Here is a 115343-nt window from a genome sequence, read left to right as displayed (position 1 = left end):
TCTTAATGACCATGGTCTTCGTCGCATCATCAGCGATAGCGATGACTTCATCACCGATAGTGAAGCTGGTTTCAGCGGACTCCGCACCATACATATCGTCACCAAGATCCGTGCCGTAAATATCGGACTTCACGGTAACCTTGGTCCCCGGCTTCCAGTACTCCTTTGGACGCCAGCGCACCTCACTGTTATTCAGCCAGTAAAAAGCGCCTTCCACCTTAGGCTCGGTGGTCACCTTGATTGCTTCCTCAGCAGCCTTGCGGTCCGAAATACTCGCGCTGAACTTCACAGCAATAGTCTGACCGACACCCACGGTGGAACCATCCAGCGGGGACAAGTAACCATTTACCTGAGAAGTCGGCTCGACGGTGGTGAAAGAAGTAGCCAACTTTTCTGTGCCCGAGGTGGCGTTAATCTCATAGGTCTTTGAGTAGCCCAGGGGTTCTGCAGTGGTCCACTTAGTACCACTGGAGTCGAGCTTGCCCTTGACCTCTTTGCCCTCAGGGTTGGTCATAACAACCTTGTCCAGGCGATGCCCCTCTTCCACCTGAACCGAAATCGGGTCAACCACCGAAACATCGGTGGCGTCATCCTTCACACTGGCGACAAGACCAACGTCTGGCTTCTCCGCCTCTTGCTGCTCGGCATTATCTCCGCCGACGGTACAAGCAGCTAGCGAGATGGTGGTCGCAAATGTCACCACCGCCATCGACAGGCGCTTAAAAGATTGCCGCATGATCGTGCTTCACTCCAACAGTGCAATTATTAAGTAGTAAGTCCCGGGGACACACTGCGACACACAGCGGAGTCCTGCTACAGCCCCTGGTGCGCCCTCGAAAAAGGTCAGACTACCCTGCAGCGGCACTAGCCACCGATAAAACGCTCGCCCTAACTGAAAAGCCTTATTGACTGCCCAATCGCAGTTTTCAACCCCTCACAGGGTGCAGCACGCAAAGTAGCCCAACGGTTCCTACAGTTAACCCTCTGGAAAATTGCTGTGCAACCCCAAAAAAACGGGGCACTTCAACCGACCTGGGAAAACAGCACCCCCTTGAAGCTGCGTTACCGAAAAGTAATCAGTTCGCTATTCAAAAGTGCCACCGGACGCTTCCGGACGTTACTGAACACTGTCGAACGTAACCCCGACATCTATGCACACTCCCGACGTTGATGGCATTGATACAGGCCCTACCCCACTTTGAGGATTTCCAAACTTTTTTTGAACTTTTTTCAAACGGTTGCGCAAAACCTTTCAAAAAACATGCAAAAACACCGACCAAAAAACAGGGTCTGACCAGCCGATTTTACAAACAATCAGAAACCTGGTTATATATCTTCTCGTTGCCGGCGAGGAGCTCACACAGAGAGCACCAAGCAGGAAACAGTAAGCGCCATTAGCTCAACTGGCAGAGCAGCTGACTCTTAATCAGCGGGTTCGGGGTTCGAGTCCCTGATGGCGCACAATACAGACCGGGAAGGTAGAAATACCCTCCCGGTCTTTTTGTTGCACAACAAGCGCAGGTGCCAACTTGCACCCCTCGCTCGCACCCCACGCCTGACTCAAACAAGGGTTAGATACGCAAAAGCGCACGACCCCAGGCAACCACCCGAAGCGCGTGCACTAAATACCGAAAAACTACTTAGCAGCAGTCTCAATCATCTCGCGAATGCGGTCGATTTCCTTGCTGCGATTACGGTTGCGACGAATGCCCATTGCGATGCCGCCAACAACGAGTGCGGCAACGACGCCCAGTGCTGCCTGCACCTTCGGCTCATTCAGAGCATCGAGAACGCGGGTCTTTGCGTCATCCGCAACGTTCTTCGGATTCGTTCGCACGGTTAGCTCATCCAGAGTACGGGCGAGCTGGTTACGGTTACGCTCAATATCGCGCTGGATATCTTCAATGCTGCGAGCCACGTAAACTCCCTAAAAAGTTGAATATCTAAAGTGATTGTTCGCCTAAAAGACTAACACTTCCACTACAGCAACGTGGGCGAGCACGGGGAAAAACTCAACGCATTGCTTCAGAGTCGACACGCATCGCTCCAGAGTCGATACGATGAAGCCATGACTACTTCTTCCTCCAGCGACAAAGAATACGGCCAGAACAACATCCGTTTGGAAGCTGGCGACCCTGCCCCAGCGTTTACTCTTCTCAACGACGCCGAAGAGCAGGTTTCTCTGTCGGACTACACGGGCAAGCCCGTGCTGATTTACTTCTACCCGCGGGCCAACACTCCAGGCTGCACCACTGAGGCATGCGACTTCCGCGATGAATCCGCAGCCCTGAACAATGCCGGCATTCCTGTCGTAGGTATTTCTCCGGACAAGCCGGCGAAACTCGCAAAGTTCCGTGAGGACCACGGCTTGAACTTCACCCTCCTGTCCGATCCGGACAAGGAAACCATGACCGCGTTCGGCGCTTTCGGCGAGAAGAAGAACTACGGCAAGATTGTCCAGGGCGTCATCCGCTCGACTTTCCTGGTCAATGCCGAAGGAGAAATTGAAAAGGCCTGGTACAACGTTCGCGCCAAGGGGCACGTCCAGCGCGTACTGCGTGACTTGGGCGTGGAATCACAGGCTTCCGAAAGCTAGCTGGCCACAAGGCCGGCTCTGGCCCCGGCCCCAAACTCTCATCCCGCATCATCCCGATTAGACGGTTTCGTAGTAGTGACTCAATCCCAGGACGCACCGACCATTCTTCGTCCCCGTCGCACTCCGGCTCAGCAACGCAGCCGAGAGCGGTACGCACGCATGCTCAGCTCGGCACGCACAGTGCTCATCGAGCACGGGTTTGAGTCTTTCACTTTCGACGAAGTCGCTCGCATCGCAGATATCCCCATTGGCACGCTCTACCAATTCTTCGCAAACAAGTATGTGATGATCTGCGAGCTCGACCGTCAGGACACTGAGGCCGTCATCGAGGAAGTCTCACGTTTCGGAGAAACAGTCCCCACCTTGAAATGGCCGGAGTTTCTCTCGGAGTTCATCGATCACCTGGCAAAACTCTGGCGCGAGGACGTTTCCAGAAGAGCCGTATGGCTGGCTGTTCAATCAACGCCCGCCACACGCGCAACCGCAGAAGATACGAAGTCACGCCTGGTCAACGAGATTTCAAAGGTGCTGCGCCCGCTGGTGCCGTCGTCAAGCGATGCGGAACTGAACTTCATCTCCGACCTCATGATTAACGCCACGTACGCCCTGCTGAATTATGCGGTGGACCATCCGGGAAGCGATGCTGAGCGGGAAGCTCATTACGAGCTGACGGTGCAGGAAATCAAACGCATGACAATCTCTTATCTCATGAGCGTCGCGGAGGCCGCAGACTAGAGAGCACCCCTCGCCCACCTCGGCAGGGGCATTTATTGCCCTTATCAATACGCGGAGGGTAGGCTTGCCTTAGTTTACGCTTTACTCTGGTCAGCGCGGTGGGGTTCCCTGTTTTTCGCCGCGCCTGCGCCGGAACTCCCAAACAGAATCAGAGGTTCACATGTCCACGACGCAGGGCGCTTTCCGACGGAGCCTGCTTCCCCGCTCTATTGTTCTAGCTTCGGCAATCGTAGTGAGTACGGGATTTTTACCCGCAGTCCCCGCATCGGCACAGTCACTGCCATCTATTGGACAGCTCGGCGGTTCGCTCCCCGGCATCGGTGACCTTCTCGGCGGCAGCACCGATCAGTCTGAGCGCCAGCTCTCCGTGACCCCTGCCACTGATCTTTCCGACGGCGCCACAGTGACCATCAAGGGAGTCGGCTACCCCGCTAACGCAAATATTTACCTGGCCCAGACAATCGAGAAGCCAAAGTCGGGCTACCCCTCGACCTATGGCGAAGCGGCCAAGGTCACGGTCGGCGCTGACGGAAGCTTTACGCAGGAGATGAAGGTCGCGACCAGCTTTGGCGATGTCGACTGCACCTCTACCCAGTGCTACGTAGCCTCCTTTACTGCGTTCCCTAATCTCTCTGACCGCAGCAATGACCAGTGGGTCCCCATCACCTTCAAGGCGGGTGCTACTTCCCAGGCTGCTCAATCGCAGGGTTCCACCGGCGCGGCACCGAGCGGTGGCCAGAGCACTGGTTCGGGCTCTCAGTCGGGCTCACAGTCACCGTCCCAGTCACGAGGTAACGCATCGGTGAGCCTGTCCAAGACCTCAGACTTGAACCCGAGCGGCGACACCATTCGAGTCGAAGGCAAGGGATTCAAGACCTCTGGACCGGGCATCTACGTCGGTATCGCGCAAAATGACCAGATGGATGTGACCAACGCCGATTCCTTCGGCCCGGATACCCAGTTTGTGTCTACTTCTCGCGGCAACCTGAAGTCCGACGGCAGCTTCAGCGTGGATCTTCCGGTCAGCGCGAAGTTCGGCACGGCAGACTGCATGCAGAACGCTTGCTCGGTCTACACCATTGCTGCTCACGGTTCTTCCGACCGCAGCCAGGACACGGCGACCTCGGTATCGTTTGCCGGCGGAGCTGCCAAGCAGGACGCTACCCTGCCCTCCGGCGGTGGCTCCTCACAGTCCGCAGGCAGCGCAAGCTCCGGCACCAGTGGCAGCACAGGGTCTAGTGGAACGAGTAGCACCAGCGCTTCCAGCGGCTCCAGCAGCTCCAACGGCAGCAGCTCCAACGGCAGCAGCTCCTCGACCGGCACCCCGTCGGTAAGCCTGTCCACCACGGAACTGAACCCATCGGGCAGCACCGCAATTACCGTCTCCGGAACCGGATTCAAGACCAGCGGCAACGGCATCTACGTCGCAGTGGCTGAGAAGAACAAGTTCTCCACCACCAACGCTGATGCTTTCTCCGCCGCTGAGTTTGTCCGCACCTCCCAGATGTCCTCCGACGGCAGCTTCTCTACAACGCTCAATGTCGAGGCCGTCACCTCGGCCGCCAACTGCGTCGAAAATGACTGCGCACTCTACACCTTTGCTGCTCACGGTTCCTCCGACCGCAGCCAGGACACGGCCACGGACCTCAGCGTCGGCGGCTCCGCCAAGGAACGCGAAGAAGCTGTGAAGACCGGTGCCTCCAAGACCGGAGAGTCCAAGGCCAGCGGCTCATCCAAGGCATCTGGCAAGGCTTCCGCAAAGTCCAACGCTTCCGGCAATGGCCTCGACGAAGTTGATGTGCAGACTCAGCCGGCCGCGACCAACTCCCCGCTCCAAACCGCCGCAGTCGCCGGAACCGGCGCAATCCTGGGCGCGCTAATCTTCGGTGCCGGCATCCTGGTCGGTCGCCGTCAGAAGTCCGTCGATTAGCACGGCGCCGGACTAGTCCAAGCGTACGACGGCGATTGCGTAGTCGCCGTCGTGCGAGATGCTTAACGACGGCCCCAGCTGCCACTCCTGATCGTGGAAATGGCGGCTCACAGCCCCGTGGAGACTGATGCTCACGCGACCGTAGGCATCCGGCTGCACCTCTATTTCCCGCCAGTCCAGCTGATCGCGCGCAATCGGCGGTTGGCTGCCGAAGAGAGTCTGCGACCAGGCCTTGATGAAGGCTTCCTTCGCAGCCCAGCGGCCCGCTAAGTGACGCGCCAGCGCGCCGCCGACTGCTCCGCGGCGCCTAGCTACCAGTAGCTCCGCAGGTGTGAAAACAGCCTGCGCGAACTGACTTCCTGGCATATTCAGCTGCTCTTCGAAGCCCGGAATATAGACGAGGTCTACGCCAATCATGGCTGGAGGACACCATCGATCAGACGGGCGCCGTCGGAAAGCAGAACTGCCTTTTCCAATGCAGCGGGTGAACCGAACCGACCACCGTCCGCCAGGTTTCGCTCGCGTGGACGCTCGTAGAGGGCTTCTCCACCGTAAATAGCCTCATCAATGCGACGCAGACCAGCCGCTTCGCGGTTGTACGCCGCGGACCGCCAACGCTCCGCAGCCTCAGCGCCATCGTGCTGCACTATCGCTTGGTAGAAAGCTTCCGGATGCACGACTGCCACCAGTGCCGAGACATGTCCGAACCCGAGCGAGGTAACAAAGCCAGCCTTCAGCGGCAACGTATTGCCGAAATTGACTGCCTTCGTTGGCCATACCAGACGCGAATGCTCAGCCAATGCGGGATCGACGCAGTCCAGCGATCGATTACCTGGCACAATGCCGCTGCGCAACACCTGGGTCAGACCAATGATCTGGAACGCTGCAGCACCACCCTTAGCGTGTCCCGTCAGCGATTTCTGAGAGACCACCAACAGCGGGTTAGAGCGCTCGCGACCGAGTTCATCTGCAATGCGTTCATGCAGTTCGGACTCATTTGGGTCGTTGGCATTGGTCGAGGTGTCGTGCTTGGACAACACCGCGACCTGATCCGCAGTGACATCGAGTGCTGCAAGGGCGCGAGCCAACCGAGACTTCTCGCCGCCCTGAGCGGCCGCTAGCGCGCCCAAACCCGGCGCCGGAATGGATGTGTGCGCGCCGTCGGCGAAGGACTGGGCGTATGCGACGACACCGAGCACGGGGAGCCCCATGTCACGGGCGATGTCTCCGCGAGCCAACAGCACCGTGCCACCGCCTTGCGATTCCACAAAACCTCCGCGTCGACGATCGTTCGGCCTGGAGAAGTACTCATGCTCGATGCCTTTGTTTTCCATGGTGGCGGAGTCAGCTGTGGCGGCCATGTCGCCGAAACCTGTGATTCCCTCTGTGGATAGGTCATCAAAGCCACCCGCGACAACAAAATCTGCCTTACCCAGGGCAATCTTGTCGACGCCCTCCTCCACCGACACCGCTGCCGTCGCACAGGCTGCCACAGGGTGAATCATCTGCCCGTAGCCACCGACATACGACTGCATAACGTGGGCGGCAATAACATTTGGCAATGCCTCTTGCAGGACGTCATTGGCTCGCGGTTGCCCCAGCAGACCGTCGATGTAAAGACTGCGCAGCGACTCCATCGCACCAATACCTGTGCCCTGTGTCGACGACACTCGCGCCGGGTTGACCGCTTCCAGCAGCTGCGCTGGGCTGAAGCCCGATGACAAGAAGGCATCGACAGTACAGACAATGTTCCACAAGCTCACGCGGTCCAGATTGTCCATCATGTCTGCCGGAATACCGTAGCGTGCCGGGTCAAAGCCCTGCGGAATTTGACCGCCAACATAGCGGCTCATCGCCATTCGGCGTGGAACCTGAACTGGCGTGCCAGCGGCCCGTGTCACAAGCCACTGCCCTGTCTCGGCATCGAAGCTCGCAGTGGTGTTGTCCGGGTTGGAACTGACAAAAGTCTCCGCTGCCGCGCGGTCACGCACAGCAAAGCTCAACGCACGATCCAGGTAGACCGTGGTCAGCTCAGTCATCGTATTGTCAACCAAATCGCCATCATCGGCGTAACGACGCACACCAACTCGCGCCAGTACTTCATCGCGGTAGCGCGTAGCAATGTCGCTTTCTGCCAACGGTTGCCCGTCGGCATCGCGCCAGCCACCCTCATAGGAAATCAGCCCCATTGACCAGGCTAATTCCACAATTCCTGCTGCAGAAATATCATCGACTTCAGCCTCAAAGCGCGTCCGGGAAGAACCGTACGGCCCAAGCTCACCGGCGCCCACAATGACCACCATGTCCTCCGGAGCCGCTGCGATGTCACCAAAGGTCGGTGTTGTCTGCGCAATTGGTCGGCGTGGGCTTGGCAGACCGCTCAGAACACGGCTTGACGACGGCTCCTGCGAACGCGCCCCGCTAGAGATCTCAGAGTTTTGAGCTGCTGGGGCAGCCGCCTGTGCAGCCTCCTGCGCCAATTGCGCAATGTTGAGGTCGACGTCACCCAATCCGCCGGTGAGATCGGCCTGAATCGGGCGGGTTTGTGCCTTCTTCCGAGCCTCCGAGCTCGCGAGCTCAATGAGTTCAGCTGCCATTTCTTCGGTGGAGAAGGTGCGTACTCCCTTTGCTTCCACTGCAGCAACCAATGGGTCGTTTCCACCCATCAGGTTGGTGCCTCGAACCCAACCAATCTGTGCATGAGCCAGAGTGGTGCGGGTGCGCCAAGCGTCCTCCACATTCCAGCGCGCCACCACGGCGTCGAGTGCGGCCTTGGCTTCACCATAGGCACCATCACCGCCGAAGCGACCACGGTTCGGTGAACCCGGCAGCACCACATGCAAACGATGCTGCAGATTATTGTCCCCGCCGAGTGCTGATATCCCTGCGATGAGTCGTTCCACCGACCACAGAAGCAGACGCATTTGGGTCTCGGACGCAGGACCGGCGTCGGCAAGCGAACCTGAGACCGTAGGCGCCGCGAACGGGAATAGCAGCGTCGGTGACAGCGCGGGCTTGGTCACAACCACTTCCGCACCAATCGTCGTAGTCTGCTCGGTTCCGATCCAGTCGATAAGGGAATCCAGGTCCTGGAAGCTGGACAGGTTCGCCGGTACCACCCACAGCTTCGCCTCGCCCTGCGCATGCATACGGTAGAGCTGCTTGTAGAAGCTCAGGCGCTCATGTCCCAGGCGTGAGGTAGTGACAACAACGGTTGCGCCCTGAGACAACAACTGTGCAGTTACGGCGGAGCCAATCGAATTTGGCGATGCACCGGTAACAACAGCGATGTCGGCATTCATCGGCAGTTCATCCACATTCGTGATGGCCTCATCCGACAGCTGTCGGTAGATACTCGCCAACTGTGCCCGCCCTGCCTCGTCTGCCTTGGCAGCCCACCACTGTGCCTGCTCGACTGCGGTTTCGTGGATACTGCCCGGCGCGGTGTCAGCCACGTCTTCATCAGTGGCTGCCCAGAGGCGTGCTAGGTCATCGCGGGAGGTGGCCCAGCGGTCGTCGAGCAGCACTGCCTTGGTGGGCGTAAACGTCGGGGTGACCAGCTTCGGCCAGTCCGCACCGAGTTCAGCAGTGACGAGATTTACCAGGTTGCTGTCGGCGTCTTCGGCATCGAAGTCAATGGCACCGGTAATCTCGTGGCCGAGTTGCTCCAGAATCGTGCGTGCAGCGGTGGCAAGAATACCTTGCTGGCCTGTCAGTTTATCTGCAAACTCAGTGAGTGCAGCCGAGTCGACCATTCCAGCGCTACTGTCGCTTGCCGACGGCTTAGCGACAGATACACCTCGCTGCGCGGCGACCGCAAGGATTGCTTCATCAATCAGCTGGTTGAGTTCAGCAGTACTGGTTGGGGTGGCCGGAGCCAGATGCGCAAGATCGCCGCCGCGCAGGGATGCACCGTCGCGAGTACCGAGCATCATCTCGGCGCTGACTGCGGTTGCCCATCCCTTGCCAAGCTGCCATTCATTGGCCACATAGTCATCGATGTAATTCGCGCCTGCACTGGCAGGACCGGTAATCCGGCGAATACCGTCGGCAATGGCTTCGGAGAGAATCGGGCCGAATGCGGAATATCCACTGGCCAAGCTATCAATCTTGTCCTTTAGATCAGCCAGTTCCGCATCTGCGGCCCCTTCGATTGAACCGAGGTCGAATTCGACTCCGAGATCGAGCAGCAGTTGATTGCGTCGAGATGAGACTCCATCGACCAGAGTCTCAATGGAGTCGGCGGCACCGAGCTGGTCGGGACGTACCTTCGTCCATTGGCAAATAAGAACTTCCAACGCTTCTGCCGGGCTGACTGCGATATCAGCAACTTCGGCAGCCGGAGTGGCAGCACTCGTGATCGTGGTTGCCTGTTCGGTCGCCGCGGGTTGGTCGACAGATACTGCCGGCTCCGCTGCTCCTGCTGCTCCTGTTTCTCCCGCTGCTCCAGATAGAGCCTGCGCCGTGTCCTGCTCCGGTGTCACCTCCGACTCGAGCTCAGTCTTTTCCGGCTGAATTTGGTCGCGCATAAACACTGCATCAGCATCACGTTCGAGATTGAGCACTCGAATGTCACGGCTTCGGTGACGGGGCAACTGGCAGGTGCGGGCAGCCAGGTTTGCCAGTGTGGGCGCTGTACCTACACCAACTTCAATAATGCGGCTGACGCCGAGATCCTCAAGCAGCAGATCCTGCGTTTCGATCCACCTCACCGGTGAGCAGAATTGCCAGGCCAGTAACTCGACCAGCAACATGCGGGCCAGGCGCGCCGGGTTTTCAGCGGCAGTATCAAAGTCGGCAAGGATTTGTTCCAAAATGTCTGAGTCGACGACTGCAGCCATCTGGCGGACGAACTTCTCAGTCAGCTCAAAAGAGGTCGCGGTGAGATTCGGGATATAGCGTCCCACCAGGCGCTCTGGAGTGATTTCCGCTGGCAGCAGCCGCTCCAAGTGTTTACGGAAGGAATCCACACCGTCGCGTAGGACACTGGAGTGGAATGGCACATCAATACCTGGGATACGCACGTATCCCTTGCCGTCCGAGCTGCGGCGCTCGCACTGTTCAGCCAGTGCCGCAAGGCCCGCGACGGTGCCGGCGACGGCGTACTGCTTGCCTGCCAGGTTGAGATTTACGACTTCGAGGAACTCACCGGTTTCCTGCGACAACCGATTAACAAACTCGGTGACCTCGTCCTCGCGTACGCCGATCTTGTCCGGACGCAGGGCGCACAAACCATAGTTGGACCTCCCCTGCTCATCACGTTCGACCAGTTCATGCATGGTCAAACCGCGGCGGTAGACAACCTCCAACACGGCATCTGCGTCAAGCGCACCAGCGAAAGCCGCCAGCGCGTTGTACTCACCGACAGAGTGTCCCGCAAAGTGAGCTGTTTCATCCAGCAGCCCTGCTTCACGGAGCTCCACAACCTGCGCCAGCCCCAACGTCGCCATCGCAACCTGGGTGAACTGAGTCAGATTCAGGACACCTTCTGGGTGGAAATAGCGCACACCATCCACGACCACCTCTACAGGGTTGTCCCGGACAATAGCCAGTACGGAAAAGCCAAGCTTCTCTCGGGTCATCGCATCAGCCTGGTCCCACACGCGGCGGGCCGCTACGCTGCGAGTCCGAGCAGACAGCCCCATCCCCTGTGATTGAATCCCCTGGCCAGGGAAGACATATGCGGTCGTCGGTGCGGCAATTACAGCAGTGGCAGTCAGTACCAGCTCGCCCTCTACTGTGGCCGTGACTTCACGGACTTCACCGGCGCCTGGACGGTCATCAAAACCACGGCGTTCGACAGAGAACTTCACTTCCTGGCCAGGTAGAACCGGACTCAGCATAGTCGCAGTGAACTCAATCACCCGATTGCCAATGCCGGCATCCGACGTGGCAACAGCCGCATGCTCGGCCATCGCCGACAGCCACATTCCATGGACAATAACCCCTGGTAGACCAGCTAGCGCTGCTGCCCGGGAATCGACGTGGATAGGATTGCGATCTCCTGTGACACAGCTAAATGGCTCCATCGCCTTAGGCGCTTCCACGGTCAAGGCACCGCGGAAACTCCGTGGCGTATCCGTGACCGTTGGAAATGGCACAGTATTGGTCCGCGCTGTCTCGCCGCCGTTTCGGCCACGAATGGCAAAGCGTTCACTCAAGGTGGCGAGCAGCGTATCGCCATCACGAACCTCCGCGCGCACCACAACTAACCGCCCTAAGTCCGTATCAACGACCTCGTCGACACGCGCACTAATCCGCAACGTTGTGGTTTCCTGAGGCAGAGCCCCAATCATACGAATGTGATGCTCAAGGTGAACAAGCGCGAGCATGCCCTCAACAACATCAATGCCGGTCTCAGTACGCGCCTGCGCGACTGCCGCAAAAATCGCTGGCCAAGCATGCCCGACCAACGCGTCCGGCACCGTCGCCTGCGACTCATCGCCGGCAGCTGCAATAGTGACCGCATCGTAGTCAGCCATCGCCATCGGATCCCACACGGATTCCCACTCCGCGACCCCATCGACGATGTTTGCAAGCTCACCGCCAGCCGCGATTCGCGTCAGCTCCCGCATCGCGGCTGCCGCATCCTCATGCTTGACGACGGGCACTGCGCCCACCGCTGCACTCTGGCACAGGCGAATTCGCAGTTGCGTATTCTCCCCCGCAGCATCGGGCAGCGGAACGGTCAGCTGTGCCCAGACGAGCTCCTCCCCGACCTCATCATTGCTGCCATCAGCTCCAATGGTCTCCAAAATGGCACCAGTACCTGGGTGCTCCAGGCGTTGTGAACGAGAGACATCACTTGCGTCAGATACACATACCCACTCATGTTCCGCGCCAAGTGCCAGCGCCGGATTCGGCTGCTGTCGACCAGCCCACCAAATCACAGGTGCTGCGAGCATCCGGCTGAGGGCGTCAACAGGTGCCTCCGGCAGGTAGCCGGTATCCATCAATGCCTGTGCAGTAGCTTTTTCAAACCGACCCAGAATTTCCGCTACTGGCTCATTCGCGCGGGTAATGCCCGAAACAGCCTGCGGCCCTGGGATGATGCAGACTTGATCCGCATCGTAGCGAGAGTCATGCGCCTGCCATAGGGAGTCCGATCGCCACCAGCGACGAACCTCATCATCGATAACCGGAACGAATGGCACAGGTTTGCCAGGTGTGCGGCAGAGCTCAGAGATAAAGAAGGTGACATCTGCTGGGTGGAGCTGGGTATCCAGATCCAGCAGGCCGGACAGTCGCGAGATTTCGTTCTGCGGCTGGGTGCGCAAGCTGTCGCCGTCGGCAAGCGCGTCAAACGTGCCCGCGTCGACTGCATTCAGTCGTGCCTCTACGCGGTCGACGAGTGCGACAAAGCGCGTCGACCACGTTGGATCGAGGAACGTCCCTTCGGGCGCACACAGTTCGAGATAGCGGTTCAGCACCTCGGCATACGTCATGGTGCTGACATCTCCGAAGTACGGCTTCGCGGTGGCGTTAATCGCCTCGATGATCTCTGCGCGTCGTTCAGTCACCTTAGTGAGGTCACCTGCGACTTCGTCAAGCAATCTGCCTGCGCGTGCTGCGGCGTTATCAATTTCGTGGATATCAGCACCCAACTGGCTGCGCCCCGACGCCATGCCATCCATGGCGCTACCAGCGGGAATCCAGTTGTCAGTGCCGACGGTGTCGACCAACATTTGTTTCACGGACTCAGAGGCGGTCGACTCCTTGGCTGCCATCGCAGCTGTGCCGATGATGACAGCATCGACCGGCATCGGCGCCAATCCGTACTGTGTCGACCACGTGCCCATCAGATAATCACGGGCCTGTTCTGGCTTGCCGATACCGCCGCCAACAGCAAGCACCACATCTCGCTTGCGGATCTTTGCGTAGGTGTTAATTAGCAGGTCATCGAGGTCTTCCCAGGAATGGTGGCCACCGGCACGCCCACCTTCAACCTGCATGATGATTGGATACGGTGTGCCCTGCTGCGCCAAGGTGTCTGCAATTTCGAGCACCGACTCGATTTGTGCGATTGTGCCCGGTTTGAAGGAGATATGCGGAATCCCGCCCTCACGCAGCTGCTTTACTAGCTCAACTGCCTCGTCCACCTCGGGGATTCCCGCGGAGATGGTGACTCCATCAATCGGTCGCCCCGCTGCCACTGCGCGCGGGAGCAAACGGCGGCTTCCAATGTGCAAACCCCACAGGTACGGATCCAAAAACATGGTGTTGAACTGTGCACTGCGCCCCTCCTCGAGCAGATCGGAGAGTCGCGCCACATTAGCCTCGAAGATTTCCGGCGTGACTTGGCCGCCACCGGCCAGCTCCGCCCAGAACCCCGCATTCGCAGCAGCCGCCACGATCTCAGGGTCAACGGTTGTCGGGGTCATACCGCCGAGCAGAATTGGCGAGCGCCCGGTCAACTTGGTGAACTTCGTCTCGACACGGGGCTTGTCTCCAGTGACCAGACGCGGCGCAAACTCCAGCCACGATGTCGGATGCTCAATGTCGCTCTCAGACAGGACGCCCCTCCCCGCAGCTGTCGCCGCAGGAATCACCGCCACGCCATAGCCTTCAGCGTTGCGTTCTGTCAGCTTGACGACGCCTGTGTTCGGCCCCAGATCCAAAATGGTGGTTGCCCCATGGTCGATGAGCCCCCGTACCTCGGCGCTCCAGTCACTGGGGTCAACCAAGATTGCACGCGCAAGCCGGTCCGCCGTTTCCGCATCTAGCCCAATGCGCTCAGCCCGCTCCACTATCCATGCCACAGCAGGTACCAGCGCTGGGTGATGGAATGCGCCACTAACTGGCAGAACTGTACATTCGACTTTCCGACCCTTCGGCTGCTGCGTTGTGAGCTGCTCTGCCAGCTGGTCTAGTTCATCCTGCTTGCCGATAACTACGCTGGTAGTCTGCGTATTCTTCAGACCGATGACACAGCCCTGGGGGAGGAAAGGCTCCAACTCCTCGACCGTCAGGCCAGAGATACTCATCATCGGCGCGCGCCCAAATCCGGCTACTCGGCTTCCGCGCGCACACGCCACACCGATGAGGCGAGCTAGCGCCAGAAGCTCTGCTGCCTTCTCTGGGCGAGCGACAATCTCAGCGGCAAGAACACCTTGCGAATGACCGGTTACCGCTACCGCTTCGGTGATATTAATTCCCTGCTTTTCCAGCAACTCGACAATGCCCAACTGTGCCAAGACGATGCCCGGGACGCTGACCGCAGGGTTGGTTGTATCTCCGGTAAATGGCTCGTCTGTAACGAGTGAGATTGCCCAGCCGAAGGGGTCGAAACCTGCGGGAAGCTGGCCGATGAGATCGTCGTCAAGCGGTGCGAGCAGTTCCTCAGCGCGAGTGAAAACTTCCCGTAGTTTCTTTGAGTTGCCACTGGCCATGACGCTGGAGAGAGTGTCCAGCCATGGTTGCGATTGACCGGCGAAAGTGACTGCAAAAGTACCCAGGTCTGCAGCAGTTACGACATTGGTCTGCAAAGTGGCGAGTTTTTCGTATTTCACGTGGCTGAGGTCCTTGTCTTGTGGAGTACGAAATGAAAACATCTTTTGTTTCCAAATCCTTGCCAGGACACTATGCCATAAATCATGAGGAATCCATCATGTTTTTCTCGTGCGGTTTTGTGATGCCATCAACGCGAAGATAATTTGCAACCCCAAAACGAGAGGCCGAACACGGCTGCGAAATCAGCGAGTACAACGCTTCTAAAATGAAAGAACTTCGCAGGTAGAAAACAGTGTTCCCCTGTCGAGAAATTGCTTGCACTTCACCACTCTGTCAGCACCGGCAGTGGAAAATGAAGCCCGGAAGACTGAGCCAATTTATGCCCAATCGGTGATGAACATCACACCCGGAATGCGTGTCAATGGGCGCCGAGAACGCTCAATCTTTCCTCGATTAATCGCCTAGCATATCCAGAATTGTGGACTCCGCTTCTTCTAAGCGCCGCTCTGACTCTTCAAGGTCCTGCTGCGACTTACCATCGCGCTCGACCTTGCCGTCGAAGATTGCGCAGGGATCATCGTTGACCACAGTGTCGTCGGGAACTATGCCACGACGCGCCATGTACTCATCCAGATGCATCGAGATGCTCATGTTGCCTCCCTGCTTCCACCTTACGATTCAAGATACGATTCGATCAGCGTCATTGTATCGACAGATTCGATTGCCCTACGCAGTGGAATGAGCGGACAGAGGTTTCCCAGAATGGTACTCACGCGCGCTGTGCGGCTGCCCCGTCTTGCGTTCCCCTTATCGATGCGAAAACTGTCGCAGGTCTACGACCGGTCTGGCGGCCAGGGTTTTCCATCGGGGAAATACCGGTCAAACTTCCAGCCCAGACGGAACGGGAGGACGTATTTCTGGGGACTGTTGTTCGCTTCCCACATTGACTTTGGTTTGGTTGCCCGCTCGGCTTCTTCCCGGTCGGTGTACACCCCGTAACAGATAGGGTCCCAGAAGTTGCTATCGGTGATTTCGAGAGTGGGGGTGCCGGTGAATACTCCATAGAGGAGTTGGTCGCGGCTTTCGACCTCGACCTCGAAATCTTCCCAGGTGCCCATCATTCCGCCGGGTTGCGCGCGCCACCAGTTGTCAATCGCGAGGGCGGTCTCCTCGGACTCGACGAACCCGCCGAGAGGTTCAGTGTTATCTGGGTAGCGGGGATAAACGACGCAGACAACAATTTTCATAGTCATGGTTCTACACCGTGCACGGGAGATTAGCGACCTTGGAATAGCTTCGGGCGGGAAATGGGCCAGATTTTGGGCACGCGGCCTAATGAGGGCGGAAAATCTGGCGGGCTGGAGAACGAAAACACCCCGTGACCTGCATAGTCACGGGGTATTTATGTGGTGCGCCTGGGGAGACTTGAACTCCCACGCCCTAAGGCACTGGAACCTAAATCCAGCGCGTCTGCCAATTCCGCCACAGGCGCCCGTCGCGAATCCGTGACAGTTACGTACAGTCCCCGTAAGCATGGACTACCTATTAGCCACCTACAGGCACAACGAACTTTCACAGCTCATTTGGACTGTACACACTTTAACGGGTTTGCCGCAGATTTCCTAATGTCCCATCCCCTGCCTATCCAGCGAGCGCGCTAGCTTGGCAGGTCACGGACTAGCTATGGTGGTTATGTGTCCACTTCACAGCATTCCAATACCACTGACAAGCCAGCGAAGATTCCCACTCGTACCCGCGTGGTGCAACTAATCTTCTTGGCTCTTGCAGTCGGCGCCACTCTTGCACTCGCCTACTGGCAGCTCAGCAGGTGGAACACAACCAGCTCATTCCAAAACCTGGGCTACGCACTGCAGTGGCCAGCTTTCGGCCTGTTCTTTATTTGGGCCTACCGCAAATACATGGAGTACGAACGCGAACGCCTGAGCGGCAATAGCGAGGCCGCATTTGAGGCTAAAGACGATGTCATGACGGAAATTCCAGACGAATTCCTGCCGACCAACCCAGATGGCTCGCGAAAGGTGCAGCGTGTGGATGAGACACAATCGACGGATTCTGGCACCAACGCCTAGGCGATAACTGCTTATTCGAGAAAAGGACTTTTAGTGACCAACATCAATCCAGATCGTCAAGAGCGCGTAAGGAAGGCACTGACGTACTTCTCCGTCACCGCCTACTTCACGGGTGTGATGCTGCTCTTGCTGTGTGCCGAGATGATTTACAAGTACCTCATCCTCGACAACTCCGCCGACGCGCCGCGGTGGTTCTTCTACACCGCCCAGATTCACGGCTTCGGCTACATGGCATTCCTCATTGCCACCGTAAACCTGGGTACCAAGGCCCGCTGGGAACCAGCAAAGTGGATTATCACCGCGCTCGGTGGCGTGGTCCCGTTCCTCTCCTTCTTCGTCGAGAAGAAGCGTCGTGAGGAAGTCGAGACCGCTTTCCAGCTGAAGTAGCGGGCTCTCGGCAGCCCGAGGGCTACCCCTTAGCCTCAACCTCAGCCAGAATTTTCAGCGCCGGAGTCAAGGCACGCAGTGCACGCCCCCTGTGGCTAAAAGCGTCCTTGTCTTCGGCGCTCATTTGTGCCGCAGACAAGGCCCCCTCAGCTTCGTTGCCCTCCCCAACTGCGGGCGCGAACACCGGATCGTAGCCGAACCCATTGTCCCCAACAGGCTCGCGCAGAATGGCGCCAGGCCAGCGGCCCTCTACAACCAGCAGCAGATTACCGGCTTCATCGAGGACGGCTGGGAAACCGCCGTCGGCAAGCGCGGACGGCACCTCCTTGACACCGGGGACGACCAACGCGCAGGCGGTACGGAAGGACGCCGTACGACGCTCATCTGGGCAGTCCCCCATCTGGGCGAGCAGCAGCTCGTAGTTAGCGACATCGTCGCCGTGAGTGCCGGACCAGCGCGCCGAGAGCACACCCGGCATGCCGTTTAGCTCATCGACGCTGAGCCCCGAATCGTCTGCCAAGCACGCGTAGCCGGTATGTGTCGCACCATCGAAAGCCTTGATGTAGGCGTTGTCCGCAAAAGTGCGACCGGTTTCGGGGCGCTCTGGGTACTCCGGGACGTCGCTAAGCGAAAGAAGTTCCACCGAATCAATACCCGCCGCACGCAGGATGCGGTCGAGCTCGACTAGTTTTTTAGAATTTCGGGTAGCGACGAGGAGCTTCACGGCAGCTCACCCGGGTACGGCGCACGCAGAACTTCCTGCTGCAGGGCAACGAGCTCACGCAGACCCTTTTCCGCCGAGTCGAGCATGTCATTCAGCTGATCGCGGTCGAAGGTGCCTTCCTCGCCAGTGCCCTGGATTTCGACGAACTTGCCCTCTGCGGTCATCACCACGTTGAGGTCGACCTCAGCGCGAGAGTCCTCCTCGTAAGGCAGATCCAGGCAGACACGGCCGTCAATAATGCCAACCGAAACAGCTGCGACTGGTGCCTTCAGCGGGGTGCCCGGAACAGCGCCCACTGCATGCAGGTAGGTCAGGGCATCAGCCAGCGCGACGTACGCACCGGTGATGGAAGCGGTTCGGGTACCACCATCCGCCTGCAGAACATCACAGTCGATGTTGATGGTGTTCTCACCGAGTTCCTTCAAGTCGATAGCAGCTCGCAAGGAGCGACCGATCAGACGGGAAATCTCGTGAGTGCGACCCTTGACCTTGCCGCGCATTGACTCGCGGGGCATGCGCTCGTGGGTAGAGGCCGGCAGCATGGAGTACTCAGCGGTCAACCAGCCCTCGCCGGAGTCACGCTTGAATCGTGGCACCGACTGTTCGACGGAAGCGGTGCACATTACACGCGTATTACCGAAAGTAACCAGCACAGAACCGGCCGGATTGTCGGTGAAGCCGCGAGTGATGGTCACCTTGCGCATTTCATCAACCGCGCGTCCATCGGCACGGCGAAAATCGGAATTAGCTGTAGTCATGCCAACTACCCTACCGCCCGGCGCGGAAGCGGTGCGACAGCTGTACGGAAACCCGATAGTCGCTGTGACTAGCCGCCTAGCTCCATGCCCAGGTAGGCCAATTCAACGTCACCGGCAAAGGTACTCTTCGCAGCACGTAGTGCTTCTTCACCGTCGGCGTATGGCGGAATGTGAGTCAGCACCAGCTTCTTAACCCCCGCCAGCGTCGCTGCCTTTCCGGCCTCAAAGCCTGTCAGGTGCATGTCCGGTGGGGTGCCCTCTTCGTTGCTGCACCATGTGGCTTCGCAGATGAAGATATCCGCATCCCGCGCCAGCTCCACCAATTCATCGGTCCACGCAGTATCTCCGGTGTACGCAATGGTCAGACCATCTGCTTCAATGCGATATCCAACAGCTGGCACCGGGTGGACCATGTTATACGGCGTGACGACGGCGCCTCCGTCCGCTTCGCCCCCACCGACTAACAGTGGCTCACCGGGGTTACTCACAACCTGATCAAAAGTGTCTTCCAGGTTGGCATCTTCTTCACTTCCCAGTGCTTTGCACATGGTGCCTATCCGGTCGTGAATGTCTCCGGGGCCAACCAGGAGATTCCGGGAACTCGCCGGGGCTGTCGGGTGGAAGCGACGCCAGACGAGCAGCCCTGGAATGTCTGCAGTGTGGTCTGGGTGCACATGAGTTAGTAACAAATCACAAGCTGCAGGATCAGAGATCTTCTGCAATTCGGCGAGGACACCGGGACCCAAATCAATGACAAAGGTTCGACCGTTATCCAGCTCAATGAGGTAGCCAGATGCTGGCGCCGATGGGCCACCCATGCTGCCTGTACATCCCAGAACCTTCAATCGCATACTTCAAGCTTGCCATGTAATTGATCAAAAACGAGCAAAAAACCAATGGAGTGTCTGGATTTAATAAGAAAGGTCACATTTGGGAATGCATAGTGACCTGGCTAATACCCGGCCCAAGGAAGCGCTTTGCCAGGGATGCAAAAACTTGCGGATCTCCAGTGGATTCGAATGTGCGCACAGGGTTCGGATTGCTCTCCGGGTCAGCGAGCATGTCGGTCTTTGTGAGGATGCGCAGAACATCCTTCGACGTCTCCTCCGCCGACGACACTAGGGCGACGTCCTCCCCCATAGCCAGCTGAATCACACCAGACAGCAGCGGATAATGGGTGCAGCCCAGAACGAGGGTGTCTACACCATCGGCCTGCAATGGCGCGAGGTAGCCCTCCGCAAGTCCCAGAATCTGGCGACCAGAGGTGATTCCTCGCTCGACAAAGTCCACGAATCGCGGGCAGTCGACCGCAGAGACATCCACGCCAGGCACTGCATCAAAGAGATCTTGGTAGGCACGAGAGCGAATTGTGGCGGCGGTACCGATTACGCCGACTTTTCCATTCCTGGTGGTCGAGACCGCACGGCGCACAGCGGGCAGAATGACCTCGACTACTGGGACTGGGTAGCGCTCGCGGGCATCACGCAAAAATGCGGCCGAAGCCGTGTTGCAGGCAATGACAATCATCTTGCAGCCGCGTGCAACCAGTTCATCGGCAATCGCTTCCGCGTGCTGACGAACCTCGGCGATGCGCAACGGGCCGTAAGGGCCGTTGGCAGTATCGCCGATGTACATAATCGACTCGTGCGGCAGCTGATCCATGATGGCACGTGCCACTGTCAGCCCACCGACGCCGGAGTCAAAGATGCCAATCGGCGCTGTTCGGTCGGGGAAGCCGCTATCCTGCGCTGTCAGCTGATTGACTGCCTGAGTTTCTGCTCCTGCTCCCACCGCTATCTGGACTCCTCATATCGTTGGTCAAACACCGAAGCTCCTATTCTAGGCCGATTTCGTCAGGAGCTGATGCCACGTACCTCGGGCTCTTAGCGACGTGCACTCTTAGCCACGTGCACGACCGCGCTTAAACATCACCGCAGCCCAGATGCCCGCAAGCCCACCGAAGAGGTGCATCTGCCAACTAACAGCCATCTGTGTTGGCAGCACTCCCCAGATAAGACCCGAATACATCGATGCCAGAATCACGCCCAAAATAATCTGCATCACCCGACGATTCACGAAACCGCGTACGACCAAAAACGCCAGCCAGCCGTAAATCAGGCCGGACGCACCGATGTGGACGGTATTTACACCGCCGACCAGCCAGGTCAGACCGCCACCAACGACCGTAATCAAGAGTGTGACCTGCCAAAATAGCCGCTTCGACGACATTGCAATCAAACCGGCGAACAACGCCCCGGGCAGAGAGTTCGCCACAATGTGCCCGTAATCTGCGTGCAGCAGCGGTGCGGTCAAAATTCCCCACAGCGTCGAGGTTTCGCGTGGGCGCACACCGAAGTTGTTCAGCGCCCCACCAAAGATGAATTCGTTGACAAGAAAGACCGTCCAGATAAGTGCCAGGTACCCAATAGCCGTACTGATGGCCGCCCCGAGCCCGCCGTCGCGATCCTGTGGAACAATCTGATTATTCCGCCGCGTCTGCACGGGACCGCCCATCGGGTACTGCGCATAGTTCTGGTAATTCTGCTGTTGTCCCGAGCTCCATTGCGGATTCATTGGCGAACTTCCTTCACTACTTGTCCAGCATCTCTGACAGCGCGGCTACTCCCGCGCGTCCCGTTGCACTCATCACGGCATCGACAATAGCCATCTGCACCGCATCGGCCGCCATCGCAGCCAACAGGGCCACCACATCCGAGCCCACGGGTTCAGCGTTTCCGCTATCCGCCGCCTCGGCCGAGCTGAGGGCAAACAGCGTGTCACCGTCCATCGGCGCATGAGCCGGCCGAATCGCTCGCGCCAACCCGTCATGACCGCACATCGCCAACCGCTTCAACTGCGCAGTTGTCACCGGCGCATTGGTTATCAACGTGCCAATCGTTGTGTTTCGCGTGCTTGCCGACGATTCCCCGTGTCCAGCCGCATCGGCGAGAATCTTGGTCCTACCGACGAAAACCTGGTCCAGCTGGGCCAATGCCTCCTTGCTGGCACCGGCAGCCGCGGGCATTCCGTAAAGGTGTCCCTCCGGGTCAATGACCGCACCAAAGGAGTTGACCACCATTGCGGCAGCCACAAAGTACTCACCATCGGCGGAGGTCACACGGGCTTGTCCAAAACCACCCTTGATTGCCCCGGCCATAGCGCCGACACCGGCACCTACTGTCCCGGAGGGAGTGTCCTCCGGGACGTCGTCAAGCGCGTGAGACAACGCCTCGCGCCCTAGTGCAGCGGTGGGCAGCGTCGGCTCCCCCAACAGCAAGTCGAAGATGACAGCACCGGGAACGATGGGCACGAGGATATCCGGACGAGTTGGGGTGACCTCAAAGCCAATGCCGCGGTCGCGCAGTTCGCGCATAGCTCCGTCGGCAGCTGCGAGGCCGTACGCGGAGCCGCCAGCCAAAACGACAGCGTGGGCGCGTTCGACGGTATTCTCCGGTGCGAGCAGGTCGGTCTCGCGGGTGCCCGGACCGCCGCCGCGGACATCGACAGCGCCGATCGCACCGCCTGGAGCGGCGATGACGGTGACTCCGGTATCCCCCTCAGCAGCATGGCCGATGGAGATGCCGTCGATGGAGTCGAGACAGCCTGCGCCGATGTCGATGCTCGTGCCCAGCGCAGCACTGCTGGCTTGGTGTCGAATGTCGGTGGGGCTGATTGCGAAGATCTCAGAATTCATTGTCGACCACGGCACCTTTCACCACAGTTCATGGCAGCTAGCCTCAGTTGATTACTGCATCCTTCGGGGTTTTGCTCGGATTCGTTACTCACCCATGAGCTGATCCAGCAGTGACTCTTGGTTGTAGGACAGCCACTGGTACATCGCGTCGGCCTGCTCGATCTGCTCGATGGAGCCATTGAGGTTCTCCATGGAAACATGCAGGTAAATACGTAGGTCATTGATACCCGCCACCCAGGCATGGGCATCACTTTCCGAAATGGATACCTGCCCCGACTCGGCGGGCTCCAGGGCGTCGATAATCGCACGCAGGGAATGGAGCTTGCTCTCTACAATCTCCGATTCATGCAGCTGGCGCATGAGGGCGTTTTCCCCCTCCACGCTCTCCTCACCCGGCTTGGTGAAGTCCGGCAACAGTCGCGCAAGCTTCGGATCGGATGGGGCCTCGGAGTGTCCGACAGGCATTCCCGTCATTTCCGCGAGCTCATCCTTCGGCGCCGACCGGGCTCGCTCCATCAGCGAGTCCGCCACAGTAGCAGCCAGATTCAGCAGCAAATCCCGCTCCGTGCCTTCAAAAGCCGTGACGTACTTGACGCCACCGCCGAGAAGGGATCGCTTGCGCTTCCAAGGACGCATGTAAATTCTCTCCCGCTGTCGAATATCGGCTTAGTCAGCCTGCTCCATTGTTGCCCACAAGCCTGCCTTGTGGAGCTTCTTCACATCGGCCTCCACCTTGTCACGCTCACCGGAAGACACGATTGCCTTACCCTCCGTGTGAACCGTCATCATCAGCGCGTGCGCCTTCTTTCGGTCCATGCCGAAGAGCATCTGAAACACGTAGGTGACATAACTCATCGAATTAACCTGGTCATCCCACACAATGCACTGCCAGGGTCGGTTCGATTCCGTCACGACATCGGCATCCATAGTGGGCATCGGTGTTGCTGCTGGCATGCTCATAGGCACCAGGATAGTACGGAGTGGCGCGCGCTCGCCGGAACCGACTGCCCCGGCCCGCTTCAGCCGACTAGACTGTTGACCGTGATTGATAAGCATTCCTCCACCGCCCTTCTCACCGATAAGTACGAGCTGACGATGCTGCAGGCATCGCTTGCCGACGGATCCGGCGAGCGCCAGGTCGCCTTCGAGGTGTTTGGCCGTCGCCTGCCGAATGAGCGTCGCTATGGCGTTGTCGCTGGTACAGCGCGTGTGTTGGATGCTATCCGCAACTTCCGCTTCACCGAGGAACAGCTGGCTTCGCTGGACTTCCTCGATGACAGGACGCTGGATTACCTGCGTAACTATTCCTTCAGTGGCCAAGTCGACGGCTACCGCGAGGGAGAGCTCTACTTCCCCGCCTCGCCCATTTTGACGGTGCGAGGCACTTTCGCCGAGTGCGTCATTTTGGAGACTGTTATTCTCTCCATTCTCAATGCGGACTCCGCCATCGCCTCGGCAGCAACCCGAATGGTCACGGCTGCCGGTGGGCGCCCGATTATTGAAATGGGTTCGCGTCGCACTCATGAAGAAGCAGCTGTGACTGCTGCCCGCGCCGCCTACCTGGCAGGTTTTAGCGCCACCTCCAACTTGGAGGCAGCGGCACGGTACAACATCCCAGCCTCCGGTACCGCTGCGCACGCGTGGACTCTGTTGCACACCAACCCAGATGGCACGACGAACGAGGCTGCGGCCTTCAAGGCTCAGATTGACACACTGGGAACCGACACCACTTTGTTGGTGGATACCTACGACATCACCGAGGGCGTCAATACGGCTATTGAGGTCGCGGGTCCGGAACTCGGCGGTGTACGTATTGACTCCGGCGACCTCGGAGTTCTCGCTCGCCAGGTGCGTCAGCAGCTGGACTCGCTGGGTGCACACAACACCAACATCGTAGTGTCCTCTGACCTCGACGAGTTCGCCATTGCGGCGCTGAGGGCAGAGCCGGTCGATGTCTACGGCGTGGGCACCTCTGTAGTCACTGGCTCCGGCGCACCGACTGCGGGCCTGGTCTACAAGATGGTCGAAGTTGATGGGGTGCCCGTCGCCAAGCGTTCTCTGGATAAGCGGAGCCATGGTGGCGTGAAGGCGGCGATTCGTACCTGTCGCCGTTCCGGTACCGCCGTGGAGGAAATCGCTTTCCCGCTCGGCTCGGAAATCCCGGATGTGGGCAACCTGCACTACCGCGATCTGACCATTCCGATGATGCGCGATGGCGAGGTCGTCGATGGTCTACCGACCTTGGAGGAGTCCCGCGATCACTTGGTTAAAGCGCTGGTCAGCCTCCCGTGGGAGGGACTTGCACTTTCCCGTGACGAGCCGGTACTGTCCGTCCGTTTTCACGGCGTTTAGGCGGCGGGGGAACTGTGTCGGACACTCCCGAGCACGCAGATTTTGCTGAGCTATCGGACGACTTTGAGGACTTTGACGATGTTGACGATGTTGACGAGCTAGCTTCACCGAGAGCCAGCGTCCATAACGCGGATAGCATCGAAGCTCTTCTCGATGCGGCAGTGAAGGGACTCGGCGGAACGACTCGACCGAATCAGGTCAAAATGTCCCGGTCGGTGGCCTCCGCCTTTGCGCGCGAGCGGCACCTAGCGGTACAGGCAGGTACCGGTACGGGTAAGTCGCTGGCCTACCTGGTGCCTGCCATTGTGCAAGCAATGGAGTCCGACGAGTCAGTAATCGTTTCCACGGCGACCATTGCGCTGCAACGCCAGCTGGTCGAACGCGACTTGCCGCGGCTAGTCAGTTCGCTGGAGCCACACTTGTCCCGCACGCCGACCTTCGCAATCCTCAAAGGCCGCTCGAACTACCTGTGCAAGTCCAAGGTCGGAAATGTCATCAAAGATCCTGTCATGGACGGTGATGAATCCGAGCCGACAGCTATGGGCGGCCCAACTGCTCTACTCAGCGAAGCGCAGCTCAGCCGAACCGCTGCCGAGGTCATGCGGCTACGCGAGTGGGCCAATGACACCGACACCGGCGACCGCGACAGCCTGGACAAGGGCGTTTCCAACGAAGCCTGGCGGCAGGTCTCCGTCACGGCTCGCGAATGCGTCGGTGCCATTTCCTGCCCTTTCGGCGAGGAGTGTTTCGCCGAACAAGCCCGCCGCGAGGCCTCCAACGTCGACATCGTTGTCACCAATCACGCACTGTTGGCCATCGATGCGCTCTCCGACGCCATGATTTTGCCGCAGCACGACTGCGTTGTCATTGACGAGGCTCACGAGCTCGACGGTCGAATCACCTCTGTTGCCACCGACGAGCTCTCCCCTGCCGGTATCACCATGATGGCCCGGCGCGCCCGCAAATTCGGCGCCGCAGAGCAGGTGGATGATGTCACCGATGCCACGGATCTACTCGGCGAGACCGTCGCATTGCTTGCCGACGCCTACAGCGGCGCACTCGAAGAAATTCCCGGTGAGCTTGGAGCAGCGCTAGCTTCGCTCCGCGATAGCCTGTGGCAACTACAGACCACGCTAGGCACCTCTAGTTCAGGCAGCTCTGGCGGGTCGGGCTCCGGTGGTTCGGGTTCTGACTCTGACAACACCGAGCGTCAGACCGTCCGCGCTGCCGTGGAGAATATGCACGACACAGTCGTGCGAATTCTAGAGTTCAGCAGCGACGATGTCGTATGGCTTGGCGAGAACAAGACAGTTTATGTCGCTCCCCTGTCCATCGCAGCACTGCTTCGCGAACGCCTCTTCGGCGAATCCACCGTCGTTTTGACCTCAGCAACACTTGCTCTTGGCGGCAAGTTCGATGCCATGGCCGCCGCTTGGGGGCTTCCCTCCGGTGGGTGGGATGGCTTGGACGTCGGCACGCCCTTTGACCCGCAGAAATCTGGCATCCTCTACGTCGCACGCGACCTGCCACGACCTGGACGCGACGGCGCCACACCGGAGCAGTTCGCGATCATGGAGCGCCTCATCCGCGCCGCTGGTGGGCGAACGCTCGGGCTGTTTTCTTCTCGCCGAGGCGCCGAGGCAGCGGCGGAGGAAATGCGCAAGCGCCTGCCTTACGACGTGCTGTGCCAAGGCGATGACTCTATCGGTGCTCTGGTTGATCGCTTCGCAGCTAATCCGCAGACATGCTTGTTTGGCACGCTGACGCTGTGGCAAGGCGTCGATGTTCCTGGCCCATCGCTATCGTGTGTCATCATCGATCGCATCCCGTTCCCCCGCCCCGACGACCCGCTTTTGTCCGCGCGCTCCGATGCGGCTAATGCCGCTGGCCGAAACGGTTTTATGGAGGTCTCAGCGACACATGCAGCGCTGCTGATGGCGCAGGGTTCTGGTCGTCTGCTACGCCAAGTCGATGACCGCGGGGTTGTTGCGGTACTGGATTCACGGTTGGCTACAGCACGCTATGGTTCCTGGATTGCCGCGTCGATGCCTGACTTCTGGCGGACGACCAACCTGGATATTGCGGCTGGAGCGTTGCAGCGGCTGACCCAAAGCTGATTCAGAGGGGGCTGTCTGGGCTCACGAGGTGACGCTGGATTAGGCATAGTTTCTGGAAAAAATCCCACGCTTTTCTATCCAATACATTATTGTGATGTGAAACACAGCACTGCTACAGTGCCCGAGCTAATGAAGCAGGACACTTGGCAGCCGTGCACGAGATTAGAAAGGCGATTTCCTGCATGCCCCTTTCCAGCAACCTCCCCGACATCGACATCCCGGAGACCTCACTCTTTGAGTTCCTCTTCGGAGAAATTGAGCCACGTCACCAGGACAAGCTTGCAATCGTTGACTCAGGCTCCGAGGTCACCTTCGGTGATCTGAAGGCCAGCATTGAGAAGTTTGCGGGTGCGCTGGCAGCACGTGGGATTAAGAAGGGCGACGTTGTGGCTCTCCACTGCCCCAACTCGACAACCTTCGCGGTCGCTCTTCACGGTGTCCTACGCGCGGGGGCTGTCTGCACGACGGTCGCATCGCTGGCAACTGCGGAGGACATTGAAAACCAACTCCGGATGTCTGACGCGAAGATGATGCTAACGACCTCCTCAATCGGTTGGGCTGGCGCCCACGGCGCTGAGGCTGCTGGTCTGCCGGAAGAGATGATTATCGGCCTGACGGGCCTCCACGGCATGGGCGAGCTGCTTGCCGAGGGGCACGCAGCCCCGGACGTCGACGTATCACCCGATGACGTTGCCGTGATTCCGTTTTCCTCGGGAACCACCGGTGTACCGAAGGGCGTCCAGCTCACTCACCGCAACTTGGTGGCCAACGTCGCTCAGGCGGGTGGAGCTACAGTCAACGCGCTGACCGAGGACACTCCGGCTGTCACTATCCTGCCGTTTTTCCACATCTACGGCCTGACTGCGCTGCTGAATCTGTGCCTGTGGCGCCGCACGACGCAGTACACCATGGGCAAGTTCGACCTCGTCGATTTCCTGTCCATCATCGCCGAGCACAAGGTGAAGTTCGCGTTCATCGCACCGCCTGTAGCTGTGGGCCTGGCCAAGCACCCAGCTGTCGATTCCTTTGACCTGTCCAGCCTGGAGACAATCTTCTCGGGTGCCGCTTCTCTCCAACTTGACCTCGCGGAACAGGTGGAAAAGCGCCTTGACTGCGTGGTCGCACAGGGCTTCGGCATGACCGAGTCCTCGCCAGCAGCCCACATCCGCATCGGCCACGATAGTCCGCTGGACTCGATCGGTCGCGCAGTCCCCAACACTCAGTACAAGATTGTCAACCTTGACTCCGACAGCTTTGAGGAAATCCCGGTTCCCGCCGAGGGGCGCTCGGAGGCAGGTGAGCTATGGATTCATGGTCCACAGGTGATGAAGGGCTACCTCAACAACCCGAAGGCGACGGCAGAGACGCTTGTCGACGGTTGGCTGCGTACCGGCGACGTTGCGGAACTCGACGAACACGGGAATGTGTACATCGTCGACCGCTTCAAGGAACTGATTAAGTACAAGGGCTACCAAGTTCCACCGGCCGAGCTCGAGTCCGTGCTGCTCAGCCACCCGGATATTGCCGATGCCGCCTGCAGTGGTGTCGTTCGCTCTGACGGTGAGGAGATTCCTAAGGCTTACGTCGTCCTCAAGGCGGGCAAGCAGGTGACTGAAGACGAGATTATGGACTACGTCGCCGACCGCGTCGCACCGTACAAGAAGGTGCGAGCAGTCGAGTTCATGGATGAAATCCCGAAGTCGGCGACGGGCAAGATTCTGCGCAAGGATCTCAAGGCCATGGAGGCAGCACGCGCTCAGTCGTGAGTTACTGCCCCAGGGGTCACCGCCACGGTGACTGAACCGGGTGCAATCTCGGTAAACCCGGCATCCTGAACCTCAACCGCGCGGAGCTCTGGCGCTGGCCACTGCTCCCGCGGTACTTCTTTCACATCCAGCGCGTAGCCACTTTGCGCCCACGCCCAAGCGTCCTCGACCGACAGACTGGCCGCATAGAGCATTGAGCCGTGTCCAACTTGCGCGGCCACCTTTCCTACGGACATATTCAGGTTTTTGTCCACCCAAATCACTGGCGGAGCAAAGGTGTCAGCGCTCTCATGGTCGCCCGGGGCGCCGGGAGATGTGTTCTCCGGGTCGTCGTAAGGCAAATCGGTGCCGGAAATTTGTAGTTTGGCAATCTCCGGGTAGGTTTCGTCGACAGGAGTTGGCACTAGTGCGCGAGCTTGCGCGCCGTCGACGTCCACGGTGACACCCGGTGCAAGCTGAGCGCGTTGCCAGCCGATATTGCGAGCGCGACGTGTGAGCTTGCGGATGCGCGCACCGTACCAAGACGCCAGACCTTGTTGATAGGCAGAAGTGTCATCGCCTGCGCGTTCGTCCAGGCAACAAGCAACAACAGCCATCGCGGCAGCGCGGAGCAGCGCAGTGCGCGAGGGGCGTTCCTTCTTCGGAACCTCAAGCACAATAGCCATTGCCCACGGCACATCCTCGCCGTGGTCTTCCCTATCGGGTTGCGGCAGGAGGTTATGGGCGATACGGAACCACTCCGGTACCGATGATGCGTCCGTGACAGCTGGATTCTTGTGATCCTCGCGTTGCACTACTGCTCCAACGGCACGCGGCGGAAGGTGCCATCTTCGCGGTCGGCATCGTCGATTTCATCGCGGGAAATGCCCAGCATGAACAGAATCGAGTCCATGAATGGAACGTTGACGGACGTGTCAGCGATTTCCTTTAGCGCCGGCTTGGCATTGAAAGCAATACCAAGGCCTGCGACCGACAACATATCGATGTCATTGGCCCCATCGCCGACCGCAACGGTCTGATGCATCTGAAATCCCGACTCTGCGGCGAACGTCTTGAGGCTGCGGGCCTTCTCCTGCCTATCGACGACATCGCCGACCACGCGTCCAGTCAGCTTTCCGTCCTCGACCTCGAGGGTATTCGCCTTGTAAAAGTCCAGACCGAGATCCTTTGCCAGCGGCTCCAAGATCTGGATAAAGCCACCGGAGACAGCACCACACTTGTAACCGAGGCGCTTCAGCGTGCGGATCGTGGTGCGGGCGCCTGGAGTCAGCTCGATGGAGTTAGTGACTTCCTCTAGGACGCTGACCGGCAGGCCAGCCAGAGCCTTAACTCGCTCATGCAGTGACTCGGCGAAGTCCAGCTCACCGCGCATAGCGCGCTCTGTAACCGCTGCAACCTCCGCCTCGCGACCAGCATGGGCGGCCAGCATCTCAATGACCTCACCGGTAATCAAGGTCGAGTCCACATCGAAACAAATCAAGCGCTTGGAGCGGCGCTGCAAACCAGCGCGTTCAATTGCGATGTCAATGTCCTGGTCCTGTGCAAGCTCGGCCAGTGCCTTACGCAGCGGAATGCCCGCACCCGGCTTCGGGTCCGGAATAGAGACCAGCAATTCCAGGCCAGTGACTGGGTAGTCAGCAATACCGCGAATGGAATCGATGTTTGCACCGTAATCAGCAAGAGTGCGGCCGATACGGGAAATATCCTCAGCGTTGACCGGATTGCCCAACACGACAAGTGCGTGGGTGGAGCCATCGCTGCGCTCCATCGGCGCATCCAGCTGGAAACTGACAGTCATGCCGTGAGGCTTCAGTGTTTCAATGAGTCCCTCACGGAGAACACCGACCTTTTCTTCTGTGACACCAACAAGCGCACCGAGGCTCAGATTAGAGCGGAACACCGACTGTTCCACATCCAAAATTTGAACTCCGTGGGCCGCGAGCACGCGGAAGAAAGCTGCGGAGACACCCGGGCGGTCTCGGCCAACAGCGGTAATAAGCACCGGAGCTAGTCCCGGTGCCAACGAAACCGATAGAGCATCGGTATCTACAGACTGACTGGGAGAGGTAATTACCTGTTCATTCACCAATCCAGTATCGCATGAAGCCCCGGCAGAGCGCTCATCGCATAGTGGGATTCCGCACTTCAGTGGGTGGCCAGCGACAGGCGCTAGCCATCGCCTTGCTCTCTTGCCCTTCTGGCGCTCCCTGCGCCCCCCCCTGCTCTTACTGCGCTCTCTTACTGCCTCTTCCCTAGGAAAGACTCTCAAAGACAAGACTAAGGCCCCATCACGGAGAACCGTGATGGGGCCTTAGCTTCGCGTAGTTATTAACTCAGAGTTGCATCAGCCATGTAGCCACTAGCTCTTAGAGCTGACGACCAACGTGGGCCTCTGCGCGCTGACGCTCAACCATGTGCGGGTAGTGCAGCTCGAACGCCGGGCGCTCCGAGCGGATGCGCGGCATCGAGGTGAAGTTGTGGCGCGGCGGCGGGCAAGAAGTAGCCCACTCGAGGGAGTTACCGTAACCCCACGGGTCATCAACAGTGACGACCTCACCGTAGCGCCAGGACTTGAAGACGTTCCAGACAAACGGGATAACAGACAGACCCAGGATGAACGCACCAACGGTGGAGATCATGTTCAGGGTGGTGAAACCGTCAGTCTCGAGGTAGTCGGCGTAACGACGCGGCATACCCTCGTTACCCAGCCAGTGCTGGACCAGGAAGGTCAGGTTGAAGCCGATGAAGGTCAGCCAGAAGTGAACCTTTGCCAGCTTCTCGTCGAGCATACGACCAGTCATCTTCGGGAACCAGAAGTAAACGCCCGAGTAGGAAGCGAAGACCAGGGTACCGAACAGGGTGTAGTGGAAGTGCGCCACGACGAAGTAAGTATCAGAGACGTGGAAGTCCAGCGGTGGGGAAGCCAGCATAATACCGGTCAAACCACCGAACAGGAAGGTCACGATGAAGCCGAGAGCGAAAGTCATCGGAGCCTCGAAGGTCATGTGGCCACGCCACATGGTGCCCATCCAGTTGATGAACTTAACACCGGTCGGGACCGAAATCAGGAAGGTCATGAACGAGAAGAACGGAAGCAGAACGCCACCGGTCACGAACATGTGGTGTGCCCACACAGCCATGGACAGACCTGCAATAGACAGGGTTGCGAAGACCATACCTGCGTAGCCGAACAGCGGCTTACGGGAAAAGACCGGAACGACCTCGGTGATGATGCCCACGAACGGCAACAGCAGGACGTAGACCTCTGGGTGACCGAAGAACCAGAACAGGTGCTGCCACAGCATTGCGCCACCGTTTGCCGGGTCGTAAATGTGACCGCCCAGCTTACGGTCGTACAAAACACCAAGAGCAGCTGCAGTCAGAATCGGGAAGATCAGCAGAGCCAGGATCGAGGTAACCAGGATGTTCCAGGTGAAGATTGGCATACGGAACATGGTCATGCCTGGTGCACGGAGGCACAGGACAGTGGTGGTCATGTTAATGGCGGAAGCGATGGTACCGACACCACCAACACCGACACCGACAATCCACAGGTCAGAACCGACACCCGGAGAGTGAATCGGGTCAGACAGCGGGGAGTACATGGTCCAACCGAAGTCAGCAGCACCACCCGGGGTCAGGAAGCCCGACAGCATCAGAATGCCACCAATGGTGGTCAGCCAGAAGCCGAAAGCGTTCAGACGCGGGAAAGCCACGTCCGGAGCACCAATCTGAAGTGGCAGAATGTAGTTAGCAAAACCCCAAACAATCGGGGTACCGAACAGAAGCAGCATCACCGTGCCGTGCATGGTGAACATCTGGTTGAACTGCTCGTTAGAAAGGAACTGAAGTCCTGGGGCGAAGAGCTCAGCACGGATAAGCAGAGCCATCAGACCGCCGACAAAGAAGAACGAGAAGGACATAATGATGTACATGATGCCCAGCTTCTTGTGGTCGGTCGTGGTCAGCATTTCCCACGCCCAGCTGCCCTTACGCTCATGTCCGAACGGCTGCGGCCGTTCCGGCGCTACAACGCCATGATTTGGACGAGGCGCTACTGCAGTCATTCTTCCTCCTTACTACGCGAAGATTTCCTGTAACTCACTACAGGGATTTTAAGTTTTGTCCTTGTGAGAATAGTGCAGGCGAGTACGCGACGGCGAACCCACCTACCGCTATGTGCCAGATTCTAGTCTGAACCTTGGAAAAAGTTAAGGCTAAGGGATTTTCCGGCTCACTTCCCCACTCAGCTAAGCACACTATTAGTTTCCTGAGAATTGTCTTAACCTGGGCTAACGCCTATTTAGCAGGAACCGTCGAGGCTAGGACTACTACCCCCGTGTGTGTGCTGTCACCAGAGTGAGGCTCGATGCGGAATGTTCCCTACACCTGTGCTTTTAGAAGTCCCAGTCCTCATCCTCGGTTACTTCAGCCTTACCCATGACGTAGGAAGAGCCGGAACCCGAGAAGAAGTCGTGGTTTTCGTCAGCATTCGGCGACAGGGCCGACAGGATCGACGGCGAAACGCGAGTCTCGTCGGCCGGGAACATACCCTCATAGCCCAAGTTGTTCAGAGCCTTGTTGCCGTTGTAACGCAAGAAACGCTTGACATCCTCGGTCCAACCGAGTTCGTCGTACATCTCTTCGGTGTACTGAATCTCGTTGTCGTAGAGATCAAACATGAGGTCGAAGGTGTAATCCTTCAGCTCGTCACGTTCGGCCTGGGTCAGACGCTCCAGGTTGCGCTGGTACTTGTAACCGATGTAGTAACCGTGAACTGCCTCATCACGAATGATTAGGCGAATAATGTCCGCGGTGTTGGTCAGCTTGGCGTGGCTGGACCAGTACATCGGCAGGTAGAAGCCCGAGTAGAACAGGAAGGACTCCAGCAAAGTGGAAGCAACCTTCTTCTTCTGCGGATTATCGCCCTCGTAGTAGTCGAGGATAATCTTGGCCTTCTTCTGCAGGTACTCATTCTCCTCGCCCCAACGGAACGCATCCTGAATCTCAGGAGTCGACGCCAGCGTCTGGAAAATCGACGAGTAGCTCTTTGCGTGCACCGATTCCATGAAGGCGATATTGGTGTACACAGCTTCCTCGTGCGGAGTCAGCGCATCTGGAATGAGTGATACTGCACCTACCGTGCCCTGGATGGTGTCCAGCATGGTCAGACCAGTGAACACGCGCATCGTGGTGCGCTGCTCCAGTGCGTTGAGCGTATTCCAGCTCTTGATGTCATTCGACAGCGGCACCTTTTCCGGCAACCAGAAGTTACCGGTCAGACGATCCCAAACCTCGAGATCCTTATCATCAGGAATCGTGTTCCAGTCAATAGCCGCAACTGGGCATGCACGCGACTCTGGATTCTTCTCACGGTGGGCCGGAGTCGAGGGTGGGCAATCATCGAAACTCACGTGGAAACCTCTCCCTTTTTCATTGATATTGCCGTTTTTCGAACACACCTTATATATAAGGAACGTCCTTCACTCTTTACGAGTTCAAACAGCGACTGCAGCGGTGGCTATTCCAGCCTTGTCCCACTACAAAACGTCAGGCTCCCGATGAAAGGAGCCACTACCCTTAGCAGCTTACCCACACCCGCATTATTAAGCACGCGGCCTAGAAGAAATCGCCCCACTTGCCGAGTCTTGTTCCCGGTGCCCCTCCCCTAACCCCACGTCACACAAAGAACAAGGTGCTTGACGACGCAATGTCCGTCGTCAAGCACCAAGCGCAAGATGTTGCGCGAACCTAGGCGTGAACCTTCTCTCGGTTTTCCGCCGTGTCGTTGATGATGCGGTCGGAGATGACGTACACCAGCAAACCTACGACAGCCATGAGCGCGAGCAACCAAGCGATGGTAGCGGAGACCCCTTCTGCTTCAGACTGCGCGATGGAGAGGGTGCTGAAGAAGGCCGGTCGAGAATCAACAAGCATGGCCGTTAACGCGATGCCAACCGGTACGGCAATGTTGATCGTCAGATTGTAGAAACCGATTGCAACACCGGACTTGGCGGCAGGAATGTTCTGCAGTGCGGTCGCGACCAACGGCGCATACATGAGCGCGAACCCTGATGGGAACAGAATCATGGAGACGATAACCGTGGCAACACCGGCCCCCGGCAGCACTGCGGGGATGAGCAACGCCACGATGATGATGCTGATAGCCGCGACAATGGCCTGCTTCGAGGGCAGGAACTTGGCAACCTTGCCAGACATTACACCGACGATGACAGCGCAGAGGTAGCCCGGCGCGAGGATATAGGCAGCACCGTCGAGGTTGATGCCATAGAGCTCGTCGACCATATACGGCAACAGAATGGCCGAATACCCCAACTGGACCATGTAAACCACGAGCACAACAATCAGCGCGCAAACGTAGCGAGCATTGGTAAAGAACGACGGGCTGACCACGGCGTTGTCATGTGTCCGGATGTGCCAGACAAAGAGCGCGACGCCCAGCGCAGCGGCAACCAGCCACCACCATTGGAACTGCTGCATGAACAGCATCACCGCAGTGGCGATGACCGCGATGAGGAACAGGCCAAAGATATCCAGGTGACTCTTCTGCTGCTGCTCCTCCGGAACTGTCTTGATCAGGAACGGAATGGCAACTATCAGAATGAGCGAAATCAGGAACATAGCCGGCCAGGAAATGTAGGTAGCCACGATTCCCGAGGTCAACGTTCCAATCAGCAGCGCGGCTTGGAAGGCCGCGGTGGAAAAGCCGAGGTAGGTTTTCTGATCTTCTGGGCTTAGGTACTTGGTGACATAGATGACGTAGAGTGTCTCAGCCGCCGCCAGGCCGGCAGTTTGAATAATGCGGGCAGTAAGCACGATTGGCCATACTCCCTGGAAGAAATAACCCAGTAGAGAGCCCACGGCGACGAAGCCGATACCGACAATCATCAATTTGCGGATACTGATGCTGTCCGCCAATGCGGCGTACACCACCGCTCCAATGCCAATCAAGATACCGGCGAGTGTCGCCTGCAGACTGGCCGTGGAGACACTGAGGTCCAGAGATTCCGCAATCGGCTTGGTCATGAACTTAAAGCCATTGTCCAAGACCAAACAGAATACAAAGGAAAACAGCAAGACCGGGACTGCGGCCTTAGGGTTTGGCGCGGCAGCCTTGGACGCTGCGCTTTCACGGGGATTCACGTTCAAGCTGGTATTGCTGGCGGGATTGCTCATCGCACTGTACCTATTTCACACTTCAAGCCAATTGATTGCGGACCAGGACACTAGAGTCGAGCCAGCGGCAATGCCAGCTCCATCATCGTCGTGAAGGCCTTCTCACGTTCTTCCGGAGTGGTCTTTCCACCGGTGACGATGTTGTCCGACACAGTGAAGATTCCCATGGCCTCCACACCGGCCTCGGCGGCGGTGGCATAAAGGCCAGCAGATTCCATCTCCACCGCCAGCACACCCATGCGTGCCCAACGGTCGTTCACATCATCCTGGAAGTTGTAGAAAATATCGCTGGACAAGATGTTGCCGACGTGTGTAGTGATGCCCTGCTCGCGGGCACGATCGCGAACATCTTCAATCAGACGGAAAGATGCGGACGGGGCGAACGTTCCCGGCAAGTTGTACTGCGATAGAAAATTGGAGTCCGTCGATGCCGTCTGGCCGATAACCACGTCATACAGGTCCAGCTCCGGCTGCAACGCGCCGCAGGAACCGACGCGAATCAGCTTCTTGCAGCCGAAAACATGGATAAGTTCCCAGGAGTACAGCGAGATAGACGGAATGCCCATACCGGATCCCATGACGGACACTTCCTGCCCCTGGTAGGTGCCGGTAAAGCCCAACATGTTGCGAACTTTGTTGAACTGAACGACATCGTCCAAATAGGTCTCCGCAATGAACTTGGCACGCAGCGGGTCACCTGGCAACAAAATGGTTTCTGCAATCGGCGCACCCTTTGGGTTGATGTGTGGAGTGCTCTTACCAGTGGTATCGGACATGGCTTCCAGCCCCTTCCCCCACTAGCCGTGGGTGAAAATTATGCGAACATTGGTGTACCACTGCCCAGGTTAATTACCTGGATTACAACCGTCAATAGTGATATTTACATTTGTTCCCAATTGGGTGGAGTGACGAAAAAGGCGCGAGAATCTCCCGGCAAAACTCGGGGAAATTCTCGCGCCTTCAATGCGCTACAACTGAAGCACTAGATGCCTAGCCCTCAAGCACGCTTGCTTAAAGCATGCAGGATACGCAACCCTCGACCTCAGTACCCTCCAGCGCAACCTGACGCAGGCGGATGTAGTACAGAGTCTTAATACCCTTGCGCCATGCGTAAATCTGCGCACGGTTGAGGTCACGAGTGCTCACCGTGTCCTTGAAGAACAAGGTCAGCGACAGTCCCTGGTCAACATACTTGGTAGCGACCGCGTAAGTGTCAATGATCTTCTCGTAGCCGATTTCGTAGGCGTCCTGGAAGTACTCACGGTTGTCATTGTCCAAGTGCGGAGCCGGATAGTATACGCGACCGATCTTGCCCTCCTTGCGAATCTCAATCTGAGATGCAATCGGGTGAATCGACGAGGTCGAGTTGTTGATGTAGGAAATCGAACCGGTCGGCGGCACTGCCTGCAGGTTACGGTTGAACAGGCCGTACTCCATGACGTCGGCCTTCAGTTGCGCCCAGTCCTCAGCGTCCGGAATGTGCGCGGTGGAGTTCTCGAAGATCTCCTTGACGTGCTGAGTCTTCGGCTGGAACTCTGCCGGATCGAAGTTATCGAAGTACTTGCCGCTGGCGTAGTCAGAGTTCTCAAAGTTGACGAACTTCTGACCGCGCTCGCGAGCAATCTTGTTGGATGCGCGCAGGACTGCGTAGAGCACTGCTGCGAAGTAGGCGTTGGTGAAGTCCAGGCCCTCTTCCGAGCCGTACATAATCTTCTCGCGGCCAAGGTAGCCGTGCAGGTTCATCTGCCCCAGGCCGATGGCGTGAGATCCGTCGTTGCCCTTGCGAATCGATGGCACCGAGTCAATAGAAGTCTGCTCACTGACCGCAGTCAGGCCACGGATGGCAGTCTCGACAGTGCGACCAAAGTCCGGCGAGTCCATGGTCATCGCAATATTCAGCGAACCGAGGTTACAGGAAATGTCCTCACCCACGTGCTCGTAGGACAGGTCCGCATTGTAGGTCGACGGGGTGTTGACCTGCAGAATCTCCGAGCAGAGGTTCGACATGTTAATGCGGCCCTCAATCGGGTTCGCGCGGTTAACCGTGTCCTCGAACATGATGTACGGGTAGCCGGACTCAAACTGAATCTCAGCGATGGTCTGGAAGAACTGACGCGCGTTGATCTTCTGCTTACGAATACGCGGGTCCTCGACCATATCCGCGTAATTCTCGGTGATGCTAATGTCCGCGAACGGCTTACCGTAGACACGCTCGACATCGTACGGGCTGAAGAGGTACATGTCGTCGTTACGCTTGGCCAGCTCGAACGTGATGTCCGGAATGACAACGCCGAGCGACAGCGACTTGATGCGAATCTTCTCGTCCGCGTTCTCACGCTTGGTATCCAGGAAGCGCATGATGTCCGGGTGGTGCGCGTGCAGGTAGACAGCGCCTGCTCCCTGGCGAGCACCCAGCTGGTTAGCGTAGGAGAAGGAGTCCTCCAGCAGCTTCATAACCGGGATGACACCGGAAGACTGATTCTCGATGTGCTTAATCGGAGCGCCCTGTTCACGCAGGTTGCTCAGCAGCAGCGCCACACCACCGCCGCGCTTGGACAGCTGCAGCGAGGAGTTGATGGCGCGGCCAATGGACTCCATGTTGTCCTCGATACGCAGCAGGAAGCAGCTCACCGGCTCGCCGCGCTGGGCCTTACCGGAGTTGAGGAATGTAGGAGTAGCAGGCTGGAAGCGTCCGGCGATGATCTCATCAACCAGGTGCTGCGCGAGCCCCAAGTCGCCGTCGGCAAGCGTAAGAGCAACCATGCACACACGGTCTTCGTAGCGCTCCAAGTAACGCTTGCCGTCGAAAGTCTTCAGCGTGTACGAGGTGTAGTACTTGTAAGCACCCAGGAAAGTCTGAAAACGGAACTTGTGGGCGTAGGCCTGCTTGAACAGCGCCTTGACGTCCTCAAATTCGTACTTCTCCAGAACCTCAGCCTCGTAGTAATGGTTCTCTACCAGGTAATCGAGCTTCTCCCGCAAGTTATGGAAGAACACAGTGTTCTGATTGACATGCTGCAAGAAGAACTGTCGCGCAGCCATGCGGTCCTTATCGAACTGAATCTTGCCGTCTTCACCGTACAGATTCAGCAGCGCATTGAGCGCGTGGTAATCCAGCTTGTCCTCGCCCACCGGCTCCGCGACCTGCTTGCCCATTTCCGACACGTTGACTCCTTTAATATTCATTTGCCTGCGCAGGGTCTGTTCAATCACTGCCCAGAGCAATCCAATCTAGCTATTTTCCTCGCGCACCGCTTTACGACGGCTTCCGCGAGCGCACCCATTCGGTTGTCTCAGTGCCCCTTCCCTCGACACTGAGGCTAGCCAACTTAAGCGCTGGCTCTACCGTGGAAGAACTCCTCTAGCCCTTCTCTGACTCGCTGCACATCATGGTCGGTTCCCATCAGCTCGAAGCGATATAAATATGGAACCTTGCACTTGTAGGAGATGACATCCCCTGCTTTACAGAAGTCCTCACCGAAGTTGAGATTGCCGGCAGCAATCACACCTCGGATGAAAGAGCGGTTGTGCTCATTATTAAGAAATTTGATGACCTGCGGAGGAACTGGCCTTGAGTTACCGCCGCTGATGGAAGCGCCGCCACCATAAGTCGGGCAAATGAGGACGTAGGGCTCATCGACGATAAGCTCCGGCTCATTACGACGGATGGGAATGCGGGCATTTTTGATATCTAGCTTTTCAACAAACTTGTGTGTATTCCCCGTCGCCGAGGAGAAATACACCACCAGCATGAGAGCTTCACCCTTTACATCGCAAAACCCCCGCAATCTTCGTTTCCCGGGTGGTCAACGAAATCTGCGGGGAGGTGTGTGATTCTTAAGCTGCCTGGAGAGCCTTGATGCGGTCCGGGCGGAAACCCGACCAGGTCTCAGTGCCAGTGTCAACGACCGGCGCCTGGAGATGACCGAGAGCCATGACGTAATCCCGAGCCTCATCATCCATGGTGATGTCGACGATATCGTAGGCAATTCCAGCCTTATCGAGGGCGCGAGTGGTAGCGCGGCACTGGACACATGCAGGCTTGCTGTAAACGGTAACCATGACTCTCACAAACTTTCTGGCTTTGAGTAAGACCAATGAATCGGATCGACTTCGTACAAACAACGGAAGCGGCCGAGGAATCAGCGGATTGATTGAATGACTGAAAGCTCCCGGAGGTCCATGAGAAACCGAGTACGGGTGGCCGACAGATCCTTTTAGCTATCCTTGGCTCGACATCGAAAACACTACACTTGGTGCCTAGAAAACTCTAGTCATACTAGATGTAGTACTCACAACCATGGTATTCCCTGTTCGGAGATCTCTGGCGCACAAGATGTTGTACACAGACGCACCACAACCTTGTAATTTCACGCTAAAAATTCTAGAAAATCGTAGAAAAACAACTATCGGCGCATTTTGGTTAAACCAATTACTGCAAGACGGCTCGAGGCCAATCACACCAATACCAGGCGCCGCACCGCCCCTCCCCTTCCCTGTCCCTCCCCTGCCCAACTTCGGACTCAGCAGCGATCTCAAAAAATCACGGGCTGCACATGTGAACACGGGCTGCACATGTGAAACTGTGTAAGTTTATGACACTTTCAAGCCATTTTTCGAGCCATTTCTGTCATAAACGTAGTCAGTAACTTCCATCGCCCCACCGCCGCCAGCCATAAACGCAGTAACCGCCTGAACCTCCCCTCCCTAAAAACCAAAAACCGCAACCTTTAGCCACAGTAAAACTGCGACTTCAGATTGCGGTTTTGGCAATAAATGAGGAAGCTATTTGCTTCGCGCTAGCCTAAATAAGGCTTAGCCCTGGCGGGCCTTGAAGCGCGGCTCCTTCTTGTTGATCACGTAGACCTTGCCACGACGGCGCACGACCTGAGCGCCCGGCTTGTTCTTCAGCGACCGAAGGGACTTGCGGACCTTCATTCGGGCGCTCCTTTCTACTCGGCTCCGAAACGGGAATGTGCACACTGCACTCTCCCCGGACAATCACCCCAGTGACTGCCTGGCAACGCACCCTTCCTGATAATCCGAAGAAATATCAAAGAGTATGCGTTACGACACGAGTTGCCATACTACCTAATAAGCGGAATAACTCCAAAAATCCGGGGGAAACATGTCCTTTGACGGTCAACCCCAAAATTGCAACTCCCCACGTTGCAACTGCCTCCGCTTCTCTATTTGGCAGCGGCAATCATGTACTCGCGGACCTCGGCAAGTGTCTTGCCAGAAGTCTCCGGCACCGCCTTGATGGTGAATACCAGCGCAATCGCACCCGTGATGGCAAAGAAGAAGAATGACCACGCACCACCGACAGCATCCACCATCGGGAGAAATGCCTGCGCCACAAACCAGTTCGCAACCCAGAGCGCGAGCCCTGCCAGCCCCATACCCAGGCCACGGGCTTCTGTCGGGACAATCTCGGAAATCAGGAGCCAGGTCGCCACCGACACAGCCGCCTGCTGAAATACGATAAATACAGTCATCAGCAGAAGCGACATCATGGCACCCGTCGAAGAGTTACTCGACAGGCCATAGACGGGCGCCAGCACGAGCAGCGAGCTTGCACAGCCCACCAAACCGATAATCAGCATTCGCCGGCGACCAACGCGGTCAATAATGCTCATACCGATTGCACACGAGATCACCGAGGCGATACCGATGATGATGGAGGTGTAGACAGAGCTTTCCGTCGACAAGCCAACCTTGTTCATCATCGTCGGCGCGAAATACATAATCGCGTTCGCACCCGTGACCTGCTGCGTCACGCCAATCAGCATCGCAATGATGACGGTGCGTCGCACCCACGGGGTTTTCACAGCCAGACGCTCTGCTGCACGCTGATCGGCGCTTGACGACGCCTCACCAACGGCAACCTCAGCCAAGGTCGCCTCATCTCCCTGCATCTGACGCAGCACGGCCAGCGCCTTGCCCTCCTGTCCTCGACGGACGAGGTAGGCCGGTGTGTCCGGCAGAACCAGCATGCCGATGAGCAGCACGATGCCGGGGACAGCGCCGAATCCAAGCATGAGTCGCCAGTTACCGGAGGAGGCTAGGGCGGAGTTGGTGAGGAACGCCACCAGCTGACCAATCACGATCATCAGCGAGTTCAGGCTGACCAGGCGTCCACGCACATGCGGTGGTGCCATTTCGGAGATGTACATCGGTACGACGATGGAAACACCACCGATACAGACGCCGAGCAAAGTACGCGCAGCACCCAGCGAAAACGCACTAGCAGCGAAAGCGCACCAGATACTGCCGATGATGAAGCCGACCGCTCCGAGCAGGATGGTGCCACGGCGCCCCAGGGAGTCCGCTACGCGACCGCCCAGGAACGCACCGATAGCCGCACCGACCAAGAGCATGGCGGTGACAGTGGACTCCTGTCCTGGAGTCAGCTCAAAAGAGCGCTGGATATACAGCAGCGCGCCCGAGATGACACCGGTGTCGTAACCAAAGAGGAGGCCGCCCAGAGCGGCGATGATAGCCACGGCTATCGACCGAGATGTGGTGGTTTCCCGGTTCGGTCCAGTCTTATTCTGTTCGGTTGTACTCACGCTGGAAATCTTGCCACCGTCCAGGCAAAGACCCCCTATCCGAACAGCACTTACTCGATAAAGATGAGAGTTTTGGCACTCTTCTGGCAGGAAAATCATCCCTTTTCCCGTCCGGAACTAGCGGTAGAGTGAGGCTCATGACCCCAGTAGGCACACAGGATTTCCCGCATCCCCTCCAGTCGGAGATTATTAACGACCTCCACGTCCAGCCCACCATCAATGCCGCCGAGGAAATCAGCCGCCGAGTCGATTTTCTCTGCGATTATTTCCGCACCGCGCACGCCAAGGGATTCGTGCTCGGAATTTCTGGCGGCCAAGACTCCACGCTGGCCGGGCGTCTAGCGCAGTTGGCCGTCGAAAAGCTTCGCGACGGCGGTGAGGATGCCACTTTCATTGCCATTCGCCTCCCCCACGGCGTCCAGGCCGATGAGGACGACGCACAGGTGGCACTGCAATTCATTCAGCCTGACCAAAGGCTAACTATCGATATCGCACCGGCCACCGCCGCGATAACCACCCAGGTCACCGATGCCCTGGCCGGCAGCGCTATCAGCGATTTCAACAAGGGAAATATTAAGGCCCGCATGCGAATGATTGCCCAGTACGCAGTGGCGGGTGTTGACGGCGCTTTGGTCATCGGCACAGATCACGCCGCGGAGGCGGTCACCGGCTTCTACACCAAGCACGGCGACGGCGCCTGCGACCTCGTCCCGCTGCAGGGGCTGAGCAAGCGCCAGGGCGCGGCCTTACTCCGTCACCTCGGCGCACCAGCCAGTACGTGGGAGAAGGTGCCGACGGCCGACCTGGAAGAAGACCGCCCTGCGCTTCCCGACGAAGTTGCGCTCGGGGTGACCTATACCGCCATCGACGACTACCTCGAAGGCAAGGCTGTCTCAGATGAGGATGCCGCGCGAATCGAGCACCTCTACTCCATTTCCCGGCACAAGCGAGCCGTCCCGCCCGGACCGGCCGATTCCTGGTGGCGCTAGGCTACTGCCCCGGGCCACCGATCTAGCGTCCCGGACAGAGCAGCAAACCCCTTAAGAGAAACCCCTTAAGAGAAGGCCTCCGCTCCAGCGTCCCAAATAGCCCCAACTGCGGCCAAGCTGTCTGCCACACCGGCTTCGGCGCTGGGTTCCAGCGCAGGTGAACCATCCTGGACGAGCTCGGCGGTCACCAAACCGTGGGCGAACGCCCACATGGCCAATCCCTTAGGCTCATCGCCGGCAACCTTAATGAATGCATCACGAATCCAGGCATCCAACGACGAAGGCGAGACGACATTCACGAAATTAGTGCGACTCATCAGCCGGTAACCATGCGGATCGTCGAGAACTGCCTGGCGGTACGCCTGCAGCAGAGACGCCGAAGTGCATTCCTCATCAATGGCAGCGTGAATACGCTTGCCCAGATTCTCGAGGCTCTCGGTCAGCAGCAGCTGAAGGAGCTCTTCTTTGCCGCTGATGTGCTTGTACAGCGATGGCGCCTTCACATCGAGCCGCGCCGCTAGGCGGCGCATGCTGATAGCACTCCAGCCCGATTCGCGCAGCATCGCGCGCGCTTCATCTACGATCTTCTGCATACGTGGGGACTGCCTGCGCACATCGGGCTGCGCTGGCACCCCATCGGTCGATTCTATGGTGCACGTCACATTTGCGACTGTAACGCGTTGAATCTCACTTAGGGCGCTTTTGGGTAATTTAACCCAACAATTTTTTAAAAAACAGCTAACGGCGGTGCTCAGTCACTAAAAGCTGCCTTTGCACGCTACAAGCTTTGCTTCACGACGGAGCCCCCACCGTCGTAAAGCAAAAGTGCCGTATGCCACCGCTACACTTCGTAGCGATTCGGCTCCTCCCCGAGGTGGAAATGGCGACCCGAAACATCGTTCGGGGTAATGCGCACGTAGTTGTACTTTAACGTCGGCAGCCAGGGCTTCAGCGGCAGCTCATCTGCAGCGTTAATATCCGCGCGGGAGGTGAGAACCTCTGCGTCACCCTTTACGATGACCGACCAGGCCTTCTGAGCATCCTTGTCAACAAAGTCGGCCTCAAAAAGAACATCGTGGTTCAGAGAAACAGTAAAGAGCTTCGACCCCTCGGCAGTGCGGAAGTAAATGCTCCCCTCATGAACAACGTAGTTCAGCGGGAAAAGATCCATATCGTCTTTACGACGAACAACCAGGCGCCCAAAAGTCTGCGTAGCCAGCAGCTCAAGGGATTCTTCGGTGGACAGTTTCTGAATAACGGAGTCGTTGTGTGCCATACCCCCAGTATTCCACCGTTCAGACAAAGTTGCTACAGCCATACGGATTACCAATCATTGAGGTAAACGGCGAGCACACTACCCCAGGGTAGATACAAGAAAACCCCCGGTCATTTCGACCGAGGGTTTTCATACTGGTGGAGCTAACGGGACTCGAACCCGTGACCCCCACACTGCCAGTGTGGTGCGCTACCAGCTGCGCCATAGCCCCAGAATCAACATCGAAGTGGCTTTCACCCTCCGCTGTGGACTCCTCAAAGGCTACATGGCACTGTCATGTATCACCAAATCCGCATGTAGAACACTCTTTTACGTATTCGCCGAGTGCCCTAGAGCAGATCTGCCGAACATGAACTGAAGATGAATCGTGTGAGCGTGCACGGAACCTAGCGCAGGGCCACCTTGACCCACTGCCCCAGTCCGCCATCACCGGAAATGTTCTCCAGAATATCCTTGCCATCGACAAAGACGTGCGGTGAGGAAACCTTGCCCAAGCGCTTCTCAAGGTCATCGAAGTTAGCATTTGCGCTTGCCTTAGCCTCGGTGGTGTCGATGCCGGAACGGACTTCGCTGACAATTTCGTCAGCAACACCGAGCTGCTCCAGACGGTCAGCCAACTCATCATCGCTCCACGTGACAGAGTTCTGCTGGTCAGCCATCATCATCGTGCGGAAGTTCCAATATGCGCGAGCATCACCGGTCTCAGCAATCTTGCGGGCAACCGCGAAGACGCGAGTGGAGTGACCGTCACGCTGCTCCTTCTCCTGACCATCCAGGAAGTTCAGCGTGCGGTATTCAGCGACAAGCTTGCCGTCGTTTAGCGCCTTGAGCTCATCATCGTGGCCCTCTTCGCTCATCTGAGCACAGTAGTGGCACGAGAAGTCCTCAAAAATCGTGGCTGTTTTAGCCCCTTCGGCGCCGTCCTTGCTCAGTCGGATGACATCGCCGTCGAGTGCGACGGAGAAGTCGACGTCCTCATCTGGCAGTCCCTCAATCGGCTGCGACCGGCCGATGTAGATAACGCCACCAATAACAACTGCAACGACAGCAAGAAGAGCAATCAGGCCGACGACGAAGCCACTGCCCTTTTCATTTGGATTCTTAATCTTCTGACTCACACCGCTTACGATAGCGGTGTTTTCTTGCCAATGACACAATTGCGCCTGAGAAAACAGAAATGGTTGCTAGGCCACATCGCTAGGCCCCATCACCTTGCCCCATTCCCCTGGCCTATCCCCTAGGCTTCCCCTCTAGCCAGCGGACTAGGCGTAAATGGCAAACTTCTTCCACGGCCATACGTACACAAATACTGCCAAGGCCAGAAAACCTATATCTCGGGCGATTTCCGTCAGATACGTAGCGGGGCCAGCGTTCTCGTCGTAGCCACCGCCACCAAAGCACCCGCAGTCAATCTGCAGGCCGCGCGCCCACGCCGATATAATGCCGCCGATAAACACCAGCAAGAGCGCGCCAGACAACACCGCTACCGGGCGCAGGAAAAGCCCCAATACCAGCAGGAGTCCGAGGATAACTTCGAAAGCGGGCAGCGCAACCGCTACCATCGGCACCAAATCGCTCGGCAGCAGCTCATAAGCTTGAACTGCCTGACGCGATTCCAGCGGGTTCAGCAGTTTGATAAGACCCGAGTACAACCAAACTGCAGCCAGGCCGAATCGTGCCACCACGCCTACGAAATTCTTCATACATAGAAATGTTAGTACAGGCTAACTGTTTACAGCTAGCCCAACGGTTACCGATTACCCGTTCAGAACTGCCGAGACCACGTCCTGCGCCTCAGCCTGAACCTGTGCCAGATGATTTGCGCCCTTGAAGGACTCCGCGTAGATCTTGTACTTATCTTCAGTGCCCGACGGACGTGCCGCGAACCAAGCGTTCTCCGTAACCACCTTGAGGCCACCAATCGCAGCGCCGTTGCCCGGTGCTTCAGTCAGTTTGGCTGTAATGGTCTCCCCTGCCAGGGTGTCGGCCTTGACCTGCTCCGGCGAGAGCTTCTTCAGGATTGCCTTCTGCTCACGGGTTGCGTCCGCATCGGTGCGGGCGTAAGCCGGGGCACCGTACTTATCGGCGAGCTCTGCGTAGAGCTGTGATGGAGTCTTCTCAGTCACGGCCTTGATCTCGCTGGCCAGGAGATCCAGGATGATGCCGTCCTTATCGGTAGACCACACAGTTCCGTCGTGACGCAGGAACGATGCACCAGCGGATTCTTCACCGCCGAAGCCGATGGTGCCGCCGAGCAGACCCGGGACGAACCACTTGAAACCGACTGGAACTTCCACGAGCTTGCGGCCCAAATTGGCAACGACGCGGTCAATCATCGACGAAGACACCAGCGTCTTACCGACCGCGGTCTCCTGCGACCAGCCCGGACGGTGCGCAAAGAGGTAGTCAATGGCAACGGCCAGGTAGTGGTTCGGGTTCATAAGACCCGCGTCCGGTGTGACAATTCCGTGGCGATCGGAGTCCGCGTCATTGCCGGTGGAGATGTCGAACTTATCGCGGTTACCAATCAAGGACGCCATCGCATTCGGCGAGGAGCAGTCCATACGAATCTTGCCGTCTGTATCCAGCGTCATAAAACGCCAGGTCGCATCAACCAGCGGATTGACCACGGTCAGGTTTAGGTTATGCGCATCGCCAATTGCGCCCCAGTAATCCACCGACGCACCACCCATTGGGTCGGCGCCGATACGCACGCCGGCATCACGGATGGCGTCGAGGTTGACAACATTCGGCAGGTCCGACACGTATGCGTTGAGGTAGTCGTGCTTTACGACGAGGTCTCCGGCCTTATCCACCAGCTGGCGCTTAACCCCATCCAGGCCCTTAGCCAAGTATTCATTAGCACGAGCTGCAATCCAGTCCGTCGCATCCGCGTCCGCCGGACCACCAGTCGGCGGGTTGTACTTAAAACCACCATCCCGTGGCGGATTGTGGGAAGGGGTAATCACGATGCCGTCGGCACGCGCGGAGCTACTCCCCGTCGGACCTCCCTCCACGTCGCGGTTGTACGTCAGAATCGCGTGGCTGACGGCCGGAGTCGGCGTGTAGCGATCCTGAGCGTCAACCATCACGGTGATGCCGTTGGCCGTGAGCACCTCGAGGGCGGAAATCATTGCCGGCTCGGACAGGCCGTGGGTATCGCGACCGACGTAGAGCGGGCCTTCAATGCCCTGGCCCTTGCGGTAATCCACGATGGCCTGAGTGGTGGCATGAATGTGGTCTTCGTTGAAAGCGCCGTCGAGGGAGGAACCGCGGTGACCGGAAGTACCGAAGACGACCTTCTGGTCGGGGTTATTCGGGTCCGGGTGCTTTGTGTAGTAAGCAGTGACCAGTTCCGCGACATCGATAAGGTCGGATGGCTGGGCCAATTGCCCGGCGCGCTCATGAGCCATTGTGGGTATCCTCCTGCTGAATCGGCGAACTGCGCAACCACCGATTTCACCGCCGACGAGCCGGCCGGAATGGGGAAACCGGATTTAAATGCGCTTCCTCTTCCCCAGTGTCCCCGTTTTAGGGTCGGCGCGCATGGCAAGAACCACTCGGTAAGGCAAACTCGCCCCTGCAATAGGGTGCAGTAGGTAGATTGTCGCGTGCCGACGGGAACACCTCCTGGTGAAAGATTCCGAATTGTCGGCGCCTACCTCCCCTTTCGCCACTGTGCTAGCGTTTTTACCGTGAATGAGGAATCTGTCGCTGCGAAACTGCCATCAGCAGGACGGGCGCAGGTTCTCATGGCCCTGGTTGTCGCCGGCGGTGCCGCTATTGGCGCGGTAAGTCGCTTTCTGCTCGACGCGGCAATCGATGCGATTGTGAGCTCGGGAACTAGCGCATTTTCGACCACTGTCATCAACTTGTTGGGCTGCTTTCTCTTCGGCCTGGTCAGCAGTATCGCGTTTGCTAATCCTCGGCTTTCCGCTTTCTGCGGTACTGGCTTTTGTGGCGGTTTCACCACTTTCTCCGCATTTGTCATTCTCTTGTTGGTGCAAGCGGACACGTCAGTCGTACTGATTGTGAGCGTCGGACTTATTCACCTGCTGTGCTGCCCTCTCGCCTACTGGCTGGGCACCAAGTGCGCACGGGAGGTCGCGGAATGACCGGTAATCTCCTCGGCTCTTTTTCCTCGGCGCTCTCTGCCATTCTCGCTATCGCAGTTGGCGCGGCAGTAGGTGGAGCGCTGCGCTATGCGCTGGCCGAACTTGCGGTGAAGTGGGCTGATTCCAAACTGCCCGGAACGTGGACCGCGAATATGATTGCCTGCTTCGTCGCCGGTGTCGCTGCTGTGGTGTGGTCGCGGGGAACGTCGGTAAGCAATGGCATGACGTCTGCCCTGGCCTATGCGACGGTAATGATTGGCTTCGCCGGCGGCCTGTCGACGTGGTCCACACTCGCCGGAGAGATCGTACGCCTTAAGAACCAACACTTTTGGAGGGCATGTGGGTACCTTGCTCTCACACTGATTGGCGGAATAGTTTTTGCTTTCGCCGGAATGTGTTTACCCCCACTTGTGACGAATTAGTAGCACAATAATCATTTTCTGAGAATTTAATGATCGGATTAAGGCTATCTACCAGTAAAGTTCCACAGCATGGAAAGCTACAGCGATTTTGCCTCAGCGGCGGATAGTTTTATTTGGAGTCCGTATCTCCTGATCCCCGCGCTGATCGGCACCGGAATCATTTTGACCATTCGCCTGGGTGCAATTCACCTGGTCAAACTCGGCCCGGCACTGCGTCTCGGACTCATCGACCGTAACGACGAAGACGCCGAGGGAGATATCACCAACTACCAGGCGCTTGCGACGGCTCTCGCGGCAACAGTCGGTGTCGGCAACATTGTCGGTGTCGCTACCGCGATCGGCCTGGGTGGACCCGGTGCGCTGTTCTGGATGTGGGTGACCGGCCTGCTAGGTATGGCATCGAAGTACTCCGAGGCATTCCTGGGCGTGAAGTACCGTCAGGTCGATGCAGCTGGCGAACAGTCCGGTGGTCCGCAGTACTACCTGCGCAAGGCCATCCCGAATGGTTTTGGTAAGACGCTGGGCATTCTCTTCGCCGTCTTCGCTGCGCTGGCAGCGTTTGGTATCGGCAACCTGACCCAGGGCAACGCCGTGGCCTCGAACCTGGAAAACAGCTTCGACATCGATCCGACGCTCTCCGGCATGATCATGTTCATCCTGGTAGGCGCAGCTCTGATGGGTGGCATTAAGTCGATTGGCCGCATCACCGCCGGCTTTGTGCCGATGATGATTGTGCTCTACATCGGTGCGGCCGTGTGGGTGCTCGTCGCCAATGTCTCGGCGCTGCCCGAGACCTTCAAGCTCATCTTCACCGATGCTTTCACCGGCACCGCGGCTGTTGGTGGGTTCGCAGGATCCACGCTGATTCTCGCCCTGCAGATGGGTGTTGCCCGCGGCCTGTTCTCCAACGAGTCGGGCCTGGGTTCCGGTGCTATCGCCGCTGCCGCCGCATCGACCACTCACCCGGTTCGTCAGGGTCTGGTCTCCATGACTCAGACCTTCATTGACACCATCATCGTCGTGTCCTTCACCGGCCTGGTTATCATCAGCACCGGTGTTTGGCAGGATGGCAACGTCGACACTGGCGCTCTGACTGCTGAGGCATTCTCCCGCGGACTGCCTGGCCACTGGGGTGGCACAATCGTCACGCTGTCGGTTGTCTTCTTCGCATTCTCCACCATGCTGGGCTGGTCCTACTACGGTGAGCGCGCATTCGAGTCCCTGGTCGGTCGCCGCGGCACCGGTCTCTACCGTGCGGTCTTCACCTGCGTAGTCTTCGTCGGCGCTGTTACTCATCTGGAAACCGTCTGGTCCGTCGCCTCGGCTCTCAACGGTCTGATGGCGCTACCGAACCTCATCGGTCTGATTGTCCTGTCCGGGCTCATTGCGCGCGAGACAAAGGCCTACCTCAAATTTGACCCGCAGTTGCGCGCAACGGCTGCAGAGATTGATAAATGGCAGTCTCAGCAAAACTTCGAGGCCTTCAGCAAGAACTAGCTGAAACTAGCAGCTGCTCGTAGGGACTACGGCAAAAACTACGAGCAGGTCTGCGCGGTCTCCGGCTTTTCGATTGCCGCAAGCGCGTCGCCAAGCACAGAGACCTTTACCAACTTCATATCGCCTCGGTCGGCAGTCACAGCCTCTGCGCAATTGCCTTCCGGCACGAAGAACATCTCGGCGCCCTCATCTCGGGCGGCCGAGATTTTGTGTGTAATGCCACCGATTTCGCCCACGTTGCCGGCAGCGTCAATAGTGCCGGTGCCAGCGAGGTGCTGCCCCTCGGTCAAATCGCCTGGACTCAGCTTGTCAATCACTCCGAGCGTCATCATGAGACCCGCCGACGGACCTCCAATGCCGCTGAGCTGGTACTCAACCTTGGTGTCGTCCGCGGATTGCGCCCCCATCCCAACGCCGAGCAGCGCGGCATTCTTCTGATGCGGATTTTCCGCCAGTGTCACAGAAATATCGACGGCTTTCTCGGGGTCAGAGTCCTCGCCCTTAGCAGTCTTCTGCTTGTCGACGGTCGCAGACTTGACCCTCAACGTGACAGTATCGCCCGGGTTGCGTCCGGCAATAATCGCCTTGACTTGCTCAGGCTTGCTTACGGCCACCCCATCCACGGCGAGAATCACATCGTCTTCATGCAGTCGCCCATCGACGGGACTATCCGGCACTGTGTAGGCGACGGTGACTTCCATCGGCAACCCGAGATGTGCCAGCGCAGCGGAGGTGGCGTTGGCCTCCGACTCGGTGAATGCAGCCTTGTTCTCCTCTTCCACCTCGTCCTGACTCTGGCCCGGAGGGAAGACCGCCTCAATGGGGACGATATCGTTGTCACGATTGAACCACAGGCCAATGACCTGCGGCAATGTCAGGTTATGTCTGACTGCGACGGTTGTCATATCCAGCGTGCCCTTAGAGCGTTCGGAGTCCGCAGCACTGCCACTGACCGAGATAATGCTCTTGCCCTCGACATCGCTGAGGACATCGAAGACCGGGCCAGGCCCCTGCGCGGCATAGGGCACTGTCAGCGTTGGCAGCGAGAGCACAGTTGCCAACGCGGCGATGGGCACAGCGCCCGCAACAAGAGTTTGGGTACGACGATTCACAAATAACACCCTACATTCTCGCTATCTGCCTACTGGACACCTGATGAATCTTGTCCGTGTCTGTTCGCTGGGCGCGAAGTTGCCAATAAAGTGGTGCTTTTAAGTACTCACGCGGGTCATTGCCCGGTACGGTGGGAGCATGAGTTCTAACGGATTTGGCTTTGGTCCGAACGACAATGATGACGATCGTGACGACGCTGGCAACAATGACTCCGGCCAGGGCGGTCAGGGCGGCCAGGGCGGTCCTTTCGGTTTCTTCGGGTTTCCCTTCGGTGGCATGGGCGGCGCCGGGGGCTTCGGTTTCGGCGGCCCCGGGCAGCCCGGCAGCGGCGCCTCCGGCAAGGGGGACCAGCCGAACTTGGGCGATATTCTCAACCAGTTCGGCGAAATGTTCTCCGGCATGGGGCAGCGGTTCCAGGAGTCTAACTCTGGCCCTGTCAACTACGATGCGGCCGAGCGCGTTGCGCGGACCCGTCTTGGTAACCCGGCTCCGGTGAAGGACTCGGCCCGCGAAGCGCTGACTGACTCCTTGCGCCTGGCAGAACTGTGGCTAGATGATGTCACCTCCCTGCCGGCTGGTGTCAACCGCGTAGAAGCGTGGAATAGCCTGCAGTGGTTGGAGAACACCAAGTCGACATGGACTCGCCTTGTCGATCCCGTCGCCAGCCGCATGAGTGATGCCTCCCTCGAAGGCGTTCCAGAGGAAGCTCGCGAGATGATGGGGCCGATGCTGGGCATCATGCGCCAGATGAACTCGATGAGTTTCGGTACTCAGCTAGGAAATGCGCTGGCGGAGTTGGCACAGACGAGCCTGACTGGTTCTGACCTCGGGCTGCCGCTACACACCACTGGTGCGGCGGTACTGCTGCCAACGCATCTCGTCGCTCTCGCGGAGGAACTCGAGGTTCCAGCGCGCGATCTGTTTATCTACGCCACTGCCCGCGAAGCTGCCCACCAACGTCTCTTCGACCGTGTGCCATGGCTGGCTGAACGCATGATTTCCTCTGTCGAGGAATACGCTGCCGGCATCGTCATCGATTACTCGGCGATTGAAGAGGCCGCCCGCGGTCTGGATATTGAGAACATGCAGGATCCGCAGCGTATGCAGGAGGCTATGAGCGAGCTGCAGAATATGGATCTGAGCCCGAAGATTCGTTCTCGTAACGAGAATGCTCGTACTCGTTTCCAGACGCTGCTAGCACTGGTCGAAGGATGGGTGGACATGGTTGTCACCGATGCCCTCGGTGAGCGTCTATCGGGTGCCGCACAGCTGGATGAAGCCTGGCGTCGTCGCCGCGCCACCGAAGGTGCTGAACAGGCACTGGAGAAAGCCACCGGCATTGACCTCGGATCCCCCAAGGTGCGTGAGGCAACCAACTTGTGGCACCGTCTGACCACCGCTGTGGGCATCGAGCGACGCGACAAGGTCTGGGATCACCCGGACTTCCTGCCCGTGGCAGAGGATTTGGATGAACCCGCGGCCTTTATTGACTCGGTTCTTGGCGGCTCGGAAAACGATGACTTCGACCCGATCGCAGAGCTTGAAGAGCAGCTGCGCAAAGAAGCCGAAAAGCGCGCGGCTGACGGCAACGACAGTGACGCCGACGAGGACAATTCTGGCGACGCCGACGACGATAAGTAGCGAGTTAGCTCTGGGTTCCCCAGCGCTGATACGCCTCTAAATAGCCCCGTGCCCGTTCGTGGTACGGGGCTTTTGCCGCCCAATACCAAAACTCTTCGGTATGACCACCGTCGACGAAAGTGTGCACCAGTTCGTGCACAATGACGTCGTCGAGGACGTACCCCGGGACGTCGGCAAGCCTGTGCGAAATGCGAATGCGCCCAGGACTATCGACACCGCCGGTGACGGATGCCCACCTGCGCGACATGTTCTTGACCCATTTGATTGACTCGAACCGCGGGCGATCTTCCAGCACCGTACGAGAGAGCAGCCGTGCGCGGCGCTCCAGCTCGGAATTATCCAGGTTGCTGCCAACTTTCTTCCGCACTCGCGCAACAATTTCATTGACCTGCTGTTTTTCCGCAGCGGCGCTGAGATCGTCCGGAACCATGACAATGATCCGGTTTCCCTCCGCGCGGGCGGACACAGTACGGCGGCGGCGCTTCGAGCGCCGAACCTCAACATCCGGGCCGTACTCAGGTCGCTTGGTGCTCATGCTTTTTAAGCGTATATGCTCTGCGCTGCGATTGCGTAAAAGCTGGCCCCGGGGTAAAAGATATTTTTATGGGGGAATACAGGGATACGTCTCGGGGGCGGGATGGTACGGCTGGCGTAATAGGTTCGCACACACCCGCGGCACAAACACTTGCCGCGCCTGCCACGGACTACGCGCTGCGGCCGGAGGTACCGATTGTCATGCGCCCAGGCGCGCGGATTCAGTTCGGCGTGGAACCGGAGCGCAGCATGATTCTGCCGCTTTCCGACGGCACCCCGCCGGGGCCTGTCTTCTCGGCGCTTCTTGCAGCTCATAGAGGTAGCACCTTAAGCGAGGCCTTTACTGACAGTCACGACAAACTGTCACCGCAGTTCATTACCGCACTTATCTCCGACCTTCACCGAGCCGCACTGGTCCAAAAACCACCGACACGGCGGAGGATTACGCTGATTGGTCGGGACAGCTTGCGCACCGGACTTTTAAAGGAGCTTCGTCGCACGGGTTGTGGTAGTTGGACGACGGCAATGTCGCCCACCCGCAATGCGACGCTGAAAATATCTCAATCCACACCGGAAGAGATCGGGCTCGCGGTGGTCACGGGCATGGAAGTACCGAGCATGCCCTTGGTTCGCGCTCTGTTTCATCGTGGAATTGAGCATCTGCACACGCATTTCCGCGATGGGGCACTGATTCTTGGGCCACTTGTTCAACCAGGTCAAGGACCCTGCTCGATGTGTTTCGAAGCTTATCGACGAGACCGCGACCCCGTCCGGGCACTGATTGCGCTACAGCTTCGCACTTTTACGCCCGTGGCCGCACCGGAATGGCTGAACACAGCGGTGCCACTGTTGGTTGGGCAGCTGCGGCGGCCGGATCTCTCAGATCTATGTGCAACGGAGGTGCGCATAGATCTGGAAAGCCTCGATATCACTCGCACTACTGTTGCTCCCCACCCGCAGTGCCCAGTGTGTGGTCATGGAAACTCGCAGATGCAGTTCATGTAATTCGAAGTGCCTTGAGCAGAATCTGACTAGGAATTCACGAAAGAATTGACGATTCCCAAGATGCCTTCGCCGAAATGATTGAGCTTCGCTTCTCCAATTCCGGGAATCTGCAGAAGTTCCTCCGGCGTAGTCGGCTGCTGCTCACCGATGGCCAGAAGGGTCGCATCGGAGAAGATTACGAATGCGGGGACCGTCATTTCCCTCGACATTTCCAAGCGCCATGCACGCAATGCTTCCAGTAGTGCAGGATCCGCACTGACTGGGCACTCTTCACAACGCCCTGAAATCCGCTCGGCATCGGTGTGCAATGGCTTAGTACAGCCCTTGCACTGTTTGGACTGCTGACGCTTACTGCGGGAACTAGAGCTCCTTGAGCTTCGCTGTGCCTCAGCCGAGTAGTCAGAGACATCAATGTCGAGTTCATCGAGGAATCGTGTGCGGCGACGTGACCTGCGGCCGCCTTCTGTCCGCGACAATGACCAAGATAGCTCCAGATGTTCGCGGGCTCGAGTAATGCCGACATAGAACAGACGGCGCTCTTCTTCGATAGCTTCCGCCCCCTGCGCAGGAGAACGGTCGAATTTATTCAGCGCATGTTGGATAGGCAGCGAACCGTCGGTAAGCCCAACGAGGAACACCGCATCCCACTCCAGCCCCTTGGCTGCATGCAGGCTAGCCAGCGTCACGCCATCCAGCGTCGGTGGATGTTTGGCCTGCTGCCGGGTGTGCAATTGGCCGAGGAGCGCCTGGATATTGACCTCGGTGTTGGCATGAACGATGTCTTTACACAGGTCAAATAGGGCGCGTAGTGACTGCCAACGTTCCCTGGCACCAGCGCCTTCCGGCTCTTGGTCAGTCATGCCAAGACCCGCGAAAACCTGCTTGACCAAATCCAATAGATTCGTGCCCTGCAATGTCGGAACGGTCCGTGAGGAACGGGAAACTCGCACAAGTGCGGCGATGGCATCGCGAATCTCGGGACGCTGGTAGAAACCGTCCCCGCCACGAACCTGGTAGGCGACTCCTACCTCGGACAGAGCCTGCTCAAAAACTGCGGACTGTGCGTTGATGCGGTACAAAACGGCAATCTCCGATGCCGGCGTACCCGCGTCGATAAGTCGCTTAATGCTGCGCGCGGTCGCGCGAGCTTCCATCGGCTCATCGTCGTACTGGTTGAAAGTCGGCTCCGGGCCGTCTTCACGCTGCCCAATCAGCTTCAGCCGCGAACCGGCGATACGCCCCTGCGCACGGCCGATGACATTGTTGGCCAGCTCGACGACCTGTGGGGTCGATCGGTAGTCCCGCTGCAGGCGGACCACTGTAGCTTCGGGGTAGTCCCGAGAGAAGTTCATCAGGTATTGCGGAGTCGCACCTGTGAAGGAGTAAATCGTCTGGTTGGCGTCCCCGACAACTGTGAGGTTGTCACGGTCTCCCAGCCAGGCGTTGAGAACTCGCTGCTGTAACGGGGTGACATCCTGGTACTCATCGACGACGAAGCACCGATACTGGTTGCGGAATTCCTCCGCCACTGCACGGGAATTCTCCATCGCACCGGCGGTGTGAATGAGTAGGTCGTCGAAGTCAAGCAATAGCCCGTCAGGAGTGGTTTTTATGTCCTCGTAAGCGCGATAGCAATCGACAATTTTTTCCGCAGACAGAGGCGCCGTGCGCCCATGTTCCCGCAACGCGGCCTGGTACTGATCCGCACCGGCCAAAGTCGCCTTCGCCCACTCAATCTCGCCCATGACATCGCGGATTGTTTCCTTGGAGGTGTCCAGGCCCACTCGACGTACTGCTTGGGCGACAACACGGAATTTCTTGTCATCCAACAGCTGCCAGGGCATATCACCGGCGACTTGGGGCCAGAAGTAGCGCAGCTGGCGAAGAGCTGCCGAGTGGAAAGTACGCGCCTGGACTCCAGGCGTTCCCATCTTTGCCAGGCGGTCGCGCATCTCCCCTGCTGCACGCGAGGTAAATGTCACCGCTAATACCTTCTGCGGCTGCACAAACCCCTGGTCAATGAGGTACTTGATGCGATGAGTAATTGTTCGGGTCTTACCTGTACCGGCTCCAGCAAGAATGCACACCGGCCCCATCGGAGCCGTTGCTGCCTCGCGCTGGTCTGGATCCAGCCCAGCTAGATAATCCGGCTCGTTCACATCCGCCTCTGAGTAAGTCAAAAAGTTGTTAGACCCCATTTTTTAAACTGGTCGAGTGCTATTCGTCATTGCTGTAGACACGGCGGACGTACAGCAGCCGGTCGCCTGGCTCCACCGACTCACACTCCGGTGAATCAATTCGGTACAGCTCACCCGAGCGCACCACGCCGAGTGCAATATCCGCGAGGTGCCGTGGGCTGGCACCGATTTCCTCTTCGGTGACCAGCCTCTCTGCAACAGAGAATCCTTCATCCGGGCTCAGGAGGTCTTCCATCATCTCAACCACCGAAGGAGTCACCGTGGCCAGCCCCAGCATTCGGCCGGCGGTTTCAGAAGAAATAACCACTTGGTCTGCACCTGACTGCGTCAACAAGTGGCGGTTTTCTGATTCACGCACCGAGGCCACAATTGAGGCACCCGGCGCCAACTCACGGACCGACAACGTGACCAGCACCGCTGTGTCATCTTTGTTCGGTGCAACGACTATAGAGCGGGCACGCTGAATACCAGCTAACTTCAGCACATCGGATTTAGTAGCCGACCCATGCACCGTCGCCAAGCCTTGATTCGAAGCGTGGTCGAGTGCTTCCTTGTCCGTATCAATGACAACGATTTCTGCCGGATCTACGCCGTCCGCGAGAAGAGCTGCAATGGCAGAACGACCCTTGGTGCCGTATCCGATAACGACGGTGTGGTTGCGCAACTGTCTCCTCCAGCGCTGAATTTGCAGGGTTTTCCGAGATTCTTGGGTCAAAACGGTCAGAGTAGTACCGACCAAGAGAGCAAGGAAGGCCACACGCAGTGGCGTAATGATCAAAATATTGAGTAATCGAGCCCTCTGTGTCACCGGCGTGATGTCACCGTAGCCCGTCGTCGACAGACTGACAGCCGAGTAATACACCGCATCGATGAAGGTGAGAGGCTCCGTATATCCGTTGCGGTCGTAGTAAACCACGACGGATGCAATCAGCAGCAAAAATACGGCGTAGTTCAAACGACGTATGATTAGCCGCCAAGGATTCTTCGGCGCGGACTCAGGCAGGCCAATGACTCCCAGCAGTGCATGCCCGGGAAGATCATTGAGCCCGGTTTCGTATCCCGAAGATTTCCGAATTGGATTACGCAACCGCTCCTCGCCTGCCTTTCATGAAAACTCCTCCCGGTGAAAAATAGCGCATACAAACTGCTGCTTTCACCTGGATAACTGGCCACGGCCACGCGGCAGTTACATACGTAGATGATTATCCAATCAGCTCGCGCATCTTCCTGTCTAACTCTATCCTGCTTGGCAGTAGCGCTTCATCTGGTATTAGCGTCCGTCCTGCCGAAACGTAGAAGAACCCAGCTTCAATGTCTTCGGGGGCAGTTTCCATTCCCATCTCGCGCAGCCTATCCGACCACGCCAGGCGGTAAATCGCCAGCTGTAGCGCCGCTACTTCCCTTTCCTTTCCGCGCGGCATCTGGCCTGTCTTCCAGTCAATGACGCTCCACTTCCCGTTGTCGTTAAACACCGCGTCGATTCGGCCGACGACCCGCCTCTGCCCGATGGCAATTTCAAACGGCACCTCTACATGCGTTGGCGTGCGGTCAGCCCACTCAGATGCCTCGAAGTTCGCCTTCAATTTCTCCAGTTCGCGTTCGGACGCGACTTGTTCTGTGCCGAGGAAGTCATCCAGTTGATCCCCGAAGAGATCCTCATCGTCCAGCAGACTGTGTGCACCGAAGCGATTCTCCAACCAAGCGTGGAATGCCGTACCTCGGCGCGCGAATCGGTTTGGCTTAAACGGCACCGGGCGTGCTTTCCGACGAGCAAACGCGACCGGATCCGCAATCATGGCTTGGTATTCGCTAGTGGACATGCTTGTCGGCATTGGTAGATGAATCTCCGCGGCCTTAGCTCGAAGGATTTCATCCACGAGAATGGTCGTTTCCGTTTCCCATACCTCAGACAGGTCACCTGAAATGGGGCGCTCATCCTGGTCTTCGCCCATGTAGCGCATGACGCTTTCGGCTGCTCGCTGCACACTATCTCGGCGGTTGCCCAGGGTATCGACGGGCCAGACCACCCCATCAACCGCAGTGTCGCAGTCCAAATCGACTTCAGTGTCCTCTACCTCAGGGTCCTCCCCATCTGTCCACGACACCACATAGTCACTGAATTGCGTGGCGATGGCTGCGAAGTCTGCCGACACGTCAGTGGGATTCTTCAAGCTCGGATTAGGCCGCCTGCTTGCAGTAACAATGAGCTTTTTTGCAGAGCGAGTCATGGCAACGTAGAAAAGGCGCTGCTTCTCTTCCCTTTCCACTTCTCGCAGCTCTTCCTTGTAGGCTTTGATCACCTTGTTGAGGTCGGTCTGGTTATCTGCGCCTGATATGTCCAGTTCAGGGGCATTGCTATCGACAGAATCAGCGACAGGAGCCCAATCGCCTGCTGCAAGCTGTGTTGCATCCTCTGTTGTTTCTGCACTAGCCGTTAGCGGATCCACTTGGGTAATTGCACCAGGAGGAAGTTGAACTGAATTGGTGAGCCACGATGACAAATCAACTTTGTCGAACTTGCTGGTGGTGATGCCCGGAACAGCAACCGTTTCCCACTCCAAGCCCTTTGACTTGTGCATAGTCATGATTTGGACACAGTTTTCCGGCATGTTCATAGGTGCCCGTTCCAAACCATCATCGTGTTCGACAGCGAATTCCAGATAGTTCAAAAACCCTGTCACATCGTCCGAGATATTTTGAGAATACGTCGCAGCGATATCGACAAACCTATCCAGATGTGCGGTCGTCGGCCTGGTTATCGCGGTAGCGGAACCGTACTGTCCAGCCGCTGCTTCTACGCGAATTCCAAACTCAGTAGCGATGTCCTCGACCAGTTCCGGCAGAGGCTTATTCAGCGAGAACCGACGTAGTTTTCGTAGGCTTGCACCCAACTGTGCGATGCGCACCATTGCTTCATCTGTGTAGTTCAGTGACTCGCTGCAGACCAACCGCCCATTTTTTTCCACACTGCCGCGCGCCAGCGGGGTGCCGTCGTAAAAACGAATATCTGGGTCGGCGATGGCGTGCCCCAGCCCCACCGCGGACGATGCTGCTTCGGCATCTTCCACGAGCTTGTCATACTGGCGAGCGAGCTGCGAAAGCGGTGAGGAGTCTGAAGTCTCTTCGACGTTGCCCTTCTTCCGGGCCAACTCGTCCTTTCCTGCCATTGCCAGCTGATCTACACGAGTGCGAAGTGCCTCCACGTCTGCGGCACCCAAATTGAACTGTGGGCTGAGCAGCAGACGCAGAGCATCCTGGTCTGAACTGGGCTCGACCAATATCTTCATCACCGAGGTGATATCCATGACCTCGGGCAAGTGCAGCAATCCAGCGAGTCCTACAATGATTGCAGGCACACCCCGCTCAGACAGTGCATCTAAATAGACAGCCGATTCAGCATTTGTCCGAACCAGGATGGCGGCATCGAGCTTGTTGCCAGCTGCTTCACATTCGCGTAATTGCGCCTCCATGCAATCTGCGATGTATGCAACTTCTTCCTCACCGGTTGCAGTGAAAGCAAGCTGCACCTCGCCCTGGCCTGCTTTTGGCCCCGCATCCAGTGCCTCTACCGTACGAGCCTGCCCCGCAAAAGCACGGTCGGAGACTGCGTTAGCAAGCTGCAGCACTGACTGCGGGTTTCGCCAAGAAATGGTCAGTTGCTTTTTCTCCGCTGGCTGTCCATCCGACCGCGGAAAATCATTGACAAACTGCACAAGGTTTTCGGCCGTTGCTCCTCGCCAGCCATAAATTGCCTGCATCGGATCGCCGACAGCGGTGACACAACCACCGGAGAACAGCGCACGCAGGAACAGCCGCTGTGTGTGCGACGTGTCCTGGTACTCGTCGAGCATGATGATTTTAAAGCGACGCCGCTCCTCCTCCCCGACTTCCGCGAAGTCGGTGGCTAGCCGGGCCGCCCGAGCCATCTGCATACCGAAGGTGGCGACATTTTCTTCATTGCACCGAGCTCGAACCTGCTCTACCAGCGGCAAAATCTCTAATCTCTCCCGCTGCTTATCGACGATGCCCTGTAGATCGCCAATTAGCCCCTCGCGTTTACCCTTCTGCGGGGTCTGCTCAATATTGCTGATGAACGCTTCGGTTTCCTCGCGAATCGCCTGCGGGGTAGACAAGTTTGAGTCGATGTTCGACCCCAGCTCAATAATGCGACTGGCCAGCGTTGATGGCGCAATATCGACATCAATTTCGGTCACATTGCGAGCTGTTTCCCAGGCCAACTGCCACTGCGTCGCGCCATCCATAATGGTGACCCCCGGCTCCGTCGGCAGCAAAAGACCATAATTGCTCACGACTTCAGAGGCATAGGCATCGTAAGTAAGCGTGGTTGGGGCAATGACCTCGAGGCTTGCTAGCACCTCTGGTGAAGCTTGTGCACGAAATGCAGCGGAAGAAGCAAGGGCATTCAGCTGTTGGCGGATACGGACGCCGAGCTCGCGCGCTGCCTTCCTGGTGAAGGTCAAACCTAGAACTTCTTCTGGGCGGATAAAGCCGTTGGCGACCAACCACACGACACGGGCAGCCATTGTCGCTGTTTTACCAGCACCGGCACCGGCGACAACAAGCATTGGTTCCATCGGTGCACCGATTACCGCCGCTTGTTGCGGGGTGGGCGGAAAGTCCTGCCCCATCATCTCCGACAGGGTGACGGGATCAATGATGGTTCGTTCCTCCGACATGACTACCGATTCCCTTCTGCTGCCGGGCACGCCTTCGAAAGCGTGCAGAACTTGCAATGATCACCAGCGAGCGCCAAGGCACGCGGGCCAGACGTCGCACGTGCTACCTGCTCCACGCGACGCTCCCAGTCAGCCAACTTGTCTTCCGTGAGCTTTGACTGTTCTCGGCTAGTGATAATGGTCTTATTGTGTGACTTTCGCGGAAATACCAGGTATGCCCCAGATTGTTCAATGCCTTCGCCGTTGTCCACAGTAAGCCCATCTCCGCTTTCAACGAGCTTCCCCTTCGACAACGCCAGCTGATATGTAGCTAGCTGTGCGTGTCCTTCTACTTCTTTACCGGAGGGCGCTGTCTTACCGGTTTTAATATCGACGATTTGAACTGCACCATCAGCGTCTTCAATCAACCGGTCGATTCGTCCGACAATCACGATGTCATCGTTGATGTTGACATTTACTGGGACCTCGGTTCCGATATCTTTCTTAGTCTCAATCCACCGCTGCCAATCCTCCAGCCCGGTCAACCAGGTCTCTTCCTCAGTACGCTTACGCCACTCCGGATCATCGGACAGGTCCCCAAAAACACGCCGGATCTCAGACTGAGCCTCAGGCACAGTCACTCCCTTGGCGACTGCTTCTACCGCCTGATGCAGTAGAGAGCCCAGATACATGGCCGATGTCGGTGCTGATTTATCCAACATGGCCTTCAACGGACAACTCAGGGTTGCTTCCACCTTGGAGGGATTGATCCTCATCGGCTTCTTGTCATTTACCGGCTTCGAAGTCGACGGTGCACGGAGCCCCCACCAGGTGTCTGGATGTGCGCCAGCAACCTCAACCTGCGCCAATCGCGCGAGTTGACGTGCAGCTTGTCGACGCCGCGTCTCAGTCTCCGCATCGTCCACAACGGCTGCACGCAGTTCTGCCAGCAGTGACTCCACAGAGAGCACCCGTGGCAGGCCTTCACCGGCCCATGCGACATCTTCTGCCTCTGCAACATCCGGATTGCCGGCGTTTGCTTCATTAGCCGTAGCCCCGACTCCGTGCGCAGACGACGATGCTTCCGACTGTTTCACCAGCTCCGTCACCGAATTACCGAGCTTTTCAACGAGCTCGATAATAAACGGACTGGGAACTCCAACATCGTCAGGAGAATCGACTGCGGTCAGCAGTACCCTGTCGCTCGCCCGTGATACCGCGACGTGCAGCAAACGACGTTCCTCCGCCAGCGCATCCGCCATGGAATTGATGTACTCCCGCGGCTCAATTCCGTGATCAACGAGACCGATGAACTCGTTCTGCTTCATCACCGAGCCAGTCACACCGAGGCTGGGCCACTGGCCTTCCTGGACTCCGACAACTGCTACTGCTTTCCACTGCCTGCCCAGAGCCGCATGGGCTGAGAGAATGCGCACGGCATCGCGCTCTACCCCGCTACGGTCACGTGCGCCGATGGGCAGCTCCTGCTCTTCCACAGAAGCGATAAAACCGTCAACCGTCAGTTTTGGATTCAGCTCCACACGGTCACCAGCAAAGTCGAACAGTGCCATCACAGCATCCAAATCGCGGTCAGCCGATGCGCCAGCTGTACCGCCGCGCAACGATGCCGCCACCAGATGGTCTGCCAAACCAGTGGACTGCCAAATTGCCCACAAAGTTGCTTCCACACCATCGCGCAACGCTTCACGAGCTGCGCTCAACAGATCCAGCGGCACCTGCAGCGCCTGACGTTCACGCTGCGACAGAGACTCAATAAGCTCCAGCTGTTCAGCTGTGAGTCCCTCTGCCTTCAAGATTCCGATGAGCTGAGTCATCGCGGCCCCGCCGAACAGGTCGGCCTTTCGGATTCCGCGCAGCAGACGCTCTTTGACAATCGGATCCATGTTGACCAATGGGCCGGAGAGGAACTCGTCCCACTCCACGTCATCGAGCTGGTTCATAGTTGCCCGCAACGCCACCATCAGCGCTCGCACCAATCGCTGATGACTTAGCACGATGTCCGTTGGGTCAATCTGCACAGGCACACCCGCACGCGACAACGCACGGAACAGAGAGGACTCCCCTGCACCGGACCGGACGATGACCGCCATATCCTTCCATGCCACTCCCTCGTCAATATGAAGGCGCCGGAAGTAGTCCGCGACTGTGGCTCGCTGTGCACGTTCAGAAGGATGAATAGCTATTTTTACTGCACTTTTAGCTGCGTACGAGTTTTCCGCTGCGACGGTATCGCTGTTGTTTCCAACTTCGGATTCACTAGCTTCTTGTGGCCCAGCTGAACCGACAATGCCACGGTATGCAGGAGTCTTAGGCAAGCGCTGAGAAACTGCGTTGACTAAATCCGCGATATCAGCGTTACAGCGGTAAGACTGCTGCAAGTGTATTGCCTTGCACTCGGCCTCACCAGTCCCCCGGAGATAGTCATTATTAGCACCGCGGAAGTGGAATACCGATTGATCTTCATCACCAGTAATGACGGCTACCGCCGCCTGCGACACAAACCGATCCACAAGACGCGCAGCTTCCGGGGATAGGTGTTCAGCATCATCGACCAGCACCACCGACTTTCCCCACCGAGCCAGTGCTTGCGCGTCTGCATCCAGCTCCATCAATGCCGCAGAGACAATCTCTGCAGCGTTCAGGCTGGGCTCCCACGCCAACCGCATAGTCTGCTGATACTCCGCCATAAACTTGCCAGCCGCACACCACGACTCAATGCCATAGTCCACGCCGAGCTGCTGAAGCCTCGGGGCATCAATCCCCCGCTCAGCTGCACGCAGCAGAAAGTCACGAACTGCACGGGAAAAACCGACTAATGGGAGAGCCGGGCGCAACCGCTCTGGCCAATACGCACCACCATCTTCCGCATGTCCGGCCAAAAGTTGCCGCACGACAGCATCTTGGCGTGCACCAGTGGTCAACGATGGTTCAGGCTCTCCCCGACTGACGGCGGCATCACGTACTACTGCATAGGCAAGTGAATGCACGGCACGCACCATGCCACCTTGGCCTGCCCCGACCGAACCGCCTTCCCCCAGTTCAGAGGCAAAACGCCTGTCAATATCCCGCCTCAATTCCGCAGCGGCCTCTTTTGACTGTGACACCACCAAAATGCTGTCCGCCGGAATGCCCGCCTGCATGTAGTCCACCGCGAGATCTGCCAGCAGCGAACTCTTTCCAGTCCCTGGGCCGCCTAAAACGCGCACAACAGACTGGTTTACAAGCTTGTTCTCTACCACGAGCGCCTGATTATGGGAAGGGAAAAGCGCCTCTACCGCAGTACCCAACCACTGCCGACGACGAGGAGGTTCCTCCTGGACGAACCGAACCTTCGGCATTCCATCTACGTTCATGTGCACCATTGTGGCACAACCTCCGGACCGATACTCGAACACCCATTCGAAATAAGGAGAAAAATACCCCCGCCCCAAAAACTCCCGTAAATACTGCCCGGCGTTACTTAGACACAAACGCGCGAACTAGCGAAGCCGCGCGGAACAGACCGCGATACGCACTCGGCTGCGATTCTGGACTAACAGCGTGGACAAAAAGTCGATAACACATCGCACGAACGAGCAACTGACCGAAATCCGGCAGGTGATCGAAGCGCCGCAGTAGCTCCTCATCAGCCCCCATCATGGACAGACAATCCACTGCCGCCAAGGCAGCTGTCCAACCACGGACATGCCACGCTGGCACGATATCGGTGAGAACCGGGGCGGCCGTGCCGTCGTAAAGCAGCGTGCCGACGAGGTCTGCGTGACAGACCTGCAGAAGCTCCGTTGGCACAACCATCTCTGCCCGCAGCTGGAGAAGATCACCGGAGATCGTGAGAGCCTCGGCACAATCGGCGCGGGGGACGCTATCCGCGTCGAGAAGCTGCTCGAGGATGCCGATTGGGTCAGAGTCCCAAGCTGCTCGATTACACATGACGAAGTAATCGGGCTCCTTATCAAGGAGGAACTGTGGCCGTTCAATACTGGCAAGCGACTCTTCCACACGACCAGCGGCCACAATGGTTTCATCGGCACGTGGCGCGAATCCCCCCGGGATGAAATGACGAGCCTGCCACCCAGCAATAACCAAGCGGCCGTCACTGGTACGCACGGATCTCGCCACTCGGACGCCATCGACATCTAGCGCACTGCGAACCTTTGCAGACCACAGCGCCTGCGCCGAATTATGTACCGGCGAAAGGACAATGGAATCGTCGTAGACCCAGCCATTGTCCCAAGCTCGCCCGGCACGATGCGGCTCGCCCTCGGCACCAAAGGCCTCTAAAACACGGTCGGGAGGAGTGGCGATCATAATCTGCTACTACCTTGCTTTCTGAGTCGGTGCGGCCGAATCGTCGTCCGCCCCAAATGGGTACGGCCAGCCGTTGACAGAACACGTCTTACCATCGACCTGATAGACCTCGCTGCTGTCGATTTCGTGCAGTTCATCGTTCGACACGCTCAGGGTCTGCTGCATCATGATTGGCGCGATACCGCCGTCCCTCGGACAGGGCTCGTGAACCGCGTACCCAAGTCCGTGACCAACCTCGTGATTAATAAGGTACTGGCGATACAATCCCAGATCCCCCTCAAAAGGCAGGGCACCTCGAACCCACCGGGCGATACTGACGACCACGCGCCCAGGCTCACCTTCCCGCTGCCCAGACAGGTAACAGGAGGTCTCCATTCCCAAGGTGTTGCCGCACAGCTGATGTGCGGTTCCAGTCGCGGAAAGCTGCACGACAATCGTCGGATCCTGGTCGCGAGGCACTGCCTCGAAAGAAAAATCTGGATTAGCTGTCCAGCCACGTGGATCGGCCAGAATCGAGTTCACCGTCTCTGCAAAGGCGCGCTCGCCACCAATCGAAGGAACATCAATGTTGTCTTCAATTTCCACGGAATACCTGACCGCATTGTCGTGCCCCTCCCCAACACGGGGATGCGCCACGGTGACATCTTTAAAATTTCCCGAGGGTTCCGTGGCAAAGGCCGGACCGGGTGGCAACTGCCCTCCCTCGTAACCATCACCGTATCCCTCACCGGGCACCGGACCAGGGCGACCATTGCCACTCTGCGAGGCGACAGTGCCAGTGCCGGAACCTGAAGAATCATCTTCAGCAGTGAAGATGTCGAAGAGAATGATGACTGTGAGCACCACAAGTACAGGGATGGCATAGGCTCGCCACCCCCAACTCCTTGCAATGCGTACGAGAAAGGGTTCTTGCGTCATTAGGCGAAGAAGCCAACCTTACGGTCTGCGTTATTACCGGTACGGACGTAGGCGACCTTGTCAGCATTAATCAGGTACTCCTGACCAGCGCCGTCGCTGAGCTCAATCACACCTTCGCCAGCAGCCAGCTTCTGGGAGATCGCAGCCTTGACCTCCTCACCACCAGCGACGTTTTCAATGTTCAGCTCACGCGTATTGTCTGCAAATCCAATAGTGATGTCCATAGGTGACATCATAACCATTCCCAAAGCGGCTAGGATTAGAGAGACCGATTAAGCCGTCGTGTCACGTGAGGTTACAAACAGCAAAGGAGTCGCCGTGGCAGAGTCCCAGTCCCCGACATTCGTCGAATTGGGGGTCGCCGCGGAAATCTGCGACGCACTCGCCGACGAAGGAATCACCCGCACATTTGCCATCCAGGAACTGACGCTGCCCTTGGCGCTCGACGGCACGGACATTATCGGCCAAGCCCGTACTGGAATGGGAAAAACTCTTGGTTTTGGTGTCCCCCTCATTGACCGCGTCTTTGATGACGCCCGTATACCGGAACCGGATGGCACTGCCCGCGCAATCATCATCGTCCCCACTCGTGAGCTATGTGTGCAGGTCGGCGAGGATTTGGCCCGCGCTGCGCACTCAACCAATCTGCGTGTGTGCACTATTTACGGTGGCCGCCCCTATGAGGAACAGATTGAACAGCTAGACCGCGGCGTGGACATCATCGTCGGTACTCCCGGCCGTCTCATCGATCTTTACCAGCGCAATAATCTAGAGCTGTCAGGCGTAAAGATTTTGGTTCTCGACGAGGCCGACGAAATGCTCGACTTGGGCTTCCTGCCGGACATCGAGAAGATTCTGGCTGCGGTGCCAGATGAACGTCAGACCATGCTCTTCTCGGCAACAATGCCGGGCCCAATTCTGACTCTCGCACGTACCTTTATGAATCGCCCGGTGCACATCCGCGCTGAATCAGGCGAGGAAGAGGCCACAGTCCACGAGACCACTAAACAGATTGTTTTCCAATCGCACCAGATGGATAAGGTCTCGGTCATTGCCCGCATCCTGCAAGCCAACGGTCGTGGTCGCACCATCATTTTTGCTCGCACGAAGCGCGGCGCCGCCTCGGTTGCTGAGCAGCTCGGCGAGCGCGGCTTCCTGGTCACCGCCGTCCACGGCGATATGGGCCAGCCTGCACGTGAGCGCTCGCTGACGGCGTTCCGCAATGGCGACGTCGACGTCCTGGTCGCAACCGATGTCGCCGCTCGCGGTATCGATATCGACGATGTCACCCACGTCATCAACCACCAGGTGCCCGATGACGAAATGACCTATGTCCACCGCATCGGCCGCACCGGCCGCGCGGGACACAGCGGTGTCGCCGTTACGCTCGTCGGCTGGGATGAAACCACAAAGTGGAAGGCTATTTCAGATGCTCTCGACCTGGGCATGGCCGAGATTCCGACGTGGTTTTCCACCTCCCCCGAGCTCGCCGAAGCTCTAGACATCCCCGAGGGGATCGATGAGAAGGTCGGGCCAGCCCGCCCGGTATTGGGTTCCCGGCCACCTCGCGGGCGTGGCGGAAGAGGCCCGCGAAACAACCGCTCACAGGCTCATCATCGCAATCGCGGCCAAGGACGAAGCTCAAAGCGGGCCGGCCACTCCAATTCTCATCGTCGCAGCTAGGCCGCTGCGCGTGCCAACTCCCCGCCTCACCTCTCGCCACGACCACTCGTCGACAGGACATTCCAACCGTGCTGCAGTCACCACAAGCCAACGCTGAGCCCACCACTGCAGAGACCCGACTGCGCCGCAATCGAATCGCATCAGTAGTTCTCATCATCGCCGTAGTGCTAGTCGTCGGTTGGACATGGGTCGCTTCTCCGGCTCGTAAAGTCGATCGCACTGAATCCACGGCACCGACGAGCAGCACAGCGCAAGCCCCGGCCGCGAACGATCCGGAGGCAATGCCACATACTCTCCGGCCGGTGTGGTCCACCGAATCGTCGGCAAGCACAAGCACGCACACCATCTCCCCGGCGCCACTGGTGATGGACAACTCCCTCATCGTTGCTGAGGACCGGGGCGTGCGTGCTATCTCGCTTAACGACGGCACGGAGCGCTGGCACTATCGACGAGATATTCCGCTTTGTGCGCTCTCGGGCAGTGATGGCCAAGTTTTCGCGACTTTTCGTGGGGCAGCTGGCTGCGGTGAGACCGTTGCACTCAAGCCCGACTCGGGGCAGTATGTCGCGACCCGTAAATCGATTGCGGCTGACAGCCCTGCCGCCGTGCGCTCGAACTCATACGCGGGTGTCTACGACTCTGGATTCCTGGAGCTGTGGCGCTCTGACCTGGTCCGAGTAGTCGAGTACGGCAAGATTCCAGCGTCTCCGGAACCGAAGATGCAGCCGCATCCGGAGTGTTCGATTATCAGTGCGCTCACGCGCGTGGAGCTGCTGGCCGTCGTAAACAACTGCGATGGTCACGGGCGCCTGGTCATGCAGGCGGCAAATCCGGAGGAGTCTCGGAAACCGGAGGTCAAGAGCGATATTGACCTTGGTCCGGCAACTGCAGATATGTCACTGGTATCGATTGGCCAGGACACGGCGGCGGTACTGTCAGACAACCGCATCCGAGTTTTTCGTATGGACGGCACGATGCTGACTGAATTGGCGCTGGATGAGACTACCCTGCGCCCAGCACCGGCGGAAGCTAACTCCAACGGCGATGCCCCGCGTGCGCCTTTTACAACGGATCTTCCCCATCACATGACGTGGTGGTCGCCGCGTGGTTTACTGGGCTTCCGCCCGAGCACCCTGGCGCCGGATTTCGAGTTTGCTGAGGCCACAGGAACCCCAGCTCCATGGGGTGAGCATGTTTTCATGCCAGTCACTGACGGAGTCGCGGTATTGAATGCCAAGACTCTGGAGATTATCGGCACACTCCCGTTGCCTGCAGCTGCGAAGTCCACTCAAGCAAATAATGCGGACAAGCCGGAAGTGCCCGTGCGCCTTGCGGTTGTCGGTGACACGCTACTGGTTCAGCGCGGTGAGTCAGTCGACGCGTTCGCCATCGAAGCTTAGAAAGAGCGGGCAGCCCAATCAATCGCCTTCGGACTAAACATACAGGCCAGCGCAGCAATTGAAGCTGCCGCCGTCGGTAGAGCAAGCAGAAAAGCGCTCGAGCGGAACATGTAATAGGCCACGCCCAGCAAGCAGAGGTTGAGCATAATGATCGGCCCGCGCCCCCATCGGGCGCCACGCAGCAACATAATCGCACCAGCGAGAACAGCGCCGAAAATGAGAAGGAACCACAGCGCGGTACCCCAACCGGAAATGACCGCGGCCTCGTCGCGGTACCCCATCAAATCACGAATGAGAAGGAAGATCCCGTAGCCCAGACCGAGGGCACATTCGGCGACACCAATCCACGCACCGACCATAACAACCTGAGGTGCGGCGATCGGCCCGTCGGCTGCCGCAAGCTGGTCGGTAGTACGCGATTTGGGCGCATTGCTGCTGTTTTTCTGGTTACTCACGCCCTACATGTTAGCCCGGTGCGAACCGATGAATACACCCTGGAGGCATACCGGCTAATGCGCCCATCACAAGTCTGCTCATGCACTATTCTTGGTGCCTGTGCGTGCGTTGCTAATCTCCAATCCGAATTCGACCAGTAACACTGCTCGACGTATGCCCGGCGTTGTGCGGGCGCTTCGCTCGGTCGAGGGGATTCGCTTGACATCCATGTTTACCGCCTACCCTGGCCATGCTGCGGAAATGGTGGCGGGTAAAACGGTTCGCGATTATGACGTCATTATTTCTCTCGGCGGCGACGGAACCATTAACGAGATTGTCAATGGGCTCATGAACTCCAACCCATTCTCCGCACTGCCTGCCACTGACCTGCCTGCCATCGCGACAATTCCCACCGGCAGCGCCAACGTTTTGGCAGGTGCGTTGGGTATTCCCCGCGACCCCGTAGATGCCGCGTGGTACATCGCAAGTCTGCTGCGCTCCCGAACCCGCAGCACTATCAGCGTTGGACATGCAGCGGAGCGATGCTTCGTGGTCAATGCCGGTATCGGCATCGATGCGGAAGTCATTTCCACCATGGAACAGCTCCGACAAAACGGTACCCGCGCCAAAGCCGTGCGCTATTTGCCGGCAATTTTCACCGCATGGAATCAGTTACGCAAAAGCCCGCCACAAATCACTGCAACTATCGACGGCACGGAGTTTGGCCGTGATCTCGCAATGGCCGTGGTGTCCAACTCCAATCCCTGGACATTCCTCGGCGACCTCCCCATCGTCACCAACCCCACTGTGTCCCTACGCAGGGGCCTGGGCTTTTATGGCTTCACTTCCCTGAAGGGAGTGACGGGGCTTGTCGCCGCAGCCAATTTGGCCGGTTTCTTCACCCGACTGCGTTCACCCTTCCACGTCGAAGCCCGCGAACGACGCGTCGACAACGTCCAGCACATCGAGCTCACCGCTACTGCCCCACTTCGTCTCCAGTTGGACGGCGAGTACATCAATCAGTGTGAGTCCCTCAACATCCGTGTTAAGCAAGGCGCTATCAGTTTTGTGGCGCGTGCCGACGATTACACCGAGGACCAGTTCACCAAGAAAGTCGCTACCCGCCCCGTGGACGAGCGCTTGCTCGTTGTGGTGACCAAAAAGGTCATGGATCGCACACGCCGACTGTTCAGTACTAGCCAAAAGACCGAGACAAACCCGACTTAAGCTGCAACTGTTTACTGACAAGCCAACAAAAATGCGCCATACACCCTCACTACTGCAATTACCAAAACTAAAATCACCCCCACAAGGGGCTAGTTTTGACCTGGCGTTTTAACCAAAACTTCACTTTTCTGTGAGGTTTGGCACTTTTATTCATTTTGCTCTTTACGAACCGCCCCAGTCGTGAAAACATGTAAATCGTCAGCGAGACAGGCACGCAGTTCACTGGTTGTGTAACCATGCAAGTCTCGCCTTTTTAGGCGCAAACTCTTTGGTGAGTCCCCACTACCTTTCACGTCGTATAGGCGATGGAACAGGTGGCCCCTCCCAAGATGCCTAATACCCCTGGGCAACCGGGAATGAACCCCAACCTTCGTTGAGATACGGCGATTTGTCGTGTCTGACGAAATCCATTTCCGGAGCTGCCTTCCCGCAAGGAAATTTAACCCTGCCCTCACCCGGGGCTCGTAATGTTTTAGGAGTTTGTCATGGATTGGCGTCACAAGGCCGTTTGTCGTGAAGAGGATCCGGAGCTGTTCTTCCCGGTCGGTAACTCCGGCCCGGCCCTCGCCCAGATTGCTAAGGCCAAGGTCGTTTGCAACCGTTGCCCTGTTACTGCTCAGTGCCTGGCCTGGGCACTTGAGACCGGCCAGGATGCAGGTGTCTGGGGCGGCATGAGCGAGGATGAGCGTCGCGCACTGAAACGCCGTCGCAACCGCGGCCGCACCCGTCGCACTCGCACCAGCACCACGGTCTAATTAAAGGACTTACCCTCGTACCGTGTAATCTATACCGGTTGATACCTGTTTAACCCGATAGAAAGAGAGCCCAGCTATGAGCAAGCGTGGCCGTAAGCGCAAGGACCGCCGTAAGAACAAGGCTAACCACGGCAAGCGTCCGAACAGCTAAGTTGCCCTTAGTTGCAGCAGTCTTAGCCATCACCGGCTAAGACATCTCACTCCACTCCAGCACAACTCGGTATTGCACCGAGGGACGGGGTGGAGTTTTTTATGCCTCCAGCGGATACCTCAACGGGTAGCAGATTTGAAAGTGACTAGGTTTATGACACATGAATTGAATTCACCCGCGGTTTTTTGTCATAAACCTAGTCACTTTCAACACCTTTTCGATGCCTCGTCGATACCGCATCCTCGCTTTCCGGATTAACGATCCGCCGGAACCTTACCAGCGAGTTTGGAGCCCAAACCCCACCGGAGTAACGTCTGAAAATAGAGCTTTTACAGCAGCTCCAGCTAGGTTGCTCGAAAGCAATGGGGCTATAGCTCAGTTGGTAGAGCGTCGCGTTCGCAATGCGAAGGTCAGGGGTTCGATTCCCCTTAGCTCCACAAATAGCTCCACAAAAATATCCCAGGCCACATCACCGTGACCTGGGATTTTCCCATTACGCATTACCGCATTACCGTATTACGCAACATCGCATTAAGCATCAAAGGAATACGCGCCAAAAGATGACGCACCAAAACCTAGCCGCCAGCAGCTACCTGCGGTACTCCACCCGCGTATAGGACACGCGAATCCGAGTGGTAATGCGCTGACGGAGGTCCTCAGGGGCAGGTTGCTGGCAGCACCGGCGTAGCAGCCGTCGTATAGCTTGCTCGGAACCGAACTCTTCCAAGCACTGAGGGCATTTGTGAATGTGTTCCTCGAGAAAGCGGCGCTCCTCCGAATCACACTCGCCATCTAAAAATGCGTGTAGGCGCGAGTGGACATCCTGACAGAAAGCATCTTCACAGGCGTGTCCGCGCTCTGGCGTCTGCTCCATATCTTGGCTCGACTCTCGGCTCATCGCGGAGAATCTCCCTTCTCTTCTTTCAAGAATCCACGTTCCACGGCTACGTTGTGCAACGCGTCTCGGAGCTGTTTTCTTCCACGGTGGAGCCGACTCATCACAGTTCCGATGGGCGTACCCATGATTTCGGCGATTTCCTTGTAGGGCAATCCCTCGACATCGGCGTAGTAGACCACCATCCGGTAGTCCTCTTTGAGGCTCATCAAAGCGTCACGAATTTCCTCGTCAGGAAGCTTTTCCAGCGCTTCAACCTCAGCAGAGCGCAGCCCTATCGAAGTGTGCGACGCGGTTTCCGCGATCTGTGAATCCGTGATGTCATCGGTGGCGTACTCGGCAGGACGACGCTGCGCCTTGCGGTAGTTGTTGATGTACGCATTCGTCAGAATGCGGTAGAGCCACGCTTTCAGATTCGTGCCCGGTTTGTAGGAGCGGAAGCCCTGAAAAGCCTTGATATAGGTCTCCTGCACCAGGTCTTCGGCATCGGCGGGGTTGCGCGTCATCCGCAGCGCCGCTCCATAGAGCTGATCCAAAAGCGGCATGGCGTCACGCTCAAAGCGCTGCGCAAGCTCCTCATCCGACTCATCAGTCCGGATGGCCGATGTTCCTGTCTGATCACCTGACATGCTACCTATCCTAAAACATCCGCACCCACGAGTCGGCCAGACCCCCGTCACCAGGCATTTCGTAGCGTGGCGGCACTGGTGTGCAACGATGGGAAATTATGTCGAAGAAGTCCGCCAAGAAATCCGCTGCCGCCACCCCGGCAATCGCCGTCTGTCAGAACGCCGGAATCGACTTCCACGTTCACCAATTCCCCCACGGCAGCGACAACTTCGGCGAAGAGGCCGCCTCTTGGCTACTAGAGCATCTCGGTGTCGAGCCCGAACGCATCTTCAAAACTCTCATTATCGAGCTATCCGGCAAACTCACTGGGCTGGCCATCGCCGTCGTCCCCGCCACCGGAATGCTCAACCTCAAGGCCGCCGCCGCGGCTGTCGGGGCGTCCAAGGCCATGATGGCCGACCCCCATGACGCGTCACTTGCCACCGGCTACGTTCCCGGCGGCATCTCCCCGCTTGGCGGTCGCCACAAGCTCCCGACTGTCATTGATGAGACAGCTACTCTCGCCGACACGGTGTTCGTCTCCGGTGGTCGCCGCGGGTGGGACATCGAACTGTCACCCGCTGATCTGGTTTCGCTTTGCGACGCCACGGTCGCCGACATCGCCCGCTAATCCGGCGGCTACTCCTGCAACCTCCCCACTGATACGACCTTAAAACAGCTCCTCGTTGTGGCCGGGTGCTGCTCCATCGGGCCCATTCAGCAGGTGCGGCCCTTCATTCGCAACATTGCCGACGGCGCGGTTGACCGGTCGGATGGTCAGCTTGTCCACCACTTCTGCGCTGGTCATGCCAACATCTCCGTCTGCTGCCCAGGCCGAGAGATCCAACCAGTCACTGACTTCGTCGTCGGCAAGCACGCGCGGCATACGATGATGCAGATCCGCGAGCTGTCCCACGGCGTCGGTGGTGAGAATTGTGGCGGAGACGATATCGCCCCAGCGCGCCCACAGCCCAGCGACGGTGAAAAGCGGTGCGTCATCGCTGAAGCTGACGAAGTAGGGCTGGCGATTCTTCCACTCATACCAACCGTTCATGGGGATTGCGCAGGGCAGGCCGTCCCGGAAAGTCGGTTTGGACTGCCAGGTTTCCGCACGGGCATTGAAGAAAGGTTTTGTTGGCACTTCGCGGGCCCACTGCGGAATTAAACCCCAGCGCACGGTGGCAGCAATGGTTCCTGTGCGGCCGGGGTGCTCGCGGGCAAGAGCAACTATTGGCATGGTCGGGCCGATGTTGTAGCGGGAGGTGGGCAACGGGCCGTCGGCACGCACGGGCGCCAAACCGGGAATCTCAGCAGTTGTGCTGAGCAGTTCTTCGGCGACTGTGAAATTGACGAAACGACCACACATACCAACTGATTGTGCCGTTGACTCCCCCTCTAGTCGAGGTATGGAGTGAAAGTGTTCCATAATTGGTTGTGTGTGTTCCCAAAATCAGAATTGGTCCGCCCCTACTGTAAGTGTCGACGGTGCCGATGCCGGTCGACAGCCTTTTAACGCCACGGTGCAGATTGCCGGCTCGAAGTCGATTACGAACCGTGCCCTTGTCATCGCGGCGCTATCTTCGACACCATCGGTTATCCATGGTGCTCTACGCTCTCGCGATACCGATCTTATGATTCGCGCACTGCAGGCCCTGGGAACTGACATCAGTGCCGACTCGACATATTCGGGTGCCCCGAACCACACGCTCCGCGTCACTCCACGCATGCTTCGCGGTGGTGTCGTGGAATGTGGTCTCGCAGGTACGGTTATGCGCTTCGTGCCACCTATCGCAGCTCTTGCGCAGGGGTCGGTGTTCTTCGAAGGCGACGTAGAGGCCAAGGCTCGCCCGATGTCGGCCGTGCTGGATGCCCTGCGCAGCCTCGGTGTGAACATCGCGGGCAATGGGCTTCCCTTCACGGTCAATCCGCAGGGCCCGAATCAGGGCAACCGCCTCGGTGACTCGGTCCAGGAGCAGGATCTGCCGGACATCGGCGGCGAAGTGGAAATTGACGCTTCGGCCTCGAGCCAGTTCGTCTCTGGTCTGTTGCTGTCAGCACCGCGCTATGGCCGTGGCCTGGTACTTCGCCCGACCGGTGAGATTCCTTCCCGCCCGCACATTGACATGACCCTGGACATGCTTCGCGAGGCCGGTGTGCAGGTCGAGGAGACCACGGCCGACACACCTGAGGGACCACACACAACGTTCACCATTCACCCGACCGAAATGATGGGTCGTACTTGGCAGGTCGAGCCCGATCTGTCCAACGCCGCCGCCTTCCTGGCCGCTGCGGCTGTCACTGGTGGCAGCGTCACCGTGCCCGACTGGCCAGAGCACACCACGCAGCCGGGCGACCGAATCCGCGAGATCCTCACCGCTATGGGCGCTACCGTGACGTTCAACCGTCACGAGAGTGGCCGCGCCAGCCTCACCGTCGTGGGCCCAAAGCCGTCCGAGCTGCGCGGAATCACGCTGGACATGTCCGAGATTGGCGAGCTGACCCCCACCGTCGCGGCCATCGCCGCCTTGGCCACTACCCGCACCGAGCTGACGGGTATCGCACACCTGCGCGGTCACGAGACCAACCGTCTCGCCGCGCTCACCACGGAAATCAACCGTCTCGGCGGTCGCGCCACCGAGCTTGACGACGGCATTGCGATCGACCCCGTTCCGCTCCACGGTGGTCTCTGGCACAGCTACGCCGACCATCGAATGGCCACCGCTGGTGCCATTGTTGGCCTGCGCACGGAGGGCGTGGAAGTCGAAAATATCGGTACCACTGCTAAGACCATGCCTGGATTCGATCTGCGCTGGCTGGAGATGCTCGGACTGGCCTCCCCCAGCCCTAGTTCGTTGGAAAAGTCAGTCGAAGCTCGACTTGATGGTGTGGACAACGGAACCGAGGCAGGGAAATAACAGTGGCGGCACGCAGGCGTGGACGGCAATGGGACGAGTCCGATGTACGCATCCGCCCCGGTAAAGGGTCGCGGCCACGGACGAAGGATCGCCCCCGCCACGCCGATGCCCACTGGGGCATGGTGGTGACCAAGGATCGTGGTCGTTGGGGTGTAGTCCTCGATAACAACCCTGATGTTGCAGTGACATGCATGCGTGCCCGCGAGCTCGGCCGCACCAATATCGTTGTCGGTGACCGTGTCGGTGTCGTAGGCGATGTCAGCGGCCGTGCGGGCACACTGGCCCGCATCGTCAAGCTGGCAGAGCGCAGCACGGTTTTGCGTCGCACCGCCGATGACAATGACCCGTATGAGCGCATCGTCGTGGCCAATGCCAGCCTGCTGCTCATTGTGTGCGCAGTCGCCGATCCTGAACCTCGCACCGGTTTTGTCGAACGCGCGCTGGTCGCGGCCTACGCCGGCGGTGTCCGCCCCGTGCTCTGTCTGACTAAATCCGATCTGGCCGACCCAGAGGAATTTGCCGGGGAGTTCTCGGCACTCGGAGTGGATGTCGTTGTCTGCGGTATCAACGATGACTTGGCTCCCTTGTCAGAGCTCATCGATGTCCCCGGACGAGTGACAGCTTTGGTTGGGCATTCCGGTGTGGGGAAATCGACCCTTGTCAACCGGATTGTTCCTGAAGCCAACCGTGAGACCGGCGAAGTCAGTGGTGTGGGTAAGGGCCGCCATACCTCCACGCAGTCGGTGGCGCTGATGCTGCCGTCGGAAAGCGAAGACAGCGCGACGTCGTGGATTATTGATACCCCGGGCATTCGTTCCTTTGGTCTGGCTCATGTGACACCGGAGACGCTGCTGGCGGCGTTTCCAGATATCCAGGCAGCGACAGATGAATGCCCACGTGGTTGCACCCATTTGGGGCCGCCCGCGGATCCAGAGTGCGCCCTCGACAAGCTGGAGGGAGTTCAGCACCGTCGAGCGATGGCCGTGCGTCGCCTGTTGAGCGCCATCAGCGACAACGAGGATTGGGAGCTGGACATTGAAAGAGACTAGCCACACCGGTTCTGTGGACACGCCCTCTGAAGCCTCGGCTGGAGCTGAGGCGGACAACGCGGGCTCCGGTCTCTACCCCGCTCCCGGCAGTTGGATTCGGCTGTGTATCTACACGCTTATCGTGGGTCTTGCGACAGGACTCGGCGCAGCCGGCCTCGCACTAATAATGCACGGCATCGAGTACGCAGTTTACGGACAACATGAGGGCGACGTAGCCGTCGTGACCGATGGCACCACTGGCCTCCAGCGCTTTGTCGGAATTGTGTTGGCGGGACTGATTGCAGGACCGGTGTGGGCAGCGCTGCGCACAAAGGCCACGCCCATTGAGAGCGTTGAGGCAGGCATGAACGGTCGACTCATGCCGGTGTGGTCAACTCTTGTCAATGTGTTTTTGCAGATGGCGACCGTCGCTGCAGGTGCATCCATGGGACGCGAGAATGCCCCGCGTGAGCTCGGTGCGATGGTGGCTTCACAGATGTCGCATCGACTGCGCATCGATCCGCTACACCGCCGTATTCTGGTCGCAGCAGCGGCCGGTGCCGGCCTGGGGGCGATTTATCACATCCCGTTGGCTGGAGCGGTTTTCTCGTTGGAGATTCTGCTGGGCTCGCTGAGTATTACCGCGGTGATGGTGGTGCTGGCGTGTTCAGCCATTGCCACGGTGACGTCGGGCATTGTGGTCGGCAGTAGCCCGCTCTACAGCCCAATTAATCTCTCGGACGGCTGGGGCAACCTCGGGGCAGCACTGCTCATCGGTGTTATCTGCGGTGCCATTGGCTACGCATTTCGCATTCTCAGCTCGCGGATGTCGGACAAAGCACCGACTGGCTGGCATTCTGCCTGGGCCATCCCCCTCGCATTCACACTGGTTGGTGTGATTTCACTGTGGGTTCCAGAAGTGTTGGGCAATGGCCGTATCGCTGCGACCACAGTTCTCATGGACCGCCCGCTGCTGGGTTTTGCAGTCATCCTGCTGATTGCGAAAGCTTTCGCGGTTCTCGTTACTTTCCGTTCTGGTGCCGTCGGTGGTCTCTTGACTCCCGGCTTTGCCCTTGGCGCGCTCAGCGGTTTCATCGTCGGCTGCTTCGTACAGCCATTGATGCCCTCAGTTCCGCTGAGCGACTTTGCGATTCTCGGCGCGGCGGCCTTCCTGTCGGCGTCCATGGCAGCACCACTTTTCGCACTGATCGTGACCGTGGAGTTCACCGGCCAGAATTCCTCGGCTTACTTAGCACTCTTCCTCGCTGGTGCAACTGCGACGCTGACCGTGACCATGATTCGCGCCTGGCTACGGCTCCCCCACAAGCAATCAATGCCATGGAACCGCGAACCAGCAGTCGCGGCTGCGGTTCGCAAGCGGGCCGAGGGCTAAGCGCGCGCAGCAGTGTGCGTCGAGCGACCGGTGTAGGCCCGGACAATTTCCCGGACACCTGGGCGAAGACGGCGGAGCATTCGCAGGCCCGTCGCTAAGCCCTTGCGTTGCGGGGAACTGGACTGGAGCTCCGCTTCAACCTGCGGATACTTCTTGAACGCCGCCTCCGAACGTACCTCTGGGGCGTTGTCCGGGTCAGCGACTAAGAAACGATCCGGCAGCGACAACTTCAGCAGCGTGCGCTGGACCTGGAAGAACTGCTTCGGGAACGACCCCGTGTTGTATGGCAGGTCGTATTCCCGGCAGATCTGCTGAACCTGCTTCGAAATCTGCGCGAGCCTGTTGGACGGCATGTCCGGGAACAGGTGGTGCTCAATCTGGTAATTCAGATTTCCTGAGAGCACCGACAGCGCCAGCCCACCGTGGAAGTTTGCCGAGCCCAGCATTTGGCGCAAATACCACTCACTCTTGTCCTCGGTGTTGTACTGCTCCTTGGTGAAAGTCTCGGCATCATCCGGAAAGTGTCCGCAGAAGATGACCGCGTAGGCCCAAAGATTACGGGCGAGGTTGGCCATCATGTTCGCAAAGGCCACCTCACGGTAACGCGGACCCGCCATCGCCGGGAAGAGAACGTAGTCCTTGAGCACCTGGCGCCCCGACTTGTTGAGCACCTCCATGAGCTGCGGTCGGGCCTCATCCCAGGATTTCTTGCCGGCGAACACGCGCCCGAGCTCGACGTCATAGAAGGCCACTGCCCATTGGAAAAGGCTGGCCAACACCACGTTTGTCACCGGCTGCAGCAGCGTCGATGGCTTCCAACGGCGGTCACGAGTCACCCGGAGAATGCCATATCCCACATCGTTGTCCATACCGAGCACGTTGGTGTACTTGTGGTGGACAAAGTTGTGGGAGTGCTTCCACCCGCTGGATGGGCAGGAATTGTCCCACTCCCAGGTGGCCGAGTGAATCTCGGGGTCATTCATCCAGTCCCACTGACCGTGCATGGTGTTGTGGCCGATTTCGAGGTTTTCCAAAATCTTTGCCAACCCCAGCGCTGAGACGCCCGCCCATTTGAAACCCCAGTGCGCGGTGTTCTTCCACGACTTCGGCAGCATCCCCAATTTGTTCAGGGCCATGCCGGCGGTCGGCACCATCAGCAGGCCTCGACCAGTCACCTCAAGGGTGCGCTGAATGCGGATGAGCGTGCGGATGTAGCGAGCATCCTTCTGTCCCAGCGAATCGCGGTGTTGCTTTTCGATTTCCGCAAACCGACGCCCAATCTCTGCGACGTCTTCTTCGCTCAAGTGCGCATACGATGCGATATCGGAAATTGCCATGGGAAGGGTCCCAACTCCTTTAGGTAGTTTCTCCTGGTTAATGCAGGTTGAGATAGATGTGGGGCGAACTTACAATTCGATACGCGCGTGCCCCGCCGGCGCACAGACGCACGTTCGGACTCGCTCCCCCGCCACAAACGTCGCCCCGGTGCGGATGTCCCGCGCTGCGCCGTCGGAGAGTTGCTGCACGCACGTCGCACAAATTCCCATCCGACAGCCGTACGGCAGGTCAACCCCGACGCTCTCGGCCGCCTCCAGGATGGTCGTTGCACCGTCTACGTCGATATCGCCTCGGCTGCCGAAACTCACCGTGCCGCCGACCTCCCCCGCCGCCGAGCGGTCAACGGTGAAACGTTCCGTCCGCAGCCCGGGAAACTCCGGCTCAAGGTTCTTCAACAGTTCAACCGGACCACAGGCATAGGCGCTTGCCGACGATGCCAGCGCTCCAAAGTCCGCAATGATGTCGGTAACCGCCGCAGCGTCAATCCGCGGCTGCGTCTCGGTATTCCGGGCATGCAGGTGATACTTCAACGCGCTAGTAGCGCTGCGCTGTTCCAGTTCGCGAAGTTCGTTGACAAACACAGCTTCTGCCTCGCCGCGGTAGGAGTGAATGTGTTCGACTTCCACTGAGGCATTGCGAGCTGAAAGATCACGCAGCATGGAAATCACCGGAGTTACGCCGGAGCCTGCGGTAACAAACGCAATGCGGGCTGGGAGCGGCTCCGGAAGATGGAAATCCCCAGCCGGGGCAGCCAGGCGGACGACAGTACCCGGCCTTACATTGGCGACAAGGTGTTGGGACACGTAGCCGTCGTTGAGCGCACGGATGTTGATAGTCAGCAGCCCGTCATGTGGCCGCGGTGCATTTGTCAGCGAGTAGGAACGCCACAGGTATTTCCCCTTGACCTCTACGCCGAGTCCGATGAACTGGCCTGGCTTGAAGTCTGTTGGCATCCCCCAACCCGGACGGATTATCAACTCTGCTGAAGTAGGAGATGTGGGATTAATGGCCTCAATCTGACCGCGCAGCTCGCGACTTGACCACAGCGGATTTAGCAAATGCGTGTAATCATCGGGCAAAAGTGGCGTGGATAAATGCTTGAATACCCGGGAAACTTTGGTCTTAAGCCCCATTTTTGGCCCTCCTGACTGTCACGGGCGAACAAGTAATAACGCTGTTCATCAGTAGGCATGCCCCACCCGATTCATTATTACGTGTCCGTAGGTTACTTAGACGTAGACTACGGAGCGGTAAGTTATTGGTCAAGAGAAACAAATGATTTTGACATAAATAGCGAAATTGTCATTACCCCCACCCTTGTGCGAAACACCCCCTTTGACATGGAGCTTATCTACACAAAACAATCCCGCCTTTTATACCCCCGCTGAAAACACTTGTGCCATACAAAAAAGGGGCTGGGTTCCTAAACCCAGTCCCCTTCATCAACGCCAAGCACGCGCTACTACAGGAAGTCGACCACCATGCCGAGCTCAGCTACGTCGTACCACGCCAGCGGGATCTCCAGCGCATCGCCGACAGTGAGCTCCGCATCCTCGTCACCGAGATCTGCCTTATCGACGGCATCAATCGCAGCCTCAACCTTGCTTTCCGCCTCTTCCACATCAATGTGGAGCGCTGCAACGTCGGCAAGCGAAATTGGGCCGCCGACCTTAACCACAGCATCGCCCATATCCGACTGCGGCTCCGCCTCCACATCAACGGAAATGACCACTCGGCGGTGCGGGAACTTCTCTTCTGCGGCATCGAGCAGACGGAGCGACGCACGCGATGCCTCATCAAAGGCTACGTCTGCCAGTTCCTCGTCATCGCCCTCAGTAAAGAAATCGCGCAGCGTTTCAGTGACAGCAAAGCCCCAACCACCGCGGGCGTGGAAGAGCTCATCCTCCTTCAGCGCCTCAAGCATGGAGAAAGTCGCTGGGATATAGACGCGCATTAGAACTCGCCCTCGAGACCCAGTAGACCGGCAATCTCGACCACTGCGCGGTCGAACTGCTGATAGAAGACTCCCACCATGCCGTTAGAGACGGCCGCATGGATGTTCTCAATCGAATCATCTACCAGCACGCAGTCCCGTGCCGGCAGTTCAATAGCCGCAGCGGCTGCATTAAAAGCCTCTGCCGAAGGCTTCTCATGGCCAATTTCACCAGAGAGCACAACTGCGTCTACCAGGCCCTCATCTTCGAGCTTGCGAATCGGATCCGCCGATGGGCCACCTGGGTCATTCGACAGGACTGCCAGGCCAACACCATTTGCACGCGCCTCTACCAGCAAATTACGCCAACGTGCCTGGTCTTCATCCGTGCCGTCAAGGACACCACAGTAATCGATAATCATTCCGCGCATGGCCTGTAGTTTATCGCATGACCTGCACGTTTGCCTTTTTTCCAGTTCAGCGTGTTAATTGGCTGTTCGTTACGCCCATTTGTAGACGACCAGAACGGCCTTGACGGAAACCGATAGGACCATTAACAGCGAAACACTCAGCCCATTTCGCAGCTGCATCCTCTCCCCAATCCCCCCCACGCCGGCCGTGAATTCCCCTTCACAAGCTGCACACTTAAAGCACTTGTAGGACAATGGTCTTCAGCAAGGGGGAACTTGCCAATGGAGCGTTTTTAGGGGGATTAATCCATGGCACCAACGTCTCACGTACCAAAATCTCAGACACCGATGCCTTACGCGCTGTCGCACGCCGCTGAGCACCGCTCCAGTGGCAGGGAATCCATTGAACCGGCAACGGGCTTTTCGCTTCTCCACACAATTCAACTTGGCCAGTCAGCTAATGCCGCCGCCTCTCAAACCGCAAAAGTGGCACCGACCTATAGCGGATGCTCCGCTGCCACCGGGACCGCTGTCATGACGGCATTACCGCCCGCCGTGGCCACTCCTGCTGCGAAAAAGACGCCGCAAACACCGCACGTTGTCCAGCACTGTGAGCAGAATCTGAGACAGGAGCTTGGCACGATTACTCGCCGCGTCTTCGACATCATCGCGGGTCGCAGGCGAGTCAACGATTTGCGTCGCATCAATATCGACCCGATTATTCACGCTGCGATACTCACGCTGTCGAAGAACACCAGCCTCAAGGGTGTCGTGTTGCAATCCTTCCACGCCAGCGCTTCCGCGGACGGCAAAAAGGTCGAGTTCCTGGGTAGTTGCCGTGTCGGTCCGAAGGTTCGCGCGTTCACTGGCACGTTCCGCCGCGGAACAGCAAAAACGCGGCCATGGACCATGACCGCGTTTCGTGTGCTTTAGTGCTTAGCGACGGCGCTTGCGAGCCGCCTTCCGACGCTGTGCTCGGTTGCCCTCAGACTCTTGATCCACGCGCTGCTGCTCTGCACTGCCGTCCTCGCTGGGACCGGAGTAGGTCATCTGCTGATTTTGCTCAGCAGCTTCCGTCGGCAGAGCTGGAGCCTGGTTTTCCTGTCCCTCAGTGTTTTCCACTGCGGGCATAACCTGCTTACGGATTAGGAACAGCTGACGAACCGATTCTTCCTTGATGCCGTCCATCATCGCGGTGAACATGTCGTAGCCCTCACGCTGGTACTCCACCAGCGGGTCAGCCTGGGCCATGGCGCGCAAGCCAATGCCCTCCTTGAGGTAGTCCATCTCGTAGAGGTGCTCGCGCCACTTCTGGTCCATGACGTTCAGGATGGTGAAGCGCTCGATATTGCGCATCTGGTCGTCGCCGCCAATTGCGGAGACCGCATCCTCAAGCTGGTCGTAGCTGGCCGAGATGTCCGCGTGCAGAGCCTTGGACAGCTCATCGGCCGAGAGGTCACCCGGAGTACCGAAGTCAGAGCCATCAATGAGCTCTTGCGCGGTAAACGTCGGGCTATAGAGCTGCTCAAGGGCATTCCACAGCTCGTCGAGGTCCCAATCCTCCACGTAACCGTCAGCGGTGGCACCGTTGACATACGCATCGACGACGTCGTCCTGCATGTCACGGACCTGAGTCTTCAAATCCTCACCTTCGAGGATGCGACGGCGCTCAGCGTAGATGACCTTACGCTGCTGGTTCATAACCTCGTCATACTTCAGAACATTCTTACGGATTTCGAAGTTCTGGCTTTCCACCTGAGCCTGAACGCTCTTAATGGAGTTGGAGACAACCTTGGAGTCAATAGGAACGTCATCCGGGACATTCAGAGTGTTCATCAGCGCTTCCATGCGCTGACCGTTGAAGCGAACCATGAGATCATCGCGCATGGACAGGTAAAAGCGGGTAACGCCCGGGTCACCCTGACGACCGGTCCGACCACGCAACTGATTATCAATACGGCGCGACTCATGGCGCTCAGTGCCCAGGACGTAGAGGCCACCGGCCTCACGTACCTTGTCAGCTTCTTCCTTCGACTGCTGACGAACACGCTCAATCTCAGCGTCCCACGCCTCTTCGTATTCTTCCGGAGTTTCCACCGGGTCCAGACCACGAGAGCGCAGATTCAGGTCAGCGATGATGTCCGGGTTACCGCCCAGCACGATGTCAGTACCACGACCGGCCATGTTAGTTGCCACGGTAACGCCTCCGAGCCGACCCGCCACTGCGACAATCTCAGCTTCCTTCTCGTGGTGCTTAGCGTTCAGCACAGAGTGAGGAATACCTTCGCGCTGCAGGAGCTTGGAAAGGTACTCGGATTTCTCGACTGACGTCGTGCCAACGAGAACTGGCTGGCCCTTTTCATGGCATTCGCGGATGTCCTCGACAACAGCGGCGAACTTTGCCTCCTGCGTCTTGTAAATCAGGTCGGGCAGATCCTCACGCTGCTTCGGGCGATTCGGCGGGATCGCCATGACGTTCAGCTTGTAAATCTGGTGCAGCTCAGCCGCTTCGGTCTCAGCCGTACCGGTCATACCGGACAGCTTGTCGTAGAGGCGGAAGTAGTTCTGGAGCGTGACGGTTGCCAGCGTCTGGTTCTCGTTTTTAATCTCCACCCCTTCCTTGGCCTCAATTGCCTGGTGCATGCCCTCGTTATAGCGACGGCCTGCCAGCACACGACCGGTGAACTCATCGACAATGAGGATCTCACCATTACGAATAATGTAATCCTTGTCGCGGGTGAACAGTTCCTTGGCCTTCAGGGCATTGTTCAGGTAACTGACCAGCGAAGAGTTTTCCGGAGCATACAGGTTGGCAATGCCCAGCTGATCCTCAACGAATTCAACACCCTCTTCACGAATACCGATGGTGCGCTTACGCTCATCGACTTCGTAGTGAATATCGCGCTTCATACGCGGCACGATCTTGGAGAACGCCAGGTACCAGTGCGGATCGCCATCTGCCGGACCGGAAATAATTAATGGGGTACGGGCCTCGTCAATCAGAATCGAGTCAACCTCATCGACGATGGCGAAGTGGTGCCCACGCTGCACCAAATCGTCGAGCGAATGCGCCATGTTATCGCGCAGGTAGTCAAAGCCGAACTCGTTGTTCGTGCCGTAGGTGATGTCGGCAGCATAGGCCTTGCGACGCTGGTCCGGACTGAGCTCAGAGAGAATCACGGAAGTCTCAAGCCCCAGGAAGCGGTGGACTCGACCCATCCACTCCGCGTCACGCTTAGCCAGGTAGTCATTAACCGTAACGACATGAACACCCTTGCCTGCCAACGCATTGAGGTATGCGGGCAGCACACAGGTCAGGGTCTTACCTTCACCAGTCCCCATCTCGGCAACGTTGCCGAAGTGCAGTGCCGCACCGCCCATAACCTGGACGCGGTAGTGCTTCTGCCCCAGCACGCGCCAGGATGCCTCGCGCGCCGTGGCGAAAGCATCCAGAAGCAAATCGTCCACATCGGCACCGTCAGCCAGCTGCTTCTTAAACTCCTCGGTCTTGGCACGGAGTTCATCGTCTGAAAGAGCTGCGTACTCGTCTTCCTTGGCGATGACCTGATCTGCAATATTGCCAAGCCTCTTGACAGCGCGGCCTTCACCAATGCGGAGCAACTTGCTGAGCGAAAACACTAAATTGGGACCTTTCCGGCCGATTCACGTCGAACTTTAATGTGCAACGGTTGATTATACGACGAACCCGCCTTCCCTTCTAAGAGAAGACGGGCTCATGTGAGCAATTACTTACCAATACACAGCTCTGCGCGGTATTGCGTGCTCTTTTTGGTGAAGACTTACTTCTCGTCTTCGTCTGCCAGCTCAATCAGACCGTAGTCGTATGCGTGACGACGGTAGACCACGGACGGACGAGAGGTTGCCTCGTTAACGAAGAGGTAGAAGTCGTGACCGACGAGCTCCATCTCAGACAGAGCATCTTCCACCGTCATCGGAGTTGCGGAGTGCTGCTTGGTACGCACAACCTGGCCCGGGGTCACGTCCTCAACCAGATCCTCGTACGGATCAGCCTTTTCCGGAGCCGCTGCCTCAGCCTCTGCAACCAGCGAAGCAGTTGCCTCGCCGACGGACATCGGTGCACGGTGGCCAGAACGGCTAATCTTGCGGCGAGCCTTCACCTTACGCAGGGAGCGCTCCATCTTGCCCAGAGCAGACTCCAGTGCAGCGTAGAAGCTATCTTCCTTCGCTTCCGCACGAGCCAGGTGTCCCTTGCCAGTAGCGGTGATCTGAATACGGTCAGAGCGGTCTGCACGGCGCGGATTCGGCTCGTGCTGGAGCTCCACGTGGAAGAAGGTCAAAGTCGGGTCGAGGCGCTCAATCTTCGCCAGCTTCGCCTTAACACGATCTGCGAAGTGCTCTGGAACCTCAACATTGCGCCCGGTGATGGTCACCTGAGCGTTCGGGCTGAGTACCTCGTTGTTGTCAGCAGGTGTGGACACTTGCTACCTACCTCCCGGTATGGCCACCGCCCTTCCGTGAGCGGGATTACTCACGGCGTCTACGGTGACGAGTCTTTCTGCACCCCCAGGATACAGTTCCGGGGGTAACCAATGCCACGTTCCCCTCGTTTATTTTTCGCTTGCCGACGACACCCCCTGCGTCTACGCCCGGGCGAGCACCAACACCATGTCGATGCGAATCCCCAATGACGCTGCCACCAACTCGGTTTCCGCTGCAGTGGCACCAGTGGTGGCCACATCATCAACCAGAATTACTGTCGCCTTCGCACAGCGTTGTCGCAGCTTGTCGCTAATTCCGCGCTTGAATTGCGTCAGCGGCACAATGTGGCCAGAAAGATTTCGTCTGCGTTGAGAAGCCCCCAGCTCCGCGGAATCCCGCGTGCGCCCGCCAATGCGCACCAGGGGCAATACCGAACTGGAGGGGAGCTGACTGCAAGCAAAGTCGCAGGCAATTGTTACCGGGTCCCCACCCCGTTGTCGACGGGATGACGATCTTGTCGGCGCGGGAATCAAAATGACGGGGGTAATTTCCGGGGGCATTATATGGCCATCAGAGGCCAGCCTTCGTACCGCAGCGGCGAACACGGCCCCCATGATTCGTCTGGCTTCACCACTGCCCCGTTCTTTGGCCGACAAAATGAGATGTCTCCTCGCACCCGAGTACGGACCGCAGGTCCACGCTGCTGCGCGTAACGAAGCCCGCGGTGAAAACCGCACTGGAGGTTGCTGAAGATCGTCCTTGCAACCGCGACACAGCGCCCCGGAGCAGCCGCACACCGGACAGGTTTCCGGTATCACGAGGCCGATTGCATCGCGGGTAACGTCGTAAAGCACGCGCAGAAATTCCTGCGATGACCTCCCCTGCGCCATTAATCCCCTCCCCGATTTGCGCTTATTCCACAGACACCGGAGCCATTCGACCGCGCGCCCCCGGAACCTGGCGCCAGAACTGCTGCTGCCCCTCGCTGGAGATCAGCTCCATGACACCGGTGGCATCCAATGCGTAACGCTTCGACGAGGTCGCGGTAACTACAGGAATTGGCGGTGTCAGGTTGAGCTTCGGCAGAACGGAGCTAGTCGCACCGTCCGGGAAGGCACTCCACATCGGAGTGTCTCCGCTGTAACCACCCACCGTGACCGTTTGATTCGGCGACCACGTCAGCGACACCGGGGAGACGTTTTCAGGTAGCGGCAGAGCGCGCGGATGCGTCAACTTCCACGGTTTATCGTCATGCCTTTCGATGGTGGCGATATAGACTTCACCAGCGATAATCATCGCTACCTGCGTGCCTGAAGAATCGACGCGGAATTCAGAAATACCGGCGCTCGGGCGCCCCGTGCCTTCGCCGCCGTCAAGAAGGTGATTGAGCTCAGAGGTATCAACCTCCTCCTGCTGAATCCGAGATGACGTCGACTGCCGAACCAGGCGTACGACGGTTGTACCGTCCTTCACTGTCCAGACCGCCTCGGCGTCTGGAGACCATGTCGGACGGGTGAGACTCTCGCCAGTCAGCACAGGAACCGGCTGATCTTGAATTCCGCCGAGCATCAATGTGGACTCACCGAGGTCATACGAACCGGCACGACCATCCACGGCCGAGCGGAACACAGCGGCAATAAGCTCGCTGCCATTGGGGTTGACGCCCACTGCCGCGGAAAACACCGCAGTGCTGCCGCTGGCGGTCCAGCCGCGTCCCACAGGTGTAGCGTGGCCGTCAGCAATCTCGTAGATACCGCTGCGGTCGACCGTCCGCAACGGTGCGTTATCAGCCGGTAGATGATTCGGGTCGTAGAGCTGGATTGCGTCAGTGTCCTTCGTCCACGGCTCGTCGTGGCTGGCAACCAGTGGTTCGCCGTCGGCCATGAGGATCCACGGACCACGGAAATCTGCCGAGTCGAGAGTCCAGATAATCTGCGCCGCGAGCATGACACGCAGTTCCTCGGAAACATCACCCAACCCGGTGATTTCGACCCTGCGACCGTCCGCGTTGGACACAGGTCCTGCTTCTACCGCAATCGAGGCATTGGGCTTTAGCACGGTAGTGACGCCCGGTCGCAGCGGTGCTGATGGTCCGTTCTTCAGCTTTGTCAACAGATTGGTCGCGCCATCGGTGACGCCACGATAGAGCCAACGACGATCTGTGACCAAATGATTACCCGCCGGGTCGAGGAAATAGACATTGCGAGGCACATTGTTTTCCAGGAATGCCTGACGCTCCATGACAACTCCGTCGGGCAGCGAGGAAATGCGCCACTGCCCATCCGAACCGAGCTTCATCTCCACGGTTTCCTCATAGTCACCGGACTGGGGCTCATACGCACCATCAGTACCGAATTGACCAACGCTGCGACCTCGGGCAACGAAGGACTGTCGCGATCCTCCATCTTCCCGCTGAGCGATGAGGTTGACACCGTCGAGAATGCGGGCGCTATCTTGCGGTTTCCAACTGGCCGCAAGTTCCGGGGTCATGAAGGCACGCATAGCTTGAAAATCATCAACCGGATGCGCGGCCGCGGCGAAAAAGTCGCGCAGGACAATGTCTGCATTGACATTCGGACGTGGCTGCGGAACTTCAATACGAACCTGGGGCGGCTCAAACGGACGCAGCACCTGGGGGCTGGTGTTCCGCGGAATGGTGGTACATCCTGCGGCCGTGCCCAAAATGATCACCGAGCTAAGCGCCACTGTCTTACGCAGGACGCGACGAGCCTTTGACTGTTGCTGCGCCGTCATTTAACTATCCTCCTCTCGTGCCTGTTGGGATTCGCTATCGCTAGCCCTCTGCCCCTTACCCTGATCCTGGCTCTTGGCTTGCGGTGCATTCGATTCCGATTCCAACTCCCGTGCACCAATTTCCCGCTGGTGCGGAATCTGATCGGGCAGCGGGGGAACTTCCAGTCCGAGCGGATGCTCGCCGAAGCTCGCATCGGGCTCCAGCGGCACAGTCAGACGGAAACAGCTACCGACCGTCGGCACGCCAAATGCCTCTAGTTCCCCACCGTGCAATTGTGCGTCCTCGCGTGCGATCGCCAAGCCAAGTCCCGTACCGCCGGTGCGTCGGACACGCGAGGGGTCAGCACGCCAGAAACGGTTAAACACCAGTTCCTGCTGCTCCGGCTTTAGCCCCACACCGTGGTCAACGACCGTAAACGAAACCGCGGAATCGCTCGCCCGCACGGTGACATCCACCGGATTGCCCTCACTGTGGTCAACAGCGTTGGCCATAAGATTGCGTAGCACGCGCTCGATACGACGCGAGTCGACTGTCGCCATTACCGGTTCATCGGGCAGATGGAAGCGGATGGGCGTACCGGTCTCCTTAGCCACGACCGTTACCTGCTGATAGGCAGCATCCACGCAGCGACGAACATCGACCTTTTCTGCGGATAGGTCTGCAACGCCGGCATCGTGGCGTGAGATCTCAAGCAGGTCATTGAGAAGCATCTCAAAACGCTCAAGCTCCGCATTCATCAGCTCAGCTGCGCGGCGAGTCGCCGGATCGAGGTCCTCAGCGCCGTCCGCAATAAGATCAGCGGCCATACGCACCGTGGTCAGAGGTGTCCTCAACTCATGCGAAACATCGGAGGTGAACTGTCGCTGCAGACTGCCGTATTCCTCCAGCTGTCTAATCTGCGTCGACAGCGATTCGGCCATCTTGTTAAAACTCATGGCCAGTCGCGCCATGTCATCTTCACCCTGCACGACCATGCGTTCGCGCAAGTGACCGTCGGCAAAGCGCTGGGCAATCTGGGCGGCGGAACGCACTGGTGTCGTCACCTGATTGGAGAAGAACCAAGTAATACCGCCGAGAAGCGCCATGATGATTACTGTCGCACCTGCGAGCAGACCACGAACCAACTTAATAGTCGATTCCTCTGCAGCCATAGAGGTGACCAGATAGAGCTCGAGCCCATCAACCGAAGTAGAAGTGGGACTACCGATAATTAACGCCGAGTACGTGTCGCCGCGGTTATCAGTGACTTGGCGTACCTGATACGCAATTTGCCCTTGTCGGACTACTTCATGCAATCGCTCTGGAACATCGGCCTTAATCGGCGATGAAGCCAACACCGTGCCTCGCGGCACCGGCGCCACGAGCAGTGGTTCATAACTTGTCAGTGGTGCAGCACCGGAACCGGCTGCACGGTTCACAAGAGCATCGCGTCCCACGTTGAGCAGAGCTTGCAGCTCGTTGGACGAAGAGTTCTCAATCGCCCGCTCCACCACTGCGCGAGCACGGTCAATTTCCTCGTCGGCAGCGGTAACCTTTGCGTCGATAAGCCGCTGGGTAACAATAGTCGCCAACGCGAAACCGAGTACCGCAATCACCATCGCGCTCAGTACCACCACGGAGGTCAGAATGCGCGCTTGGATAGACGTGCGCCAGAGCGTAACCGCCCAGGTCACTCCCCTATTGGTGAAGTCTCGAAGCTTCGTTATTAATCGACGCAAGAATCGGCTCCCACTAAAGCTGACTGGCCTTGTTTAGTCACCCGTCTTGTACCCGACACCGCGGACGGTCAGCACAATCTGCGGGTTTTCCGGATCCAGTTCGATCTTCGAGCGCAGACGCTGAACGTGAACGTTGACGAGTCGAGTATCCGAGGTGTGCTGATATCCCCAGACCTTTTCCAACAACTCATCACGGGAAAAGACCTGCTTCGGACGGGATGCAAGAGTGTGCAATAGGTCAAACTCCAACGGGGTCAGAGAAATCTCCTTGCCATCACGGAACACGGCGTGACCGGGCACGTCGATGGTCAAGTCGCCGACCTCGAGGGTCTCGCTCGGGCTGTCCTCTTGACGACGCAGCCGAGCGCGCACGCGCGCCACGAGCTCCTTCGGCTTAAAGGGCTTCGTGACATAGTCATCCGCACCGGATTCCAGGCCGAGGACCACATCGACTGTGTCGGTCTTCGCAGTCAACATGATGATCGGCACCGCCGATGTCTCTCGCACAGTGCGACAGACATCGACACCACTCATGCCCGGCAACATGAGATCCAGCAGAATCAAATCTGGATTCTCCCGCTCTGCTGCCTTGACAGCTTCGAGGCCATCGTCGACTACTACTGTGTCGAAGCCCTCGCGCTCCATCACCATCGTGAGCATTTCGGCGATGGCCGGATCATCATCAACAACCAGGATTTTTGAGCTCATGCGTCATATTCTAAACGTAAAGCTATCTAGTTCTGTAGTTTCCCGTTGAGGTGGCTAGCGCAGGCGTGCACTGATCCATTCCACAAGGCGGTCCGCCCCATCGTCCCCCGTAAGCATCAGCCATGGTGACTGCCACGAGCCCTCCGCGAACTTTTGGTACGCCGCTAGTGTGCGCTCCTGCAAACCCGAGTCCTTTTCGTAGGCATCCCTAGTTCGCTGCACATCAGAGGCTTCCCGCTTGCGTGCGCGGTCGGCTGCCACTCCCACCGACGTGGCCAGACAGACCTGAACGTCGGGAAGCGGAAGCTGGAAATCCTCGAATTCGGTCTTCTCAATCCACTCGACGATCGCCGGATTCTGTGTGCGAGCCAGGGAGTAGGCCGCGTTGGACGCGACGTAGCGGTCGATAATCAGAACATCGTTCTCGTGCGCTGCATCAACAATCGCTTGACGACGTTCTTTGCGGTCCAGAGCGAACAGGAGTGCCATTGCCCAAGCGGAGTCCGCGGTGTCGCCGAGCTGACCGTGCAAGGCTTGATCGGCGAAATCAGCGAAGATTGTCTGCCGGTACGCCGGAAAGGTCATCGAAGAAACGGAGTGTCCTTGACTTCGGAGTTGATTGGTAACAGCTGTGACAAGCGTGTTCTTGCCAGCACCGTCGATTCCTTCGACTGCGATAATCAAATTCTTCTCCTCGCACACATGGCTGCGGCCTAGCCTTGGCTAGAACTAGTAGCGGTAGTGCTCTGGCTTATACGGGCCCTCGACGTCAACGCCGATGTATTCGGCCTGTTCCTTGGACAGTCGGGTGAGCTCACCGCCGAGTGCCTCGACGTGAATGCGAGCGACCTTCTCATCCAGAATCTTCGGCAGACGGTGGACAGTGTTGTCGTACTTATCACCGTTGCAGTAGAGCTCAATCTGCGCGATTGTCTGGTCGGCGAAGGAGGTCGACATTACGAAGGACGGGTGTCCGGTGGCATTACCCAGGTTGAGCAGGCGCCCCTCGGAAAGCACAATCAGAGAGCGTTCCTCGCCGTCAGCATGCGGGAAGATGTACTCGGTGACCTGCGGCTTGATCTCCACACGACGGACATCATCGCGGTGGTGCAGGCTATGCATGTCGATCTCGTTGTCGAAGTGGCCGATGTTGCCCAGCAGCGCGTGGTTCTTCATCTGCTGCATGTGCTCGAAAGTGATGACGTCCTTGTTGCCTGTGGCGGTGATGACAATGTCGACATCTGCGATGACGCTCTCAGTAGCGACGACGTCGAAACCGTCCATCAATGCCTGCAATGCGTTAATCGGGTCGGCCTCGGTGACCTGAACGCGAGCGCCCTGCCCCGCCAGCGCCTCCGCGCAGCCCTTACCCACATCGCCGTAACCGCAAACCAGCACATTCTTGCCGCCAACCAGCATGTCGGTACCGCGGTTAATGCCGTCCAGAAGGCTGTGGCGGGTGCCGTACTTGTTATCGAACTTGGACTTGGTGACGGCATCGTTGACGTTCATGGCCGGGAATGGCAGCACGCCCTGCTCTGCGAAGTGGTAGAGGCGGTGGACACCAGTGGTGGTCTCCTCTGTGACACCCTTGACCGACTTTGCAATTCGGTGCCAACGGCCGGCATCCTTCTCCAGGCTGGCGCGAAGCATGTCCTTGAAGGCAATAAACTCGTCCGAATCCGACTCTTCTGCTGGCGGCACCAGGCCAGCATCCTCGAATTCCATGCCCTTAATAACAGCCATGGTGGCGTCGCCGCCGTCGTCCAGAATCATGTTGGCATCTTCATCGCCCCAGTCGAAGATGCGGTCGAGGCACCACCAGTACTCCTCCAGCGTCTCGCCCTTCCAAGCGAAAACCGGAACACCCTGCGGGTCCTCCGGAGTGCCGTCTCGCCCAACGACGACAGCCGCAGCGGCCTCATCCTGGGTGGAGAAGATGTTGCAGGAAGCCCAGCGAACCTCTGCGCCCAGCGCCGTCAAGGTCTCGATGAGCACTGCGGTTTGAACCGTCATGTGAATGGAGCCGGAAATACGGGCACCGGCCAGTGGCTGCTGCTCTGCGTACTCTTCGCGCAGCGCCATTAGGCCTGGCATCTCGTGCTCAGCCAGACGAATCTGGTGACGACCGGCCTCAGCCAGGGAGAGGTCTGCAACCTTGAAATCAATGTTCTTCGAGGACATGTAACGCTTTCTCTAGATTCTTTGACGTGAGATTCTTCTTAAAGAATCAGTACTGGGGACGCGAGAATTACTCTACCGCTTCGACGCAGTTTTCCAGCGCCGCCTGGTCAGACTCACTGAGTTCCCCCAGAAGACTATCGAACACCTCGGAGGCGATAGCCAACGCATCCTCCTCGCTGCCGTGTGCCTCCGAGATTCCCTCCCGGATGAAGCTGTAGTCCTCCACAATGTCACCGCCGCTAAATGGCGCACCATTCCAAATTGCAATAATCACAGCCGCCGCGAGTGCGCAGGCCTTCTCATCGCTACTTTCGGAATCCACCCCAATGCGGCCAGCATCAATCAATGCACCAACGCGATCCTGTGAGTCGAGATCCTGAACCTCATCGAAGAGTTCAATGACCGAATCGCTTCCAAAAATCTCAGTCTCCCAGATGGACATGATAGGTGGCCACGCTCCTTTCGCGCTTCGAACCAATTGCCAGTTTTCGTCTTCGACGAGCGCTTTCCGAAGAGCGCTTTTCGACGAGCCCACGGTAATCTGGCCGCCGACCTAATAGCTGTCGTCTGCACGCGCCGCTAGCCGGAAAACCGCATGTGGCCTTACCGAAGTTCTACCCGACTTTTCGCCACTTTTACAGTGCGAGAGACTTATTTAATCCCCTCAACACAATTTTCACCCTAGAGAGAAGATAACGGGCATGTTAAGTTAGTTCCCAGACCTCGTAATGTAACTGTTATCTTTTTCGTTACAGGGCGACCTCACGCATGACACGAAAGGAGTACCTACCATGGTGAAGAAGGCTTTTGGAGCTCTTCTGCTCGCAGCCCTTCCCCTGAGCGTTTCGCTCGTTGGCTGCTCCGATAGCAATGCTGCCGAGGGGGCGAACCCGGAAAACGCCGGCTCTCAGTCGAAAATGGAGACCTCTGCTCCGCTGCCTCCAGTTCCTAGTGATGCCGAGCTGCAGCAGAGCACTGAATCGAATTCGGATTCCTCGCTGACTGAGACGACTGGCAGTCTGGTACCTCGTCCGACCACGCCATCGAGCAGCGAGATTGTAGAGGATCCGTACCTGCCACCGCAGGCGTATATCCCGCCGACTTCCACAAGCTCTAGTACGACAACTCCGACGTCGACCACATCAACACCTCCGACGACCACGGAGACCACAGAGCCCACGTCTGACGACGTTTCTTCGCCGACGCCCAGCAAGCCGGTGCCACTGCTACCGGAAGATAACTCGGAAAAGCCGAACGACAGTCTTCCGGAAGGCGACGGTGACGCAGCAGCTGAGCCGAAGCCGCCTTCATCGCAGGCGGAGTCCCAGTCGGGTACGCAAACCACAACTCCGTCCGAGACTCCTCAGAAAACTCCTTCGAACGAGCCGACGTCCCCGAAGGTGCCGACACCGCCGAACAACCAGGCCCCTTCGAAGGAGAAGGACACCACTGGCGGCAATGGGGCTATCAATAGCAAGATTTCCCCAATCCCGGAAAAGCCGAAGGACTCCGGATTCCTGGGAAATCTCTTCGATAACGACTAGGACTAACCCACCCGCGGGACGGTCGCGACAAAGACGGTTGCCCCGCCTTGGCGCGCAGTCAACTCAATATCGACTGCGTCAACAGCCGGAACCCAGGCCGCATGGCCACTGGGAACCTCAACCACGGAGTCGTCGTGACGCAACGCCACCGTGCCCGCGGTAGACAACACAACCGTGGCGGATTTTTCGTCGAGCAGAACATGTTCGCCCGGCTCCAGGTCCCGCGAACGAAGGCGGAACTCGCGCACCGGCGCGTCATAGTCATTCCAGCCATCATCGGTCAGCCGCGACTGCAGCACCGGATCTGGCAGCGGGCGGAAAGAGAGCACGCGTAGTAGCTCCACGACATCGACATGCTTAGAGGTCAGGCCTCCGCGCAACACGTTGTCGGAGTTGGCCATGATTTCCACGCCCATGCCATTGAGGTAAGCGTGCAACTGTCCCGCACCAAGGTAGATGGCTTCGCCCGGCTGTAAGCGAAGGCGATTAAGCAGCATCGACCCCAGAACTCCCGGGTCCCCCGGATAGTTTCGAGCCAGTTCGCAGGTAGTCTCGGCTACTCGCGAGAACTCCTCGTCCTCGCCACTGTAATCCGCGCACTTAGCAGCCACGGCTTCGACCAGCTCATCGAGGACATCCTGGGGCAACGTCAACCACGTTGTAAACAATGCCCGCAGAGCGCTCTCGTCATCGGCGGCATCGAGCAGTCCCATGTAGTGGTCGAGCTCCGGTACCGCCAGCGCTGCGAGCAGCTCCTTCGTGCGCTCCACCGGGCGGAATCCGGCCAACGCGTCGAAGGTAGTCAGGGCGACAATGAGTTCTGGCTTGTGGTTATTGTCCCGGTAATTGCGGAAATGTGCAGTGGCCGGAATGCCCTCCGCATTTTCGCGTGCAAATCCCTCCTGAGCTTCTGCCAAGGTGGGGTGTGCCTGCAGCGACAGCGGCTCATCGGCTGCGAGCAGTTTCAACAGGAACGGCAGCCTGCCGTTGTCGGTGTCAATTGCGCATCCGAGCGCAGCCGCCGGATCCTGCGCAATGAGCTCATCCAACGGCGTGCCGGCCACTGTGGCCGATGCCAGTGCATGCGCACCAAACCACAGTTCCGCCCAGGGCTTCGATGTGGGAGCGTCCGCACCGGTGATTCTCGCCAAATGTGTACGAGACCCCCAGGGGTACGACTGCAGCACGGGGTCCAACAGCTCCATGCCCGTATCACTCCTCTAATAGTCACTACTGGCGCAAGCACGCCAATCTCACCGAAGCCCCAAAAGCCTTCGGTGACACCCGGCGATTACGCAGAAAACGCCGCAATCGCACCAACTCTGGCTGCAGTAACACATACTTCAACCAGTGGATGATGAGTCTCCGCATCAAGCGCAGGGCACTCCACACGAGCCCATCCAGCCTCGCCGTAGTGGTCCCGGTAGTGGCCCACATTGTTCGGCGCAGCTAAAACAATCGCCCCCAACGGTAGCACTGTCGCCCCTTCATCCCCACCATCTATGAACGGGTCATAGAAAATATCTCGGCTTTCCTGGGGTTCTGCAGCGAGCAATGCGCCCACGCTAAGAGACAATTCGCTTATCGACGACGCTGCCGAGACCACGCCTGCCTCGAGCATCTGTAACGATGCCAGCTCCGCTACCGGCGCCAGCGCCGAGGTCGTCGACACTGCAAGCATTCTGCGGCCTGCCAACCACTGCGCTACCTGCCGCGCGGGGTTAACTGTTTCATCTCGCTGCGGAGCACAAGCCGCAATATCGGCGTCCACCACATCGGCGACTTCCTCGACTACCCCGGCCGGAGCCAGAGCGGTGGCACCACATTCGGTGAGCACGCTGGCGATGACACCGACATAGGCGGTAAAGGACGCGGACTCCGCCATCGCCGGGCGCGGAACCACAACCGTATCGGGACTACCGGCGGCACGCAATGGCCCTTCACCGGGATCCACCACGACCGTGGCTGCTCCTCGCCTATGAGCTTCAGCCAGAGCTGCACCGAGTGGGCTGCCGGGGTTGTCGTCACAGACGATGACCAAATCGAGGGCGCCGACATAACTGGGCAACTGACGCGCAATTACGACCGGGCAGCGGATGTCGTCGGCAAGCGCGCGCACGGATTCGGCGGCGAGCTGCGCCCGACGATTTCCCACGAGGATGACCGCGCTGCGCGGCAGTGGAAGTTGAGCAAACGCTCCCCCGCGAGTCGCGGAGGCAGCAGCTCTGAGACCTGCGCCGGCAGTGGCCATACGGTAGAACAGGGCCTCTTGGCGCGGGTTATGGGAGGAGTCGAATGACGAGGTCATACTCCCAAGCATGCCTGAAAACGGGCGTGTGGGGTTGATTAACCGCGGATGATGCCGAGAACTTCGTCGACAAGCGCATCGACCTCAGCACGCGTCGGCGCCTCGACGTTCAGACGCAGCAGCGGCTCCGTATTGGAGGCCCGGACGTTGAACCACGCCTTGGAGTCCGCCAGCTCAATGGTCAGGCCATCCATCCAGTCCGAGGACTCGGTGCGATCGGCAAAGGCAGTCTCGATTTCCTTCTGCTTTGCCTGCTGCTCCTCTGCGCTGCCCAGGCGGGAATTAATCTCGCCGGAGGCCTCGTAGCGGTTGTACTCGGCCATGAATTCGCTCAGTGGCTTATCCTGCTCTGCCAGTGCGGCCAGGACATGCATGGCGGCGAGCATGCCGGAGTCAGCGTTGAAGAATTCCTTGAAGTAGTAGTGCGCCGAATGCTCGCCACCAAAAACAGCACTGTGCTCGGCCATTTGCGCCTTAATAAAGGAGTGCCCAACACGGGTACGAACCGGGGTTCCGCCGTTTTCCACAATCATCTCCGGCACGACGTGTGAGGTAATCAGGTTATGGATGATAGCCGCGCCCGGGTTCTGCTCCAGGTAGCGGGTGGCCACCAACGCACAGATGGCCGATGGGCTGACCGGGTTGCCCTTCTCGTCGACGACGAAGCAGCGGTCAGCGTCGCCATCGAAGGCAATACCGATGTCTGCGCCCTGCTCCACCGTGAACTTCTGCAGGTCAACGAGGTTGGCGGGTTCCAATGGGTTGGCCTCGTGATTCGGGAAGTTGCCGTCGAGCTCAAAGTAGAGGTCAGCAACATCCATGTCTTCTCCGAGCACTGCCGGGACTGTCAGTCCTCCCATACCGTTACCGGCATCGACTGCGACCTTCAGACGACGGCCGGAGCGGATGTCGACCAGCCCATGGAGGAACGCCGCGTAATCCTGCAGAACATCCTCGTGATCAATTTCACCCGGAGTGCCGGTGTACTCCGGGATTCCGTCGACAAGCAGATCCTTAATCTGAGCAAGCCCTGTCTCCTGCCCAATCGGACGTGCCAGCGAACGGCACATCTTGATGCCGTTGTATTCAGCCGGGTTGTGGCTGGCAGTGAACATCGCGCCCGGGCATTCCTTTACTCCGGAGGCGAAATACAGCTCGTCCGTAGAGGTCAGGCCGAGCAAGGTAACATTGAGCCCCTGTGCAGCCGCGCCACCGGCGAAACTAGCCGCCAACTCCGGTGAGGACTCACGCATATCGTGGCCAACTACGGCACGTGTTGCGCCCTCTGAACGCATGATGTGTCCGAAGGCGGCGCCGATGGCTCCGACAAGGTCCGCGTCGATGCCCTCACCGACAACACCGCGCACGTCATAGGCCTTGATGACAGCATCCAAATCGGAACGATTGTAAGTGCCCACGAAAAACCTCTCTGGGTAAGTATCAGTTTTGTGAAAAATGATACTAGCCACAGAGAGGCTCTCACAAAGAAATGCCGCGGCAAGATGGCATGAGCTGGGGCACGGCGCCCGGCCCGTTAGTCGTCCGAATCCTCCGGATCGCGAACTACATGCAGGTGACCGCGCGCGGATTTCCGCGTCGACGGGTGACGACTGGAATCAATCTTGTAGGTCTGAGGACGGTTGTCGACCTCATCCCGCAGCACCAGGCCAGTCGCGTTGCGGCCAGCTTCACGGACGGCTTCCGCCAGTGCGGTCAAATCATCATCGTCCTGGGCGGGCGTCGGCACGTCGTAACGCACGAGCTCCCACCCCAGCGGTGCGGTGATAGAACGCGCGTGCTTCTCACAGAGATCCCAGCTATGCGGTTCGGACGCGGCGGCGAGCGGACCCACCACAGCCGTCGACTCCGCGTAGGCATACGTCAACGTAGCTACGGCAGGTTTGCCACAGCCGGGCCGGCAACAACGTCTAAAAACACTCACGGCATCAAAGTCTAGACCCTAACTTTAAGTTTCGATAGTTTTTCTCCCACTCGGGCGTTTTTCGCTTTCCGACGCTCCCCCGGGGCACCCCAGCCTTACCCAGTAAACCTGCGACATGGCCGGAAGCTGGCCTCACCCACGTTGACGATCCGACCGATTAAGCTCAACAAATATGAATTCATCGGCTTATACTCCGCGCTCTTTGCGACGCTCACTGCGACGCGGTCGCGGACCTCGGGGACCTCTGTTGCCGCCGGAGGTACCCCGCTGGAAGAGCCGTTCAGAAGCTTTTGACCAGGCGGTTATTGACGCCTACGCCCCATTGGATCAGCGCTGGTCCCGACAACTGTCACACCTGGACATCGCCATCGACACGATTCCTCGCATGCAGTTACGCCCGGACATGTACTTCCCGGAAGAGATTGTCGCTGACGGACCTGTACCACTGGGACGGCTTATCCCCGCTGGCATTGACCGCGTAGGCAACCCCACCCGCCCCTGCGTAGTAGTGTTCCGCCGCCCCATTGAGCGCCGTGTCTCGGGCCGAGTGGAACTCGACCAGATGCTGCAATATGTACTGACCCGCCTGGTAGCGGTATATCTGGGCATTGACCCGGTTGAGGTGGACCCTAGTTTCAACGAGAACTTCCTGTAGAAAGCTTTCTCCTAAGGAGCTCCCTAGAGACCGGGTTAATAGACAAACAGTGTGTGATTCTCAAGATAGTAACTGGTCAGGCCCCATAAATTACCGGCTGCACGCGTGAATACGGGCTGCAAATGTGAAACTGTGCAAGTTTATGACACTTTCAGGCCGGTAGGTTCAGGCGGTGAATGCATCACCACTTTCGACCAGGAGAAGTAGTGAAGCAAACCCGCCGAACGAAATACAGTGCCATCAAACCGATTGCGCTTCAACACATCGCCAACGGGGCATCAGCAAGCGCAGTTGGACGTGAGTTAGGGATACCCTCACCAACAGTCAGGCGGTGGGCGCGACAAGCCGGAATTGAGATCCAGCACCAATCGCACTACCCGAAGGTCTCGATGATGCATAAGCATCGCGTGATCTACGAGATGCTTATGGCCGGCTCATATAGTGTTGCCGAGATTGCCGCGCAGGCTGGGGTGTGCACAACCACGGTGTATAACCGGCGGGCTAGTTTAACCACTATGAATACCCGCAGCCGGATAACACCTGGTGATGTATCTCGTGTTGGTACTGGTCGGCGGCTAGGGCTGACGGAACGCTTAATTATTGCCGATTGCCTGCGGGCAGGTCATTCGCACCGGCGTATCGCCCAGATAGTCTGTCGTAGTCAATCCACTATCAGTCGTGAAATCGCACGCAACAGCGTCGATGGTATCTACGATGCCTATCACGCTGATCAGGCCAGCCGCGGGCGTCTTGCTCGTCCAAAGCCGCGCAAACTCGATGACAATCGATTCTTACGCGCCCAGGTTGTCAATCTGCTCAACCGTGGCGCCTCGCCGCGTCAGGCCAGTGGCAGGTTGGCTGCACTGTGGGGTGATAATACGTCCATGACTATTAGCCACGAGTCGATTTACCAGGCCCTTTACGTACAAGGGGCAGGCAGCTTGCGCAAAGAACTTGTGTTTGAAAAGTCCTGCCGGACTACCCGGCCAGGGCGTAAACCCCGCTCGCTTCTCGCAGGGGTGCCCAAGCCACGTGGAAAACGCTGGACTCATGATGCCAATATTTCACTTCGCCCAGCCGAAGCCAATGATCGTGCGGTACCCGGTCATTGGGAAGGCGATTTGATTATTGGCGCAGATGGCACCAGTGCTTTAGCGACGTTGGTGGAACGCCGCAGCAGGTTTGTGCTGCTCGGCAGACTCGGCACTGACCATACTGCCGCCAGTGTCAATGAGGTGATGGTACGGATGATTCGTCGGCTCAAAGAGTCGATGGACACCACGATTTCGACGTTGACCTGGGACCAAGGGGTGGAGTTTGCCAAACACACGGAGTTTTCTGTCGCGGAGAATATCCAGGTGTTTTTCGCCGATCCGCATTCGCCGTGGCAGCGAGGTAGCAATGAGCGGATGAACCGGGATATCCGGTTTTATTTCCCCAAAGGCACCAACTTTACCGATGTCACCGACCAAGAGGTCGCCGAGGCGGAAGCATTGCTGAATAACCGGCCGCGGGTAGTGCTCGACGGGTTAACTCCCCGGGAGGTAATCTCTGGTGTTATCCATGATGCAATGACCGCCTGACCCTACCGGCCATTTTTCGGGCGATTTTTGTCATAAACGCAGTCAGTAACTCGCATTAAGAACTAAGCGACAAAAGGGCCCACCCAGCGACATGCTGAGCGGACATATTTTCGTCTATTAACCCTAGAGAGCAGGAAAAACTCGTTCACCGAAAAATCCCCCAGGGTATTACCCAAGGGGAAACTGCGAGGTCGAGCGAAGGATAAAATACAGACCCGGCTGCCCTAGCCAATCTGCCGCTTCAAACGGCGGCGCTCACGCTCAGAGAGGCCACCCCAAATACCGAAGCGCTCATCATGCTCGAGAGCAAACTCCAGGCATTCATCTCGCACACCACAAGCACGACAAATACGCTTTGCTTCGCGAGTGGATCCACCCTTCTCAGGGAAGAAAGCTTCTGGATCGGTCTGGGCACACAGAGCTTGCTCCTGCCAGTCCTGATCGACGGCTTCAAACAACCCCGAAAGGTCATCTGCCCACTCTGTCAACGGCCGAGGCTGGTTTTCAGAGGAGCTATCATTCACAGCGATGTCACCCGCATTCGTCTCACTATCCACAGCAGAGCCGCCATCAAACATGCTGGACTTTTCCATGCCGAGGGCCTCCTGATGGTTGTTGCTGCGGGTCTTTAAATTGGGCTTAGTGTGCGAAACACACATTTGTGATTACACACGTGTAACCCACCATCGGTCAAGCCGAATAGAGAATTTGCCCCAATACTTTTCATTGCCCCTGAAGCCCCTCCCCCCGCGTTGGGGATTAAGTTCAGGTTGAAGGATGGCCCCCGAACTCTAAACCTGCCACCTGAACTCAATCACATTCGCCACATGCCTCTCACCAGCACCTTTGGCGACACTTCGGCAACTCTAATCAGATATTGCCGGCAAAAGTCTGACACGCCGAAGGCTGCAGACTAGACATCCGTCGAAAAACGTACTCCGTGATCGGGGATCTGGACACCCGGCCACACACGGATACCGTTGATCAATTCACAGCGCGCACCAACGACGGCACCCTCGCCGATAATGGCATCACTGATGACCGTTCGCGGGCCAATATCGGCACCATCGGCAATCACAGAGCGCTCGATCACAGCACCGGCACCGATGCGTGCGCCGTCGAAGATCACCGATTGATCAATCCGAGCTCCCGCACCAATCTCCGCCCCACGGCCGACAACAGAGCCACCGTAGAGAAGAGCGCCGCCACCGACCGACGCAGATTCGTCGACAAGCGCTTCGCCGTGCTTACCCTCTAGAAGTGGTGACGGCGCGATACCGCGGACCAAATCGGAGGAGCCGCGGACGAAGTCACCCGGAGTCCCCATGTCACGCCAGTAGGCGTAATCAACGTGACCGTAGACGTTCATACCGCGGTCAAGCAGCGCTGGGAAGATTTCACGCTCAACGCTAATGGGGCGACCAGCCGGAATCGACTCGATAATCTCGCGGCGGAACACGTAGATACCGGCATTAATCTGATCGGTCGGCGGATCCTGGGTCTTCTCCAGGAACTCCAGGACGCGCCCATCCTCATCGGTCGGAACACAGCCAAACGCGCGTGGATCCGGCACACGGACGAGGTGCATCGTAACGTCCGCATCCTTCTCCGCATGAGTACCCAATACCGCGCGCAAGTCGGTACCGCCGAGGACATCGCCGTTGAAAACCATCGCGGTGTCATAGCGCAGCTTGTCTAGGACGTTTCGGATACCGCCACCGGTTCCCAGCGGCTCAGCCTCAAAGACGTATTCAATTTCGAGACCCAAATCCGAACCGTCGCCGAAGTGTTCTTCAAATACTTCAGCTCGGTAGGAGGTGCCCAATACCACGTGCTTCATACCTGCTGCACGAATGCGGCCAAGCAGATGCTCCAGGAATGGATGCCCTGCCGTGGGCAGCATCGGCTTCGGCGTATTCACGGTAAGGGGACGCAAACGCGTACCTTGCCCGCCAACCAGAATGACAGCGTCAGTCTGTTCAGCCAACGTGGCTCCCGCCTGCTGTGCAGCATCCGCTCCCGGCTGGAAGGCGGAGCCATGCCCAGCACTCGGACGAACTTCGGTAGTCATGAAATCGGTAACTTTCTTCGATGGATCATTCCAACAGTTAATTAATTCCTACGCTTTTTGACCGCGATTATGACTTTGCCACGCAGGAACAGCCCCAAACGCAATGCCAGTCGCACAGGTGCCAGCGCCGGCCCCGGCAGGCGATCTGACATAAAACGGTATGCCGACTCGTGATGGGCCTTTACGGTAATTTCCGGGTGCTTACTGGCAGAATGTCCCTGCGCGTGACGTATCTCTGCACGGGGACAGAAAACATTGCTCCAACCGGCCTTGCCCAGTCGGTCACCCAAATCCACGTCCTCCATGTACATGAAGTAGCGGGTATCAAAGCCATCAATCTGGTCGAACGCATCCCACCGCAGCAGCAGGCATGCGCCCGACAACCATCCCGCCGATCGCTCACGATCCATATCCGTGTCATCCCGGTAGTGACGTGAGAAAGGGTTAGTAGGCCAGATATCGGCAAGCAGCGCGTGTCCGATACCGCTGACAAGTTTAGGAACCGCGCGTGCCGACGGGTACACGCTGCCATCCGCCTCGCGAATCAGCGGACCAATCGCTCCAGCTTTGGGATTGCGCTGCGCGCATTCCAACAGAACATCGATTGCGCCAGGGGCAAACACCACGTCAGGGTTGACCAGCATGACGTAATCAGGATTGATTTCACCAGCACGGCGAGCCCGCCCCAGCTCCGCAATGCCACGGTTGGCGGCCGCGCCATAGCCAATGTTGCCGCCGGTGCGCAGAAGCTGAACATCCGCTCCGGTCTCCTTGGCCCGAGCTTCTTCCTTCTCCACGGAACCATCCGTCGAGCCGTTGTCGGCCATAATCAGACGCGTGAAGGCACTGGCGGCGGGGCCCAGCGAATCCACCAGCTTGCTCAGGTGCTCACCGGGCGAAAAGGTCACGGTGACCACACCGAGCGGAAGCTGCGAGGGTTGCGGGGAATTCGAGGTTTCAATCACAAACCTAGACCCTAGGTCAGGACTGCTCGCAAAGTGTCCTGCCACTCCGGAAGTGCATGTAGACCTACCTCACTCCATGCCGAACCATCCAACACGGACCAGGCCGGACGTGGGGCCGGACGTGGGAACTCACTGCTGGTACAAGCCACCACACGCTGCGGATCGTGACCGGTGAGCCGAAACACTTCGCGAGCCACCTCGAACCATGTCGCCTCACCGCTGCCCGTGACATGGAAGGTGCCGGTCGGTGCGCTGCTCGGTTCAGACAACACACGTTCGGACAACTCCCAGATAGCCCCGGCGAGATCACCAACAAAGGTGGGGTTACCGTGCTGATCGTCAACGACCTTAATAATTGCCGGGTTGCCCTGGTCGTCAGTCGCCGTCTCTGCCAGACGAATCATCGTGGAAACGAAGTCCTTGGCCTCCGGCTGTGTGGGCCCCGACCAGACCCACGCCGTGCGCAAAATAGCGAAACGCGCACCCGAATCATGCACATTACTCTCCCCCACTAACTTGGTACGTCCGTACATAGTCCGAGGCGCGGTGAAATCATCAACTCGCAGCGCTCGACGCTGCCCCGTCATCTCATCGATTGCTACATCACCAAAGACATAGTCGGTGGAGATGTGAATGAGATACGCGTCTTCCTTTTTCGCCCGAGCCGCCAAGTACTTCGGTCCAAGTGCATTGATAAGGTGCGCCGAACCGGGATCGGATTCTGCGCCATCGACATCGGTCGCCGCTGCCGCGTTAATGATGATGTCGACGTCGTCAAGCAGAGGCGTTGCCTCCACAGCAGCCGAATCAGTGATATCCAACTGTGCCCGAGTGAGAGCGCGCACCTCAACATCGGCGGCAAAAGGATCACACTGAAGCGCAGTACCCAGCTGTCCCGCCGCACCAGTTATGGCGACAATGGGACGCCGCGAGTTGCTGTGGGTTGGTCCAGGAGTGGCGAAATGCGAGACTGAAATTTCGGACATATTCTTCTTTATCACTATCGTAGATACGATTGACACTGTGTTGAGGTGTAACCGCACACGGTTGGACGGTTAAGGTTTATGTAGTTTCCGCAGCTGCTTACTGCGCTCCACGATGTGTGGAATGCCCACGCAGACATGCAGCACAAATTATATTTTCGAAAAACGGTTTAAGAGGAGCCCCGGTTTGAGCAGCCACACGCCACGCGCGCGTCACGCACGCGATATTCAAGCGCCACCGTCCTCTGCAGAGAGTACAGCCCAAGCTTGGCCGCCGATGCTACGCAATGCGCTTGTGCTGCTCTCAGCCATTATCCTGGTTATTTCCGCAGTTGGCTGGTGGACACTTGGTAGGACCACCGACAACTTGGGTTCGGGTGGCGACTTCGGTCTGGGCAGTGAGAAGGACGGTGCAACCGATATTCTGCTCGTCGGCTCCGACTCTCGCACCGATGCCCAGGGCAACCCGCTGACTCCGGAAGAAGTTGAGCTTCTGCGTGCTGGCGACGAAGAAGCCACGAATACAGACACGATTATTGTGATTCGTGTTCCTGCCGATGGTTCTTCAGCGACGGCAATTTCCATTCCGCGCGATACCTATGTCCACACCAATCGCCTAGGCAACACAAAGATTAATGGTGTCTACGGCAACACAAAGCAAATGGTGGAAGAGGAACTCGCAGGAAGCGGGGCCTCGCCGGAAGACATTGAGCGTCGCTCGACCGAGGCCGGACGTAGAGCTCTGATTGAAACCATTAGCGACCTCAGCGGTATCACCGTTGACCACTACGCAGAAGTTGGCCTGCTCGGCTTCGTCCTGCTCACCGATGCCATCGGCGGTGTCGATGTATGTCTGAATGAGGCTGTCTACGACGAGTTCTCGGGTGCAGATTTCCCAGCGGGCTCACAGACATTGAAGGGCGCCGACGCGCTCTCATTCGTCCGCCAGCGCCATGGTCTGCCCCGCGGTGACCTCGACCGAATTACTCGCCAGCAGGTCTTCATGGCCTCGTTCACCAATAAGCTGCTCGGCGCTGGCACGCTGTCTAATCCCGCGAAGCTGTCTGAACTGGGCAACGCCGTCCAGCGTTCGGTGGTGCTCGACGACAACTGGGATGTCACCGGATTTGCCACCCAGATGCAGGGCCTCAGTGGTGGCAACGTGAAGTTTGAAACTATCCCGGTGACCTCGATTGACGGTGTCGGTGACTATGGCGAGTCGGTGGTCACAATCGATAAGGGCCAGGTTCACCAGTACTTCGAGACCCTGCTGGGCACCAAGGAAGAAAAAGCTCCGGCGAAGGAAGAAGACGAAAAGAAGGCTGACCCCAACGCGGCTGAAACTACAGTCAGCGTTTACAACGCCACAGGCATCGAAGGTTTGGCCAGCGGCGTCTCAGGCTTCTTAACGGAAAAGGGCTACACCCAGGGAGAGGTCGGCAACGCTGAGTTCGCCGGCGTTGCCTCCAGCCAGATCAATGCGGCTGACCCAGAGGATCCGGCAGCTCAGGCCATCTCTGAAGCACTCGGTGGCGTACCGATTGTCCACGATCCATACCTCGATCCACACCACATCTCAGTGACAATTGCCGGTGACTACGAAGGCCCGGGATTGACATCAGAGGGAATGGCCGCTGATTCGGGCGACGGTGCCGAACCCGCGCCTGAAGTCGAAGATGGTTCCAATGGCGATGTCATCGGCCAGGAAGGCGGGGCAATTCCGCAGGAAGATCGCCCCGCTATCGACGCCGCCGGCGTGACCTGCGTGAACTAGGCCCGTCCCTTCGGGGAGACCTCAGCGACATGTTCGATGAGGTTATATTCCTCAATTGCGGCCAAGGCCTCCTTGGCCTCCTGTTCGTCCAGCACGTTCATGATGAACCCGTTCTGGACGAACACCCAATCACCTGCCACCAGCTCAGGCACGTACATTGCCGAGCATTGCCGCTTCTGCCCCGCCATATCCACCGTCGCCATCGGCAATGGACCATCGGCGATTGCCAAAACCCGGGCAGGAATTCCAAGACACATCGTGTTACTTCGTCCTCTCCACTACAGTCGGGCGTCCGCCGAACCAGGGCTATCCGTTGTTATATTGTCCGCAGGTGCACCGGCATGTTCCTGCATCGTGAATGTCATCACTCCCGCAGGTGCCGAACTACACGGTAGGCACGGATCAGCGGCCCAAATCGACTTCTCGACCCCCGCAGTCTCCCCGCCACCGCACAGCTGCTCGGTTAGCATACGCGTCAGCCAGGGTTCATTCTGCGCAGTCGGTGTCATAATCTGACAATCCGTAATGATGCCGTCAGCTCCTGCCGTATAACGATGCACTAACAGCCCACGTGGCCCGTCAATCATCCCGACACCGCTGCGAGGTTCTTCAAAGTCAGCATTCTCAATCGCCGTCGCAGCATTCGGATTGCACACATGGTCGCCGAGCAGCTCCCCGTCGGCAAGCACCCGCTTCGCCCAGGCCACGGTGTCGGCGAGAAGCTGGCGTTGGGCGTCGCGTGGGCTGATTCCACGCTTATCGACGACAACCTGCCTGGAGACCGGCCCCACCCGGTAGAAATCTGCCCGCTGACCTTCACAGCCATCCTTGCCCAGCTCCTTCGAGGCATCAAACACCGGTCTGGGAGCGGCATCGCCCGGACGGGATTCCCGAACACGTGTAGGCCAATCAGCAGCCGGGAAAAACTGCGCTGCGGTATCGGTGTCGTGCCGCGCGACTGCCAGGTAATTTCCCAGCGGAGCCAGCTCACCGTCAGCATCGACGACTGCGACGTCGAGACCGTCAAAAGTATCCGTCCAAGCATCAGGAGCATCAGGGGCGACAAGAGGCGCCACTTCCTTGATTACCGCCATCTCAGCCAGCGCCTCCAGAGCACTTTCTGCCTCAGTAACTAACGTCGTATCCACTGCCGCGCGCACACCGCCAGGGACGGCGACATCTGGGAAATGCGACGGTGCCCCCGCTGCACGCATCAGAGCTTTTCCCGCACGCTTCATTGCCCGCGCCCCCTCGCGGTCGGCGGCCACAAACTTGGTCGCTAGATTATCCAAGGTCGACCCGGCCGCCAGCAGCTCTCGAATCAACTGTGCGGTGCGGGGAATATCGGAAATCCCGTAGAGGTCCTCCACCGCCCGTACACCTGCAAGATGATGCACAACCGGGCACAGGCCACACAGCCGCTTGGTGATATCTGGCACATCTAATGCCTGCTTGCCCACGAGCATCCCGTCGATACGCGGCAGCCCTGAAAGGTCGAAGGACACCTGTGTGATGGCGCCGTTGTCATCGCGATAGACATCCAGTCGTGCCTCGAATGGGTCAACAAGCTCATCGAGCTGGATGTGCTGGGTAACCGGAACGGATTTGGATGACATGGTCCGCCTGCGCCTCCTTCGCGCTGAGTACTTCGCCATAATGGTATCTGTGCATGAGCTTGGATTGTTGACCAGCGTGGTGGAAAAGATTGCCGAGGTCTGCCCGGGACGTACCGTGACAAAGGTGTCAATGCGTGTGGGCGACCGCTCCGGGGTCGTCTACGATTCCCTCATCGCCGCATGGCCTGTGGCCAGTGCCGCGACGCAGTGTGAGGGCGCCGAGTTAGATGCCGAGCTCATTGTCTCGACGGTCTACTGCCCCACCTGCGAGGCTGAGCATGAAATTGATGAATTCTATGCTCTAACCTGCCCTGTCTGCGGCACCCCAACTGCGGATTTGCGGCACGGCCGCGAGTTTGAAATCTCCAGTATTGAGGTCAACGCTGAGGGCGAGGGTTAGACGTCACTGGCGCGCTCGTCGGCAAGCCAGCTGTCGATGAGCTCGCGCGCAACCTCAGTCGCCTCCTCAATGCCGCCAAGTGCCGTGTTGCTGAGCCCCACCACCATGTCGGCAGACTCGTAGACCACTCCCACCACACCGACGCGCTCAGGCTCCTGCCCCAGCAGTCGCGCCGCGGTGAGCAAATCCAGCAAGCCGACCTGATGCGCGGACAGCTTTGCCGCCAATAGTCTAGGGATCTGGTCACCGACGAGCTTGACGACGGTACCGGGATCCCCCGGACCAGCGAGAGCGTCGAGCAACAATAGGTTCTTGGCCTCCTGCACGATGGGCAGCAACTCCATACCGCAGGTGCCACCATCGATGTAGGCAACCGCACCCGTCCATTCGTCCCCTCGCCCGGCGAGGTTCGCAGGATCATCGAGGTTAGAGGGCGACCAGACCAGATGCGCAGAATCCCCGGCCTGCGTTGTCTGCCCCATGCCTGCAGATTCCAGTTCTGGGGCAAGGCGCCTCAGCAGCTCGAGACCAATGCCGTCGTCGCCCATGACGGGGTTGCCGATGCCAAGAACCGTCACCAACGGAGTGCCAGCATCAGCACCGGTGACTGCGTCGGACACCTTATCGTTACCCAATGATCTCCTATCCAATGCGTGGAGAGTCAACCGGTTGCGTGCCGCGCGGTAGCCAGACAGAGCCACCAATCATCGAGGACAGACCACCGTGGTTGTGTACCGCATCGGAGCGGATAACCAGGTAGACGTGAATGATGGCGAAGAGCCAAATCAGGTACATGATGATTGTGTGAATCAGGCGGAAGTAGCCGATGCCAATCCAGTGCGTGGGCATAGCCAACAGCTGGAAGAACCAGTTGGACTGGTCCATCATCGCGTATAGCGACAAACCTGTGAGCATCTGGATGAAACACATCGCGTAAATGCCGGTGTACGCCAGCTGCTGCAGCGGATTGTGTGCGAAGTAGAACGGCCCTTCCTTGCGCAGGAAGAGGTAGTACTGCATCGTGTGCCAGAGGTCTTTAACATCCTGCTTGTTATAAATCGGCCATAGCGCACGCCATCGTGTTTGTCGGTCGTGGGTAACAAACAGCAGAATGACACGCCATAGCCCCACCGCGATCCATAGGAATCCGGCTAAGAAGTGCGCGAAACGGACATATCCCATCGCGAATCCCGCGGCCGAGCCGTCATAGGTGCGCTCAGTCAAATAGGGCTGCATGATGTACCAGCCAGTAAAGGTCATCACCAACATCAGCGCCAGGTTCAACCAATGTTGAACGCGCAGCGCCCATCCCCACAGGTGAACCTCGACCCACGAACCGGAGCCCTTCTTGTTCTCCGCAATGGCCTCGTCGAGTTTCCGCAGCCCCATTGCCACGAATCCTTCGAAGATGAACTCTCCGATGATATTTCCGTCTTTGTCAATGGGCGCAAGCGCGACGCCCATGCTGCGGTGCCCGCGACCATGATGCATGTTCGCGTTACGACGAAGTAGAACGCCTTCCTCACGGGACATCGTGGATGCCTCAACGACCGCATTCAATTCACCGCGCATGATGGCGACATCGACCGTTTGATCCGCAATGTTGAGGCCGTGCACCTTGGCAATGGAGTAACGGCGGTCAGGCGTCGCCGGGTCGTAGGAATCCGGGGTCAGTTTCATCAGTGGCGTGCCGTCGAGGTGGAAAAGATCGTCACGACGACGACGCAAGCTGACCTTTAGCGCAAGGTCGACAGGATCGCGGGAGTCGTCCGGGACAATTGCTGCGGCCTGAATGACCTCGGATGGCGACAACCAGTGGCTGGTGTGTGCGTCAATAACCGCAATAACCAGGGGGTTGCCCTTGGAATCTTTTAGTCGCAGTTCCGGATTTTCACTCACTGGGGGTGTCATGCCGTCGTCACCTTAAACATTTCCTGACCAGCCGGATCCAAAATGTGGACTGCGCAGGCCATACATGGATCGAAGGAATGAATCGTGCGAAGTGGTTCAAGCGGCTGCTCGGGATCAACCAGCGGATGTGTGCCATCGCCAGCCAGCGCGTGCTCGTATGGGCCAAGCTGCCCCTTCGGGTCACGGCCACCGGCCAGCCACGTGGTGGGAACCACGGCTTGGTAGTTGGTCACCTTGCCATTTTCAATTTTGACCCAGTGGCTGAGCATGCCACGAGCGACCTCGAGGAAGCCCACGCCCTGGCACTTTTCCGGCCACGTGGTCGGCTCCCAACGGCTGTTGTCGAAGACATCGATGTCGCCGTTCTTCAGGGCCTCAACGAACTCCGGGAAAATGTGATCTGCCAAGTAATTGGCGGTGGTCACAGACTCCACAGCACGTGCGTAGGTGCGTCCCGCAGTGGAGTTCATCTGCTCAATGCGCAGGTCGAGCTTATCCATGACCTCGTCGACCAGGCGCATTGTCTCCGGCTCCTTCTGCAGGTATGCCAACAGCACACGAGCAACCGGGCCAACTTGAACAGCGCGACCGTCGTAACGCGGCGCCTTCGACCAGGTGTACTTTTCATTGTCCGACAACCACTCGTACGGCGGCTTCGGGCCGGTGTAGTTCACAGTTGTTTCGCCGTCGTACGGCTTGAGGCCGACATCATCGCCGGCTTCCTGCGTATACCAGGCGGAGTTGATGAATTCCTCGATCTTTTCCGGCTGGAATGGGTGGAGCTTGGTGTAGTCACCGTCGAGAATGACACCGGGCTTGATGTCTGGATGCACGGTCTGGACACGGGACTTAGCCGGGTCGCCGGAGTAAGTGGCGCCGGCCATGCCTACCGCCAGGAAGCTGTCGGAGGAGCGACCGATGTCGAAGTAGTCCTTGTAAACGCTCATGATGGCGACTGCATCTGGGTAGAAGCAGTCATTGACGAACTCCACGATCTCGTCGATCCAGGACTTGATCTGATCAATGCCGACTTGGTTGACCGTCTCAGAGCGTTCCGGGTCGATGGAGCACGCCATGCCTCCGACCAGGAAGTTCGGGTGTGGATTCTTACCGCCGAAGACGGTGTTAATGCGGATGATAGAGCGCTGGAAAGCCAAGGCGTCGAGGTAGTGCGACACTGCCATCAGGTTGGCCTCAGGTGGCAAGCGGTAGTCCTCATGTCCCCAGTAGCCGCCGGTGAAGATGGACAGCTGGCCGGAGTCCACAATGCCCTGCACGGTCTCCTTGACCCGGGCGAAGGTTTCTTCGTTGTTGCCCTTCCACGTCGAGCCGATCGACTGCGCGAACTCAACGGTCTTCTTCGGATCTGCCTCGAGAGCCTTCGTGACATCAATCCAGTCCAGACCGTGAAGATGGTAGAAGTGCACGACGTGGTCGTGAATCTCCTGCGAGCCAATCACCAGGTCGCGAATACGACGTGCCTGCGGGGGCGGTGTCGAGCCAATGGCATCTTCGACAGCGGCAATGGACGCCACCGAGTGAGTACCCGTGCACACACCACAGATACGACCAACGAATGCCCAGACATCGCGAGGATCGCGGTTTTTCACAATGGTTTCGATACCGCGGAACTGAGTAGTCTCACTCCACGCGGTTTTGATCTGGTCTCCCTCGCGTTCCAGCTCAATGCGAAGGTGTCCCTCGATTCGGGTAATCGGGTCGATTACAACTTTTTCCGTAGCCATGTCCTATGCCCCCTTAGTTGTCCTTCGAATCGGATGCTGTCTCGCTCTGCGTGCCTGGTGCGTTTGAAGGAAGGTCGACCATCGGTGGCTTCCGGCCTTCCACACCACCAAACGCAGCCAACACCTTTTCTTCGCCGTTGGAGCGCCTTATCTTCAGTTCCTTCACCAGTGTGAGTCCGCCATGGACCGCGGCACCTGCGGCAGTGGCAGCCAGCAGTCCAACGCCGACCGTGTTCACGCTGGACTCCACTCCAATACCCGGGATTCCCGGCAGCTTGTCGTAGAACGGAGTGAACTGGTCGAAGAAGTCCTTCTCAGTACAGCCAATACATGGGTGACCAGCACCAATTGGCCAACCGGACTTAAGGTTCCACTGCACGATTGGGCATGGGCTAAACGTGGATGGCCCCTTACAGCCGACCTCGTAAAGGCACCAGCCGTTTCGTGCGCCTTCGTCGTCGAAGGTTTTCACGAACTGACCGGCATCGTAATGCGCGCGACGCGGGCAGGAGTCGTGAATACGCTGGTCATAGGCAAACTTTGGCCGCCCCTCAGCGTCGACCTCCGGTGTCTTGCCATAAGTGAGTACGTACGTCAGGGTGGCCGTAATCACCTCACCAATCGGCGGACAACCAGAGACGTTAATCACCGGCTTGTCCTTGATAATCTCATCGACACCCTTGGCACCGGTCGGATTCGGCTTAGCAGCCTGGACAGAACCCCAGACTGCGCAGGCACCAACGGCCAGGATTGCCGTGGCCTTCTCA

99 protein-coding genes and 4 tRNA genes (2 of these 103 running past the window's edge) are annotated in these 115343 nt (G+C 58.2%); 31 read left to right on the top strand and 72 right to left on the bottom strand.

The window, feature by feature from the left end:
- Positions 1-736 carry the 5' portion of an Ig-like domain-containing protein gene (locus HMPREF1206_RS05005; RefSeq protein ID WP_016422276.1) on the bottom strand. Its footprint begins 434 nt before the window's first position, so 736 of the gene's 1170 nt are visible here — the first part of the coding sequence; the start codon lies at positions 734-736; the stop codon falls past the left edge of the window.
- Positions 737-1388: 652 nt separating this feature from the next.
- Between HMPREF1206_RS05005 and HMPREF1206_RS05000 the strand changes: the two genes are divergently transcribed.
- Positions 1389-1461, top strand: a tRNA-Lys gene (locus tag HMPREF1206_RS05000).
- Positions 1462-1636: 175 nt separating this feature from the next.
- On the opposite strand, the gene HMPREF1206_RS04995 is transcribed toward HMPREF1206_RS05000, so the two are convergent.
- Positions 1637-1918 (bottom strand): DUF3618 domain-containing protein, encoded by a 282-nt coding sequence (locus tag HMPREF1206_RS04995; RefSeq protein ID WP_005511166.1) that lies wholly within the window; start codon positions 1916-1918, stop codon positions 1637-1639.
- Positions 1919-2068: 150 nt separating this feature from the next.
- Here HMPREF1206_RS04995 and bcp point away from each other — a divergent pair, with 150 nt between their 5' ends.
- The 3 genes from bcp (at position 2069) to HMPREF1206_RS04980 (ending at position 5261) form a co-directional block, all read left to right on the top strand.
- Entirely contained in the window at positions 2069-2596 is a 528-nt protein-coding gene (bcp, locus tag HMPREF1206_RS04990) for a thioredoxin-dependent thiol peroxidase (RefSeq protein WP_016422275.1), read from the top strand.
- 75 nt (positions 2597-2671) lie between these two features.
- The gene (locus tag HMPREF1206_RS04985; RefSeq protein ID WP_042388501.1) at positions 2672-3331 is read left to right on the top strand and encodes a TetR/AcrR family transcriptional regulator; all 660 of its coding nucleotides are present in this window, start codon (positions 2672-2674) and stop codon (positions 3329-3331) included.
- A gap of 160 nt (positions 3332-3491) precedes the next feature.
- Complete coding sequence (locus HMPREF1206_RS04980) at positions 3492-5261, top strand: neocarzinostatin apoprotein domain-containing protein (protein ID WP_016422273.1); 1770 nt, start codon at positions 3492-3494, stop codon at positions 5259-5261.
- A gap of 12 nt (positions 5262-5273) precedes the next feature.
- Here HMPREF1206_RS04980 and HMPREF1206_RS04975 read toward each other — a convergent pair whose 3' ends face one another.
- The 5 genes from HMPREF1206_RS04975 to HMPREF1206_RS04955 form a co-directional block, all read right to left on the bottom strand.
- Positions 5274-5678 carry a holo-ACP synthase gene (locus HMPREF1206_RS04975; RefSeq protein ID WP_016422272.1) on the bottom strand — a complete coding sequence of 135 codons (405 nt, stop codon included), beginning with the start codon at positions 5676-5678 and terminating at the stop codon, positions 5274-5276.
- On the bottom strand, positions 5675-14812 hold the full coding sequence (locus HMPREF1206_RS04970) for a type I polyketide synthase (protein WP_222867596.1): 9138 nt from the start codon (positions 14810-14812) through the stop codon (positions 5675-5677). Before HMPREF1206_RS04970 ends, HMPREF1206_RS04975 begins: the two co-directional genes overlap by 4 nt.
- A 352-nt stretch (positions 14813-15164) precedes the next feature.
- On the bottom strand, positions 15165-15362 hold the full coding sequence (locus tag HMPREF1206_RS04965) for a hypothetical protein (protein WP_016422270.1): 198 nt from the start codon (positions 15360-15362) through the stop codon (positions 15165-15167).
- Between the two features lie 182 nt (positions 15363-15544).
- On the bottom strand, positions 15545-15964 hold the full coding sequence (locus HMPREF1206_RS04960; RefSeq protein ID WP_016422269.1) for a hypothetical protein: 420 nt from the start codon (positions 15962-15964) through the stop codon (positions 15545-15547).
- Positions 15965-16118: 154 nt separating this feature from the next.
- Positions 16119-16203 (bottom strand) — tRNA-Leu (locus HMPREF1206_RS04955).
- 202 nt (positions 16204-16405) lie between these two features.
- On the opposite strand from HMPREF1206_RS04955, the gene HMPREF1206_RS04950 reads away from it, so the two are divergent.
- Together HMPREF1206_RS04950 and HMPREF1206_RS04945 are read left to right on the top strand one after the other, a co-directional pair.
- A complete protein-coding gene (locus tag HMPREF1206_RS04950; protein WP_016422268.1) occupies positions 16406-16801 on the top strand; it encodes a hypothetical protein in 396 nt (131 codons plus the stop codon).
- A 33-nt stretch (positions 16802-16834) separates the two neighbouring features.
- A complete protein-coding gene (locus HMPREF1206_RS04945; protein WP_005511118.1) occupies positions 16835-17188 on the top strand; it encodes a DUF3817 domain-containing protein in 354 nt (117 codons plus the stop codon).
- A 22-nt stretch (positions 17189-17210) separates the two neighbouring features.
- Here the strand turns inward: HMPREF1206_RS04945 and HMPREF1206_RS04940 are convergent, their stop codons facing one another.
- The 8 genes from HMPREF1206_RS04940 to clpS all read right to left on the bottom strand — a co-directional run bounded on the left by HMPREF1206_RS04940 (position 17211) and on the right by clpS (position 23324).
- A complete protein-coding gene (locus HMPREF1206_RS04940) occupies positions 17211-17912 on the bottom strand; it encodes a non-canonical purine NTP pyrophosphatase (protein ID WP_016422267.1) in 702 nt (233 codons plus the stop codon).
- Positions 17909-18670 (bottom strand): ribonuclease PH, encoded by a 762-nt coding sequence (gene rph, locus HMPREF1206_RS04935; RefSeq protein WP_016422266.1) that lies wholly within the window; start codon positions 18668-18670, stop codon positions 17909-17911. The genes HMPREF1206_RS04940 and rph overlap by 4 nt, the downstream gene beginning before the upstream one ends.
- Positions 18671-18738: 68 nt before the next feature.
- The gene (locus HMPREF1206_RS04930; RefSeq protein WP_042388494.1) at positions 18739-19521 is read right to left on the bottom strand and encodes an MBL fold metallo-hydrolase; all 783 of its coding nucleotides are present in this window, start codon (positions 19519-19521) and stop codon (positions 18739-18741) included.
- Positions 19522-19594: 73 nt separating this feature from the next.
- The gene (murI, locus tag HMPREF1206_RS04925) at positions 19595-20461 is read right to left on the bottom strand and encodes a glutamate racemase (RefSeq protein ID WP_016422264.1); all 867 of its coding nucleotides are present in this window, start codon (positions 20459-20461) and stop codon (positions 19595-19597) included.
- 108 nt (positions 20462-20569) lie between these two features.
- Positions 20570-21244, bottom strand: a complete 675-nt coding sequence (locus HMPREF1206_RS04920) for a rhomboid family intramembrane serine protease (RefSeq protein WP_016422263.1) — start codon at positions 21242-21244, stop codon at positions 20570-20572.
- 16 nt (positions 21245-21260) lie between these two features.
- Complete coding sequence (locus tag HMPREF1206_RS04915) at positions 21261-22364, bottom strand: P1 family peptidase (protein WP_016422262.1); 1104 nt, start codon at positions 22362-22364, stop codon at positions 21261-21263.
- A gap of 84 nt (positions 22365-22448) precedes the next feature.
- Positions 22449-23000, bottom strand: coding sequence for a DUF2017 domain-containing protein (locus tag HMPREF1206_RS04910; RefSeq protein ID WP_016422261.1), 552 nt, complete (start codon positions 22998-23000; stop codon positions 22449-22451).
- A gap of 30 nt (positions 23001-23030) precedes the next feature.
- On the bottom strand, positions 23031-23324 hold the full coding sequence (clpS, locus tag HMPREF1206_RS04905; protein WP_005511165.1) for an ATP-dependent Clp protease adapter ClpS: 294 nt from the start codon (positions 23322-23324) through the stop codon (positions 23031-23033).
- Positions 23325-23405: 81 nt separating this feature from the next.
- Between clpS and HMPREF1206_RS04900 the strand changes: the two genes are divergently transcribed.
- From HMPREF1206_RS04900 to HMPREF1206_RS04890, 3 genes are all read left to right on the top strand, one after another.
- On the top strand, positions 23406-24716 hold the full coding sequence (locus HMPREF1206_RS04900; protein WP_016422259.1) for a nicotinate phosphoribosyltransferase: 1311 nt from the start codon (positions 23406-23408) through the stop codon (positions 24714-24716).
- A 137-nt stretch (positions 24717-24853) separates the two neighbouring features.
- On the top strand, positions 24854-26833 hold the full coding sequence (locus HMPREF1206_RS04895) for an ATP-dependent DNA helicase (protein WP_172620254.1): 1980 nt from the start codon (positions 24854-24856) through the stop codon (positions 26831-26833).
- A 182-nt stretch (positions 26834-27015) separates the two neighbouring features.
- Positions 27016-28599 (top strand): AMP-binding protein, encoded by a 1584-nt coding sequence (locus HMPREF1206_RS04890; protein ID WP_042388489.1) that lies wholly within the window; start codon positions 27016-27018, stop codon positions 28597-28599.
- Here the strand turns inward: HMPREF1206_RS04890 and HMPREF1206_RS04885 are convergent.
- The 11 genes from HMPREF1206_RS04885 to HMPREF1206_RS04835 form a co-directional block, all read right to left on the bottom strand.
- Complete coding sequence (locus HMPREF1206_RS04885) at positions 28590-29393, bottom strand: aminoacyl-tRNA hydrolase (RefSeq protein WP_016422256.1); 804 nt, start codon at positions 29391-29393, stop codon at positions 28590-28592. The two genes, HMPREF1206_RS04890 and HMPREF1206_RS04885, sit on opposite strands and share 10 nt — an antisense overlap.
- Complete coding sequence (gene serB, locus HMPREF1206_RS04880) at positions 29393-30685, bottom strand: phosphoserine phosphatase SerB (RefSeq protein ID WP_042388485.1); 1293 nt, start codon at positions 30683-30685, stop codon at positions 29393-29395. The genes HMPREF1206_RS04885 and serB overlap by 1 nt, the downstream gene beginning before the upstream one ends.
- A gap of 280 nt (positions 30686-30965) precedes the next feature.
- Complete coding sequence (gene ctaD, locus HMPREF1206_RS04875) at positions 30966-32666, bottom strand: cytochrome c oxidase subunit I (protein ID WP_016422254.1); 1701 nt, start codon at positions 32664-32666, stop codon at positions 30966-30968.
- 330 nt (positions 32667-32996) lie between these two features.
- Complete coding sequence (gene nrdF / locus HMPREF1206_RS04870; RefSeq protein WP_016422253.1) at positions 32997-34013, bottom strand: class 1b ribonucleoside-diphosphate reductase subunit beta; 1017 nt, start codon at positions 34011-34013, stop codon at positions 32997-32999.
- 337 nt (positions 34014-34350) lie between these two features.
- Positions 34351-35796: an MFS transporter gene (locus HMPREF1206_RS04865; protein ID WP_016422252.1), complete on the bottom strand. Its 1446-nt coding sequence runs from the start codon at positions 35794-35796 to the stop codon at positions 34351-34353.
- A 50-nt stretch (positions 35797-35846) separates the two neighbouring features.
- On the bottom strand, positions 35847-36572 hold the full coding sequence (deoD, locus tag HMPREF1206_RS04860) for a purine-nucleoside phosphorylase (RefSeq protein WP_016422251.1): 726 nt from the start codon (positions 36570-36572) through the stop codon (positions 35847-35849).
- 235 nt (positions 36573-36807) lie between these two features.
- Entirely contained in the window at positions 36808-38952 is a 2145-nt protein-coding gene (nrdE, locus tag HMPREF1206_RS04855; protein ID WP_172620253.1) for a class 1b ribonucleoside-diphosphate reductase subunit alpha, read from the bottom strand.
- Between the two features lie 173 nt (positions 38953-39125).
- Positions 39126-39548, bottom strand: coding sequence for a class Ib ribonucleoside-diphosphate reductase assembly flavoprotein NrdI (gene nrdI, locus HMPREF1206_RS04850; protein ID WP_016422249.1), 423 nt, complete (start codon positions 39546-39548; stop codon positions 39126-39128).
- 85 nt (positions 39549-39633) lie between these two features.
- Complete coding sequence (gene nrdH, locus HMPREF1206_RS04845) at positions 39634-39858, bottom strand: glutaredoxin-like protein NrdH (RefSeq protein WP_005511161.1); 225 nt, start codon at positions 39856-39858, stop codon at positions 39634-39636.
- Between the two features lie 753 nt (positions 39859-40611).
- Positions 40612-40734, bottom strand: coding sequence for a type B 50S ribosomal protein L36 (gene ykgO / locus HMPREF1206_RS04840; RefSeq protein WP_005511141.1), 123 nt, complete (start codon positions 40732-40734; stop codon positions 40612-40614).
- 251 nt (positions 40735-40985) lie between these two features.
- Positions 40986-42467: a sugar porter family MFS transporter gene (locus HMPREF1206_RS04835; RefSeq protein WP_016422248.1), complete on the bottom strand. Its 1482-nt coding sequence runs from the start codon at positions 42465-42467 to the stop codon at positions 40986-40988.
- Between the two features lie 38 nt (positions 42468-42505).
- Here HMPREF1206_RS04835 and nadE point away from each other — a divergent pair, with 38 nt between their 5' ends.
- Positions 42506-43357 carry an ammonia-dependent NAD(+) synthetase gene (nadE, locus tag HMPREF1206_RS04830; protein ID WP_016422247.1) on the top strand — a complete coding sequence of 284 codons (852 nt, stop codon included), beginning with the start codon at positions 42506-42508 and terminating at the stop codon, positions 43355-43357.
- Positions 43358-43422: 65 nt separating this feature from the next.
- Here nadE and HMPREF1206_RS04825 read toward each other — a convergent pair whose 3' ends face one another.
- The 6 genes from HMPREF1206_RS04825 to pgm all read right to left on the bottom strand — a co-directional run bounded on the left by HMPREF1206_RS04825 (position 43423) and on the right by pgm (position 48046).
- The gene (locus tag HMPREF1206_RS04825) at positions 43423-44019 is read right to left on the bottom strand and encodes a TetR/AcrR family transcriptional regulator (RefSeq protein WP_052317807.1); all 597 of its coding nucleotides are present in this window, start codon (positions 44017-44019) and stop codon (positions 43423-43425) included.
- Between the two features lie 179 nt (positions 44020-44198).
- Positions 44199-44633, bottom strand: a complete 435-nt coding sequence (locus tag HMPREF1206_RS04820; protein WP_016422245.1) for a pyridoxamine 5'-phosphate oxidase family protein — start codon at positions 44631-44633, stop codon at positions 44199-44201.
- A gap of 135 nt (positions 44634-44768) precedes the next feature.
- Positions 44769-44844: transfer RNA gene (locus HMPREF1206_RS04815), tRNA-Ala, on the bottom strand.
- A 175-nt stretch (positions 44845-45019) separates the two neighbouring features.
- The gene (locus tag HMPREF1206_RS04810) at positions 45020-45751 is read right to left on the bottom strand and encodes a thioredoxin domain-containing protein (RefSeq protein WP_016422244.1); all 732 of its coding nucleotides are present in this window, start codon (positions 45749-45751) and stop codon (positions 45020-45022) included.
- A gap of 144 nt (positions 45752-45895) precedes the next feature.
- Entirely contained in the window at positions 45896-46336 is a 441-nt protein-coding gene (locus HMPREF1206_RS04805) for a MauE/DoxX family redox-associated membrane protein (RefSeq protein WP_016422243.1), read from the bottom strand.
- 54 nt (positions 46337-46390) lie between these two features.
- On the bottom strand, positions 46391-48046 hold the full coding sequence (pgm, locus tag HMPREF1206_RS04800) for a phosphoglucomutase (alpha-D-glucose-1,6-bisphosphate-dependent) (protein ID WP_016422242.1): 1656 nt from the start codon (positions 48044-48046) through the stop codon (positions 46391-46393).
- A gap of 282 nt (positions 48047-48328) precedes the next feature.
- On the opposite strand from pgm, the gene HMPREF1206_RS04795 reads away from it, so the two are divergent.
- The 3 genes from HMPREF1206_RS04795 (at position 48329) to HMPREF1206_RS04785 (ending at position 50667) form a co-directional block, all read left to right on the top strand.
- Positions 48329-48748, top strand: a complete 420-nt coding sequence (locus HMPREF1206_RS04795) for a CrcB family protein (protein ID WP_231367178.1) — start codon at positions 48329-48331, stop codon at positions 48746-48748.
- The gene (locus HMPREF1206_RS04790) at positions 48745-49170 is read left to right on the top strand and encodes a CrcB family protein (protein ID WP_016422240.1); all 426 of its coding nucleotides are present in this window, start codon (positions 48745-48747) and stop codon (positions 49168-49170) included. The genes HMPREF1206_RS04795 and HMPREF1206_RS04790 overlap by 4 nt, the downstream gene beginning before the upstream one ends.
- 69 nt (positions 49171-49239) lie before the next feature.
- The gene (locus HMPREF1206_RS04785) at positions 49240-50667 is read left to right on the top strand and encodes a sodium:alanine symporter family protein (protein WP_016422239.1); all 1428 of its coding nucleotides are present in this window, start codon (positions 49240-49242) and stop codon (positions 50665-50667) included.
- A 38-nt stretch (positions 50668-50705) separates the two neighbouring features.
- On the opposite strand, the gene HMPREF1206_RS04780 is transcribed toward HMPREF1206_RS04785, so the two are convergent.
- A complete protein-coding gene (locus tag HMPREF1206_RS04780; RefSeq protein WP_016422238.1) occupies positions 50706-51779 on the bottom strand; it encodes a PDZ domain-containing protein in 1074 nt (357 codons plus the stop codon).
- 139 nt (positions 51780-51918) lie between these two features.
- Here HMPREF1206_RS04780 and HMPREF1206_RS04775 point away from each other — a divergent pair, with 139 nt between their 5' ends.
- Entirely contained in the window at positions 51919-53421 is a 1503-nt protein-coding gene (locus HMPREF1206_RS04775) for a zinc-dependent metalloprotease (protein ID WP_016422237.1), read from the top strand.
- A 4-nt stretch (positions 53422-53425) separates the two neighbouring features.
- Here the strand turns inward: HMPREF1206_RS04775 and HMPREF1206_RS04770 are convergent, their stop codons facing one another.
- On the bottom strand, positions 53426-53956 hold the full coding sequence (locus HMPREF1206_RS04770; RefSeq protein ID WP_016422236.1) for a YgjP-like metallopeptidase domain-containing protein: 531 nt from the start codon (positions 53954-53956) through the stop codon (positions 53426-53428).
- A gap of 68 nt (positions 53957-54024) precedes the next feature.
- On the opposite strand from HMPREF1206_RS04770, the gene HMPREF1206_RS04765 reads away from it, so the two are divergent.
- Positions 54025-54960 (top strand): TOMM precursor leader peptide-binding protein, encoded by a 936-nt coding sequence (locus tag HMPREF1206_RS04765; RefSeq protein ID WP_042388472.1) that lies wholly within the window; start codon positions 54025-54027, stop codon positions 54958-54960.
- Positions 54961-54986: 26 nt separating this feature from the next.
- Here the strand turns inward: HMPREF1206_RS04765 and HMPREF1206_RS04760 are convergent, their stop codons facing one another.
- From HMPREF1206_RS04760 to HMPREF1206_RS04730, 7 genes are all read right to left on the bottom strand, one after another.
- Positions 54987-57158, bottom strand: coding sequence for an ATP-dependent DNA helicase UvrD2 (locus HMPREF1206_RS04760; protein WP_016422234.1), 2172 nt, complete (start codon positions 57156-57158; stop codon positions 54987-54989).
- Positions 57159-57177: 19 nt separating this feature from the next.
- A complete protein-coding gene (locus HMPREF1206_RS04755) occupies positions 57178-58245 on the bottom strand; it encodes a TrkA family potassium uptake protein (protein ID WP_016422233.1) in 1068 nt (355 codons plus the stop codon).
- 115 nt (positions 58246-58360) lie between these two features.
- A complete protein-coding gene (locus HMPREF1206_RS04750; RefSeq protein ID WP_016422232.1) occupies positions 58361-61855 on the bottom strand; it encodes an ATP-dependent DNA helicase in 3495 nt (1164 codons plus the stop codon).
- Between the two features lie 2 nt (positions 61856-61857).
- Positions 61858-65208, bottom strand: coding sequence for an ATP-dependent DNA helicase (locus HMPREF1206_RS04745; protein WP_231367177.1), 3351 nt, complete (start codon positions 65206-65208; stop codon positions 61858-61860).
- Between the two features lie 103 nt (positions 65209-65311).
- Complete coding sequence (locus HMPREF1206_RS04740) at positions 65312-66163, bottom strand: TIGR02569 family protein (RefSeq protein WP_016422230.1); 852 nt, start codon at positions 66161-66163, stop codon at positions 65312-65314.
- Between the two features lie 9 nt (positions 66164-66172).
- Positions 66173-67081, bottom strand: coding sequence for a DUF3152 domain-containing protein (locus HMPREF1206_RS04735; protein WP_016422229.1), 909 nt, complete (start codon positions 67079-67081; stop codon positions 66173-66175).
- A complete protein-coding gene (locus tag HMPREF1206_RS04730; RefSeq protein ID WP_042388469.1) occupies positions 67081-67305 on the bottom strand; it encodes a DUF3107 domain-containing protein in 225 nt (74 codons plus the stop codon). Before HMPREF1206_RS04730 ends, HMPREF1206_RS04735 begins: the two co-directional genes overlap by 1 nt.
- 94 nt (positions 67306-67399) lie before the next feature.
- Here HMPREF1206_RS04730 and HMPREF1206_RS04725 point away from each other — a divergent pair, with 94 nt between their 5' ends.
- Complete coding sequence (locus HMPREF1206_RS04725; RefSeq protein WP_016422227.1) at positions 67400-68764, top strand: DEAD/DEAH box helicase; 1365 nt, start codon at positions 67400-67402, stop codon at positions 68762-68764.
- Between the two features lie 68 nt (positions 68765-68832).
- A complete protein-coding gene (locus HMPREF1206_RS04720; protein WP_016422226.1) occupies positions 68833-70164 on the top strand; it encodes a PQQ-binding-like beta-propeller repeat protein in 1332 nt (443 codons plus the stop codon).
- Here HMPREF1206_RS04720 and HMPREF1206_RS04715 read toward each other — a convergent pair.
- The gene (locus tag HMPREF1206_RS04715; protein WP_224783785.1) at positions 70161-70619 is read right to left on the bottom strand and encodes a hypothetical protein; all 459 of its coding nucleotides are present in this window, start codon (positions 70617-70619) and stop codon (positions 70161-70163) included. The two genes, HMPREF1206_RS04720 and HMPREF1206_RS04715, sit on opposite strands and share 4 nt — an antisense overlap.
- Before the next feature lie 100 nt (positions 70620-70719).
- On the opposite strand from HMPREF1206_RS04715, the gene HMPREF1206_RS04710 reads away from it, so the two are divergent.
- The 4 genes from HMPREF1206_RS04710 (at position 70720) to HMPREF1206_RS04700 (ending at position 73169) form a co-directional block, all read left to right on the top strand.
- Positions 70720-71826: a diacylglycerol kinase family protein gene (locus HMPREF1206_RS04710; protein ID WP_172620231.1), complete on the top strand. Its 1107-nt coding sequence runs from the start codon at positions 70720-70722 to the stop codon at positions 71824-71826.
- Between the two features lie 485 nt (positions 71827-72311).
- Positions 72312-72581 (top strand): WhiB family transcriptional regulator, encoded by a 270-nt coding sequence (locus HMPREF1206_RS04705; protein ID WP_016422223.1) that lies wholly within the window; start codon positions 72312-72314, stop codon positions 72579-72581.
- A gap of 76 nt (positions 72582-72657) precedes the next feature.
- Positions 72658-72732, top strand: a complete 75-nt coding sequence (locus HMPREF1206_RS11455) for a 50S ribosomal protein bL37 (protein WP_014300525.1) — start codon at positions 72658-72660, stop codon at positions 72730-72732.
- A gap of 364 nt (positions 72733-73096) precedes the next feature.
- Positions 73097-73169: transfer RNA gene (locus tag HMPREF1206_RS04700), tRNA-Ala, on the top strand.
- A gap of 152 nt (positions 73170-73321) precedes the next feature.
- Here HMPREF1206_RS04700 and rsrA read toward each other — a convergent pair.
- Both rsrA and HMPREF1206_RS04690 read right to left on the bottom strand, forming a co-directional pair.
- The gene (gene rsrA / locus HMPREF1206_RS11450; RefSeq protein ID WP_038629430.1) at positions 73322-73606 is read right to left on the bottom strand and encodes a mycothiol system anti-sigma-R factor; all 285 of its coding nucleotides are present in this window, start codon (positions 73604-73606) and stop codon (positions 73322-73324) included.
- Between the two features lie 20 nt (positions 73607-73626).
- On the bottom strand, positions 73627-74256 hold the full coding sequence (locus HMPREF1206_RS04690) for a sigma-70 family RNA polymerase sigma factor (RefSeq protein WP_016422221.1): 630 nt from the start codon (positions 74254-74256) through the stop codon (positions 73627-73629).
- A gap of 98 nt (positions 74257-74354) precedes the next feature.
- Between HMPREF1206_RS04690 and ybaK the strand changes: the two genes are divergently transcribed.
- Positions 74355-74867 (top strand): Cys-tRNA(Pro) deacylase, encoded by a 513-nt coding sequence (ybaK, locus tag HMPREF1206_RS04685; RefSeq protein ID WP_016422220.1) that lies wholly within the window; start codon positions 74355-74357, stop codon positions 74865-74867.
- Positions 74868-74906: 39 nt separating this feature from the next.
- On the opposite strand, the gene HMPREF1206_RS04680 is transcribed toward ybaK, so the two are convergent.
- On the bottom strand, positions 74907-75602 hold the full coding sequence (locus HMPREF1206_RS04680; protein ID WP_016422219.1) for an SOS response-associated peptidase: 696 nt from the start codon (positions 75600-75602) through the stop codon (positions 74907-74909).
- Positions 75603-75672: 70 nt separating this feature from the next.
- Between HMPREF1206_RS04680 and aroA the strand changes: the two genes are divergently transcribed.
- The 3 genes from aroA to HMPREF1206_RS04665 are packed head-to-tail and all read left to right on the top strand — an operon-like array spanning position 75673 to position 79572.
- Positions 75673-77151 (top strand): 3-phosphoshikimate 1-carboxyvinyltransferase, encoded by a 1479-nt coding sequence (aroA, locus tag HMPREF1206_RS04675; protein WP_016422218.1) that lies wholly within the window; start codon positions 75673-75675, stop codon positions 77149-77151.
- Positions 77152-77153: 2 nt separating this feature from the next.
- Positions 77154-78200, top strand: coding sequence for a ribosome small subunit-dependent GTPase A (rsgA, locus tag HMPREF1206_RS04670; RefSeq protein ID WP_016422217.1), 1047 nt, complete (start codon positions 77154-77156; stop codon positions 78198-78200).
- On the top strand, positions 78187-79572 hold the full coding sequence (locus HMPREF1206_RS04665; protein WP_016422216.1) for a chloride channel protein: 1386 nt from the start codon (positions 78187-78189) through the stop codon (positions 79570-79572). The genes rsgA and HMPREF1206_RS04665 overlap by 14 nt, the downstream gene beginning before the upstream one ends.
- Here HMPREF1206_RS04665 and HMPREF1206_RS04660 read toward each other — a convergent pair.
- The 4 genes from HMPREF1206_RS04660 to HMPREF1206_RS04645 form a co-directional block, all read right to left on the bottom strand.
- On the bottom strand, positions 79569-80909 hold the full coding sequence (locus HMPREF1206_RS04660) for an acyl-CoA desaturase (RefSeq protein ID WP_016422215.1): 1341 nt from the start codon (positions 80907-80909) through the stop codon (positions 79569-79571). The genes HMPREF1206_RS04665 and HMPREF1206_RS04660 overlap by 4 nt on opposite strands.
- A gap of 69 nt (positions 80910-80978) precedes the next feature.
- Complete coding sequence (locus HMPREF1206_RS04655; protein WP_016422214.1) at positions 80979-82043, bottom strand: flavin reductase family protein; 1065 nt, start codon at positions 82041-82043, stop codon at positions 80979-80981.
- Positions 82044-82372: 329 nt separating this feature from the next.
- Positions 82373-82864: a hypothetical protein gene (locus tag HMPREF1206_RS04650; RefSeq protein WP_016422213.1), complete on the bottom strand. Its 492-nt coding sequence runs from the start codon at positions 82862-82864 to the stop codon at positions 82373-82375.
- On the bottom strand, positions 82864-83274 hold the full coding sequence (locus HMPREF1206_RS04645) for an HAD-IA family hydrolase (RefSeq protein ID WP_038627918.1): 411 nt from the start codon (positions 83272-83274) through the stop codon (positions 82864-82866). The genes HMPREF1206_RS04650 and HMPREF1206_RS04645 overlap by 1 nt, the downstream gene beginning before the upstream one ends.
- A 288-nt stretch (positions 83275-83562) precedes the next feature.
- Here HMPREF1206_RS04645 and HMPREF1206_RS04640 point away from each other — a divergent pair, with 288 nt between their 5' ends.
- Positions 83563-84186, top strand: a complete 624-nt coding sequence (locus HMPREF1206_RS04640) for a hypothetical protein (RefSeq protein WP_016422212.1) — start codon at positions 83563-83565, stop codon at positions 84184-84186.
- A 3-nt stretch (positions 84187-84189) separates the two neighbouring features.
- On the opposite strand, the gene secA is transcribed toward HMPREF1206_RS04640, so the two are convergent.
- The 9 genes from secA to HMPREF1206_RS04595 all read right to left on the bottom strand — a co-directional run bounded on the left by secA (position 84190) and on the right by HMPREF1206_RS04595 (position 95521).
- On the bottom strand, positions 84190-86892 hold the full coding sequence (gene secA, locus HMPREF1206_RS04635; RefSeq protein WP_016422211.1) for a preprotein translocase subunit SecA: 2703 nt from the start codon (positions 86890-86892) through the stop codon (positions 84190-84192).
- Positions 86893-87053: 161 nt separating this feature from the next.
- Positions 87054-87713, bottom strand: coding sequence for a ribosome hibernation-promoting factor, HPF/YfiA family (hpf, locus tag HMPREF1206_RS04630; protein WP_016422210.1), 660 nt, complete (start codon positions 87711-87713; stop codon positions 87054-87056).
- 162 nt (positions 87714-87875) lie between these two features.
- Positions 87876-88133 carry a hypothetical protein gene (locus tag HMPREF1206_RS10795; RefSeq protein ID WP_141751986.1) on the bottom strand — a complete coding sequence of 86 codons (258 nt, stop codon included), beginning with the start codon at positions 88131-88133 and terminating at the stop codon, positions 87876-87878.
- A 493-nt stretch (positions 88134-88626) separates the two neighbouring features.
- Positions 88627-90468 (bottom strand): LpqB family beta-propeller domain-containing protein, encoded by a 1842-nt coding sequence (locus tag HMPREF1206_RS04620; RefSeq protein WP_016422208.1) that lies wholly within the window; start codon positions 90466-90468, stop codon positions 88627-88629.
- Positions 90469-92142 (bottom strand): MtrAB system histidine kinase MtrB, encoded by a 1674-nt coding sequence (gene mtrB / locus HMPREF1206_RS04615; RefSeq protein WP_016422207.1) that lies wholly within the window; start codon positions 92140-92142, stop codon positions 90469-90471. It lies immediately after the preceding gene.
- Positions 92143-92220: 78 nt separating this feature from the next.
- Entirely contained in the window at positions 92221-92895 is a 675-nt protein-coding gene (gene mtrA / locus HMPREF1206_RS04610; RefSeq protein WP_016422206.1) for an MtrAB system response regulator MtrA, read from the bottom strand.
- Positions 92896-92949: 54 nt separating this feature from the next.
- Positions 92950-93579, bottom strand: a complete 630-nt coding sequence (locus HMPREF1206_RS04605) for a dTMP kinase (RefSeq protein WP_042389188.1) — start codon at positions 93577-93579, stop codon at positions 92950-92952.
- 45 nt (positions 93580-93624) lie between these two features.
- Complete coding sequence (gene ahcY, locus HMPREF1206_RS04600) at positions 93625-95079, bottom strand: adenosylhomocysteinase (protein ID WP_016422204.1); 1455 nt, start codon at positions 95077-95079, stop codon at positions 93625-93627.
- A 67-nt stretch (positions 95080-95146) separates the two neighbouring features.
- Positions 95147-95521 carry a DUF4259 domain-containing protein gene (locus tag HMPREF1206_RS04595; RefSeq protein WP_016422203.1) on the bottom strand — a complete coding sequence of 125 codons (375 nt, stop codon included), beginning with the start codon at positions 95519-95521 and terminating at the stop codon, positions 95147-95149.
- A gap of 349 nt (positions 95522-95870) precedes the next feature.
- Here HMPREF1206_RS04595 and HMPREF1206_RS04590 point away from each other — a divergent pair, with 349 nt between their 5' ends.
- A complete protein-coding gene (locus HMPREF1206_RS04590; protein WP_016422202.1) occupies positions 95871-96623 on the top strand; it encodes a hypothetical protein in 753 nt (250 codons plus the stop codon).
- A gap of 2 nt (positions 96624-96625) precedes the next feature.
- Here the strand turns inward: HMPREF1206_RS04590 and manA are convergent, their stop codons facing one another.
- The 4 genes from manA to HMPREF1206_RS04570 form a co-directional block, all read right to left on the bottom strand.
- Positions 96626-97828, bottom strand: a complete 1203-nt coding sequence (manA, locus tag HMPREF1206_RS04585) for a mannose-6-phosphate isomerase, class I (RefSeq protein WP_016422201.1) — start codon at positions 97826-97828, stop codon at positions 96626-96628.
- A gap of 86 nt (positions 97829-97914) precedes the next feature.
- A complete protein-coding gene (locus HMPREF1206_RS04580) occupies positions 97915-98931 on the bottom strand; it encodes a hypothetical protein (protein ID WP_016422200.1) in 1017 nt (338 codons plus the stop codon).
- A gap of 38 nt (positions 98932-98969) precedes the next feature.
- Positions 98970-100349 carry a phosphomannomutase/phosphoglucomutase gene (locus tag HMPREF1206_RS04575; protein WP_081636711.1) on the bottom strand — a complete coding sequence of 460 codons (1380 nt, stop codon included), beginning with the start codon at positions 100347-100349 and terminating at the stop codon, positions 98970-98972.
- Between the two features lie 116 nt (positions 100350-100465).
- Positions 100466-100873: a DUF3499 domain-containing protein gene (locus tag HMPREF1206_RS04570; RefSeq protein WP_005509890.1), complete on the bottom strand. Its 408-nt coding sequence runs from the start codon at positions 100871-100873 to the stop codon at positions 100466-100468.
- Between the two features lie 172 nt (positions 100874-101045).
- Between HMPREF1206_RS04570 and HMPREF1206_RS04565 the strand changes: the two genes are divergently transcribed.
- Both HMPREF1206_RS04565 and HMPREF1206_RS10950 read left to right on the top strand, forming a co-directional pair.
- On the top strand, positions 101046-101528 hold the full coding sequence (locus HMPREF1206_RS04565) for a metallopeptidase family protein (protein WP_016422197.1): 483 nt from the start codon (positions 101046-101048) through the stop codon (positions 101526-101528).
- Positions 101529-101917: 389 nt separating this feature from the next.
- Entirely contained in the window at positions 101918-103111 is a 1194-nt protein-coding gene (locus tag HMPREF1206_RS10950) for an IS30 family transposase (protein ID WP_231367176.1), read from the top strand.
- A gap of 224 nt (positions 103112-103335) precedes the next feature.
- On the opposite strand, the gene HMPREF1206_RS04555 is transcribed toward HMPREF1206_RS10950, so the two are convergent.
- The 4 genes from HMPREF1206_RS04555 to rfbD form a co-directional block, all read right to left on the bottom strand.
- Positions 103336-103704, bottom strand: coding sequence for a WhiB family transcriptional regulator (locus HMPREF1206_RS04555; RefSeq protein WP_005510060.1), 369 nt, complete (start codon positions 103702-103704; stop codon positions 103336-103338).
- Positions 103705-104024: 320 nt separating this feature from the next.
- Positions 104025-105182 carry a sugar phosphate nucleotidyltransferase gene (locus HMPREF1206_RS04550; protein ID WP_016422195.1) on the bottom strand — a complete coding sequence of 386 codons (1158 nt, stop codon included), beginning with the start codon at positions 105180-105182 and terminating at the stop codon, positions 104025-104027.
- Positions 105183-105223: 41 nt separating this feature from the next.
- The gene (locus tag HMPREF1206_RS04545; RefSeq protein WP_016422194.1) at positions 105224-106147 is read right to left on the bottom strand and encodes a glycosyltransferase family 2 protein; all 924 of its coding nucleotides are present in this window, start codon (positions 106145-106147) and stop codon (positions 105224-105226) included.
- An 11-nt stretch (positions 106148-106158) separates the two neighbouring features.
- Positions 106159-107133, bottom strand: coding sequence for a dTDP-4-dehydrorhamnose reductase (gene rfbD / locus HMPREF1206_RS04540; RefSeq protein ID WP_016422193.1), 975 nt, complete (start codon positions 107131-107133; stop codon positions 106159-106161).
- Between the two features lie 184 nt (positions 107134-107317).
- Between rfbD and HMPREF1206_RS04535 the strand changes: the two genes are divergently transcribed.
- Positions 107318-108904 (top strand): LCP family protein, encoded by a 1587-nt coding sequence (locus tag HMPREF1206_RS04535; protein ID WP_016422192.1) that lies wholly within the window; start codon positions 107318-107320, stop codon positions 108902-108904.
- Here the strand turns inward: HMPREF1206_RS04535 and HMPREF1206_RS04530 are convergent.
- Entirely contained in the window at positions 108901-109161 is a 261-nt protein-coding gene (locus HMPREF1206_RS04530) for a HypC/HybG/HupF family hydrogenase formation chaperone (protein ID WP_016422191.1), read from the bottom strand. The genes HMPREF1206_RS04535 and HMPREF1206_RS04530 overlap by 4 nt on opposite strands.
- A 21-nt stretch (positions 109162-109182) precedes the next feature.
- Positions 109183-110520, bottom strand: a complete 1338-nt coding sequence (locus HMPREF1206_RS04525) for a nickel-dependent hydrogenase large subunit (RefSeq protein ID WP_016422190.1) — start codon at positions 110518-110520, stop codon at positions 109183-109185.
- A 40-nt stretch (positions 110521-110560) separates the two neighbouring features.
- Between HMPREF1206_RS04525 and HMPREF1206_RS04520 the strand changes: the two genes are divergently transcribed.
- Positions 110561-110920 (top strand): hydrogenase maturation nickel metallochaperone HypA, encoded by a 360-nt coding sequence (locus HMPREF1206_RS04520; RefSeq protein ID WP_016422189.1) that lies wholly within the window; start codon positions 110561-110563, stop codon positions 110918-110920.
- On the opposite strand, the gene HMPREF1206_RS04515 is transcribed toward HMPREF1206_RS04520, so the two are convergent.
- From HMPREF1206_RS04515 to HMPREF1206_RS04500, 4 genes are all read right to left on the bottom strand, one after another.
- Complete coding sequence (locus HMPREF1206_RS04515) at positions 110917-111501, bottom strand: hydrogenase maturation protease (protein ID WP_042389177.1); 585 nt, start codon at positions 111499-111501, stop codon at positions 110917-110919. The two genes, HMPREF1206_RS04520 and HMPREF1206_RS04515, sit on opposite strands and share 4 nt — an antisense overlap.
- Positions 111502-111562: 61 nt before the next feature.
- The gene (cybH, locus tag HMPREF1206_RS04510; protein WP_016422187.1) at positions 111563-112831 is read right to left on the bottom strand and encodes a Ni/Fe-hydrogenase, b-type cytochrome subunit; all 1269 of its coding nucleotides are present in this window, start codon (positions 112829-112831) and stop codon (positions 111563-111565) included.
- Positions 112828-114576 (bottom strand): nickel-dependent hydrogenase large subunit, encoded by a 1749-nt coding sequence (locus HMPREF1206_RS04505; protein ID WP_016422186.1) that lies wholly within the window; start codon positions 114574-114576, stop codon positions 112828-112830. Before HMPREF1206_RS04505 ends, cybH begins: the two co-directional genes overlap by 4 nt.
- Positions 114577-114589: 13 nt before the next feature.
- Positions 114590-115343 carry the 3' portion of a hydrogenase small subunit gene (locus tag HMPREF1206_RS04500; RefSeq protein WP_016422185.1) on the bottom strand. It continues 485 nt past the right edge of the window, so only the last 754 of its 1239 coding nucleotides appear in the window; its start codon lies off the right edge, out of view — the gene reads right to left on this strand; it ends in the stop codon at positions 114590-114592.

This window comes from Corynebacterium sp. HFH0082 (assembly GCF_000411235.1).
GTDB lineage: Bacteria > Actinomycetota > Actinomycetes > Mycobacteriales > Mycobacteriaceae > Corynebacterium > Corynebacterium jeikeium_D.
This window is presented reverse-complemented; position numbering and strand designations above follow the sequence as displayed.

What these genes read in the sequence shown, in the direction of transcription:
- HMPREF1206_RS04760 (WP_016422234.1), bottom strand. Translation starts at nt 57,158, where the DNA reads ATGGGGTCTAACAACTTTTTGACTTACTCAGAGGCGGATGTGAACGAG.
- HMPREF1206_RS04595 (WP_016422203.1), bottom strand. Translation starts at nt 95,521, where the DNA reads ATGTCCATCTGGGAGACTGAGATTTTTGGAAGCGATTCGGTCATTGAA.
- HMPREF1206_RS04865 (WP_016422252.1), bottom strand. Translation starts at nt 35,796, where the DNA reads ATGAGCAATCCCGCCAGCAATACCAGCTTGAACGTGAATCCCCGTGAA.
- cybH (WP_016422187.1), bottom strand. Translation starts at nt 112,831, where the DNA reads ATGACACCCCCAGTGAGTGAAAATCCGGAACTGCGACTAAAAGATTCC.
- HMPREF1206_RS04620 (WP_016422208.1), bottom strand. Translation starts at nt 90,468, where the DNA reads ATGACGGCGCAGCAACAGTCAAAGGCTCGTCGCGTCCTGCGTAAGACA.
- HMPREF1206_RS04775 (WP_016422237.1), top strand. Translation starts at nt 51,919, where the DNA reads ATGAGTTCTAACGGATTTGGCTTTGGTCCGAACGACAATGATGACGAT.
- HMPREF1206_RS04565 (WP_016422197.1), top strand. Translation starts at nt 101,046, where the DNA reads ATGAATTCATCGGCTTATACTCCGCGCTCTTTGCGACGCTCACTGCGA.
- HMPREF1206_RS04705 (WP_016422223.1), top strand. Translation starts at nt 72,312, where the DNA reads ATGGATTGGCGTCACAAGGCCGTTTGTCGTGAAGAGGATCCGGAGCTG.
- clpS (WP_005511165.1), bottom strand. Translation starts at nt 23,324, where the DNA reads ATGAGCATGCCAGCAGCAACACCGATGCCCACTATGGATGCCGATGTC.
- nrdI (WP_016422249.1), bottom strand. Translation starts at nt 39,548, where the DNA reads ATGCTGGTGGTGTATTTCTCCTCGGCGACGGGGAATACACACAAGTTT.
- HMPREF1206_RS04970 (WP_222867596.1), bottom strand. Translation starts at nt 14,812, where the DNA reads ATGTTTTCATTTCGTACTCCACAAGACAAGGACCTCAGCCACGTGAAA.
- HMPREF1206_RS04915 (WP_016422262.1), bottom strand. Translation starts at nt 22,364, where the DNA reads ATGAATTCTGAGATCTTCGCAATCAGCCCCACCGACATTCGACACCAA.
- mtrA (WP_016422206.1), bottom strand. Translation starts at nt 92,895, where the DNA reads ATGAGCTCAAAAATCCTGGTTGTTGATGATGATCCGGCCATCGCCGAA.
- ctaD (WP_016422254.1), bottom strand. Translation starts at nt 32,666, where the DNA reads ATGACTGCAGTAGCGCCTCGTCCAAATCATGGCGTTGTAGCGCCGGAA.
- pgm (WP_016422242.1), bottom strand. Translation starts at nt 48,046, where the DNA reads ATGGCTCATGAGCGCGCCGGGCAATTGGCCCAGCCATCCGACCTTATC.
- HMPREF1206_RS04960 (WP_016422269.1), bottom strand. Translation starts at nt 15,964, where the DNA reads ATGACTATGAAAATTGTTGTCTGCGTCGTTTATCCCCGCTACCCAGAT.
- deoD (WP_016422251.1), bottom strand. Translation starts at nt 36,572, where the DNA reads ATGTCCGATACCACTGGTAAGAGCACTCCACACATCAACCCAAAGGGT.
- HMPREF1206_RS04920 (WP_016422263.1), bottom strand. Translation starts at nt 21,244, where the DNA reads ATGAATCCGCAATGGAGCTCGGGACAACAGCAGAATTACCAGAACTAT.
- HMPREF1206_RS04745 (WP_231367177.1), bottom strand. Translation starts at nt 65,208, where the DNA reads ATGAACGTAGATGGAATGCCGAAGGTTCGGTTCGTCCAGGAGGAACCT.
- HMPREF1206_RS04690 (WP_016422221.1), bottom strand. Translation starts at nt 74,256, where the DNA reads ATGTCAGGTGATCAGACAGGAACATCGGCCATCCGGACTGATGAGTCG.
- rsrA (WP_038629430.1), bottom strand. Translation starts at nt 73,606, where the DNA reads ATGGAGCAGACGCCAGAGCGCGGACACGCCTGTGAAGATGCTTTCTGT.
- HMPREF1206_RS04650 (WP_016422213.1), bottom strand. Translation starts at nt 82,864, where the DNA reads ATGCGCGTCTATATCCCAGCGACTTTCTCCATGCTTGAGGCGCTGAAG.
- HMPREF1206_RS04505 (WP_016422186.1), bottom strand. Translation starts at nt 114,576, where the DNA reads ATGGCTACGGAAAAAGTTGTAATCGACCCGATTACCCGAATCGAGGGA.
- HMPREF1206_RS04835 (WP_016422248.1), bottom strand. Translation starts at nt 42,467, where the DNA reads ATGATTTTCCTGCCAGAAGAGTGCCAAAACTCTCATCTTTATCGAGTA.
- HMPREF1206_RS04655 (WP_016422214.1), bottom strand. Translation starts at nt 82,043, where the DNA reads ATGGGGCTTAAGACCAAAGTTTCCCGGGTATTCAAGCATTTATCCACG.
- rph (WP_016422266.1), bottom strand. Translation starts at nt 18,670, where the DNA reads ATGACTACAGCTAATTCCGATTTTCGCCGTGCCGATGGACGCGCGGTT.
- HMPREF1206_RS04530 (WP_016422191.1), bottom strand. Translation starts at nt 109,161, where the DNA reads ATGTGTCTTGGAATTCCTGCCCGGGTTTTGGCAATCGCCGATGGTCCA.
- rfbD (WP_016422193.1), bottom strand. Translation starts at nt 107,133, where the DNA reads ATGTCCGAAATTTCAGTCTCGCATTTCGCCACTCCTGGACCAACCCAC.
- HMPREF1206_RS04590 (WP_016422202.1), top strand. Translation starts at nt 95,871, where the DNA reads ATGGTGAAGAAGGCTTTTGGAGCTCTTCTGCTCGCAGCCCTTCCCCTG.
- HMPREF1206_RS04520 (WP_016422189.1), top strand. Translation starts at nt 110,561, where the DNA reads ATGGTATCTGTGCATGAGCTTGGATTGTTGACCAGCGTGGTGGAAAAG.
- HMPREF1206_RS04790 (WP_016422240.1), top strand. Translation starts at nt 48,745, where the DNA reads ATGACCGGTAATCTCCTCGGCTCTTTTTCCTCGGCGCTCTCTGCCATT.
- HMPREF1206_RS04975 (WP_016422272.1), bottom strand. Translation starts at nt 5,678, where the DNA reads ATGATTGGCGTAGACCTCGTCTATATTCCGGGCTTCGAAGAGCAGCTG.
- HMPREF1206_RS04750 (WP_016422232.1), bottom strand. Translation starts at nt 61,855, where the DNA reads ATGTCGGAGGAACGAACCATCATTGATCCCGTCACCCTGTCGGAGATG.
- ykgO (WP_005511141.1), bottom strand. Translation starts at nt 40,734, where the DNA reads ATGAAGGTCCGCAAGTCCCTTCGGTCGCTGAAGAACAAGCCGGGCGCT.
- HMPREF1206_RS04730 (WP_042388469.1), bottom strand. Translation starts at nt 67,305, where the DNA reads ATGGACATCACTATTGGATTTGCAGACAATACGCGTGAGCTGAACATT.
- HMPREF1206_RS04770 (WP_016422236.1), bottom strand. Translation starts at nt 53,956, where the DNA reads ATGAGCACCAAGCGACCTGAGTACGGCCCGGATGTTGAGGTTCGGCGC.
- HMPREF1206_RS04890 (WP_042388489.1), top strand. Translation starts at nt 27,016, where the DNA reads ATGCCCCTTTCCAGCAACCTCCCCGACATCGACATCCCGGAGACCTCA.
- nrdH (WP_005511161.1), bottom strand. Translation starts at nt 39,858, where the DNA reads ATGGTTACCGTTTACAGCAAGCCTGCATGTGTCCAGTGCCGCGCTACC.
- HMPREF1206_RS04805 (WP_016422243.1), bottom strand. Translation starts at nt 46,336, where the DNA reads ATGAAGAATTTCGTAGGCGTGGTGGCACGATTCGGCCTGGCTGCAGTT.
- HMPREF1206_RS04820 (WP_016422245.1), bottom strand. Translation starts at nt 44,633, where the DNA reads ATGGCACACAACGACTCCGTTATTCAGAAACTGTCCACCGAAGAATCC.
- nadE (WP_016422247.1), top strand. Translation starts at nt 42,506, where the DNA reads ATGACCCCAGTAGGCACACAGGATTTCCCGCATCCCCTCCAGTCGGAG.
- ahcY (WP_016422204.1), bottom strand. Translation starts at nt 95,079, where the DNA reads ATGTCCTCGAAGAACATTGATTTCAAGGTTGCAGACCTCTCCCTGGCT.
- HMPREF1206_RS04580 (WP_016422200.1), bottom strand. Translation starts at nt 98,931, where the DNA reads ATGACCTCGTCATTCGACTCCTCCCATAACCCGCGCCAAGAGGCCCTG.
- HMPREF1206_RS04640 (WP_016422212.1), top strand. Translation starts at nt 83,563, where the DNA reads ATGGCACCAACGTCTCACGTACCAAAATCTCAGACACCGATGCCTTAC.
- HMPREF1206_RS04680 (WP_016422219.1), bottom strand. Translation starts at nt 75,602, where the DNA reads ATGTGTGGTCGTTTCGTCAATTTCACAGTCGCCGAAGAACTGCTCAGC.
- HMPREF1206_RS04965 (WP_016422270.1), bottom strand. Translation starts at nt 15,362, where the DNA reads ATGAGCATCTCGATGCATCTGGATGAGTACATGGCGCGTCGTGGCATA.
- HMPREF1206_RS04660 (WP_016422215.1), bottom strand. Translation starts at nt 80,909, where the DNA reads ATGGCAATTTCCGATATCGCATCGTATGCGCACTTGAGCGAAGAAGAC.
- HMPREF1206_RS04740 (WP_016422230.1), bottom strand. Translation starts at nt 66,163, where the DNA reads ATGATCGCCACTCCTCCCGACCGTGTTTTAGAGGCCTTTGGTGCCGAG.
- HMPREF1206_RS04550 (WP_016422195.1), bottom strand. Translation starts at nt 105,182, where the DNA reads ATGACTACCGAAGTTCGTCCGAGTGCTGGGCATGGCTCCGCCTTCCAG.
- HMPREF1206_RS04980 (WP_016422273.1), top strand. Translation starts at nt 3,492, where the DNA reads ATGTCCACGACGCAGGGCGCTTTCCGACGGAGCCTGCTTCCCCGCTCT.
- HMPREF1206_RS04735 (WP_016422229.1), bottom strand. Translation starts at nt 67,081, where the DNA reads ATGACGCAAGAACCCTTTCTCGTACGCATTGCAAGGAGTTGGGGGTGG.
- HMPREF1206_RS04555 (WP_005510060.1), bottom strand. Translation starts at nt 103,704, where the DNA reads ATGGAAAAGTCCAGCATGTTTGATGGCGGCTCTGCTGTGGATAGTGAG.
- HMPREF1206_RS10950 (WP_231367176.1), top strand. Translation starts at nt 101,918, where the DNA reads ATGATGCATAAGCATCGCGTGATCTACGAGATGCTTATGGCCGGCTCA.
- HMPREF1206_RS04910 (WP_016422261.1), bottom strand. Translation starts at nt 23,000, where the DNA reads ATGCGTCCTTGGAAGCGCAAGCGATCCCTTCTCGGCGGTGGCGTCAAG.
- HMPREF1206_RS04785 (WP_016422239.1), top strand. Translation starts at nt 49,240, where the DNA reads ATGGAAAGCTACAGCGATTTTGCCTCAGCGGCGGATAGTTTTATTTGG.
- HMPREF1206_RS04930 (WP_042388494.1), bottom strand. Translation starts at nt 19,521, where the DNA reads ATGCGATTGAAGGTTCTGGGATGTACAGGCAGCATGGGTGGCCCATCG.
- manA (WP_016422201.1), bottom strand. Translation starts at nt 97,828, where the DNA reads ATGGAGCTGTTGGACCCCGTGCTGCAGTCGTACCCCTGGGGGTCTCGT.
- HMPREF1206_RS04765 (WP_042388472.1), top strand. Translation starts at nt 54,025, where the DNA reads ATGGGGGAATACAGGGATACGTCTCGGGGGCGGGATGGTACGGCTGGC.
- ybaK (WP_016422220.1), top strand. Translation starts at nt 74,355, where the DNA reads ATGTCGAAGAAGTCCGCCAAGAAATCCGCTGCCGCCACCCCGGCAATC.
- bcp (WP_016422275.1), top strand. Translation starts at nt 2,069, where the DNA reads ATGACTACTTCTTCCTCCAGCGACAAAGAATACGGCCAGAACAACATC.
- HMPREF1206_RS04525 (WP_016422190.1), bottom strand. Translation starts at nt 110,520, where the DNA reads ATGTCATCCAAATCCGTTCCGGTTACCCAGCACATCCAGCTCGATGAG.
- nrdE (WP_172620253.1), bottom strand. Translation starts at nt 38,952, where the DNA reads ATGGGCAAGCAGGTCGCGGAGCCGGTGGGCGAGGACAAGCTGGATTAC.
- HMPREF1206_RS04645 (WP_038627918.1), bottom strand. Translation starts at nt 83,274, where the DNA reads ATGCGCGGAATGATTATCGATTACTGTGGTGTCCTTGACGGCACGGAT.